At 71.0% G+C, this 113,795-nt stretch carries 104 protein-coding genes and 1 pseudogene (2 of these 105 cut by a window edge); 34 read left to right on the forward strand and 71 right to left on the reverse strand.

The features are described 5' to 3' along the window. The 3 genes in view from EUA93_RS16345 to EUA93_RS16355 are tightly spaced (at most 32 nt apart) and all read right to left on the reverse strand, a layout consistent with a single transcriptional unit that may run on beyond the window. On the reverse strand, window positions 1–62 hold the 5' portion of the coding sequence (locus EUA93_RS16345; RefSeq protein ID WP_129401386.1) for a peptidylprolyl isomerase. 691 nt of this gene lie to the left of the window's left edge; only the first 62 of its 753 coding nucleotides appear in the window; the start codon lies at window positions 60–62; its stop codon lies beyond the left edge, outside the window. Between the two features lie 25 nt (window positions 63–87). After that, window positions 88–939: an aldo/keto reductase gene (locus EUA93_RS16350; RefSeq protein ID WP_129401387.1), complete on the reverse strand. Its 852-nt coding sequence runs from the start codon at window positions 937–939 to the stop codon at window positions 88–90. 32 nt (window positions 940–971) lie between these two features. Continuing rightward, window positions 972–2,702 carry a cation:proton antiporter gene (locus tag EUA93_RS16355; RefSeq protein WP_420819080.1) on the reverse strand — a complete coding sequence of 577 codons (1,731 nt, stop codon included), beginning with the start codon at window positions 2,700–2,702 and terminating at the stop codon, window positions 972–974. A gap of 93 nt (window positions 2,703–2,795) precedes the next feature. Between EUA93_RS16355 and EUA93_RS16360 the strand changes: the two genes are divergently transcribed. Both EUA93_RS16360 and EUA93_RS16365 read left to right on the forward strand, forming a co-directional pair. Further along, window positions 2,796–4,451: a carboxypeptidase regulatory-like domain-containing protein gene (locus EUA93_RS16360; RefSeq protein WP_165355197.1), complete on the forward strand. Its 1,656-nt coding sequence runs from the start codon at window positions 2,796–2,798 to the stop codon at window positions 4,449–4,451. Window positions 4,452–4,981: 530 nt separating this feature from the next. Then, the gene (locus EUA93_RS16365) at window positions 4,982–5,875 is read left to right on the forward strand and encodes a peptidoglycan DD-metalloendopeptidase family protein (protein WP_129401390.1); all 894 of its coding nucleotides are present in this window, start codon (window positions 4,982–4,984) and stop codon (window positions 5,873–5,875) included. 25 nt (window positions 5,876–5,900) lie between these two features. Here EUA93_RS16365 and EUA93_RS16370 read toward each other — a convergent pair whose 3' ends face one another. The 3 genes from EUA93_RS16370 to EUA93_RS16380 all read right to left on the reverse strand — a co-directional run bounded on the left by EUA93_RS16370 (window position 5,901) and on the right by EUA93_RS16380 (window position 10,379). Further along, the gene (locus EUA93_RS16370) at window positions 5,901–7,115 is read right to left on the reverse strand and encodes an MFS transporter (protein WP_129401391.1); all 1,215 of its coding nucleotides are present in this window, start codon (window positions 7,113–7,115) and stop codon (window positions 5,901–5,903) included. Then, window positions 7,112–7,552, reverse strand: coding sequence for a PaaI family thioesterase (locus EUA93_RS16375; protein WP_207208806.1), 441 nt, complete (start codon window positions 7,550–7,552; stop codon window positions 7,112–7,114). Before EUA93_RS16375 ends, EUA93_RS16370 begins: the two co-directional genes overlap by 4 nt. A 106-nt stretch (window positions 7,553–7,658) precedes the next feature. After that, window positions 7,659–10,379, reverse strand: coding sequence for a M1 family metallopeptidase (locus EUA93_RS16380; protein ID WP_129401392.1), 2,721 nt, complete (start codon window positions 10,377–10,379; stop codon window positions 7,659–7,661). Window positions 10,380–10,596: 217 nt separating this feature from the next. Here EUA93_RS16380 and helR point away from each other — a divergent pair, with 217 nt between their 5' ends. After that, a complete protein-coding gene (helR, locus tag EUA93_RS16385) occupies window positions 10,597–12,759 on the forward strand; it encodes an RNA polymerase recycling motor ATPase HelR (RefSeq protein ID WP_129401779.1) in 2,163 nt (720 codons plus the stop codon). On the opposite strand, the gene mmuM is transcribed toward helR, so the two are convergent. Further along, window positions 12,749–13,657, reverse strand: a complete 909-nt coding sequence (gene mmuM, locus EUA93_RS16390; RefSeq protein WP_129401393.1) for a homocysteine S-methyltransferase — start codon at window positions 13,655–13,657, stop codon at window positions 12,749–12,751. The genes helR and mmuM overlap by 11 nt on opposite strands. Before the next feature lie 62 nt (window positions 13,658–13,719). Between mmuM and EUA93_RS16395 the strand changes: the two genes are divergently transcribed. After that, window positions 13,720–14,511, forward strand: coding sequence for an Fpg/Nei family DNA glycosylase (locus tag EUA93_RS16395; RefSeq protein ID WP_129401394.1), 792 nt, complete (start codon window positions 13,720–13,722; stop codon window positions 14,509–14,511). A 6-nt stretch (window positions 14,512–14,517) separates the two neighbouring features. Here EUA93_RS16395 and EUA93_RS16400 read toward each other — a convergent pair whose 3' ends face one another. After that, window positions 14,518–16,878, reverse strand: coding sequence for an ATP-binding cassette domain-containing protein (locus tag EUA93_RS16400; protein ID WP_129401395.1), 2,361 nt, complete (start codon window positions 16,876–16,878; stop codon window positions 14,518–14,520). Window positions 16,879–17,018: 140 nt separating this feature from the next. Here EUA93_RS16400 and EUA93_RS16405 point away from each other — a divergent pair, with 140 nt between their 5' ends. The 13 genes and pseudogenes from EUA93_RS16405 to EUA93_RS16455 all read left to right on the forward strand — a co-directional run bounded on the left by EUA93_RS16405 (window position 17,019) and on the right by EUA93_RS16455 (window position 29,174). Then, entirely contained in the window at window positions 17,019–17,501 is a 483-nt protein-coding gene (locus EUA93_RS16405) for a pyridoxamine 5'-phosphate oxidase family protein (protein WP_129401396.1), read from the forward strand. 7 nt (window positions 17,502–17,508) lie between these two features. After that, window positions 17,509–18,306, forward strand: a complete 798-nt coding sequence (locus EUA93_RS16410; RefSeq protein ID WP_129401397.1) for an SRPBCC family protein — start codon at window positions 17,509–17,511, stop codon at window positions 18,304–18,306. A 42-nt stretch (window positions 18,307–18,348) separates the two neighbouring features. Further along, window positions 18,349–18,753 (forward strand): cupin domain-containing protein, encoded by a 405-nt coding sequence (locus EUA93_RS16415; RefSeq protein WP_129401398.1) that lies wholly within the window; start codon window positions 18,349–18,351, stop codon window positions 18,751–18,753. Window positions 18,754–18,818: 65 nt separating this feature from the next. Further along, window positions 18,819–18,890 (forward strand): annotated as a pseudogene (locus tag EUA93_RS22345) (maltokinase N-terminal cap-like domain-containing protein); the annotation flags it as partial. A 66-nt stretch (window positions 18,891–18,956) separates the two neighbouring features. Next, window positions 18,957–19,112, forward strand: a complete 156-nt coding sequence (locus EUA93_RS21650) for a hypothetical protein (RefSeq protein ID WP_165355199.1) — start codon at window positions 18,957–18,959, stop codon at window positions 19,110–19,112. Window positions 19,113–19,199: 87 nt separating this feature from the next. Beyond that, on the forward strand, window positions 19,200–20,345 hold the full coding sequence (locus EUA93_RS16420; protein ID WP_242497459.1) for an ROK family transcriptional regulator: 1,146 nt from the start codon (window positions 19,200–19,202) through the stop codon (window positions 20,343–20,345). Continuing rightward, window positions 20,338–21,174, forward strand: a complete 837-nt coding sequence (locus EUA93_RS16425) for an ABC transporter permease (protein ID WP_207208807.1) — start codon at window positions 20,338–20,340, stop codon at window positions 21,172–21,174. Before EUA93_RS16420 ends, EUA93_RS16425 begins: the two co-directional genes overlap by 8 nt. Then, window positions 21,171–21,974, forward strand: a complete 804-nt coding sequence (locus EUA93_RS16430) for an ABC transporter ATP-binding protein (protein ID WP_129401400.1) — start codon at window positions 21,171–21,173, stop codon at window positions 21,972–21,974. The genes EUA93_RS16425 and EUA93_RS16430 overlap by 4 nt, the downstream gene beginning before the upstream one ends. A gap of 104 nt (window positions 21,975–22,078) precedes the next feature. Then, window positions 22,079–23,056, forward strand: coding sequence for an aliphatic sulfonate ABC transporter substrate-binding protein (locus EUA93_RS16435; RefSeq protein WP_129401401.1), 978 nt, complete (start codon window positions 22,079–22,081; stop codon window positions 23,054–23,056). After that, a complete protein-coding gene (locus tag EUA93_RS16440) occupies window positions 23,053–24,570 on the forward strand; it encodes a sulfatase family protein (RefSeq protein ID WP_275937892.1) in 1,518 nt (505 codons plus the stop codon). The genes EUA93_RS16435 and EUA93_RS16440 overlap by 4 nt, the downstream gene beginning before the upstream one ends. A 1-nt stretch (window position 24,571) precedes the next feature. Next, window positions 24,572–25,993: a sulfatase family protein gene (locus EUA93_RS16445; RefSeq protein ID WP_129401403.1), complete on the forward strand. Its 1,422-nt coding sequence runs from the start codon at window positions 24,572–24,574 to the stop codon at window positions 25,991–25,993. Then, window positions 25,990–26,949 (forward strand): formylglycine-generating enzyme family protein, encoded by a 960-nt coding sequence (locus tag EUA93_RS16450; RefSeq protein WP_129401404.1) that lies wholly within the window; start codon window positions 25,990–25,992, stop codon window positions 26,947–26,949. The genes EUA93_RS16445 and EUA93_RS16450 overlap by 4 nt, the downstream gene beginning before the upstream one ends. A gap of 23 nt (window positions 26,950–26,972) precedes the next feature. After that, window positions 26,973–29,174 carry a glycoside hydrolase family 43 protein gene (locus EUA93_RS16455; protein ID WP_129401405.1) on the forward strand — a complete coding sequence of 734 codons (2,202 nt, stop codon included), beginning with the start codon at window positions 26,973–26,975 and terminating at the stop codon, window positions 29,172–29,174. A gap of 3 nt (window positions 29,175–29,177) precedes the next feature. Here EUA93_RS16455 and EUA93_RS16460 read toward each other — a convergent pair whose 3' ends face one another. After that, window positions 29,178–30,299, reverse strand: a complete 1,122-nt coding sequence (locus EUA93_RS16460) for a DNA glycosylase AlkZ-like family protein (RefSeq protein WP_129401406.1) — start codon at window positions 30,297–30,299, stop codon at window positions 29,178–29,180. A gap of 206 nt (window positions 30,300–30,505) precedes the next feature. Between EUA93_RS16460 and EUA93_RS21655 the strand changes: the two genes are divergently transcribed. Further along, window positions 30,506–30,652, forward strand: a complete 147-nt coding sequence (locus EUA93_RS21655) for a hypothetical protein (RefSeq protein WP_165355200.1) — start codon at window positions 30,506–30,508, stop codon at window positions 30,650–30,652. On the opposite strand, the gene EUA93_RS16465 is transcribed toward EUA93_RS21655, so the two are convergent. Both EUA93_RS16465 and EUA93_RS16470 read right to left on the reverse strand, forming a co-directional pair. After that, on the reverse strand, window positions 30,639–32,444 hold the full coding sequence (locus EUA93_RS16465; protein ID WP_242497461.1) for an alkaline phosphatase D family protein: 1,806 nt from the start codon (window positions 32,442–32,444) through the stop codon (window positions 30,639–30,641). The genes EUA93_RS21655 and EUA93_RS16465 overlap by 14 nt on opposite strands. Continuing rightward, window positions 32,441–33,457 carry a zinc-dependent alcohol dehydrogenase family protein gene (locus EUA93_RS16470; protein WP_129401407.1) on the reverse strand — a complete coding sequence of 339 codons (1,017 nt, stop codon included), beginning with the start codon at window positions 33,455–33,457 and terminating at the stop codon, window positions 32,441–32,443. The genes EUA93_RS16465 and EUA93_RS16470 overlap by 4 nt, the downstream gene beginning before the upstream one ends. An 83-nt stretch (window positions 33,458–33,540) precedes the next feature. On the opposite strand from EUA93_RS16470, the gene EUA93_RS16475 reads away from it, so the two are divergent. After that, window positions 33,541–35,064 (forward strand): helix-turn-helix domain-containing protein, encoded by a 1,524-nt coding sequence (locus tag EUA93_RS16475; protein ID WP_129401408.1) that lies wholly within the window; start codon window positions 33,541–33,543, stop codon window positions 35,062–35,064. 294 nt (window positions 35,065–35,358) lie between these two features. On the opposite strand, the gene EUA93_RS16480 is transcribed toward EUA93_RS16475, so the two are convergent. Continuing rightward, window positions 35,359–35,619 carry a zf-TFIIB domain-containing protein gene (locus tag EUA93_RS16480; protein ID WP_129401409.1) on the reverse strand — a complete coding sequence of 87 codons (261 nt, stop codon included), beginning with the start codon at window positions 35,617–35,619 and terminating at the stop codon, window positions 35,359–35,361. A gap of 35 nt (window positions 35,620–35,654) precedes the next feature. On the opposite strand from EUA93_RS16480, the gene EUA93_RS16485 reads away from it, so the two are divergent. From EUA93_RS16485 to EUA93_RS16495, 3 genes are all read left to right on the forward strand, one after another. Next, entirely contained in the window at window positions 35,655–36,473 is an 819-nt protein-coding gene (locus EUA93_RS16485) for a glycerophosphodiester phosphodiesterase family protein (protein WP_129401410.1), read from the forward strand. Continuing rightward, window positions 36,470–37,840, forward strand: a complete 1,371-nt coding sequence (locus EUA93_RS16490) for an MFS transporter (protein ID WP_129401411.1) — start codon at window positions 36,470–36,472, stop codon at window positions 37,838–37,840. Before EUA93_RS16485 ends, EUA93_RS16490 begins: the two co-directional genes overlap by 4 nt. A gap of 216 nt (window positions 37,841–38,056) precedes the next feature. After that, window positions 38,057–38,437 (forward strand): RNA polymerase-binding protein RbpA, encoded by a 381-nt coding sequence (locus EUA93_RS16495; RefSeq protein WP_129401412.1) that lies wholly within the window; start codon window positions 38,057–38,059, stop codon window positions 38,435–38,437. A 26-nt stretch (window positions 38,438–38,463) separates the two neighbouring features. Here EUA93_RS16495 and EUA93_RS16500 read toward each other — a convergent pair whose 3' ends face one another. The 7 genes from EUA93_RS16500 to kdd form a co-directional block, all read right to left on the reverse strand. Then, a complete protein-coding gene (locus tag EUA93_RS16500) occupies window positions 38,464–38,997 on the reverse strand; it encodes an FxsA family protein (RefSeq protein WP_129401413.1) in 534 nt (177 codons plus the stop codon). Beyond that, entirely contained in the window at window positions 38,994–39,746 is a 753-nt protein-coding gene (locus tag EUA93_RS16505) for a polyprenol monophosphomannose synthase (RefSeq protein WP_420819081.1), read from the reverse strand. Before EUA93_RS16505 ends, EUA93_RS16500 begins: the two co-directional genes overlap by 4 nt. Then, window positions 39,743–41,278, reverse strand: coding sequence for an apolipoprotein N-acyltransferase (lnt, locus tag EUA93_RS16510; RefSeq protein ID WP_129401414.1), 1,536 nt, complete (start codon window positions 41,276–41,278; stop codon window positions 39,743–39,745). Before lnt ends, EUA93_RS16505 begins: the two co-directional genes overlap by 4 nt. A 424-nt stretch (window positions 41,279–41,702) precedes the next feature. Next, on the reverse strand, window positions 41,703–42,107 hold the full coding sequence (kal, locus tag EUA93_RS16515; RefSeq protein ID WP_129401415.1) for a 3-aminobutyryl-CoA ammonia lyase: 405 nt from the start codon (window positions 42,105–42,107) through the stop codon (window positions 41,703–41,705). Next, entirely contained in the window at window positions 42,104–42,841 is a 738-nt protein-coding gene (gene kamE / locus EUA93_RS16520; protein WP_129401416.1) for a lysine 5,6-aminomutase subunit beta, read from the reverse strand. The genes kal and kamE overlap by 4 nt, the downstream gene beginning before the upstream one ends. Further along, window positions 42,838–44,421, reverse strand: coding sequence for a lysine 5,6-aminomutase subunit alpha (gene kamD / locus EUA93_RS16525; RefSeq protein ID WP_129401417.1), 1,584 nt, complete (start codon window positions 44,419–44,421; stop codon window positions 42,838–42,840). Before kamD ends, kamE begins: the two co-directional genes overlap by 4 nt. After that, window positions 44,421–45,488, reverse strand: a complete 1,068-nt coding sequence (kdd, locus tag EUA93_RS16530; RefSeq protein ID WP_242497462.1) for an L-erythro-3,5-diaminohexanoate dehydrogenase — start codon at window positions 45,486–45,488, stop codon at window positions 44,421–44,423. The genes kamD and kdd overlap by 1 nt, the downstream gene beginning before the upstream one ends. A 156-nt stretch (window positions 45,489–45,644) precedes the next feature. Here kdd and EUA93_RS16535 point away from each other — a divergent pair, with 156 nt between their 5' ends. Together EUA93_RS16535 and EUA93_RS16540 are read left to right on the forward strand one after the other, a co-directional pair. Next, a complete protein-coding gene (locus EUA93_RS16535) occupies window positions 45,645–47,111 on the forward strand; it encodes a KamA family radical SAM protein (protein WP_129401418.1) in 1,467 nt (488 codons plus the stop codon). Between the two features lie 220 nt (window positions 47,112–47,331). Continuing rightward, the gene (locus EUA93_RS16540; RefSeq protein WP_129401419.1) at window positions 47,332–48,282 is read left to right on the forward strand and encodes a type IV toxin-antitoxin system AbiEi family antitoxin domain-containing protein; all 951 of its coding nucleotides are present in this window, start codon (window positions 47,332–47,334) and stop codon (window positions 48,280–48,282) included. A 118-nt stretch (window positions 48,283–48,400) separates the two neighbouring features. Here the strand turns inward: EUA93_RS16540 and EUA93_RS16545 are convergent, their stop codons facing one another. After that, window positions 48,401–48,853, reverse strand: a complete 453-nt coding sequence (locus EUA93_RS16545) for an Lrp/AsnC family transcriptional regulator (RefSeq protein WP_129401420.1) — start codon at window positions 48,851–48,853, stop codon at window positions 48,401–48,403. Window positions 48,854–48,862: 9 nt separating this feature from the next. Further along, window positions 48,863–49,798 carry a 5'-3' exonuclease gene (locus tag EUA93_RS16550; RefSeq protein ID WP_242497463.1) on the reverse strand — a complete coding sequence of 312 codons (936 nt, stop codon included), beginning with the start codon at window positions 49,796–49,798 and terminating at the stop codon, window positions 48,863–48,865. A 126-nt stretch (window positions 49,799–49,924) separates the two neighbouring features. Here EUA93_RS16550 and EUA93_RS16555 point away from each other — a divergent pair, with 126 nt between their 5' ends. After that, window positions 49,925–50,548 carry a hypothetical protein gene (locus EUA93_RS16555; protein WP_129401421.1) on the forward strand — a complete coding sequence of 208 codons (624 nt, stop codon included), beginning with the start codon at window positions 49,925–49,927 and terminating at the stop codon, window positions 50,546–50,548. On the opposite strand, the gene EUA93_RS16560 is transcribed toward EUA93_RS16555, so the two are convergent. The 9 genes from EUA93_RS16560 to pafA form a co-directional block, all read right to left on the reverse strand. Then, a complete protein-coding gene (locus EUA93_RS16560) occupies window positions 50,527–53,343 on the reverse strand; it encodes a DEAD/DEAH box helicase (RefSeq protein WP_129401422.1) in 2,817 nt (938 codons plus the stop codon). The genes EUA93_RS16555 and EUA93_RS16560 overlap by 22 nt on opposite strands. Then, window positions 53,340–54,257 (reverse strand): YegS/Rv2252/BmrU family lipid kinase, encoded by a 918-nt coding sequence (locus tag EUA93_RS16565; RefSeq protein WP_129401423.1) that lies wholly within the window; start codon window positions 54,255–54,257, stop codon window positions 53,340–53,342. The genes EUA93_RS16560 and EUA93_RS16565 overlap by 4 nt, the downstream gene beginning before the upstream one ends. Before the next feature lie 36 nt (window positions 54,258–54,293). Then, the gene (locus tag EUA93_RS16570; RefSeq protein ID WP_129401424.1) at window positions 54,294–54,686 is read right to left on the reverse strand and encodes a hypothetical protein; all 393 of its coding nucleotides are present in this window, start codon (window positions 54,684–54,686) and stop codon (window positions 54,294–54,296) included. A gap of 43 nt (window positions 54,687–54,729) precedes the next feature. After that, window positions 54,730–55,554: a twin-arginine translocase subunit TatC gene (gene tatC / locus EUA93_RS16575; RefSeq protein ID WP_129401425.1), complete on the reverse strand. Its 825-nt coding sequence runs from the start codon at window positions 55,552–55,554 to the stop codon at window positions 54,730–54,732. Between the two features lie 19 nt (window positions 55,555–55,573). Continuing rightward, window positions 55,574–55,870 carry a twin-arginine translocase TatA/TatE family subunit gene (gene tatA / locus EUA93_RS16580; protein ID WP_129401426.1) on the reverse strand — a complete coding sequence of 99 codons (297 nt, stop codon included), beginning with the start codon at window positions 55,868–55,870 and terminating at the stop codon, window positions 55,574–55,576. A gap of 61 nt (window positions 55,871–55,931) precedes the next feature. After that, window positions 55,932–56,921 carry a helix-turn-helix transcriptional regulator gene (locus EUA93_RS16585; protein WP_129401427.1) on the reverse strand — a complete coding sequence of 330 codons (990 nt, stop codon included), beginning with the start codon at window positions 56,919–56,921 and terminating at the stop codon, window positions 55,932–55,934. Further along, the gene (locus EUA93_RS16590) at window positions 56,918–57,913 is read right to left on the reverse strand and encodes a helix-turn-helix transcriptional regulator (protein WP_129401428.1); all 996 of its coding nucleotides are present in this window, start codon (window positions 57,911–57,913) and stop codon (window positions 56,918–56,920) included. The genes EUA93_RS16585 and EUA93_RS16590 overlap by 4 nt, the downstream gene beginning before the upstream one ends. A gap of 50 nt (window positions 57,914–57,963) precedes the next feature. After that, window positions 57,964–58,923: an FKBP-type peptidyl-prolyl cis-trans isomerase gene (locus tag EUA93_RS16595; RefSeq protein ID WP_129401429.1), complete on the reverse strand. Its 960-nt coding sequence runs from the start codon at window positions 58,921–58,923 to the stop codon at window positions 57,964–57,966. 89 nt (window positions 58,924–59,012) lie between these two features. Next, window positions 59,013–60,374: a Pup--protein ligase gene (gene pafA, locus EUA93_RS16600; RefSeq protein ID WP_129401430.1), complete on the reverse strand. Its 1,362-nt coding sequence runs from the start codon at window positions 60,372–60,374 to the stop codon at window positions 59,013–59,015. Between the two features lie 117 nt (window positions 60,375–60,491). Here pafA and EUA93_RS16605 point away from each other — a divergent pair, with 117 nt between their 5' ends. Then, window positions 60,492–60,902, forward strand: coding sequence for a hypothetical protein (locus EUA93_RS16605; protein ID WP_129401431.1), 411 nt, complete (start codon window positions 60,492–60,494; stop codon window positions 60,900–60,902). Between the two features lie 3 nt (window positions 60,903–60,905). On the opposite strand, the gene prcA is transcribed toward EUA93_RS16605, so the two are convergent. The 4 genes from prcA to dop all read right to left on the reverse strand — a co-directional run bounded on the left by prcA (window position 60,906) and on the right by dop (window position 64,515). After that, window positions 60,906–61,820: a proteasome subunit alpha gene (gene prcA / locus EUA93_RS16610; RefSeq protein WP_129401432.1), complete on the reverse strand. Its 915-nt coding sequence runs from the start codon at window positions 61,818–61,820 to the stop codon at window positions 60,906–60,908. 22 nt (window positions 61,821–61,842) lie between these two features. Beyond that, entirely contained in the window at window positions 61,843–62,643 is an 801-nt protein-coding gene (gene prcB, locus EUA93_RS16615; RefSeq protein WP_129401785.1) for a proteasome subunit beta, read from the reverse strand. A gap of 26 nt (window positions 62,644–62,669) precedes the next feature. Continuing rightward, on the reverse strand, window positions 62,670–62,867 hold the full coding sequence (locus EUA93_RS16620) for a ubiquitin-like protein Pup (protein ID WP_129401433.1): 198 nt from the start codon (window positions 62,865–62,867) through the stop codon (window positions 62,670–62,672). Window positions 62,868–62,994: 127 nt separating this feature from the next. Then, window positions 62,995–64,515 (reverse strand): depupylase/deamidase Dop, encoded by a 1,521-nt coding sequence (dop, locus tag EUA93_RS16625; RefSeq protein ID WP_129401434.1) that lies wholly within the window; start codon window positions 64,513–64,515, stop codon window positions 62,995–62,997. Between the two features lie 3 nt (window positions 64,516–64,518). Here dop and EUA93_RS16630 point away from each other — a divergent pair, with 3 nt between their 5' ends. Beyond that, window positions 64,519–65,151, forward strand: a complete 633-nt coding sequence (locus EUA93_RS16630) for a class I SAM-dependent methyltransferase (RefSeq protein WP_207208808.1) — start codon at window positions 64,519–64,521, stop codon at window positions 65,149–65,151. A gap of 170 nt (window positions 65,152–65,321) precedes the next feature. Here the strand turns inward: EUA93_RS16630 and EUA93_RS16635 are convergent, their stop codons facing one another. From EUA93_RS16635 to EUA93_RS16650, 4 genes are all read right to left on the reverse strand, one after another. Beyond that, a complete protein-coding gene (locus EUA93_RS16635; protein WP_129401435.1) occupies window positions 65,322–65,669 on the reverse strand; it encodes a hypothetical protein in 348 nt (115 codons plus the stop codon). A gap of 53 nt (window positions 65,670–65,722) precedes the next feature. After that, the gene (gene arc / locus EUA93_RS16640; RefSeq protein ID WP_129401436.1) at window positions 65,723–67,468 is read right to left on the reverse strand and encodes a proteasome ATPase; all 1,746 of its coding nucleotides are present in this window, start codon (window positions 67,466–67,468) and stop codon (window positions 65,723–65,725) included. 116 nt (window positions 67,469–67,584) lie between these two features. Further along, complete coding sequence (locus EUA93_RS16645; RefSeq protein ID WP_129401437.1) at window positions 67,585–68,583, reverse strand: tRNA (adenine-N1)-methyltransferase; 999 nt, start codon at window positions 68,581–68,583, stop codon at window positions 67,585–67,587. A 34-nt stretch (window positions 68,584–68,617) separates the two neighbouring features. Next, on the reverse strand, window positions 68,618–69,517 hold the full coding sequence (locus EUA93_RS16650) for a site-2 protease family protein (protein ID WP_242497465.1): 900 nt from the start codon (window positions 69,515–69,517) through the stop codon (window positions 68,618–68,620). Between the two features lie 316 nt (window positions 69,518–69,833). On the opposite strand from EUA93_RS16650, the gene EUA93_RS16655 reads away from it, so the two are divergent. Continuing rightward, window positions 69,834–70,766 carry a RecB family exonuclease gene (locus tag EUA93_RS16655; protein WP_129401438.1) on the forward strand — a complete coding sequence of 311 codons (933 nt, stop codon included), beginning with the start codon at window positions 69,834–69,836 and terminating at the stop codon, window positions 70,764–70,766. Here the strand turns inward: EUA93_RS16655 and EUA93_RS16660 are convergent. From EUA93_RS16660 to metH, 9 genes are all read right to left on the reverse strand, one after another. Then, window positions 70,751–71,899, reverse strand: coding sequence for an ABC transporter ATP-binding protein (locus tag EUA93_RS16660; RefSeq protein WP_129401439.1), 1,149 nt, complete (start codon window positions 71,897–71,899; stop codon window positions 70,751–70,753). The genes EUA93_RS16655 and EUA93_RS16660 overlap by 16 nt on opposite strands. Beyond that, on the reverse strand, window positions 71,896–72,936 hold the full coding sequence (locus tag EUA93_RS16665; protein ID WP_129401440.1) for an ABC transporter ATP-binding protein: 1,041 nt from the start codon (window positions 72,934–72,936) through the stop codon (window positions 71,896–71,898). Before EUA93_RS16665 ends, EUA93_RS16660 begins: the two co-directional genes overlap by 4 nt. A 5-nt stretch (window positions 72,937–72,941) precedes the next feature. Then, window positions 72,942–73,916: an ABC transporter permease gene (locus EUA93_RS16670; protein WP_242497466.1), complete on the reverse strand. Its 975-nt coding sequence runs from the start codon at window positions 73,914–73,916 to the stop codon at window positions 72,942–72,944. Between the two features lie 7 nt (window positions 73,917–73,923). Then, complete coding sequence (locus EUA93_RS16675; RefSeq protein WP_129401441.1) at window positions 73,924–74,934, reverse strand: ABC transporter permease; 1,011 nt, start codon at window positions 74,932–74,934, stop codon at window positions 73,924–73,926. Window positions 74,935–75,032: 98 nt separating this feature from the next. Next, the gene (locus EUA93_RS16680) at window positions 75,033–76,553 is read right to left on the reverse strand and encodes an ABC transporter substrate-binding protein (protein ID WP_420819083.1); all 1,521 of its coding nucleotides are present in this window, start codon (window positions 76,551–76,553) and stop codon (window positions 75,033–75,035) included. Between the two features lie 212 nt (window positions 76,554–76,765). Beyond that, window positions 76,766–77,413 (reverse strand): HAD family hydrolase, encoded by a 648-nt coding sequence (locus EUA93_RS16685; protein ID WP_129401443.1) that lies wholly within the window; start codon window positions 77,411–77,413, stop codon window positions 76,766–76,768. A gap of 55 nt (window positions 77,414–77,468) precedes the next feature. Then, window positions 77,469–78,095 carry an RES domain-containing protein gene (locus tag EUA93_RS16690; RefSeq protein ID WP_129401444.1) on the reverse strand — a complete coding sequence of 209 codons (627 nt, stop codon included), beginning with the start codon at window positions 78,093–78,095 and terminating at the stop codon, window positions 77,469–77,471. Next, window positions 78,089–81,901 (reverse strand): type IV secretory system conjugative DNA transfer family protein, encoded by a 3,813-nt coding sequence (locus EUA93_RS16695; protein ID WP_129401445.1) that lies wholly within the window; start codon window positions 81,899–81,901, stop codon window positions 78,089–78,091. Before EUA93_RS16695 ends, EUA93_RS16690 begins: the two co-directional genes overlap by 7 nt. A gap of 182 nt (window positions 81,902–82,083) precedes the next feature. Further along, window positions 82,084–85,749, reverse strand: coding sequence for a methionine synthase (metH, locus tag EUA93_RS16700; RefSeq protein ID WP_207208843.1), 3,666 nt, complete (start codon window positions 85,747–85,749; stop codon window positions 82,084–82,086). Window positions 85,750–85,999: 250 nt separating this feature from the next. Between metH and EUA93_RS16705 the strand changes: the two genes are divergently transcribed. Beyond that, the gene (locus tag EUA93_RS16705) at window positions 86,000–86,845 is read left to right on the forward strand and encodes a PAC2 family protein (RefSeq protein ID WP_129401447.1); all 846 of its coding nucleotides are present in this window, start codon (window positions 86,000–86,002) and stop codon (window positions 86,843–86,845) included. A 42-nt stretch (window positions 86,846–86,887) separates the two neighbouring features. On the opposite strand, the gene mshC is transcribed toward EUA93_RS16705, so the two are convergent. From mshC to EUA93_RS16725, 4 genes are read right to left on the reverse strand one after another with little or no spacing between them, the layout of a single operon-like run. Next, window positions 86,888–88,126, reverse strand: a complete 1,239-nt coding sequence (gene mshC, locus EUA93_RS16710) for a cysteine--1-D-myo-inosityl 2-amino-2-deoxy-alpha-D-glucopyranoside ligase (RefSeq protein WP_129401448.1) — start codon at window positions 88,124–88,126, stop codon at window positions 86,888–86,890. Between the two features lie 56 nt (window positions 88,127–88,182). After that, window positions 88,183–88,977: an SCO1664 family protein gene (locus tag EUA93_RS16715; RefSeq protein WP_242497467.1), complete on the reverse strand. Its 795-nt coding sequence runs from the start codon at window positions 88,975–88,977 to the stop codon at window positions 88,183–88,185. Continuing rightward, window positions 88,967–89,551, reverse strand: coding sequence for a DUF3090 domain-containing protein (locus tag EUA93_RS16720; RefSeq protein ID WP_129401449.1), 585 nt, complete (start codon window positions 89,549–89,551; stop codon window positions 88,967–88,969). Before EUA93_RS16720 ends, EUA93_RS16715 begins: the two co-directional genes overlap by 11 nt. 10 nt (window positions 89,552–89,561) lie before the next feature. After that, on the reverse strand, window positions 89,562–90,281 hold the full coding sequence (locus tag EUA93_RS16725; protein ID WP_129401450.1) for a histidine phosphatase family protein: 720 nt from the start codon (window positions 90,279–90,281) through the stop codon (window positions 89,562–89,564). A gap of 32 nt (window positions 90,282–90,313) precedes the next feature. Between EUA93_RS16725 and corA the strand changes: the two genes are divergently transcribed. Together corA and EUA93_RS16735 are read left to right on the forward strand one after the other, a co-directional pair. Further along, window positions 90,314–91,294, forward strand: a complete 981-nt coding sequence (corA, locus tag EUA93_RS16730; protein ID WP_129401451.1) for a magnesium/cobalt transporter CorA — start codon at window positions 90,314–90,316, stop codon at window positions 91,292–91,294. Beyond that, entirely contained in the window at window positions 91,285–92,535 is a 1,251-nt protein-coding gene (locus EUA93_RS16735; protein WP_242497468.1) for an MFS transporter, read from the forward strand. The genes corA and EUA93_RS16735 overlap by 10 nt, the downstream gene beginning before the upstream one ends. Here EUA93_RS16735 and EUA93_RS16740 read toward each other — a convergent pair. After that, entirely contained in the window at window positions 92,501–93,322 is an 822-nt protein-coding gene (locus EUA93_RS16740; RefSeq protein WP_129401789.1) for an undecaprenyl-diphosphate phosphatase, read from the reverse strand. The two genes, EUA93_RS16735 and EUA93_RS16740, sit on opposite strands and share 35 nt — an antisense overlap. Before the next feature lie 68 nt (window positions 93,323–93,390). On the opposite strand from EUA93_RS16740, the gene EUA93_RS16745 reads away from it, so the two are divergent. Both EUA93_RS16745 and EUA93_RS16750 read left to right on the forward strand, forming a co-directional pair. Further along, window positions 93,391–94,338: an aldo/keto reductase gene (locus EUA93_RS16745; protein WP_129401452.1), complete on the forward strand. Its 948-nt coding sequence runs from the start codon at window positions 93,391–93,393 to the stop codon at window positions 94,336–94,338. Window positions 94,339–94,408: 70 nt separating this feature from the next. Next, the gene (locus EUA93_RS16750; protein WP_165355202.1) at window positions 94,409–94,636 is read left to right on the forward strand and encodes a DUF5703 family protein; all 228 of its coding nucleotides are present in this window, start codon (window positions 94,409–94,411) and stop codon (window positions 94,634–94,636) included. Between the two features lie 31 nt (window positions 94,637–94,667). Here the strand turns inward: EUA93_RS16750 and EUA93_RS16755 are convergent, their stop codons facing one another. From EUA93_RS16755 to EUA93_RS16775, 5 genes are all read right to left on the reverse strand, one after another. After that, a complete protein-coding gene (locus EUA93_RS16755) occupies window positions 94,668–95,132 on the reverse strand; it encodes a DUF427 domain-containing protein (protein ID WP_129401453.1) in 465 nt (154 codons plus the stop codon). Window positions 95,133–95,155: 23 nt separating this feature from the next. Next, complete coding sequence (gene rpe / locus EUA93_RS16760; RefSeq protein ID WP_129401454.1) at window positions 95,156–95,818, reverse strand: ribulose-phosphate 3-epimerase; 663 nt, start codon at window positions 95,816–95,818, stop codon at window positions 95,156–95,158. A gap of 10 nt (window positions 95,819–95,828) precedes the next feature. Then, window positions 95,829–96,776, reverse strand: coding sequence for a lipid kinase (locus tag EUA93_RS16765; RefSeq protein ID WP_129401455.1), 948 nt, complete (start codon window positions 96,774–96,776; stop codon window positions 95,829–95,831). Window positions 96,777–96,858: 82 nt separating this feature from the next. Further along, on the reverse strand, window positions 96,859–97,830 hold the full coding sequence (ligD, locus tag EUA93_RS16770) for a non-homologous end-joining DNA ligase (RefSeq protein WP_129401456.1): 972 nt from the start codon (window positions 97,828–97,830) through the stop codon (window positions 96,859–96,861). Window positions 97,831–97,852: 22 nt separating this feature from the next. Beyond that, window positions 97,853–98,830 carry a hypothetical protein gene (locus EUA93_RS16775; protein WP_129401457.1) on the reverse strand — a complete coding sequence of 326 codons (978 nt, stop codon included), beginning with the start codon at window positions 98,828–98,830 and terminating at the stop codon, window positions 97,853–97,855. Window positions 98,831–99,012: 182 nt separating this feature from the next. On the opposite strand from EUA93_RS16775, the gene EUA93_RS16780 reads away from it, so the two are divergent. After that, on the forward strand, window positions 99,013–99,762 hold the full coding sequence (locus EUA93_RS16780; RefSeq protein WP_129401458.1) for an AAA family ATPase: 750 nt from the start codon (window positions 99,013–99,015) through the stop codon (window positions 99,760–99,762). 19 nt (window positions 99,763–99,781) lie between these two features. Here the strand turns inward: EUA93_RS16780 and EUA93_RS16785 are convergent, their stop codons facing one another. The 14 genes from EUA93_RS16785 to pyrF form a co-directional block, all read right to left on the reverse strand. Beyond that, the gene (locus EUA93_RS16785; protein WP_242497469.1) at window positions 99,782–101,080 is read right to left on the reverse strand and encodes an RsmB/NOP family class I SAM-dependent RNA methyltransferase; all 1,299 of its coding nucleotides are present in this window, start codon (window positions 101,078–101,080) and stop codon (window positions 99,782–99,784) included. Window positions 101,081–101,105: 25 nt separating this feature from the next. Continuing rightward, window positions 101,106–101,531, reverse strand: coding sequence for an MmcQ/YjbR family DNA-binding protein (locus tag EUA93_RS16790; protein WP_129401460.1), 426 nt, complete (start codon window positions 101,529–101,531; stop codon window positions 101,106–101,108). Further along, window positions 101,528–102,460 carry a methionyl-tRNA formyltransferase gene (gene fmt / locus EUA93_RS16795; protein WP_129401461.1) on the reverse strand — a complete coding sequence of 311 codons (933 nt, stop codon included), beginning with the start codon at window positions 102,458–102,460 and terminating at the stop codon, window positions 101,528–101,530. Before fmt ends, EUA93_RS16790 begins: the two co-directional genes overlap by 4 nt. Further along, a complete protein-coding gene (def, locus tag EUA93_RS16800) occupies window positions 102,460–103,005 on the reverse strand; it encodes a peptide deformylase (RefSeq protein ID WP_129401462.1) in 546 nt (181 codons plus the stop codon). The genes fmt and def overlap by 1 nt, the downstream gene beginning before the upstream one ends. A gap of 48 nt (window positions 103,006–103,053) precedes the next feature. Continuing rightward, window positions 103,054–105,060 carry a primosomal protein N' gene (locus EUA93_RS16805; RefSeq protein WP_165355203.1) on the reverse strand — a complete coding sequence of 669 codons (2,007 nt, stop codon included), beginning with the start codon at window positions 105,058–105,060 and terminating at the stop codon, window positions 103,054–103,056. A gap of 39 nt (window positions 105,061–105,099) precedes the next feature. Beyond that, a complete protein-coding gene (locus EUA93_RS16810) occupies window positions 105,100–107,778 on the reverse strand; it encodes a M4 family metallopeptidase (RefSeq protein ID WP_129401463.1) in 2,679 nt (892 codons plus the stop codon). Between the two features lie 160 nt (window positions 107,779–107,938). Beyond that, window positions 107,939–109,141 carry a methionine adenosyltransferase gene (metK, locus tag EUA93_RS16815; protein ID WP_129401464.1) on the reverse strand — a complete coding sequence of 401 codons (1,203 nt, stop codon included), beginning with the start codon at window positions 109,139–109,141 and terminating at the stop codon, window positions 107,939–107,941. A gap of 70 nt (window positions 109,142–109,211) precedes the next feature. Continuing rightward, window positions 109,212–110,429: a bifunctional phosphopantothenoylcysteine decarboxylase/phosphopantothenate--cysteine ligase CoaBC gene (gene coaBC, locus EUA93_RS16820; protein WP_129401465.1), complete on the reverse strand. Its 1,218-nt coding sequence runs from the start codon at window positions 110,427–110,429 to the stop codon at window positions 109,212–109,214. Window positions 110,430–110,442: 13 nt separating this feature from the next. After that, window positions 110,443–110,751, reverse strand: a complete 309-nt coding sequence (gene rpoZ, locus EUA93_RS16825; protein ID WP_090970793.1) for a DNA-directed RNA polymerase subunit omega — start codon at window positions 110,749–110,751, stop codon at window positions 110,443–110,445. A 53-nt stretch (window positions 110,752–110,804) separates the two neighbouring features. After that, a complete protein-coding gene (gene gmk / locus EUA93_RS16830) occupies window positions 110,805–111,395 on the reverse strand; it encodes a guanylate kinase (protein WP_129401466.1) in 591 nt (196 codons plus the stop codon). Beyond that, the gene (gene mihF / locus EUA93_RS16835) at window positions 111,392–111,715 is read right to left on the reverse strand and encodes an integration host factor, actinobacterial type (RefSeq protein WP_129401467.1); all 324 of its coding nucleotides are present in this window, start codon (window positions 111,713–111,715) and stop codon (window positions 111,392–111,394) included. Before mihF ends, gmk begins: the two co-directional genes overlap by 4 nt. Before the next feature lie 141 nt (window positions 111,716–111,856). Then, on the reverse strand, window positions 111,857–112,921 hold the full coding sequence (locus EUA93_RS16840) for a Gmad2 immunoglobulin-like domain-containing protein (RefSeq protein ID WP_129401468.1): 1,065 nt from the start codon (window positions 112,919–112,921) through the stop codon (window positions 111,857–111,859). A gap of 52 nt (window positions 112,922–112,973) precedes the next feature. Next, window positions 112,974–113,420: a hypothetical protein gene (locus tag EUA93_RS16845; RefSeq protein ID WP_129401469.1), complete on the reverse strand. Its 447-nt coding sequence runs from the start codon at window positions 113,418–113,420 to the stop codon at window positions 112,974–112,976. Continuing rightward, a protein-coding gene (gene pyrF, locus EUA93_RS16850; protein ID WP_129401470.1) for an orotidine-5'-phosphate decarboxylase crosses the window boundary here: on the reverse strand, window positions 113,417–113,795 show its 3' end. Its footprint extends 446 nt past the window's final position; only the last 379 of its 825 coding nucleotides appear in the window; the start codon falls outside the window, past its right edge; its stop codon occupies window positions 113,417–113,419. The genes EUA93_RS16845 and pyrF overlap by 4 nt, the downstream gene beginning before the upstream one ends.

Consider the following 113,795-nt stretch of genomic DNA (forward strand, 5'->3'; position numbering starts at 1 on the left):
CCGCAGGCGGAGAGGGCGAGGACGGACAGGCAGGCGGCCACGGTGGCGAGTCGCTTCAGCATGCGGGTGACTCTAGCCAGCGTCGCCTCACATCTCCTCGTGGGTGTCGGGGTCGCCGCCGAAGAGCCGGCCGTCGTCCTCCGCGAGGCCGCTGATGGCCGACATCTCGGCGTCGGTGAGCTCGAAGCCGAAGACGTCGAGGTTCTCGGCCTGCCGGCCGCTGTCGCCGGACTTCGGGATCGGCAGCGTCCCGAGCTGGACGTGCCAGCGCAGGATGACCTGCCCGGGGGAGACGTCGTACGCCGTCGCGGCCGCGGTGACCGCGTCCTCGTCGAGCGGCGCGCGGCGCTTGCCCATCGGGCTCCACGCCTCGGTGCGGATCCCGAGGCGCTCGTGCACCTCGCGCATGTGGTCCTGCGGGAAGCGGGGGTGCAGCTCGACCTGGTTGACCGCCGGCACGACCCCCGTGTCGTCGATGATGCGGGTGAGGTGCTCCTCGGTGAAGTTCGAGACGCCGATCGAGCGGACGAGGCCGTCCCTCTGGAGCTGCACGAGCGCGCGCCACGCCTCGACGTACTTCCCCTGCGAGGGGTTGGGCCAGTGGATGAGGTGGAGGTCGGTGCGCTCGACCCCGAGCCGGCCCAGAGACTCGCGCACCGACGCGACGGCGTCGTCGTACGCGTGGTGGCGGCCGGGGATCTTGCTGGCCACGAGGATCTCGTCGCGGGGCACGCCCGACCGGCGGATCGCCTCGCCGACCTCGGTCTCGTTCTCGTAGTTCACGGCCGTGTCGATGAGGCGGTAGCCGACCTCGATCGCGCTGACGATGGCGGCGGTCCCGTCCTCGTCGCGCAGGGGATAGGTGCCGAGGCCGATCGCCGGGATCGTGGTGCCGTCGTTGAGGTCGTAGGTGGGGGCCTGGGCCGGGGTGCTCGCCATGGCTCCACCGTAGGAGGCCCGGCAAGCACCCGTCAGGTGGGCGGTGCGCCCCGCTCCATCCGCAGCTCCTGGGCGTCGATCATGGACGAGGCCAGGGTGAGCGCACCGGTGCTGTAGGCGCCGATCGCGCGCTCCTCGTGCAGCGCGTCACGCATCAGCGAGATGAACTCACGGTGCAGGAGCATCTGCTGCGTGGCGTGCGTCAGCTCGTCCGGTGTGGCGTCGGCGCGTCGCTCCTCGATGCGGTCGAGCCACGACAGCGACTGCTCGGCGACGGCAGGATCGATCTTCTGGCCGTCGATGACGATCGCGTCGAGGGGGCCGAGCGCCGTCACCGCGGTGCTGGTGATGTCGCCGAACAGGTCGACCACCTCGTCGCGCTGCTTGGTCGGGTCGGTGCCCGTCACGCCCAGCCAGCGGATGAGGAGGGGCAGGGTGCCGCCGTAGAGGAGGAGGGAGGCGACGGCGACGACGAAGGCGACCGTGATGAGCAGCGTGCGCTCCTCGACCTCGGGGCCGATCGTCAGCGCGGCGGCGAGCGTGACCACACCGCGCATCCCCGCCCACGACAGCACCGCTCCGCCGCGGGCCGTGATCGGCTCGCTCTCCTGGTAGTCGACGTCGGCCTTGCCGCGCTGGACGCGTCGGCGGTACATGGAGAGGCGCTGCTGGCCGCGCTCGCTCTCGGTCCGCCGCCCACCCTCCTCGGTCATCGTGTCCACGCGGGTGCTGATCTGGTCGAGGCGCTCGCGCATCGCGTCGAGCCTGGGCTGCTGGCGTCGCGCGCTGAGGACCTGCACGCCCACGAAGCCGACGCGCAGCACGAGCAGCAGGACGAAGACGACGGCCGAGACACCGAGCACCTCCGGCACCGTGCTGTTGGACTCGTCGAGGTCGCGCAGCAGGGCCTCGAGCTGCAGGCCCATCAGGAGGAAGACGCCGTTCTCGACGAGGAACTGCAGCGTGAGCCAGTTGGTCCGCTCGGTCAGCCGCTCGCGTGCGCTGAACTTCCGGGCACCGTGGTGGCCGGTCACCAGGCCCGCCACGACGACGGCGACCACTCCCGACGCCTCCGCCTCCTCGGCCGGGAGGAACGCCAGGAACGGCACGATGAAGCTGACCGCCGTCATGAGGACGGGGTCGTCGAGCTTGCTGCGCAGCCACACCGTCGCGTGGCCGACCACGAAGCCGATGACGATGGCCAGCACGACCGCCCTGGCGAAGTCGAAGACCGCGTCGCCGAGGCTGAAGCCGGCGGTGATCGCGAGCAGCGCGGTGCGCAGCACCACCAGCGCGGACGCGTCGTTGACCAGGCTCTCTCCCTCCAGCACCGTCATGAGCCGGTGGGGGAGCCCCAGTCGCTTGCCGATCGCGGTCGCGGCGACGGCGTCGGTGGGGCTGACGACGGCGCCGAGCGCGACTCCGGCGGCGAACGACACGTCAGGGGCGATCAGGTGGACGACGGCGCCCACGGCGAGCGCTGAGACGATGACCAGGGTCACCGAGAGCCACGTGATCATGCCGAAGCTGCGCCGCAGGTCGACCACCGGCACCTGCACCGCCGTGGCGTACAGCAGCGGCGGCAGCGCTCCGATCAGGATCCAGTCGGGCTCGAGCTCGAAGTCCGGCGTCGCCGGGATGACGCTGAAGACGATGCCGACGACCAGCAGGACGAGGGGAGTGGCGATGCCGGTGCGGCGGGAGAGGACCGCTGCGACGACGATGGCCATGAGCGCGGCGATGGCGAGGGTGAGCAGCTCCACGGGCATCAGGGTAGGCGTGATCCTGCCCACCCGATGAGGTGGTTCGCGGCCAAAGGGCCACGCGGGCGCGGGCGGAGACATAGCGTCCGCACCGTGAAGCCCTCCCTGCGCGCGCGCGCCGTCGTCCTGCTCCTCCTCGGGCTGCTGGGGCCGCTGCTGGTGGTGGCGCCTGCCCAGGCGGCACCCGCACCAGGTGCGGGTGCAGGGACGACGACCGGGAGGATCACCGGGACTGTCACCGGGACGGACGGTGCACTGTCGGGCGACGTCACCGTGCAGGCCTACGCTCGCACCGGCTCCACGTGGACGGACGTGAGCGGTTGGGTGTCGCTCAACCCCGGATCGACCGGTCACTACAGCGTCGCCCTGCCCGCCGGCGAGTACAAGATCCGGTTCTCCAGCTACTCGACCTACAACACGGAGTACTTCGACGACTCGCCGGACCTGGCCGGTGCCCGGGTGCTGACCGTCGTTGCGGGCGGGACCGTCGCCGGCGTGGATGCCGAGCTGACCCTGGCCAGTCGTGTCGCCGGCACGGTGACCGACCCGGCCGGTGGCCCGGTCGCGAGCGCGTACGTCGCGGCCCAGACGCGGTCGACCGAGCCCGGGCACCCATGGCGGGAGGTCAAGGGCGTCTATACCCGCACGGACGGCACCTACGACCTCGGCGTCCCGGCCGGCACCTACCGCCTGCGGTTCATGCCCGGCGAAGGCGCACCGCTGGCGCCCCAGTTCTACGGGGACGCCGCGACCGCAGACACCTCCCAGGACGTCGTCGTGGGTGTGGACGACGCCATCTACGGCTTCGACGCGCAGCTCGCGGCCGAGGGAACGGTCTCGGGCACCGTCACCGACGAGGCCGGAGCGCCCCTGGAGAACGCCGAGGTGCAGCTCGACCTCCTCGTGGGCAGCACCTGGGTGAGCGGGGGAGGCGCGAAGACGGACGAGCACGGTGCCTACACCGCGCACCGGCTGCGGCGAGGGACCTATCGGGCACTGATCCTCGGCAGCGACTTCGGCGAGTACTGGCCGAACCAGGGGAGGGAGGAGGACGCCGGCAGGATCGAGGTCGTCGCCGGCGCGGCAGTCACCGGCATCGACGCCCAGCTCATCGACCAGGAGCACGACGAGAAGGCGCTCCTGGTCCGTACGGACCCCACCATCAGCGGCGCGCCGGCTGTGGGCAGCGTCCTGACCGCCGACCCCGGCGTGTGGACCCCGACGGACGTGACGTTGTCCTACCAGTGGGTGCGCGGCCGTGACGACATCCCCGGAGCCACCTCGTCCACCTACACCCTGACCGCGGCAGACGTCGGGTCCTACGTGACCGTCGACGTGGTCGCCTCCCACCCGGGTTACCGGGACTACTTCTTCCACTCCTTCTGGATCGAGGCCATCGGCCCGGTCGTCGCCCCGCCCACCCCGGTCGTGACACCCGGGGTGCCCGCCCCGGCCCCCGTGCCTGCGACCGCTCCGGTCATCACCTTCTCGAAGAAGATCGGCATCACCGGAGCCCGCAAGGTCGGCTCGACCCTCAGGCTGAAGAACTCCAGTGCGCTGGTGACCCGGTCCGCGGTGACCTACCGGATCCAGTGGTACGCCGGCTCCCGCAAGATCACGAAGGCGACGGGGTCAAGGCTCAAGGTGACGAACGCGCTCCGCGGCAAGTCGATCTCCGTGAGGGTCGCAGCGACCTCCGGTGCCACCACGACGTCGATCACCGTCAAGGCGGGCCTCATCAGGGGATAGCGGGTCGCTTCTCCGCCCGGGCGAGAAGAACGGTATCTGACATAATGTCAGTTATCGGCGATATATCCGCGCTCACGAAACCTCTTCTCGCACACGTGTCCGTGATGTTGCCCCTACCGACGGACTGCGAGGGCCACGTCTCGGACACGTGTGGTTCTCGATCCCGTTGAGCGCGTAGAACACGACGACGGCGAGCCATCCGAGAGGCTTGTTGCCGTCGATCGCGGCCGCTTCGGAAGTCCCACGTCGCGCACCGGGGCGACCGCGAGGTTCCTCGACAAGACCCAGCAGGTCCTCGAGCGTCAGGAAGTCCGTCACTCGCCGAGGCGGCCCAGCACGTCGGCGTAGCGCTCGCGCGCCTGGTCCGATGTCGTGCGCACGGAGTCCCCGATAGCACTCCTGTGCGTCCGTGGAAAGAGTCCGATTCCGGGGATGCCGCGGTCCGGCGCGCGTGAGGATCGTCTCAAGAGGTCGCACCGCGGCCGGAGCTCCATCTCGGAACTCTCGGAACTCTCGCATCGGAGGGCCTCATGCCCCACCACATGCACAGCCATGCCCGGCGCCTCGTCGTCGTGCTCAGTGCGCTGCTCATGGCAGCGCTCGCATCACTCACGGCGCTCAGCGCCAACGCCGCCACCGTCACGTCGGTGTCGTTCGGCCGGGTCAAGCCCGGCGCCGGCATCACCCAGGGCTACAGCAGTGGCCACAGCGGCATCGACTTCGCCGGCGGCCAGGCGGCCGCACTGGCCAGTGCGAGCGGGTACGTCGTCGCGCTCCGCTCGTCGCAGGCCGGCGGCAACACCGTCTCGTCGACCTACAGCGGCTACGTCCCCTCCCAGGCCTCCGGTGGCTGCTGGGGCAACTACGTCGGAATCCTGCACGGTGGCAACAGCGCCGGCACGCCCGTCATCAGCTGGTACGGCCACCTCGCCTCCACCAACCTCATCCTCGGCCAGTCGGTCAGCATCGGTCAGACGGTCGGCACGGCCGGTCAGTCGTCGTACACCTCGTGCGGGGTGAGCGGGGTGCACCTCCACTACTCCGTGACGGTCGGCGCGAGGGCCTTCGTCAACCCGACGCCCTACTACGGCACCGCGGACGGCAACAAGACCGTCTCCATGCAGTGGCAGTGGGTTCCGCCGACGAGCGCGGTGCAGGCGAGCATCCAGCAGAAGCTGACCGACAAGGGCTACTACACAGGCCCGGTCAACGGCATCTGGGGACCCGCGTCGGTCCAGGCCGTCCAGGCCGTCGTCCGCGACCGCGCCGGCTACACCGGCAGCGTCAACGGCATCCCCGGTCCGGGAACGGCCACGGCCGTGCAGAACTTCGCCAAGGCCCGCGGCGGGTACACCGGGCCGATCAACGCGGTGCCCGGTGCCAACACGTGGAGCGCGTTCCTCACGGGGCTCAACGGCATCTGATCGACCACCGGCGACGTCCGGGTGCCTACACCGGCGCCCGGACGTTCCGGAACGACGTCGACGCGAGGCTCAGGGTGACGAACGCGAACAGTCCGGCGGAGAGCACCAACACCGGTGTGATTCCCCACGAGTCGGCCAGCATCCCGGCGACCGGCGAGACCACGACGACAACAGCGCGGTTCAACGAGCGCAGCGTCGTGTTGGTGCGCGCCTGGAGCTCGTCCGGCGTCACGAGCTGGCGGTAGCTCATCTCGTGGGAGTTGCTCATCCCCATCGCGAGCCCGTAGAGCAGCTGGCCGAGCGCCAGCACGACGACGGCGGCCGCGCCGACCTGCCCGGCGACGGCGTACGTCACCACCGCCAGCGTGGTGATCGCGTGGCACAGGATGATCGTCCAGCCGGTGCCGAGCCGCCTCCCGACGGCGGTCGTGATCGTCGCGCCGATCACCGCCCCGACTCCCCCGACGGCTCCGGTGACCCCGAGCTCCAGTGCCGACAGGTCGAGCACGAGGAAGGCGTAGGGCGCGAGCACGACCGCGACGATCGCGTGGGCCAGGAACCATCCGTGCGTGGTGACGGCGAGCGTGGCGAGGCCCGATCGGCCATAGGCCCAGCGGATGCCCTCGGCGATGTCCGCCAGCAGCCCGCGGACGCTCACCCCGGTCCGCGGCGGCGGCTCCTCGTGGTCGATCCGGCGCAGGGTGAGCGCTGAGAAGAGGTAGGTGAGCGAGTCGACCAGCACGGCGACCGGCGCACCGACCAGGCTCACGAGCAGGCCGCCGATGGCCGGTCCGGACGTCGTCGCCACGGCCTCGGCCCCGTCGATCCGCGCGTGTGCGCGTTGCAGGTCCTCGCGCCCGACGATCCTGGGGAGGAACGACATCGACGCCGAGCTGTTCACGACGGCAGCGGTGCCGTAGGCGGCCACCACGACGAGCAGCACCGGCAGGGTCAGCACGTCGAGCCACCACAGGGTCGGGATCGAGAGCAGGAGCACGGCCTGGACGACGTCCGTGCCGACCATCAGCGGCAACCGGCGCCGGCCGTCGACGAGCGCGCCGACCACGATGCCGACGACGAGGTACGGCAGCCAGCGCACGGCGTTGAGCCACCCGACGTCGGACGCCGTCCCGTCCAGGGTCAGGACGACGAGCGCCTGCAGTGCGAAGAGGGTGACGTACGTGCCGAACCCGGAGACGGCGGACGCACGCCAGTAGCGGGTGAAGCTCGCCGAGATCACCCGAGGCGCCGGACCTGGTAGGTGCCGGTCGTGGACGCGACGACCTCTCCCCCGGCGTCCGTCAGCGTCGCCTCCAGCACGAACTCGCCCTTGCCGACGGCCAGCGCCGACTCCCTCACCCGGGCGACCTCGTCGTCCGACAACGACGCCTCGGCCCGTACGACGCCCAGCGCCGGTCGCCGGAAGCGGATCGTCGACTCCTTGACGAGCGGCACGAAGCCGGCGAGCTCGCCGTCGAGGTCGAACGTCGCCAGTGCGAGGAGGCCGCCCAGCATCTCGGCGACGCTGAACAGCGAGCCGGCATAGGTGACGCCGAAGTGGTTGGTGTTGGGCTCGGGTGGCAGCTCGGCGCGCGCGAAGCCCGGTCGGACCTCGACCACGCGGATCCCCATGGCCTCCAGGATCGGGACGGACCCGAGGCCGTCCGATGCGTCCACGCCCTCACGTATAGGCCATCGGGGTGCGGGCGGGCAAGCCGCGCGCACGCCCGCCCGGGCCCGCCGCGATGGTCCGCGACGGGCCCGGGTCGGGTGTGCCGGAGTGCTACTTCTTCTGCTTCTTCACCTTGGTGGTCGGCCTGCTCGTCGCGCTCCGCGTGACGTAGCCGTCCTTGGTGATGGTCACCTCGACGGTGACCTTCGTGCCGACCGTGCCCCGCCCGAGCTTCGCTGTCGCCTTGCGCCCGATCTTCTTCGTCCCGGCGTACCACGTGTAGTCGACGGTGACACCGCCCTCGAGCCCCGGGGTGCGGGCCTTGAGCGTGCGGCCCACTCGGGCCTTGCCGGCGATCACGACACGGCTGCGGGCCAACGTCGCGCGGACGACGGGCTCGGTGGCCGTGCTCGTCACGGTCATCGAGGCGTAGCCGGGACTGGTGCCGGTCACGGCCAGCGTGAGACGAGACCCGAGGTCAGCGAGGCCGAGCTGGTACGACGACGCGTTGGCGCCGGCGACCGGTGTGCCGTCGCGCAGCCACTGGTAGCCGAGCGTCGCGCCGGCACCCCAGGTGCCCGGTGACCCGGTGAGCACCTGGCCGAAGACCGCCGGACCGGACACCGCGGGGATGGACGCCGTGAGGGTCCCCTCCCCCACGCGTGCCGGCGCGCTGGTGCGCGTGACGCTCGAGTAGTCCGTGCGGGCACCCGTCACGGAGACGGTCACCTCCTTGCCCAGGTCCACCACCTCGGGGACGTAGGTCGCGCCGACCGCACCTGCGACCGGCTCGCCGGCGACCTGCCACTGGTACGTGAACGTCGTACCAGTGGGCCACCCGTCGCTGACCGCGGCGAGCGACGAGCCGACGGCGACCGTGCCCGAGATCGTCGGGTCGGGAGCCGGTGCGACGGGCTGGATGTCCACACCGTGGGCCGTCGTGCACGCCGCGCAGGCGGTACCGAGCCCGACCGCGGTGGCGACCGCGTCCAGGGTGTCCGACGAGGCGTCCGCGGCCACCGTAACCGAGAACGACGCGCTCGGCGCCGACGAGGCCACGGGGGTCGTCGGGACGGCCCATGTCAGGGTCGTGCCGTTGAGGCTGAGCTCCGCAGGCAGGGTCCCGAGGGTCGCGTCGTCGAGCACGTCGGCCAGGTCGACGGTGACCTGCTTGCCCTCGAGCGGGACCTTGCCGACGTTGGCTGCGGTGAGGGTGTAGTCCAGGGTCGCGCCCGGTGCGACCACGCCGTCGGTGGTGGTGGAGGACATCCCCGCGTTCCACTTCGCCGGCCACGCTGGCTTGTCACCGTCCAGGATCCAGTCCTGCCAGAACGCGTCGAGATCGCGACCGGAGATCTCCTCGGCCAGTGCCTTCAGGTCGTCGCCGCTCCGGCTCTCCCCACCGTGGCGGGTCTGCCACGCCTTGACCACCTCGAAGAACGCGTCGTCCCGGATCGCGGTGCGCAGCGCTTCCCAGAACTGCGCCCCGCGCGTGTAGGTCTGGTACCCGTAGAGGTTCGCAGGGTCGGTCTGCGCACCCGGGGGTGTCGTCCAGCTCGCGCTCGCCGCGGCGGTGTTGTTCCAGCTGTTGAAGTACGTCGTCTCCACCGCTGCCGGGTTGGGGGTCGCCGGTGCGAGCACCTGCGTGTGCCACGCGGGGCCCCAGGTCGCCATGCCCTCGTTGATCCAGATGTCGGTCCAGAGCTCCGGCGAGACGTTGTCGCCGTACCACTGGTGTGCCAGCTCGTGGATGAGCGTGTTGCCGTTCACCGAGCTGGTGCTCGGGAAGAACGAACGGTCCTGGGTCTCGAGGGCGTAGTTGATGTCGATCGGCACGGTGTCGACGACGACGCCAGTGCTGTTGCCCGGGTAGGGGCCGTAGATGGACTCCAGCCGGCTCAGGAAGGTGCCGAGCTGCGCGCGGCGGTTGGTGATCGTCGTCTTGTTGGCGGCCGACAGCGCGGAGTCGATGAAGGTCCACTCCGGGATCGTGCGGCCGCTGGCCAGGGTCACCTGGGACTCGATGACGTCGTACTTCCCGATGGAGATCAGGGCCAGCTCGCTGGCCATCGGCTTGCCCTGGACCCACCGCCAGGTGGCGCGGGTGCCGTCGGCGCTCGGGACCCTCGACGCCAGCTCGCCGTTGCTCACGGCGGCGGCCGGGCCGGTGCCGGTCGCGCTGGTGATCGACGTCGGGACGTCGAGGTCGAACGAGTAGGTGGCCTTGTCGCCCGGGGTGTTGTTGTTCGGGTACCCCGTCATCGACCCGATCGGCTGTCCCATGAACGTGGCGCCGTCGACGGTGGCGGTCCATCCCTCCCACGAGCCGTCGGCGTCGACGTGGTGCTGCGGCGCCCCGTGGTAGGTGATCACCGTGGTGAACTCACCCTCGACAGGCACCGCCGGCGTGACGACCAGCTTGTGGGTGGTGCTGACAGCATCCGTGATGCGCTCCCACGTCGCAGCCGTCCCGTTGACCGAGACGGAGTCCACCGTGAGGCCCTCGAGGTCCAGCGAGAAGGTCCGGAGCGGGAGGCCGGTGGTCTTCGCCCGCATCGTGGTGCTGGCACTGGAGAAGGCACCCGTCATGTAGCCGGACACGACACCGGTGGCGTCCCAGGCGATGTCCACGTCGTAGTGCAGTGCGTCGTATCCGCCGTTGCCCACGTGGGGGAACATCGGGTCCCCGGCAGTCTGCGCGCCGTCGACCGGGTCGGCGGCATAGGTCGGCGCACCGGACATCACCGCGGCCCCGCCTGCCACCAGCACGAGCGGCACCGCTCGGGAGGCGGCCTTGCGCCACCACGTCGGACCGTCCTTCAGGTCTCTCATCGCCATGCGTTCCCTCACTACTCCCAACGGGCCTACCTGGCCCTCGCGGGGGAACGTAGCGATGAAGTTCTGTTCGGTTCGGATGAACGACGCGGTGCGTGCACAAACGTAACGCGGGCGTAACGAGGGGGCGGCCGATCGCGCCTCCACTCCCAAGGTATAGGCGATCAGGGGGCTTGTTTCAAGCCCCGGTCGGTGACCCACACTGCTCGGCGTGATGCCGCGCGACACCGCTCCTTTCGCCCTTCCCGACACCCTCGCCGACAAGCTCGACCCGACCCTGATCGACACGGACCTGGCCCACTTCCGCACCGTGGCCGCGAGCCTCGAGCACGCGATCGCCGAGCTCGAGGCCGGGCTCGCCGAGACCCGGCGGACCACCGCCCGCCACGGCACCGCCGCGCTCGAGCGGGACCAGGAGGTGCACCGCCAGACGGCGCGACTGCGCGCCCTGCGCCGCTTCGACCTCGACCTGTGCCTCGGCCGGATCTTCCACGAAGGAGCGGCCGAGCCCACCTGGATCGGACGCTTCGGCCTGTCCGACCGGGACGGGCGGCGCCTGCTCGTCGACTGGCGCTCCCCCGCCGCCGAGCCGTTCTTCGCCGCCACCCACGCCCACCCGGAGGGGCTCGTCAGCCGCCGCCGCTACCGGTGGAGCGGCGGGAGGATCGTCGACTACTGGGACGAGGCGTTCACCGAGGAGGGCCTGACCCACGCGGCGGCGCTCGACGACCAGTCCGCGTTCATCGCGACCCTCGGCGGCAGCCGCACGGCCCGGATGCGCGACGTCCTCGGCACCATCCAGGCCGATCAGGACGCCATCATCCGTGCCGGCTCGAGGGGCGCGCTGGTCGTTGACGGCGGGCCCGGCACGGGGAAGACGGTCGTCGCGCTGCACCGCACGGCGTACCTCCTCTACGCCGACCCGCGCCTCGGGCACCGCCGCGGCGGCGTCCTGTTCGTCGGGCCGCACCAGCCCTACCTGGCTTACGTCGGCGACGTGCTGCCGAGCCTCGGCGAGGAGGGCGTGCAGACCTGCACCGTGCGCGACCTCGTGCCCGAGGCCCCGGCCGCCGCCCCGGAGGCGGACCCCCGGGTCGCCGCCCTGAAGGCCGATCTCCGCATGGTGGCGGCGATCGAGCCCGCCGTGGCGCTCTACGAGGAGCCGCCGAGCGAGGCGATGCTGGTGGAGACGCCGTGGGTCGACGTCCGCCTCAGCGTGGCGGAGTGGAAGGAGGCGTTCGACTCCGCCGACCCGGGCACGCCCCACAACCTGGCCCGTGACGACGTGTGGGAGGAGGTGCTCACCATCCTCGTCGACAAGGCGGAGCTCGACGACCTCTCCCCGGACGAGTTCCGCGCGGTGGTCGGTCAGAACGCCGGCCTGCGCGAGGAGTTCGACCGACACTGGCCGCTCCTCGAGCACACCGACGTCGTCGGCGACCTCTGGACGGTCCCGGCCTACCTGCGCCACTGCGCGCCGTGGCTGGAGCCCGACGACGTCCGCGCGCTGCGGCGGGACGACCCCGAGGCCTGGACCCATGCCGACCTGCCGCTGCTCGACGCGGCCCGGCTGCGGCTCGGCGACCCGGACGAATCGCGCCGCCGACGTCGTACGCAGTCCGCCGAGGCGCGCGAGCGGGCGCGGATGGGCGAGGTGATCGACGACCTGCGCACGACGGCTCGCGAGTCCGGGGCCGACGAGTTCGGGGACGGGTTGGTCTCGATGCTGGTGCACGGCGACCTGCAGACGGCGCTGGTCGACGACGCGGCGCTGCCGACCGTCGACACCGACCTCCTCGCAGGACCGTTCGCCCACGTCGTGGTCGACGAGGCGCAGGAGCTCAGCGACGCGGAGTGGCAGATGCTGCTGCGTCGCAACCCGTCGCGGAGCTTCACGATCGTCGGTGACCCCGCCCAGGCACGGCACGGCTTCACCGAGTCCTGGACCGAGCGCCTCGACCGCATCGGCCTGCCGGACGCGACGGTGGCGCCGCTCACCGTGAACTACCGCACGCCCGCCGAGGTGATGGCGGAGGCCGAGCCGGTGATCCGCGCGGTCCTGCCGGACGCCAACGTGCCGACGTCGGTCCGCGAGAGCGGGATAGCGGTGCGCCACTCCTCCGTCGCCGACCTCGACCGGGTCCTGGCCGAGTGGCTCGACGAGCACGCCGAGGGCACCGCGGTGGTCATCGGCGCTCCGTCGCACGCCGGCTCGGCTCGCGTTCGCTCGCTCACGCCCGAGCTCGCCAAGGGACTCGAGTTCGACCTCGTGGTGCTCGTGGACCCCGACAGGCTCGGCGACGGCATCACCGGTGCGGTCGACCGCTACGTGGCCATGACGCGCGCCACCCGGCAGCTCGTCGTGCTCACGTCGTGACGCCCACGAGCCGACGGAGCGCGTGGACGTCCTCCGGACCGACGCGGCAGCAGCCACCCACGAGGCAGGCCCCGGACGCGACCCAGGCGGCGACGTCCTCGGCGTCGAAGGCCGACCTGCCCTCCCACTGCCGGGTCGTGGCGTTCCAGTCCTGTCCCGAGTTCGGGTAGACGACGGCGGGGCCGTGGGCGCCGGCCAGGGTGGCGGCCGTGCGGGCGTCGGCCGGGGTCGTGCAGTTGACGCCCACGGCGAGCACCTCGGCGACGCCGGCCGCCATCGCGATCGCGTCCTCGAGCGGCTCACCGGCCCTGGTGCGGCCGTCGGCGGCGGAGAGCGACAGCCATGCCGGCACGCCGGTGCCGTCCAGCTCGGTCAGCACGGCCTCGACCTCGGCCAGGCACGGGATCGTCTCGATCGCCAGGACGTCCGCGCCCTCCCCCACGGTCGAGGCGAGCACGTCGAGGCGCGGCCGGTGGAAGGCGCGCAGTCCGGCGACGTCGAGGTCGTAGTCGCCGCGGTACTCCGAGCCGTCGGCCAGCATCGCGCCGTACGGCCCCACGGACGCCGCGACCCAGCCGTCCGGCGCCACCGCGTCGCGTGCGGCTGCCGCCAGCTCGACGCTGCGGCGCAGCAGCCGCTCCACCTCGTCCCGGTCGACGCCGTCGGCGCCGAAGCCCTCGAACGACACCTGGTAGGACGCCGTCGTCGCCACCTCCGCGCCCGCGTCGAAGAACTCGCGGTGGGCGTCCTCGACGGCGCCGGGGTCGTCGCGGAGCAGCCGTCCCGACCACAGGTGGCTCGTCAGGTCGTGGCCGCGCCGCTCGAGCAGGGTGGCGAGCCCGCCGTCGAGCACGACGGTGCGTCCGGTGATGGTCTCCTGCAGGGGGCTGCGGGTCATGCACCGAGTCTGGCACCCGAGGGGTGTGGGCGACCGGTTGCCTCGTCGGCGACGATCGCGGGGTGCCAGAGGGACACACCATCCACCGACTCGCCCGCCGCCACGCCCGGCTGCTGGTGGGCAGCCACGTGTCCGCGGACAGCCCGCAGGGCCGCTTCGAGGACGGCGCGGCGTTGCTCGACGGACGTGAGCTCGCCGCGACCGACGCGTGGGGGAAGCACCTCTTCCACCGCTACGACGACCTGTGGCTGCACGTGCACCTGGGGCTCTACGGCAAGTTCCGCGACGGCCTGCTGCCCGCACCGCCGGCCCGCGGCGCGTTGCGGCTCCGGCTGCTGGGCGGCGGTCACTGGCTCGAGCTCCGCGGTCCGACCGCCTGCGAGGTCCTCACGGGTGACGAGCGTGGCGCGATCCTCGCCCGGCTCGGCCCGGACCCGCTCCGCCGTCGACCCGACGTCGAGGCGTTCGCGGCCCGGGTGCTGCGCAGCAGGGCGCCGATCGCGACGCTGCTGATGGACCAGTCGGTCGTGGCCGGGGTCGGCAACGTCTACCGCGCGGAGGTGCTGTTCCGGCAGCGGCTCGACCCGTTCCGCCCGGGGCGCGGGCACGACGCGGCCACGCTGCACGCCCTGTGGGACGACCTGGTCGTCCTGCTCCGCGCCGGCGTCCGCGCGGGCCGGATCGTCACCACGTTGCCCGAGGACCGCGAGCGGCCCGCAGGTCGGCCGCGCCGGGTGGACGCCTACTACGCCTACGGCCGCGCCGGGCTGCCGTGCCGCGTCTGCGGCACGCCGGTCCAGGACACGACCATCGGCGCACGACGGCTCTTCTGGTGCCCCGTGTGCCAGGCGTGACGGCCGTCAGGCGCCGACGTACTCCTTGAGGTGCTTGCCGGTCAGGGTGAGCTCCTCGGCCTGCACCATGTCCGACGGCGCGCCCTCGAAGACGACCGTGCCACCCTCGTGGCCGGCTCCCGGGCCGATGTCAATGATCCAGTCGGCGTGCGCCATCACGGCCTGGTGGTGCTCGATCACGATGACCGACTTGCCGGAGTCGACCAGGCGGTCGAGCAGGCCCAGCAGGTTCTCGACGTCGGCGAGGTGGAGGCCGGTGGTGGGCTCGTCGAGGATGTAGACATCGCCCTTGTCGCCCATCTGCACGGCGAGCTTGATCCGCTGGCGCTCGCCGCCGGAGAGCGTGCTCAGCGGCTGGCCGAGGGTGATGTAGCCGAGGCCGACGTCGCCGAGCCGCTCGAGGATCTTCACCGCTGCCGGGATCTTCGCCTCGCCCTCGCTGAAGTGCACGAGGGCGTCGGACACCGACATCTCGTGCACCTCCGCGATGTCCTTGCCGCCGAGGGTGTGCTCGAGCACCTCGGCCTTGAAGCGGCGACCCTCGCACTCCTCGCACGGGGACTCCACGGTCGCCATCGGGCCGAGCTCGGTGAAGATGACGCCGGCTCCGTTGCAGGTGGAGCAGGCACCCTCGGAGTTGGAGCTGAAGAGCGCGGGCTTCACGCCGTTGGCCTTGGCGAACGCCTTGCGGATCGGCTCGAGCAGCCCGGTGTACGTCGCCGGGTTGCTGCGCCGCGATCCCTTGATCGCGCCCTGGTCGATCACGATGACGTCCTCGCGGCCGGCCAGCGACCCGTGGATCAGCGAGCTCTTGCCGGAGCCGGCGACGCCGGTCACCACCGTGAGCAGGCCGAGCGGCACGTCGACGTCGACGTCCTTGAGGTTGTGCGTGCTGGCGCCCCGCACCTCCATCGCGCCGCTGGCCGCGCGGACCTCGTCCTTCAGCGTCGCGCGGTCGTCGAGGTGCCTGCCGGTGATGGTGCCGCTCGAACGGAGGCCCTCGACGTCGCCCTCGAAGCAGATCTCGCCGCCGCCCGCGCCCGCGGCCGGACCGATGTCGACGACGTGGTCGGCGATCGAGATGGTCTCGGGCTTGTGCTCGACGACGAGGACGGTGTTGCCCTTGTCGCGCAGCTGGAGGAGCAGGTTGTTCATCCGCTCGATGTCGTGCGGGTGGAGACCGATCGTGGGCTCGTCGAAGACGTAGGTGACGTCGGTGAGGGACGACCCGAGGTGGCGGATCATCTTGGTGCGCTGCGCCTCGCCGCCCGAGAGCGTGCCGGCGGGGCGGTCGAGGGAGAGGTAGCCCAGGCCGATCTCGGAGAACGAGTCGAGCAGGTGCTGGAGTCCCTTGAGCAGCGGCGCGACCGACGGCTCCTCCAGGTCGCGCACCCACTCGGAGAGGTCGCTGATCTGCATCTCGCAGAGGTCGGCGATCGAGCTGCCCTTGATCTTCGAGGCCCGCGCCTCCGGAGTGAGCCGGGTGCCGTCGCAGTCGGGGCAGGTCTGGAAGGTCACCGCCCGGTCGACGAAGCGCCGGATGTGCGGCTGCATGGCCTCGGGGTCCTTGGACAGGATCGACTTCTGGATCTGCGGGATCATCCCGGTGAAGGTGAGGTTGACGCCCTCGACCTTCAGCTTGGTCGGCTCCGACCACAGCATCGTCTCGAGCTGCTTCTTCGTGAAGGACTTGATCGGCTTGTCCATCGGCAGGCCCATGCCCTCGAACAGCCGGCCGTACCACCCGTCCATCGAGTAGCCCGGCACCGTGAGCGCGCCGTCGCTCAAGGACTTCTCGTCGTCGTAGAGCGCCGTCAGGTCGATGTCGTTGACCTTGCCCATGCCCTCGCAGCGGGGGCACATGCCGCCGAGGTAGACCTCCTGCTTGGCGATCCGACGCTCGGTCCGGCCACCCTTCTCGGTGGTCATCATGCCGCTCGCCTTGCGGGTCGGGACGTTGAAGGAGTACGCCGTCGGCGGGCCGACGTACGGGTCACCGAGGCGGCTGAACAGGATCCGCAGCATCGCGTTGGCGTCCGTCGCGGTGCCGACGGTCGAGCGCGGGTTCGCACCCATCCGCTCCTGGTCGACGATGATCGCCGTCGTCAGGCCCTCGAGGTGGTCGACGTCGGGCCTCGCCAGCGAGGGCATGAAGCCCTGCACGAACGCGCTGTAGGTCTCGTTGATCATCCGCTGCGACTCGGCCGCGATCGTCGCGAAGACGAGCGAGCTCTTGCCCGATCCGGAGACCCCCGTGAACACCGACAGCCGCCGCTTGGGGAGGTCGACCGACACGTTCTTCAGGTTGTTCTCACGCGCACCCTCGACCCGGATCAGGTCGTGGTCGTCGGCTGGGTGTGTGGTCATGGCGGAGCTCCCCGGGGTGTCGTCGTGTGCCTGCTCGCGCGGGCAATCCTGCCAGTACGACGAACGACGCGGCGCCCGTGTGACGACCCACCCCCGTGGGGATGGGGTGGACGCTTTGTCGAGCGTGCCAGTGTCGGGGCATGACCACTCACGACGACCAGCTCGAGACCGTTGCCGAGATCATGAAGGACACCCGGATCGCAGTGCTGACCTATGTCGCCGCGGACGGCTCGCTCGTCTCGACACCCATGGGCACGCAGGACTTCGAGCACCCGGGCACCGTCTGGTTCCTCACCGAGCGTGACACCGACAAGGTCCGCGCCATCGAGGCCGACCCGCGCGTCAACGTCGCCTACGCCAGCGGCGACGGCTGGGTCTCGCTGACCGGCACCGCCCGGGTGAGCGAGGACCGCGAGAAGCTCAAGCAGCTGTGGGACCTGTCCGCGGGTGTCTTCATGACCGGGGGTCCGGAGGACGAGTCCAACGTGCTGCTCGAGGTGTCGGGCGCCTCGGCGGAGTACTGGGACTCCCCCGGCAAGGTCGCCTCGGTGCTCGAGCTCGCCAAGGGGCTCGTCGGCCGCGGCACCCCGGACCTGGGCGACAACGACACCGTCTCCCTCTGAGGACACCGTGCTCGTCCACGCGCACGGACCGGCCGGTGCCGACGAGGCCTGGCTGCGATTCACCACACCCGCGACCTGGCCGGTCTGGGCGCCCCTGATCCGCGAGGTCGACGCGACGTCCGGCGAGCTCGAGGTGGGCACCTCGGGGCGGGTGCAGGGCCCCGGTCCCGTGGCGGTCGACTTCGAGGTGACGCAGGTCGACGCCGTACGACGATCGTGGTCGTGGCGCGTGCACCGCGGCCCGGCGTCGGTCGAGATGGACCACCACGTGCTTCCTGCCCCGGGCGGGGGAAGCCGTGCGCTGCTGCGCGTCCAGGGCCCGTCCGCGACGCTCCTCCAGCCCTACCGCATCCCGGCCGGCGCGGCGCTCCGCGGCCTCGTCCGCGACCGCAACGGCCTGGGTCGGGAGCAGGAGGAGGTGGCGACGTTCGACTTCCGCTTCGACCCGGCCTACGCCGCGGCCGGCCGGCCCTTCGGCATCACACCCCGCACCACGACCGTGGAGGTCGGTCCCCAGTGGCTCTACGTCGGCTACGGCCCGTGGCGGCTCGCGACCCCGCTCAGCAACATCGCGTCCGTCGAGGAGACGGGCGGCTTCGGGTTCATGAAGACCGCCGGTCCCCCGCACCTCTCCCTCGCCGACCGCGGAGTCTCCTTCACGACCAACGGCGACCGCGCCCTCTGCCTGGCCTTCCACTCCCCCGTCCCCGCCATCGACCCGACCGGCACCATCCGGCATCCCGGGGCGACGCTGTCGGTGGCCGAGCCGGAGCTGCTGGCGCAGGCCCTCGGCCTCGAGGGCTGACACACCCCGGGGCCTGGGGCCGGTGGGTGGCACGCTGAGGACATGAGCGTCGAGCTGCCTCGCCCCGTCCGAGTCCTGACGCCGGCGGACCTGTCGCCGGCAGATCCGACGTCCGGCATGCAACGCCACCGTGCCTTCGAGCTGCCGCTGTTGTGGGCCGGCCAGGTCGTGACCGAGCCCGGAGCGGTGTCGGGCTGGCATCACCACGAGCGCAACGAGTCCAGCCTGTACGTCGTGCGCGGGGTGCTGCGCCTCGAGTTCGAGGGTCACGAGGGCTACCTCGATGCCTGCGCGGGCGACTTCGTGCACGTGCCTGCCTGGACCGTCCACCGCGAGTCGAACCCCTCCGGTGAGCCATCCCTGGCCGTGATCGCTCGCGTCGGTGGTGGCACACCGACCGTCAACGTCGATGCTCCCCGACCCGATGACCTCGGAGGGCGGCCCTAGGGTCGACCCACGGGAATCGTGCACCGCGCCACGCTGTCGCCGTCCAAGCAGGAGATCGTGGCGGGCTGGCTCCCGACGCGCACCTGATCACGACCACGCAGCACTCCGTCCTGGGCGAGCGGTGGGTCTACGACGGCTGCGGTGACCCGGTCTGGGCGACCACGCTGGTCGCCGGCATCCTCACCGGCGCCAGCCAGTCCCAGATGTTCCTCGAGCAGGACGGCGAGCGGGTCGAGGTCGAGATCGCGCTCGCGCGCGTCGTGGGCACGACCGTGGGCGAGGGCGCGCACCTCCTCGGCCGGATCGGCGACGGCGGCGAGACGACGGTGCTGGCCGTGCTGCGGTCGCCGTCGCCGTGAGGCCGTGCGATCTAAGTCACCTCGAAAACTAGACAATAATTCTGTCGGTCCATTGACGGAAAAAAGCCGGGTTCCTACGTTGAACGGGTGATAGCCGTCACCAACGTCCAGGCCCTCGTCCGGAGGACCCACGAGGAGCACGTCCTCGCGGTCCTCCGCGAGCGTGCCGGACTGAGCCGCGCCGAGATCGCCACCCGCGTCGGGCTGTCCCGCACGACCCTCTCGGAGATCACCGGGGACCTGCTCTCCCGGGGCGCCATCGTGGTCGTCGACACCGACGCGAGCACGCGCAGCGGGAGCGGGCGCCGCGCAGAGCTGCTCGCGCTCGACCCCCGCAGCGGGCAGTACCTCGGCGTCGACCTGGCCCACACCCGGGTGCGGCTGCTCGTGGCCGACGCGGCGCACGAGGTGATCGCGTCCGGCGTCAGGTCGTACGACGCCTCCCTCCCGTGGTCCGAACGGATCGCGCAGGCGATCGAGCTGGCCGAGTCCGTGGCCCTGGAGCAGGACCTGCACTTCGGGGCGTTGCAGGGAGTCGCCGTGGGGGTCGCCGGCACCGACGCCACCGCCCGCGAGGCGGCCCACCACGCGTTCGCCGAGCACTTCGGCGTCCAGGTCCTCGTCGACAACAACACCCGCTACGCCGCGCTCGCCGAGGCGATGACCCGGTCCAGCACCGACGGCGCACCCAGCGAGCTGGTCTACCTCCGGCTCTCCGAGGGCGTCGGCGGAGGTCTGGTCGTGGCCGGGCGCCTCGTGTCCGGCGGGCTCGGCGCGGCCGGCGAGCTCGGGCACGTCCAGGTCACCGATGGCGACGACGCCCGCGCCTGCCGGTGCGGCCGCGCGGGCTGCCTGGAGACGGTGGCCTCGACCCGCGCCCTGCGTGAGGCTGCCGACGAACGCGGGCTGGAGGCGGCGCTGGCGACCGCGGCCGACGCGGTCGCGTCCGTGCTCACCACCGCGGCCCTCATCCTCAGCCCGGAACGCATCGTGGTGGGCGGCACCGTCGTGGCCGAGCACCCCGGCCTGCTGGACGCCGTTCGCCGCGACGTCACGGCCGCCTTCGCCGGCGTGGGCGCCGTGCCACCGGTGGTGACCGCCGCGGTGCTGGGCGACGACGACGGCGCCCGCGGCGCGATCGCTGCGCTCGTCCAGCGCTCGCCCCTGCTGGCCGGCTACCCCGCCCTGTCCGAGTCCGACGACACCTCCGAACCGAGGAGCCTCCGTGCCTGATCCCGTCCTCGAGCAGGCCGCGAGCCTGGAGGAGGTGCCCCCTGCCTCTGCCCCCGACGCGGCGCCGAGCCGCCGGCGTCCGACCGGCCGCGCCCGCTCGCTCGGCCTCAACGTGCTCTCCGCGGTCATCGGCATCGGCATCTGGTGGGCGTTCGCCGCGAGCGGGTTCCAGCTCCCCACGCCGCCCCAGGTGCTGTTCCGCGCCGGTGACCTGATCGCCGACGGCACCCTCCAGGAGGACGTGGTCGCCAGCTTGCGTCGGGTCTTCATCGGCTTCGCCATCGGCGTCGTGCTCGCCGTGCCGGTGGGCTTCCTCATGGGTTGGTACCCGGTCGCGCGCGGCCTCATCGAGCCCTGGGTGCAGTTCTTCCGCACCATCCCGCCGCTGGCCCTGATCCCGCTCACGATCGTGCTGATGGGCATCGACGAGACGCCCAAGATCTTCGTGATCTTCCTGGCGTCGTTCCTGGCCTGCGTGATCGCGACCTTCCAGGGCGTGGTGAGCGTCGACCGCACCCTGATCAACGCCGCGCGCGTGCTCGGGGCAGGCGACTTCACGATCTTCCGGCGGGTCGTCGTGCCGGCCTCGACGCCGTTCATCCTCGTCGGCATGCGGGTCGGGCTCGGCTCCTCGTGGGCCACCCTCGTGGCGGCCGAGATCATCGGCGCCCAGGAGGGCCTGGGTCACCGCATGCAGAACGCGCAGCTCTACTTCGACCTGCCGACGATCTTCGTCGGCGTCATCTCCATCGGCGTCCTGGGCCTCCTCATGGACCGTGCCCTGCTGGTCGCCGAGCAGCGACTCACGATCTGGCAGGAGCGCCGATGACCACGACCACCACCGCGGGGGCCAAGATCTCCGTGCGTCACGTCGGCAAGCGTTTCGAGGAGAACGGCTTCGTCGCGCTCGGGGACGTCTCGCTCGACCTCGCCGACAACGAGTTCGTCACCATCGTCGGGCCCTCCGGCTGCGGCAAGAGCACGCTGCTCAACATCCTCGCCGGGCTCGAGGAGCCGACCTCGGGAGAGGCGCTGGTCGACGGCATCGCCGTCGACGGGCCCGGCCCCGAGCGCGGCGTGATCTTCCAGCAGTACGCCCTGTTCCCCTGGCTGAGCGTGCGCGACAACGTCGAGTTCGGCCTGCGCACGGCGAAGGTCGACAAGGTCGAGCGCCGACGACGTGCCGACCACTACCTCGAGCTCGTCGGCCTGTCCGACTTCGCCGACGCCCTGCCCAAGACGCTGTCCGGCGGCATGAAGCAGCGCTGCGCGATCGCCAGGGCGTACGCCGTCCACCCCGAGATCCTGCTGATGGACGAGCCGTTCGGCGCGGTCGACGCCCTGACCCGGGTCCGGCTGCAGGAGCAGCTGCTCGCGACGTGGTCGGCCGAGCGCCGCACGGTCGCGTTCATCACCCACGACGTCGACGAGGCCGTCTTCCTCGCCAACCGCGTCGTCGTGATGGCGGCCGGCCCGGGCCGGATCCAGGAGGTCATCGAGGTCGACCTCCCCCATCCCCGGACCGAGCAGGTCCGGTTGAGCCCCGAGTTCGCCGCCCTGCGCAACCGCGTGTGGAGCGCGGTCTACCACCAGTCCACCTCCTCGGGGGCGCCGTCCACGGCGCCCTGACCCACCCCTCCTCCCCCAGACGCATCCGGCACGTCGCCGGACGCGCGGTCGGGTGCTGCCTCTCGCAGGCGGTCCCCCGCGCACGAACACGAAGGAAGAAGCACATGAAGAAGCTCATCGCCACCGTCGCGGTCGCCGCCACCCTCGGCGCCGGCCTCACCGCCTGCGGCTCCGACGACGACTCCGCGTCCGGCGGCACCCAGATCACCTTCGGCTACATCGGCGACTTCAACGGCACCAGCCTGCTCGCCGTCGCCGAGGAGCAGGGCCTGTGGGAGAAGGCCGGCCTCGACGTCGACACCAAGGTCTTCACCGACGGCCCGACGCAGATCACGGCGCTCGGCGCCGGTTCCCTCGACTACGGCTACATCGGCCCCGGCGCCGTCTGGCTGCCTGCCTCGGGCCAGGCCAAGATCATCGCCGTCAACACCCTCGGTGGCGCCGACCGCGTCATCGCGCAGCCCGGCATCGACTCCATCGAGGACCTCGAGGGCAAGAAGGTCGCCGTCCCCGAGGGCACCTCGGGCGACATGATCCTGGGCCTCGCGCTCGACGCCGCCGGGATGACCCGCGACGACGTCGACCTCGTCCCGATGGACCCCCCGACGATCGTGTCGGCCTTCAGCGCCGGCCAGGTCGACGCGGCCGGCATCTTCTACCCCTCGATCGACACGATCAAGCAGCAGGTGCCCGACCTCGTCGAGCTCGCGCAGAACAGCGACTTCTCCGACGACTTCGCGTTCCCCACCGCGTTCGTGGCCGGCAACGACGTCGACGCCGGGACCAACGCCGAGGTCGTCGCCGTGCTCCGCGAGGCGATGGACTACCGCGCCGACCACATGGACGAGGCGATCGCGGCGACCGCCGAGATGCTCGACCAGCCCGTCGACGCCGTCGAGCGCGACGCCAGCCACAACGAGGTGATGACCGCCGACGAGCTCGACGGCCTCACCGAGGACGGCACCGTCGACGGCTGGTTCACCGCCCTCCAGGACTTCTTCGTCACCGCCGGCAAGATCGACGAGCCGGTCGACCCGTCGACGTTCTACCTCGGCGACGACTTCGTGGCGGCCGGCAAGTGACCGCCTCTCCGAGGCTGGGCGGTCGGCGGAACATCCTGTTCCTGATGACCGACCAGCACCGGGTCGACACCCTCGGCGCCTACGGCAACCCGCACGTCCCCACCCCGGCGGTCGACGAGCTGGCCCGCACCGGCACGCGCTTCGACCGCTGGTACACCCCGACGGCGATCTGCACCCCGTCGCGGGCGAGCCTGCTCACGGGGCAGGCCCCGTTCCGGCACAAGGTGCTGGCCAACGCCGAGCGCAACGTCGGCTACGTCGAGGACCTCCCGGAGGACGTCTTCACCTTCCCGGTTGCGCTCAGGGAGGCCGGCTACAACACGGGCCTCGTCGGCAAGTGGCACGCGGGCACCAAGCGTGAGCCGGCCGACTACGGCCTCGACGGGGTCCACCACCCCGGCTGGCACAACCCGGTGGACCACCCCGACTACCTCGCCTACCTCGCGGAGCGGGGGCTGCCGCCGTACGAGATCAGCGACCGCGTCCGGGGCACGCTGCCCAACGGCGGGCCGGGCAACCTGCTCGCCGCGCGGCTCCACCAGCCGGTCGAGGCCACCTTCGAGCACTACATGGCCGACCGGGCCATCGAGATGCTCGAGCGCTACGCCGCCGACGTGCACGACGAGGGCAAGCCGTTCTACCTCGGCCTGCACTTCTTCGGTCCGCACCTGCCCTACATCGTCCCGGACCACTACTTCGACCTGATCGACCCGGAGTCGGTCGAGCTGCCGAGGTCGATCGGGGAGACGTTCGAGGGCAAGCCGCCGGTCCAGGCCAACTACAGCGCGCACTGGACCTTCGACACGATGCCGATCGAGGTGACCCGCAAGCTCATCGCCGTCTACTGGGGCTACGTCGCGATGATCGACGAGCAGGTCAGCCGGGTGCTGGCGCGGATGGAGGAGCTCGGGCTCCGCGACGACACGGCCGTGTTCTTCACCTGCGACCACGGCGAGTTCACCGGGAGCCACCGCCTGCACGACAAGGGCCCGGCGATGTACGAGGACATCTACCGCACCCCCGGCATCGTCCGGGTCCCCGGCGCTCCGGAGGGCCAGGTCCGCGACGAGTTCGTCAGCCTGCTCGACTGCACGGCCACGATCCTGCAGCTGGCCGGCCTCGACGCGGCACCGGCGGTCGACTCGCGCAGCCTGCTGCCGCTGGTCGACGGCGAGCAGCCGGAGTGGGCCGAGGACATCGTCTGCGAGTTCCACGGCCACCACTTCCCCTACCCGCAGCGGATGCTGCGCGAGGACCGCTACAAGCTGGTGGTCAACCCGGCCGACCACAACGAGCTCTACGACCTCGAGACCGACCCCGACGAGCTCCAGAACCGCTACGAGCACCCCGAGCTGGCACCCATACGGGCCCGGATGATGCGCCGCCTCTACACGCTCCTGCGCGAGCGCGACGACCGCTTCTTCCACTGGATGACGTCGATGTACGACGTGGGCGAGCTCGACTACGACCCGATGATGAGCGGCCTCGACGAGTCGACCTACGTGGGGCGCTGACGTGGCGCGGCGTCCGAACGTGGTGGTGGTGCTCACCGACGACCACGCGGCCCACGCGGTGTCGGCGTACGGCTCCGTGGTCAACCGGACCCCGCGCATCGACGAGGTCAGCGAGCTCGGCTGGCGCTTCGAGAGCTGCTTCGCGACCAACAGCCTCTGCTCCCCCAGCCGGGCGTCGATCCTCACCGGCACCTACAGCCACGTCAACGGCGTCACCACGCTCGTGACGCCGATCGACGCCTCGCAGCCGACGTTCGTCTCGCAGCTGCGGGCGGCGGGCTATCGCACCGCGATGGTCGGGAAGTGGCACATGGGGGACGGCGCGGGTCACGACCCGGAGGGGTTCGACTACTGGGACGTGTTCATCGAGCAGGGCGAGTACGTCGACCCGCAGCTGCTGTCCGCCGACGGGCTGCGCGTCGTGGAGGGCTACGCGACGGACATCGTCACCGACCTGGCCCTGGGCTGGATCGACTCCCTCGACGACCTCCCGGGCGACGACCCGTGGTGCGTGCTGGTCTGGCACAAGGCTCCGCACCGGCCGTGGGTGCCCAACCCGGCCGGTCCGCACCCGCGGTCGGCCACCCTGCCCGTGCCCGCGACCTTCGACGACGACTACGCCACCCGGAGCACCTCGGTGCGCCGCGCGGCGCTGCGGATCGCGGAGCACCTCACGAGCGAGGACCTCAAGGTCGAGCCGCCACCCGGCCTCGGCTACGAGGAGCTCGCGTTCTGGAAGTACCAGCGGTTCATGGCCGACTACCTCGCGTGCGTGGCCAGCGTCGACGACAACGTCGGGCGCCTGGTCGACCACCTCCGCGACCGCGGCGACCTCGACGACACGCTGCTCCTCTACGCCTCCGACCAGGGCTTCTTCCTCGGCGACCACGGCTGGTTCGACAAGCGGCTGATGCACGAGGAGTCGCTCCGGATGCCGCTGCTGCTCGCCTATCCGCGCCGGCTGGGCGGCGGGCGCGTCTTCACCGACATGGTCACCAACGTCGACTGGGCACGCACGATCCTGGACGCGTGCGGCGTCGAGCCGCACCCGCGGATGCAGGGCCGCAGCTTCTGGCCCGACCTGCTCGGTGAGCCGGAGCAGCCCCCCACGACCGGCGTCTACTACCGCTACTGGGAGCACGACGACGTGTTCCACAAGGCGCCCGCGCACTACGGCTACCGCACCGAGCGCCACAAGCTCGTCTACTTCTACAACGACGGCCTCGGGCTGCCCGGGACCGGTCCCGACACCTACCCACCGGAGTGGGAGCTCTACGACCTCGTGAGCGACCCGCACGAGTTGGTGAACGTCGCCGACGACCCGGCCTACGCCTACGTGCGGGCGGACCTCACCCGCGCGATGTGGGCCGAGCAGGCGCGGCTCGGTGACGAGCCGCACCCCTCGCAGCCGGAGCCGGCATGAGCTCGTGCTGCGCGCCCGGACGGGACCCCGGGCGAGACCCCGGGCGAGACCCCGGACACCGGCCCGTCGCGGTCGCCCTCGGCTCCACGCCGGGACCAGGACACCACGTCGTCGAGCAGGTGCAGGTCCCGGCACAGGGCTTCGCCATGGGCGACGCCCATGGTGACGGCGACCGGGCGGACGGTGAGACGCCGGTGCACCCCGTGCGCGTCGACGCCTTCGACATCGACGCCACCACCGTCACCATCGCCGACTTCGCCGTCTTCGCCGACGCCACCGGCCATGTCACCGACGCCGAGCGCTTCGGGTACTCGGCCGTCTTCCACCTGCACCTGCACCCCGCCGACCTTGCTCGCGTCGTCGGCCGGCCGGCGCAGACCCCGTGGTGGTACGGCGTCGCCGGCGCCGACTGGCGCCACCCCGACGGCCCGTCGTCGAGCACCGACGACCGTGCCGACCACCCCGTCACCCACGTCTCGTGGACCGACGCGACGGCGTACGCCGACTGGGCCGGGCGCCGGCTGCCGACGGAGGCCGAGTGGGAGTGCGCCGCCCGTGGCGGCAGGCCCGGTGAGCGCTACCCCTGGGGCGACGACCTCCCGGTCGACGACCACGCCGCCAACATCTGGCAGGGCCGCTTCCCCGACCGTGACGACGCCCTCGACGGCTGGTCCGGCACGGCGCCGGTGCGCGCCTTCGCGGCGCACGGCTACGGGCTCCACCAGGCCGTCGGCAACGTCTGGGAGTGGTGCTCCGACTGGTTTGCCGCGGACTGGTACGCCCGATCCCCCGTCGACGATCCCCGCGGTCCGGTGACGGGCACGGCACGCGTCATGCGGGGCGGCTCGTTCCTCTGCCACGACTCGTACTGCAACCGCTACCGCAACGCCGCCCGCTCGGCCAACACGCCCGACTCCTCCACCAGCAACCTCGGCTTCCGCACGGTCGGTCGCTGAGCCCGTCAACGAAAGGCCACTCCATGAGACGTCTCGGGACGCTCGTCCTCGCCCTCTCCGCGCTCCTCCTGCCTGCGCTCACCGTCACCGCGGTGACGTCGGCGCCCGGCCAGGCCGCCGAACGGTCCACGACGCGGCCGGCCGCGGGGACCTACACCAACCCCGTCACGGCTGGCACCGTCGACACCTTCCCCGACCCGGCGACCATCCGCGGCCACGACGGCCGCTGGTACGCCTACGGCACCACCAACCCGATCTTCAGCAGCCGCGGCGAGACGGGTGAGCACGTGCTGCCGATGCTGCGCTCGGACGACCTCGTCCACTGGACCTACGCGGGTGACGCGATCGACGTCGCCGACCAGCCCGCCTGGTGGCCGGCCGGCACCCGCGCATGGGCGCCGGACATCCGCTTCCTCGACGGGCAGTACCACCTGACGTACTCCCTCTCGACCGGCGGCATCGGACTGCTGACCAGCGACGCCCCGACCGGTCCGTGGACCGACGACGGCCTCGTCCTGACCGCGAGCAGCGGCTGCCCGACCGGTGTGATCGACCAGGCCGTCTTCACCGACGACGACGGCAGCCACTACCTCTACTGGGGCAGCTACGACACGATCTGCGTCGCCCGGATGAACGCCGACGCCACCGCCGTCACCGGCCCGGTCACGCAGGTCGGCCACGGCAAGCGGATGGAGGGCGCGTACGTCGTCGCCCGCGACGGCTACTACTACCTGATGTACTCCGACGGCTCGTGCTGCGACGGCGCGTTCAGCGGCTACCAGGTGAAGGTCGCGCGCTCCACCAGCCCGCTGGGGCCGTTCCGCACCCCGTCGGGTGGCGTCCTCACCGACCTCACCAGCCACGACGGGCTCGTCGTCGGCTCCAGCGGCAACGGCTGGGACGGTCCCGGCCACAACAGCGTCGTCACCGACCTCGCCGGCCAGGACTGGCTGGTCTACCACGGCGTCCCCGAGGCCGACCCCGACTTCCCGGCCGTCACCGGCGCCAACGGCGCACTGCTGCGGCTGACCAAGCGGCCACTGCTGATCGACCGCCTCGACTGGATCGACGGCTGGCCCGTGGTCAACGCCGGCGCGGGCCCGTCGACCGGGCCTCGGACGGCGCCCGTCACCAGCCACCTCCCTGGCACCACGATCGGCAGCGCCACCCTCGACCGCGGGCGCAGGCTGTCGGGTCGCCCGGTCCTCGGAGACGTGCGCGTCGAGGGGAGCCTGACCGGTGACGGCGCCGGCCTCGTCGTCGGCGGCGCCACGGCCTGGCTCCGCGACGGGAGGCTCGTCGTCTCCTCCGGGCTGCGTCGTTCGACGAGCGCGCTCCCCGACGACTTCGACCCGACGACCCCGCACTGGGTGGTCGCCGAGCGTCGCGGTCGCACGCTGTGCGTGGAGGTCTCCAGCGACCGGCTCCACGAGCCGCTCGCGACGGCGTCCCTCGACCGGGTGCTCCCCGTCGGGCGCGTCGGGGTCGCATCGTCCGGCACGCGGGTCACCGCGACCGCCGTGGGCGCCGCACGCCTGCACCGGCCCGTCACGACGCGCGTGGCCGACCCGACCGTGGGTTCGCTGCTGCCGGCCTACTCCGACGAGTTCGACGGCGCCGGGCGACCGGAGGCGGCCGACCCCGCGTGGCGGTGGGTCCGGGGCGCGTCGGCGAGCCCGACGCTCACCGGTGGCTCGCTGGTGTGGCCGACCCAGGCCGGCGACCTCTACGGGACCGACAACCGCGCCTCGGTCCTGCTCCGCGACGCCCCGGCCGGGGACTTCACCGTGGAGACGAAGCTGACCTTCGACGGCAACCGCGGCAACCAGCAGGCCGGTCTCGTGCTCTACGACACCAACGACCGCTACCTGAAGCTGTCGCACTCGGTGCTGCCGCTGTCGCACACCGACCGGCTGCTGCACTCGACAGAGTTCCTCAAGGAGGGCCCGCGCCCGACCTACAGCCTGCCGACGCCGGTCTTCGACGGTCCGATGTTCGGCGGTCGCACGGCCGGCACCATGTGGTTGCGACTCCGCAGCACGAGGGACGCTGCCTCGGGCACCTACGACGTCCGGATGGCATCGAGCACCGACGGCCGGACGTGGGAGTGGGGTGGCACCTGGACCCTGCCCGTCGTCGACGGACGATCCCTGCAGATCGGCCTAGTGTCGATGAACGCCACCGGCGCGACGGCGTCCTTCGACCACGTCCGCACCTACGGCTGAGCCTCAGCCCCGAGCGACGACGAGGCCCAGCCAGTCCGCGAGCGCGTCGATCTCCGCGTCGACGCGCTCGCGGCGCTTCCCGGACCAGTCGCCGTCCTCGTGGACGGCGTCGACGAGGAGCACCCCACCGTCGCGGTCGGCGGTCGCGTCGACCTTGCCGACGAGCTCGTCGCCGTCGAGGACGGGCATCGCCCAGTAGCCCCACTGCCGCTTGGCGACCGGCTTGTACATCTCGAGCTGGTAGTCGAACTCGAAGAGCTCCTCCATCCGCTTGCGCTCGAAGACGAGCCGGTCCAGCGGGGACAGGATCGCGGTGCGTCCCTCGAAGGCCTCGAGGTCGTCCAGCCGGTCCGGGTCGACCCGCCAGGTCCCGCGGACGCCCTCGACGCGGGCAGCGACGCCGGTGCCGCGGACGTCGTACCTCTCCTCCCAGTCCTCGAGCTGGCGCGGCCGGGCGATCCCGTGGGCGCGCAGCCGTCGCCGGGCGAGCTCGAGGTGCGCCTCCTCGACGGGTACGACGGCGTCGCCGGGGTGCACGCGCGAGGCGAGGTCCCACTGGCGCTCGCGCCCCTCACGACTGGCCACGGCGACCTCGCCGCGCGACTCGAGGCACTCGAGCAGCTTCATCACGTTCTTGTTGTTGGTCCATCCGGTCGAGCGCCACGGCACCTCGCAGGTGTCGGGCAGGTCGCGCGCGGCGGTCGGCCCCTCGGCGCGGAGGTGGGCCAGCACGTCGCGGCGGCAGCCGTCGTTGGCGGCCACCCAGTCGCGGAGGTCCTCCTGCCACTCCTTGAGCGGCGGCTCCCCCGGCCACAGCGCCATGTCGGCGGCGAGCAGCGAGATGTCCTCGCTCGGGCGCAGCATCGCCTTGAGCTCCACGAGCGCGCCGTCGCCGACGGCCTCCGCCAGGTCGTCGGGGTCGTAGCCGTTGCCGAGCCTGGTCCAGAGCGCGAGGTCGGCGTGCTCGGCCACCACCCGGGTCAGGTCGACCTGCAGGAACCCCAGGTGCCGGATCGTCCCCAGCACGTCCGTCGGCCGCTGCGCCGAGAGCAGCTGGGCGCGTACGGCGATGCGGCGGGCGTCGCGGCGGCTCAGGTCGGTCGTCGGGGTCCCGGATGCGGCCATGCCCGGATCCTAGGCCGGACGGGCGGGGGTGAAAGGGCCAGCCGGTATGGCCCGAACGGGTCATTCATGCCCCAGATCAGGCAATCCCGGCGGGTTTCCACGTGGATCGCGTCACGGGGTGCGACTCTCGACGTCTAGTCAGCATCCGCTCGCCCACCAACACGGGCGGGGCATCTCGGAACAACCAGCTGCCGTGGGGGCACACCATGTGGGACACCGTCGAGACCAGCACCAACCACCTGTCGCACGACATCCCGTGCACGGGCTGCGGCCACGGCCGCCACACCTACCTGCCGTGCTCGGACACGTGCGACTGCGCGCACGGGCGCGACCGGGTGCTCAGCGTCGTCTGACGCGGCTCCGCGTCGACGTCCACACCTTCGCCGCGACGCTCTCGCGCTCCGGCGGCCTGCCCTGCTCGTCGAGCTCGTAGGCCGCGACCTTGGCCAGCAGCGGACGCTCGTGCCCGCCGTCGACCACCTCACCGGTCACCCACCACATCCGCAGGCTCGGTCCCGTGACACGGACGAACGCGAGGTTGTTGTCGAACCACGGCCCCTGGGCGTAGTGCCAGTGGAGCGGTGAGTCGGGCACCCGCGTCGACCACGACGCCACCCGGCCCAGGGGGCCGGCCACGCCGTAGGACAGGACCGCGGTCGCGAACCGCATGTTGCGCGAGAGCGGGTTGCGGATCGGTGAGCAGACCGCCTGGAGCACCGTCGAGGTGAGCTCGCGTCCACTCCGGCGGGAGCTGCGTGCCGGCCGTGCCTCGCTGACGTAGCTGTGGTGGACGTCGCCGGACAGGAAGGTCACCGTCGACGGCGCTCGCCCGCGCTCCCCCGCCGCGACCTCCATCGCCTGGCGGGCGACCTGCTGGAAGCTGTTCTGGAACGCGCCCCAGTGCTCGAGGTCGACGGTCTTGCGCATCTTCTCGCCGAACCTGGCCCCGTGCTCGCCCCAGGCCCCCTCGGTCAGCGCCTCGCTGAAGGCCTCGAGGTGGTGCAGTCCGCGCGCCAGGAGGAACGGCACCGAGGTGCCGATGAGCAGGTGGTCCACGTCGCCACGCAGCTGCGAGTCGAGCCAGGCGGCCTCGTCGGGATCGAGCATGGCACGGTGGGCGGGGTCGAGCTCCCTGGCCGCGCGCGAGTCGACGACCACGAGCCGGGCCTGGGTGTCGAAGTCGCGGGTGTAGCTCCACCGGTAGGTCTCCGGGTGCTGGTCGACCCGCTCGGCGAAGGCGTCGAGGACGGCGCCGAGGTCGAGCTCGTCGTCGCCCTCGTGCGCCAGCACCGCGGCGTACAGCTCGTCGGTGCGGCGCTCGGCAGGCGAGAGGTTGCCGAGGTGCTGGTGGACCCAGTACGACGCCAGGCCGGCGACGATGCGACCGTGCCACCACGACGTCGCCTCCATCTCACGGCGCCAGACCAGCGAGGTGTTCCAGTCGTCGCGGATGTCGTGGTCGTCGAAGATCATCGCGCTCGGGACCGTGGACAGCAGCCACCGGTTGGCCGGGTCGGACCACGCGAGCGCGTAGAGGTGGGCGTACTCCTCGTAGTCCTTCAGCTCGGTCCAGGGGGCCTGCTCGATGTCGCGGCGCGACTCGATGAAGGCCCGCATCTCGTCGGTGGTCTCGTCGGCGTAGACCTGGTCGCCGAGGAAGAGCAGCAGGTCCGGCAGCCGATCGGGAGCCAGGTCGGGGTCGTCGGCGTCGGCCGGCGGCACCTGGTCGCCGACGCGCAGGGCCCAGGCCCTCAGCGCGTCGACCCCGTGGGCGTCGTTGCCCTTCGCGTCGTGCGACACCGAGGTGCGGCACGAGCCGAAGGCCATCGCCAACGGCCGGCCCGGCTCGAGCGTGGCGATGACGGGCGCCGGGAAGGACGACCCGGGCTCGGGCCACACGGCCTCCCCGTCGACCTCGACGGCATAGGCCTCGGTCGTGCCGGGCTCGAGGTCACCCAGCTCGACGAGCGCGTAGTGGTGTCCGTGCACCCCGAAGGTGCGCGCGCTCGCGCGGGCCGAGCCACGCGTCACGGTGACCGTGCCCGGGTCGCGGGTCTCGACCCAGACCGCGGCGGTCGTCTCGTCGACGTACCTCAGGAGCGGGCCCAGGACGAGCGGACCGCCGGGCAGGTTCGCCTCGCTCACGGCTGGAGGAGGACCTTGATCGCGCGGCGCTCGTCCATCGCGCGGTAGCCCTCGGCCGACTCGGCCATCGGCAGCGTCAGGTCGAAGACCCTGCCCGGGTCGATCGCGCCGGAGAGCACACGGTCGAGCAGGTCGGGGAGGTACTTGCGCACCGGAGCCATGCCGCCGGCGAGACCGACGTTGTGGGAGAACATCCGGCGCACGGGCAGCTCCACCCCGTGGGGCACGCCGACGAAGCCGACGGTGCTGCCGGGCCGGGCGACGGCGAAGGCGGTCTTCATCGAGGCGTCGGTGCCCACGCACTCGAGCACCGCGTCGGCGCCGATCCCGTCGGTCATCTCGGCGATGAGGGCCTCGCCCTCCTCGCCGCGCTCGGCGACGACGTCGGTGGCGCCGAAGGCCCGGGCGATCTCCTGGCGGGGCTCGTGGCGCGACATCGCGATGACCCGCTCGGCGCCCATCTGCGCCGCCGCGAGGACGCCGCTGAGGCCGACGGCGCCGTCGCCGACGACGACGGCCGTGCTGCCGGGGCGCACGCCCGCGGCGACGGCCGCGTGCCAACCGGTGGCCATCACGTCGGTGAGCGCGAGCAGGGAAGGGATCAGGCCCGCGTCGGGCACCCCGTCGGTGGCGACGAGGCTGCCGTCGGCCTGCGTGACCCGGGCGTACTCCCCTTGGCCGCTCTGGGTGATCCCGACGTTGACACACGCCGACTGCATGCCGGCGCGGCAGTGGGCGCAGGTGTTGTCGCAGTGGCAGAACGGCACGATGACGAAGTCGCCGACCTTGGTCGAGGAGACCTCGGAGCCGACCTCCTCCACGATGCCGACGCACTCGTGCCCGATCGTGCTGCCGGCCTTGACGGGGTTCTCGCCCCGGTAGGGCCACAGGTCGGAGCCGCAGATGCAGCCCGCGACGACCTTCACGATCGCGTCGGTCGGGGCCTTGATGACCGGGTCCGGGACCTCCTCGAAGCGGATGTCACCGGGGGCGTGGATGGTGGTGGCGCGCATGACGGCGATCCTGCCACGCACCCCGCGACGACCCGCCAGCGGGCCGACTGGCTTTATCTCATATCTGAGATACCGTGGTCGACATGGCTGACTACAAGGGCCGCATCGGCAACCTCATCCGCGATGCGCGCAAGCACCGCGGGCTCACGCAGCACCAGCTCGCCGAGCTCCTCGGCACGAGCCAGAGTGCGATCAACCGCATCGAGAAGGGCCACCAGAACTTGTCGCTCGAGATGCTGGCGCGCATCGGCGCCGCGCTCGACTCCGAGATCGTCGCCCTCGGCGCCGGCCCGACGCACCTGCGCGTCGACGGCCCCACCACGCTCTCGGGCTCCATCGACGTCAAGACGTCCAAGAACGCCGGCGTCGCGCTGCTGTGCGCCTCGCTGCTCAACAAGGGCCGTACGACGCTGCGCAAGGTCGCGCGGATCGAGGAGGTCAACCGGCTCCTGGAGGTGCTGAACTCCCTCGGCGTGGCCACCCGCTGGGTCGGCGACGACAACGACCTCGAGATCATCCCGCCGGCCGAGCTCAACCTCGCCGCGATCGACGAGGGCGCGGCCCGCCGCACCCGCTCGGTGATCATGTTCCTGGGCCCGCTGCTGCACCGCGTCGACCAGTTCGAGCTGCCCTACGCCGGAGGCTGCAACCTCGGCGAGCGCACCGTGGAGCCGCACATGTCGGCGCTGCGCCCCTTCGGCCTCGAGGTCAAGGCCACCGACGGCGCCTACCACGCCAGCGTCAACCGCGCGATCGAGCCCGGACGGCCGATCGTGCTCACCGAGCGCGGCGACTCGGTCACGGAGAACGCGCTGATGGCGGCCGCTCTCCACCCCGGCACGACCGTCATCCGCAACGCCTCGTCCAACTACATGGTCCAGGACCTGTGCTTCTTCCTCCAGAAGCTGGGGGTCGAGGTCGAGGGCATCGGCACCACGACGCTGCGGATCACCGGCAAGTCGTCGATCGACGTCGACGTCGACTACGCGCCGTCGGAGGACCCGATCGAGGCGATGTCGCTCCTCGCGGCCGCCATCGTCACGAAGTCGTCGATCACGATCCGTCGCGCGCCGATCGAGTTCCTCGAGCTCGAGCTCGCGATCCTCGAGGAGATGGGCTTCCGCTACGACCGCTCGGAGGAGTACGCCGCACGCAACGGCGAGACCCGGCTGGTGGACATCACCACGCACCCCTCCGACCTGCGCGCCCCGCTCGACAAGATCCACCCGATGCCGTTCCCGGGCCTCAACATCGACAACCTGCCCTTCTTCGCGGTCATCGCCGCGGTCGCCGAGGGCCAGACCCTGCTGCACGACTGGGTCTACGAGAACCGCGCGATCTACTTCACCGAGCTCAACAAGCTCGGCGCCCAGGTCAAGCTGCTCGACCCGCACCGCGTGCTCGTCGAGGGCCCCACGCACTTCTCCGGCGCGGAGATCGTGTGCCCCCCGGCCCTGCGCCCCGCGGTCGTGCTCCTGATCGCGATGCTCGCCTCCAAGGGCCGCAGCGTGCTGCGGTCGACGTACGTCATCCACCGCGGCTACGAGGACCTCGCGGAGCGCCTCAACGAGCTCGGCGCCAACATCGAGACGTTCAGGGACATCTAGGCACATCAGGTCGGTCGACCTGGTCGTGCCTTCTGGCGCCTCCGCGCTGGTTGAGCAGGGCGCCCCGGCGCCCACCCCGCTGGTTGGCGCCCTGGCCCCACTCCGCTGGTTGAGCAGGGCGCCCTGGCGCCCGTGTCTCAACCAAGACCGCCGGGGGCCCGTCACCAGAGGTCGCGGCGCGCTCGTGAAGTAAGGACGAGGGCTGCGCCCTGGCGGAGCGAAGCGGGGGAAGGACGCGGCAACGAGGACGCACGAGCGGGTTACGAGCGCCGGCGACACAGCGAGCGGAGCGAGCTAGTCGAACAGAGTCTCGACCCAGGCCTGCGACACCTTGGACGGCGCGGGCGGGGCGGTCATGTCCGCGGTGATCCGCGGCATCGGCGCGGTGTGCTGGCCGGCGTTGCGGTGCCAGTCGGTCTCGGCCTCCACGAGGAGGCCGAGGTCGGCGCGGCTCAGGAACACGCCGTGCCCGTCGGGACACCGGGCCACCGAGGCCTGGCCGAGGGTCCGCTCATCCATCTCGACTCCGCATCGCGGGCAGCTCATGCTCTCCATCCCTCGACGGTAGCGCCCGGCCCCATACTTCTCCGGTGACCGCGCCGCGCTACCTGGATTCGCCCCGTCCGCTCGCCTTCGCCCACCGTGGCGGGGCGTACCACCCCGAGATCGAGGGCCTGGAGAACACGCTGGCGGCCTTCCGGCACGCGGTGGGGCTGGGCTACGGCTACCTCGAGACCGACGTCCACGTCACCAGCGACGGCGTCCTCCTCGCCTTCCACGACACGGTCCTGGACCGGGTCACCGACCGCACGGGCACGATCGCGGAGAGCACGTACGCCGAGGTGCAGCAGGCCCTGATCGGCGGCAGCGAGCCGGTGCCGACCCTTGCCGAGCTCTTCGACGCCTTCCCCGACGCGCACTTCAACATCGACGTGAAGTCGACCGGTGCCGTCGAGGCGCTGGCGGCCTTCATCGAGGAGCGGGAGGCGTGGGACCGGGTGCTGGTCGGATCGTTCTCCGGGCGGCGGATGAACGCCTTCCGCAGGCGCACCCGTGGTCGCGTCGCCACGTCCGCGCACCCGCTGGAGGTGGCGGCGTACGTCCTCTCCCCCAGCGGCCGGCTCGCCCGCCTCCTCACGCGAGGGCGTCCGGTCGCGCTCCAGGTCCCGCACCGGCGGGGCCGGCTCGTGGTGGTGTCGCCCGGGCTCGTACGACGCGCGCGCTCGGCCGGTGTCCAGGTGCACGTCTGGACCATCGACGACCCGATCGAGATGAACACCCTCCTCGATCGTGGTGTCGACGGCATCATGACCGATCGCACGGACATACTCAGGGACGTGCTCCGCGCCCGCGGACAGTGGCACGGTCCGTCCGAGCGCGGACCGGACGGCATGGAGGATGACGCATGAGCAACACCGACGCTGGGCTGGGCGGCGGGATCGCCGACCTCGAGCCGCTCGCGCTCCAGAAGGAGCAGAAGGCCTGGTACTGGTACGACTGGGCCAACAGCGCCTACGTCACCACCGTCAGCACCGTCCTCTTCGCGCCCTACATCATCGCGATCGCCAAGGAAGCCGCGGTCGACAACCGGATCTCCCTGCTCGGCCTCTCGGTCGCGCCCGGGTCGCTGCCGTCGTACCTCGTCACGATCTCCACGATCATCTCCGCCATCGTGCTGCCCCTCATGGGCCCGATCGCTGACCGCACGGCCAACAAGAAGCGGCTGCTCGCGACCTTCGCCTGGCTCGGTGCCCTGTCCGGCTCGCTGATCTTCTTCGCGACCGGGAGCAACTGGCAGATCGGCGCGGTCGGCTTCTTCCTGGCCAACATCCTGCTCGGCGCCTCGCTCGTGGTGAATGACTCGATCCTGCCGCTCATCTCGGACGAGGAGAACCGCGACCGTGTCTCCTCGCGCGGCTGGGCGTGGGGCTACCTCGGCGGCGGGCTGCTGCTCGCGGTCAACCTCGCCCTCGTCACGGTCCTGCCCTTCGGCCTGAGCACCGGCGAGGCGGCGCGGATCAGCATGCTGTCGGCCTGCATCTGGTGGGCGGCCTTCACCTTGATCCCCTACCTCAGGCTCCGCGACCACGAGCCGGTGCTGCCGCCGGTCGAGGGCGGCAAGCACGGCATCATCGCCGAGAGCTTCGGCCAGCTCGGCAGGACGCTGCGCGAGCTCCCCCGGTATCCCGTCGCGCTGAACTTCCTGCTCGCCTACCTGTTCTTCAACGACGGCATCCAGACCGTGATCGCCTCCGCGTCGACGTACGGCTCCGAGGAGCTCGGCTTCGGCCAGTCGGTCCTCATCGGCACGATCCTGCTCGTGCAGTTCGTCGCCTTCGGCGGGGCGCTGGTCTTCGGCCGCCTCGCGGCCCGGTTCGGCTCCAAGAACACGATCCTCGGCGGGCTGGTGATCTGGATGGTCATCGTGACCGCTGCCCTGTTCCTGCCCGAGGAGGGGCTGGTCCCGTTCCTGCTGCTCGGCGTCGCCATCGGCGTCGTGCTCGGCGGGACCCAGGCGCTGGCCCGGTCGTACTTCTCGCTGCTCATCCCCCGCGGCAAGGAGGCGGAGTACTTCAGCTTCTACCACGCCATGGACCGCGGGACCTCCTGGTTCGGCACCCTCGTCTTCGGCCTCGTCTACCAGCTCACCGACTCCTACCGCCCGGCGATCTTCGCGCTCATCGCCTTCTTCGTGCTCGGCGGCGCGCTCCTCCTGCGCGTCGACACTGCCCGCGGGATCCGCGACGCCGGCAACGAGGTCCCCGCGGTCATCTGAGCGGGCTTTCGCAGCCCAGTCCACCCCTGGGGGTGAAGTTGGTCTCGCCTGAGCGTGGTCGCCCGGACGCCGAATCCGCGGAATGTGGGGCGCCCCGCTACCGTTGAAGGATCAACGGGGCTCTACACGAAGTCGTCACGAGCGGCAATCCGGTAGACCCCACCATCCCGAACACAACACAACGGGGTCAGCAACCCAAAACTGGAGGTGGGCACGGTGGCGGAGCGCACACTACGTGGCGCAAGGCTCGGCGGCCAGAGCTTTGAGGACGAGCGCGGCATCGAGTTCGCGGCCCGACAGCAGGTCGGTTACCGCTGCGAGCACGGACACGAGTTCGAGGTCACGATGTCGGTCGAGGCCGACATCCCGGCCAAGTGGGAGTGCCCGCGCTGTGGCGCCGAGGCGCTGAGCACGGCCGGCATCCTCCCCGAGGAGAAGGTCGAGAAGCCGGTCCGCACGCACTGGGACATGCTCCTCGAGCGCCGCTCCGAGAAGGAGCTCGAGGACATCCTCAAGGAGCGCCTCGAGCTGCTGCGCGGCGGCGAGATCGGCCCCGCGCACCTGCACCGCGCGAACAAGAAGAAGCGCGTCAGCTAGTCACTCGACTGCTGCGACACACCTGGTCACTCGACCACGTCGCCCTGGACCACCGGCCCGTCGCCGCCCGGTCCGGGGCGACGGTCATGTCCGGGGGTCATCGGGCCGAAGCCCGGACCCGCGCCCCCACCGAACGTCGGCACGGCGACCAGCCGGCGCTCCACCACGGTGGTCAGCAGCCGGCGCGCCAGCGGACGGGTGAACGGCAGGATCAGCACGATCCCGACGACGTCGAGCAGGAAGCCCGGGCTCAGCATCAGCGTGCCGCCGATGAGGATCAGCGCTCCGTCGGCGATCTCGCGGGCGGGCATCCGTCCGCCCTGGAGCGCCTCGCGCAGCGCCCGCCACGCACGGCCGCCCTCGCGCCTGATCAGCCACGCGCCGAGCATGCTGTCGAGGACGAGCAGCACGATCGTCCACCACGGGCCCACGACCTGCCCGACCTGCAGGATGAACCAGATCTCGGCGATGGGGACGACCACGAAGGCAGCCGCCAGCAGCGGCCGCAACCACGGCCGACGTCGTCGCGGGGCTCGTCCGGGTGTCGGGGTCTGGCTCACGCGGGGCGCTTCCTCCGGGTGAGCTGCGCGCGGCGCTCCGAGAGGCCCCACCGGGTGATCAGCTTGAGCGACTCGCTCGCGACCTGCCCGCTCATCTTCGAGTCGCCGCGCACGCGCTCGATGAACTCGATCGGGACCTCCTTCACCCGCAGGCCACGGGTGACCGTGCGGTAGGCGAGGTCGGTCTGGAACACGTACCCAGTAGACAGCACGGCGCCAAGGTCGATCGCCTCGAGCGTGGTCCGACGGAAGAGCCGGAAGCCGGCCGTCGCGTCCTTGACGCGGATGCCGAGCAGGAGGCGGACGTAGAGGTTGCCGCCGCGCGAGAGCAGCAGCCGCTGGAGCGGCCAGTTGACGACCGAGCCGCCGGGGACGTAGCGCGAGCCGATGACCAGGTCGGCCGACCTCAGCGCGTCGAGCAGCCGCACGAGCTGCTCGGGCTGGTGGGAGCCGTCGGCGTCCATCTCACCGATGACGTCGTAGCCCGCCTCGAGCGCGACGGCGAACCCGTTGAGGTAGGCGGCGCCGAGGCCGGCCTTCTCGGTGCGGTGCACGACGCTGATCGCCTCGTCACCGGCCGCGAGCTTGTCGGCGATGTCGCCGGTGCCGTCGGGGCTGTTGTCGTCCACGATCATGATGTCGACACCGGGCTGGGCCTTGCGCAGCCGGTCGACGATCCACTCGATGTTCTCGGACTCGTTGTAGGTCGGGATGACCATCACGCAGCGGCCGAGGCCTTCGACACTCACGGTGGGCTTACCTCGCTCCGGTCACGGTGGGGGGCATCCCCCTGTCGGCGACGACGATAGGCGAAAAAGGCCGCCCCCGTGCTGAGGACGAGGAACACGAGGCTGAGCCGCGACGGCCACAGCCCGAGGCGTACGGCGGGGGTCACGGTGGTGCTCAGCCCGACCTCCTCGAGGAGGACCTCCTGGCCGTGCGCCGGGACCGACGAGACCACCGAGCCGTCGGGGCGCACGACGCCCGAGATGCCGTTGATGGCCGCCACGACCACCCAGCGACCCGTCTCCTGCGCGCGCAGGCGGCTGATCTCGAACTGCTGGTCGAGCTGGGAGGTGCGGCTGAACATCGCGTTGCTGGTCTGCACGGCCACCAGCTGGGCGCCGCGGGCGACCTGACCGCCGATGCCGTCGTCGTAGGCCACGTCGAAGCAGATCGCGTCGGCGACCTTCAGGCCGGCCACGGTGATCGGCTCGAGGCTCGTGCCCCGGACCATGTCGCGCGGCACCTCGGTCAGGCGCCCGTAGGTCGACGGCATCCAGCTGACGTCACGGAACGGGATGTACTCCCCGTAGGGCACGGGATGCCGCTTGGTGTAGCGGTCGCCGCTGCCGAGCCCGGGCTGGAAGACGATGCCCTGGTTGAGCACCTCGGTCTCGTCGAGCGGGTTGGTGTTGGTGCCGCCGACGATGATCGGGACGTCGATCGCCTCGGACGCGGCGACGATCCCGGCGTGCACGCCCGGGTCGAGGAACGGGTCGACGGCCGTGGAGTTCTCCGGCCACACGACGAAGTCGGGGCGCGGGGCCTCCCCCGCGTCGACGGCCGCCGCGAGCTGCTCGGTCAGGCGGACGTGGTTCGCGGTCACCTCGCGGTGGACGGCCGGGACGTTGAGCCCGGTGCCGGGCACGTCGCCCTGCACGGCGGCGACGGTCGCCGTGCCGTCCTCGGTGATCGGGTACGCCGCCACGGCGGGCGCCAGCGAGACGACGGCCAGGCCGCCGACGCCGGCGACGACCCGGCGCGAGGGGCGTGGACGCTCGAGCAGCAGCCACGCGAGCGTCGTACCGCTGAGGGCGACAAGGAGGCTGACCCCGGTCATCCCGACCCAGGGCAGGGCGTCGGCCCACGGCGTGCCGGCGGTCGCGTAGGCGAGGCGGCCGAACGGCATCCCGCTGAAGGGCCAGCCGCTGCGCCACGTCTCGATCCCGACCCACCACAGGGCCGTCCAGAGGGGCCACAGGCGGTGCCGCATGCTCCAGGACAGCCCGAGGCCCAGCGGGACGAAGAACGCCGCCTCCATGGCGCACATCGCGATCCAGGCGTCCGTGCCGACCGAGCGCATCCAGACCATGACCGCGTAGACGAAGGTGATCCCGAAGAGCAGGCTCGGGATCCACGCACGTCCGGGACGCAGCCCGTGCACGGAGAGGACGAGTGCCGCGATCCCGACGGGCATGAGCACGGCCCAGCCGATGGGCTCGAACGCAGCTGCCAGGACGAGGCCGCCGACCAGGGCGACGAGGCAGCGGAGCGGCACGCACGAACGGTAGCCGACGACCTCACAGGTCTCGCGGGCTGCCTGCAGCGGTGCGGGAGCGACCCCGGGGCTTCGGACCAACGCACGACCGCCTGGCTGACGATCGCACGAAGTTGTCTACGGCCTCGTGGTCCCTCCCGCATCCAGCCCCCGCGGGGCGCCCCCGACGGGGCGGCGGACGGTGGGCATCGCTGGCTTCGCGTACCTCACGTCGGACTCCCCATGGCCGATGGCGCCACCCGCGGGCTGCACAGGCGGACCCCGGAACCTTCCCTTCCCCACGGCGACGGTGTCAACACGGCCCTGACCTGCGTGAACGCGCGAAACCGCAGGTCAGTGAGGTGCCCCTCGCGGCAAACTCGTTCCGTCAATTTTTGACCCGGTCGGCGTGTCGCCACGGACACGCCGAGGTCGTGTGCATCGCTCAGGAGGAGGCAGGAGGTACGACGACGGTGCCGGTGGCCGTGGTGGCCACGACGGGCGGATCCAAGACCTCCGCGGCACCCGGCGCCTCGGCCGTCGGTGCCCCGCGGCCAACGACGTGGACCGCGAAGTCCATCACCCGGCTGCGGGTGCCCTCCCGGACCAGGGTCGCGGTGATCTCGAGGAGGTCGCCGGCCCGCACGGGAGCCCTGAACTGGACGTCGGAGTAGGAGGCGAACAGGCCCTCGTCGCCGTCGAGCACGATGCACATCTCGGTGGCGACGTCGCCGAAGAGGCCGAGGCTGTAGGCGCCGTCGACGAGGTTGCCGGCGTAGTGGGCGTGGGAGTACGGCACGTAGCGACGGTGGGTGACGACCGTGCCGACCCGGCTCGGGGTCTGGCTCATGAGGCGGTCCTGTTCGTGAGTCGGTGGACGATGAAGGAGGCGACCTCGCCGGGCGTCGTACCCCTGGTGAAGACGCGGTCGACGCCGAGCTCGTCGGCCATCGTCTCGTCGAAGCGCGGGCCGCCGACGACGAGCAGCGGCCGCTTCGCGGCCGGGTAGGCCTCGCGGAACGCCGCCGACATCTCGCGGGTGTTCAGCAGGTGGGCGTCGCGCTGCGTGACGACCTGGGAGACGAGCACGGCGTCGGCCTTCTCCTCGCGGGCCGCCTCGACGAGCTGGGGCACGGAGACCTGGGCGCCGAGGTTCACGACCTTGAGCTCGCGGTAGTACTCCAGGCCCTTCTCCCCCGCGAACCCCTTGATGTTGAGGATCGCGTCGATGCCGACCGTGTGCGCGTCGGTGCCGATGCAGCCGCCCACCACGACGAGGCGCCGGCGCATGGACTGCTTGATCGCCGCGTTGGCCTCCTTCGGCGTGAGCAGCGGGTAGTCGCGCTCGACGACCTCGACCGTGCTCGGGTCGACGAGGTGGTTGACCCGGCCGTAGACGACGAAGAACGTGAAGCCCTCCCCCATCGGCTTGGCGTGCACGACGAGCGCCGGGTCCATGCCCATCTTGTTGGCGAGCTGGACCGCGGCGCCCTCGGCGACCTTGGAGTGCTCGATCGGGAGGGTGAACGACAGCTGCACCATGCCGTCACCGGTGGTGTCGCCATAAGGACGAATGAGGCTCACGACTCCTCCAGGATCTCGGTCGCCGGGTTGTAGTAGTCGGCCGCCTTGCGGGCGACGCCCTCGAGCCCCTTGCCCTTGTCGGCGGGACGCTTCATCAGGCCGAAGGTTCCGTCCGCGATCGCGGACAGCAGCGGCGGCTGGCCGGGGACGCTCGTGTCGGACCTGATCTCCTCGAGCAGCCCGACGGCCTCGCCGAGCACCTCACGGGCACGGCTCGCGATGAACCCGTCGGGCGAGGGGTGGAAGTCCTCGTGGAGCTTGCCGGCGGCGTTCATCACGTAGCGGACGTTCTGGAGGGCGAGGTCGCGGTCGGAGATCCACGGCGTCACGACCGCCTCGGTCATCATCCCGACGAGCAGGATGCCCTGCCCGGTCATCGCACCGACGAGGTTGAAGAACCCGTCGAGGAGGTAGCCCTTGAAGATGTCGCCGGTCATGTGGCGCGTCGGCGGCATCCACTTGAGCGGGGCGTCGGGGAAGAGCTCGCGGGCGAGCATCGCGTGGGCCAGCTCGAGCCGGAACGAGTCCGGCACGGCCGGATCGATCTCGAAGGCGTGACCGAGGCCGAGCTGCCAGTCCTTGAGGCCGGCCTCCTTGGCGAAGTACTCGTTGAGGAGCTGGCTGGTCGTGACGGTGTGCGCCGCCTCGATGGCGTCTGCGGTGGTGAGGTAGTTGTCCTCGCCCGTGTTGATGATGATGCCGGCGCGTGCGTGGATCTGGCGGCTGAACCGCTGGTCGACGAACGTGCGGATCGGGTTGATGTCGCGGAAGAGGATCCCGTACATCGAGTCGTTGAGCATCATGTCGAGCCGCTCGAGGCCGGCCAGCGTCGCGATCTCCGGCATGCAGAGGCCGGAGGCGTAGTTGGTGAGCCGGACGTAGCGACCGAGCTCCCTCGACGTCTCGTCGAGCGCCGCCCGCATGAGGCGGAAGTTCTCCTGGGTGGCGTAGGTGCCGGCGAAGCCCTCGCGCGTCGCGCCCTCGGGCACGAAGTCGAGCAGCGACTGGCCCGTCGAGCGGATCACCGCGATGATGTCGGCGCCCTCGCGTGCGGCCGCCTGCGCCTGCGGGATGTCCTCGTGGATGTCGCCGGTGGCGACGATGAGGTAGATCCACGGCTTGCTGGGCGCGTCGCCGACCTTCGCGATCATCTTCTCGCGGGCGACGCGCTGACGGTCGATCTGCTTGATGCCCGCGGCGACGGCCTTGCGCGCACGGCTCGCTGCGCGGGTGGCGTCGCGGCCCTCGGGGACCCGGAACGTGACCGACCCGGCGGCCGCCTTCTGCGCGAGGGTGAGCAGGTCGTCGCCCTCGCCGCGGAGCAGGGCGTCCCACACCGGGAGGCTGACGCCGTGCTCGAGGCCGGTGTCGGCGCGCACGGCGTCCGCGAGCCGGTTGACCCACGGCGTGCCGTCGGGGTCGGCACCACCGAGCCCGGCGAGGCGCAGCGTGGCGCGCTCCACCGAGACCGTCGTGTGCTTCGTGGCGAGGTCGACGATCGGCTTGCCGACCTGGCGGGCGAGGGTGCGGGCCCGGCGGACGTCGGCGCGCTCGATCCCGAGCTGGCTCCGCGCCGCCATCACAGCCGCCTCTCGAACAGCGCGCGGACGCCGGCGTCGGCGCGGAGCAGCTCCATCGCGTACGCCGCGTGGCCCGGGACGTAGCCGTTGCCGACGAGCATCCGGACGTCGGCGGCGAGTCCCTCGGCGCCGAGCGCCGCGGCGCTGAAGCTGGTGGCCATCGAGAAGAAGATGACGGTGCCGCCCTCGGCCGTGGCCAGGATGGCGCCGCCCTCGCAGCCTGGGACGTCGACGCACACGACGGTGACGTCGGCCGGGCCGCCGGCTGCCGCGACCGCGTCGCGCAGCGCGATCGGGTCGCGGGCGTCGGAGATGGTGACCGCGTCGGCGATACCGGCGTCGGTGAGCAGGTCGCGCTCACCCTCGTGGGGCACGACGCCGATGGTGCGCGCCGCGCCGGCCTGGCGGGCGGCGGCCAGGCTCAGGGAGCCGGACTTGCCCGCCCCGCCGATGACCGCGACCGTCGGCGCCTGCCCGCGGGCGACGTACTCCCCCACGACGCGCGCGGTCAGGGCGGGCGCGCCGCAGACGTCCATCACGCTGAGCGACAGGGCGGGGTCGAGGTCGTCGGGGATGACGGCTGCGATGGAGCGGCCGAAGAGGACGGCGTAGCCGTCGCACGGCACCTGCTCGCTGCGCCCGTCCCACTGCGCCAGCCCGTCCTCGATCACGAGCGGGGTGAGGGTGAGGCTGATGAGCGTGGCCACGCGGTCGCCGACCTCGAGGCCGAGGGGCGACTCCGGGCCGACCTCCTCGACCGTGCCGACGAGCATGCCGCCGGAGCCGGTGACCGGGTTCTGCATCTTGCCGCGGGTGGCGACGATGTCGAGGACCTCGGCGCGGACGCCGTCGCCGCTGGTCTCGCCGTACTTCGTGTGCGCCCGCTCGAGCTGGCGGAAGGACGCGGCGTCGAGGTTGAGCCGCTCGACGCGGACCCGGACCTCGTCGGGCCACAGCTCCCGGCGGGTGTCGAGGTGCTGCGCGGCCTGCGGGAGCACGGCGCTGTCGTCGAGGACACGGTGCAGGCCGGTCGGGTCACCGGTCCGGATGTCCGTCGGGCTAGTCAATTCGGGCCATCCTTCTTGTTCTGTGCACTACAACCGTAAATCTTGCGGCGTGGCATTGGACTCACCGCACGTTCTCAACGTACTCTTCCAGATGTGTCGCCGCACACACAACCGGCGCGCCGCTCCACGCTTCAGCTCTGATCCACAGGAGACCCCATGAGCATCGAGACCGCCAGCCCGCTCGACCAGGCACTCGCCACCGGCCAGCCCTACCCCTACCAGCGGGTCGAGCTCGTCGAGCCCGACTGGACCCGGTTCCCGGGCTGGGCCGACGTCACCGCCGCCGACTGGGCCTCGGTGCAGTGGCAGCGCGCGCACTGCATCAAGAACGTCAAGCAGCTGCGCGAGCTGATGGGCGACCTCCTCGACGACCGGTTCTACGCCGACCTCGAGCGCGACCAGGCCGAGCGCGCGACCATGTCGATGCTGGTGCCGCCGCAGATGATGAACACGATGGTGCCGACGGTGACCCCGGCGGGCGCCGGCTCGCTCACCGAGGCGTTCTACGCCGACCCGGTGCGCCACTACATGATCCCGGTCTTCAGCGACCGCCGCACCGACTGGCCCTCGCACCCCCACGCCGCGCGCGACTCGCTCCACGAGCACGACATGTGGGCCACCGAGGGACTCACCCACCGCTACCCCACCAAGGTCCTGGCCGAGCTGCTGCCGACCTGCCCGCAGTACTGCGGCCACTGCACCCGCATGGACCTCGTCGGCAACTCCACGGTCGTCATCGACAAGCTGAAGTTCGCCGGCAAGCCCAACGACCGCATCGGCGACATGATCGACTACCTGCGTCGTACGCCGTCGGTGCGCGACGTGGTCGTCTCCGGCGGCGACGTGGCCAACATGCCGTGGCCCCGCCTCGAGGCGTTCCTGATGTCGGTGCTCGAGGTCGAGAACATCCGCGACATCCGGCTCGCGACCAAGGCGCTCATCGGCCTCCCCCAGCACTGGCTGCAGCCCGACGTGGTCGAGGGAGTGAACCGGGTCGCGACCGTGGCCCGCTCACGCGGCGTCTCGCTCGCGATGCACACCCACGCCAACCACGCGAACTCGGTGACGCCGATCGTCGCCGAGGCGTCCCGGGCGATGCTCGACGCCGGCCTGCGCGACGTACGCAACCAGGGCGTGCTGCTGGCCGGGGTCAACGCCGAGCCCCACGCGCTGCTCGACCTGTGCTTCCGCCTCCTCGACGGCGCGCAGATCATGCCCTACTACTTCTACATGTGCGACATGATCCCGTTCTCGGAGCACTGGCGGGTCTCGCTCGCCGACGCCCAGCGGCTCCAGCACCACATCATGGGCTACCTCCCGGGCTTCGCGACGCCGCGCATCGTGTGCGACGTGCCGTTCGTCGGCAAGCGCTGGGTGCACCAGAACGCCGACTACGACACCGAGCACGGCATCTCGTTCTGGACCAAGAACTACCGCACCTCGATCGAGGCCGACGACGCCGAGGCCCTCTCGCGCTTCTACGAGTACTACGACCCGATCCACACCCTCCCCGAGTCCGGCCAGCAGTGGTGGGAGCAGCACGGCCGCCTCGACGAGGCCTCCCTCAAGGCCGCCGAGATGGCCGAGGCGTCGCGTCGTACCGCTGCGCTCCAGGCCTGGTGAGCTGACGCCCGTCTCTCGCAGTGATCCCCGGCCGACCGGGGATCACTGACGTTGTCGGCCGTTGCAACGCCTGACAAGTTCAGCGAGTGCCTCCGGGACAGGCGGAGGAACGGACAATCCGGGCCACCACTCATCCACAGATGGCGGCGATGATCGGTCGTCCACAGCTCTCGACCACCGTCGTGGCCGACCGTCGGCACCTCCCCCGAGCATCGTGCGCATGGATGCTCAGCTCCGTGCCCTCATCGGCAAGCACGGCGTGTTCACGCGCAAGGAAGCGCTCGCGCTCGGCTACCACGACCGAGCGATCGCGCTTCTGGTCCGCACGGGGGCGTGGGTGCGCGTACGACGCGGCGCCTATGTGTTCGGTGACGCCTGGGTCGACCTGAGCAGCAACCAGAGGTACGCCGTGCTGTGCCGCGCAGCGGTCCGGCAGGCGCGCGCCGAGGTCGTGCTGAGCCACTCCAGCTCGGGCAACGAGTACGGATGTCCGATGTGGGAGGCGGACCTGAAGTCGGTCCACATGACCCGGTCGGACGAGCGGGCCGGGCGCGCCGAAGCAGGGATCGTCCAGCACCGGGGCAAGGTCGAGGACGACGACGTGGTCGAGCGCAACGGCCTCAGCGTCATGAGCGGCACTCGCACGGCCCTCGAGCTGACGACGATCCTCGACGTGGAGCACGCACTCGTCGAGATCGACCACCTGCTCCACAACGGCCACACCACACTGGAGAAGCTCCACGACCGGTACGAGAAGATGGCGTACTGGCCCCGAACGCTCACGACCGATCTCGTCCTTCGACTTGCGGACGGTCGATCGGAGTCTGTGGGTGAGACCCGGTCCCGCTATCTCTGCTGGACGCAACACCTGCCTGCGCCGATCCCGAACTATCCGATCGTCGACCAGCACGGCAGGGAGATCGCCCGCGTCGATCTCGCGTGGCCGTCGCGCGGCGTCTTCCTGGAGTTCGACGGGAAGGAGAAGTACCTCAAGCACAGGCGCGAGGGCGAGTCGATCGTCGACTGCGTCCTCCGCGAGAAGAAGCGTGAGTCGCTCATCTGCGAGCTCATGGACTGGCGGTGCGTCCGCATCGTCTGGGCTGACCTCTATCGACCCGACGAAGTCGCCACGAGGATCCGCAGGCTCTTCCGGGACGCGCCGGCCGCCTGAGGTCGCCGAGCCGCGAGGCACTCGCTGAACATGTCGGCCTCTGCAACGCCTGACATGTTCAGTGATCCCCGGTCAGCCGGGGATCACTCCAGAAGGAGCTGGCAGCAAGCCGGAGCGCTCAGGCGATGGGGCGGTTCTCGTAGGGCGTCGAGAGGACGATCGTGGTCCGGGTGGAGACGCCGGCGGCGCCGCGGATCCGGGCGAGGAGGTCCTCGAGGTCGCGGGGGGTGGCGACGCGGATCTTGAGGATGTACGACTCCTCGCCGGCCACCGACCAGCACGACTCGATCTCCGGGATGCCGACCAGCCGGTCGGGGTAGTCGTCGGGCTGGGAGGGGTCGATCGGCGTGATGGAGATGAAGGCGGTGAGCGGTCGGCCGAGCTGGTCGTGGTCGACGGTCGCTCCGTAGCCGGTGATCAGGCCGCGCTGCTCGAGCCGCTTGACCCGCTGGTGCACCGCCGAGGTCGACAGGTCGGTCGCCTTGCCGAGGTCGGTGAAGGACATCCGGCCGTCCGAGGCCAGGAGGGACAGGATCTGCCGGTCCTTGGACTCGACCTCGGGAGAACTCACTGACGCACCCTAGTCCGAACCGGACAGGGCCTGCACGAGTCTCACCGCTGACGAGCCGAGGCCCCACCGCTCGTCGAGGGCCACGACGGCGTCGTGGTCGGCCGGCGTCCGGGGGCGGGTCAGGTCGGCTGTGCCGAGGTCGAGGTCACGGCGTACGGCGACCACCTCGGGCGCGACGTCGAGGTAGTCGAGTGCCGCCTTGATCTTCCCGCGCGGACCGGGGCCCATGTCGGACTCGGGGTCGCTCGCGGCCGCCACGACGGCATCGATCGACCCGAACCGGTTGAGCAGCGTGGCCGCGGTCTTGTCACCGACACCGGCGACGCCGGGCAGCCCGTCGGAGGCGTCGCCGCGCAGCGTGGCGAGGTCGGCGTAGTGGCGGGCGTCGACGCCGTACTTGGTGCGCACCCAGGCGTTGTCGACGCGCTCGTGCTTGCTGACCCCGCGCGCGACGTAGAGCACCCGGACCGCCGCCTCGTCGTCGACGAGCTGGAACAGGTCGCGGTCGCCGGTGACGATGTCGACCGGCATCCCGGCGTCCGTGGCCAGCGTGCCGATGACGTCGTCGGCCTCCATCTCCGGGTGACCGATCCTGGCGATGCCGAACGCCTCGAGCACCGAGACGATGATCGGGATCTGCGTCTCGAGCGGGTCGGGCACCTCCTCGACGTCCGGCCTCGGCCCGGGCAGCTCCTGCACCACCCGGTGCGCCTTGTAGGACGGGATGAGGTCGACGCGCCACTGCGGTCGCCAGTCGTCGTCCCAGCAGCAGACGAGGTGGCTGGGGTCGTACTCCCCCACCAGCCGGCTGATGAAGTCCATCAGTCCGCGCACCGCGTTGACCGGCGTGCCGTCCGGCGCCCGCATGGAGTCGGGCACGCCGAAGAACGCCCGGAAGTAGAGCGAGGCGGTGTCGAGGAGCATGAGGCGGTCACCAGAGGCCATGGTCCGAAGCCAACCACATCCGCTCCGGCTGTTCCTGCGACGTGGAGCGCGCCGGTGGTGGATGCTGTGGCGCACTGCTGGTCGCACGAGGGGTACGACGTGGGGGACGAACGGGGGGACGAACGGATGGACGAGGGAGGACGGCTCGACAGCGCGCTGCTGCCGGCCGAGGGATTCTGGCGGCAGTTCGTCAAGGAGGTCGTCTTCCTCGCCATGATCGCGGTGTCGGTCGTGGGCATCTGGGTGTTCTGCCTGGTGCAGTCCGACGGGCAGGTGCTCCTCGTCGCCCTGGTGTACTCCGCTGCGTCGGTGTGGGCCGGCCGCAGCTGGCTCACGAGCATGCGCACCCGCCGCACGGTGCTGTCCAGCGGGATCCCGACGCTCCAGCTCGACGACCTCGGGGCGCGGGTCCGCCACCCCTACGGCAACCTCGACGGAGCCTTCCTCGCCTGGACCGACTGCGCCGCGGTCGTCGTCAGCCGGCTGCCGACCGCGGGTCGCACTCCCGACACGCACCGCGCCTACGTCGAGCTCGTGCCGGTCTCGCCGGACCGGGTGCAGGGGGCGAGCCGGGAGAAGGACCAGCGCACGACGCTGCTGGACCGGTCGGCGACCGAGGTGCGCACGGTGTGGATCGAGTACGCCGGTGTGGGCCGGACGGCGCGTGAGGTGGCCGACTGGCTACGGGCCCACCGCCCCGGGCTCACGGTGGTCGACTCGCTCGACCGTCACTCCGCCAGGACGCTGTAGGCGATCACGCCGCGCTTGAGCTGCCGGGCCGCCGTGCGGGCGGTGTCGCGCAGCGGCGAGTCGCCGGCTGCGTCGGCCACCTGGCCGCACAGGTCGAGCAGCTGCTTCATCCAGCGCACGAAGTCACCCGCCGACAGGCCCGTGACCATGAGGACGTCGTCGAGGTCGTCGCCCTCGGCCCACCTCCATGCCGCCCAGGCGAAGCCCATGTCGGGCTCGCGCAGGAAGTCGAGCTTGTGGTCGCGCTCGAGGGCGTCGAGACGTCCCCAGACCTTGACCAGCTCGCCCAGCACGGGTCGTACGCGGCCACCCGGCATCTTCGGCGACGAAGCGTCGTCAGCGCGACGGGCCTCGAAGACCAGCGCCGACAGGACCGATGCCAGCTCGGACGGTGTCAGGTCGTCGAAGAGTCCCTCGCGGATCGCCTCGGCGGCCACGAGGTCCATGTCGGTGTAGATCCGGCGCAGGTGGCCGCCCTCGGCGGTCACCGTGTCGCCGTCGAGGTAGCCCAGCGCGGTCAGCACGTCGCAGACGCGGTCGAAGGTGCGAGCAACCGTGTTGGTGCGGTTCTCCACCCGGCGCTTGAGCGTCTCGGTGTCACGCTCGAGCTTGAAGTAGCGCTCCGCCCACCTGGCGTGGTCCTCGCGCTCGGGGCACTGGTGGCAGGGGTGGGCCTTGAGCTCTGCCCTCAACCTGGCGATCTCCCGGTCGGTCGGGGTGTCGCTGAAGGAGTCGCGCTGCTTCTGGCGCCGCGCGGCGGGGGCGTCGAAGGAGTCGGCCCGTGACTTGAGCGCGTTGGCGAGCTCGCGCCGTTGCGCGGGGTTGCGTCCGTTGAACGACTTCGGCAGCCGCAGCCGGCCGATGGACTCGACAGGGACCGGGAAGTCCATCGGCGCCAGCCGGCGCGCCTGACGGTCGGCGGTGACGACGTACGGCCGGGGCTCGTCGCCGGAGGACCCGGGATCGATCACCACGGCGAGCCCGCTGAACTTCCCGGCGGGCACGTGGATCACGTCGCCGGGGCGCAGCTTGCCGAGCGAGGCGATCGCGTCCTCGCGGCGGTCCTGCCGGCGCTCGCGCGCTGCGCCCTTCTCGAGGTCGGAGATCTGCCGGCGGAGACCGGCGTACTGCATGAAGTCGCCGACGTGGCAGTGCGCCGCGTCGCGGTAGCCGTCGAGCGCCTCCTCGGCCTTCTGCACCTGCCGGGCGAGCCCGACGACGGCCCGGTCGGCCTGGAACTGCGCGAACGACTGCTCCAGCAGCGCCCGGGAGCGCTCGCGGCCGAACTGGTGGACCAGGTTGACGGCCATGTTGTACGACGGCCGGAACGACGAGCGCAGCGGATAGGTGCGCGTCGACGCCAGGCCGGCGACCTCGCGCGGGTTCATCCCTGGCTGGTAGAGCACGACGCCGTGGCCCTCGATGTCGAGGCCCCGTCGCCCGGCCCGACCGGTCAGCTGGGTGTACTCCCCCGGCGTCAGGTCGGCGTGGGTCTCGCCGTTCCACTTGGACAGCTTCTCGATCACGACCGTGCGCGCGGGCATGTTGATGCCGAGCGCGAGGGTCTCGGTCGCGAAGACGACCTTGACCAGGCCTTCCTGGAACAGCTCCTCGACGACCTGCTTGAACGCCGGCAGCAGCCCGGCGTGGTGGGCCGCGATGCCGCGCGTGAGCCCGTCGAGGAACTCGTGGTAGCCCAGGACGTGGAGGTCCTCCTCCGGCAGTGAGCGCGAGGCCTCCTCGACGCGGGCGAAGATCTCGTCGCGCTCGGCCGCCGTCGTGAGCCGGACGTTGGCCTGCACCAGCTGGGACACCCCGGCATCGCAGCCGGCGCGGCTGAAGATGAACATGATCGCCGGCAGCAGACCCTCGCGGTCGAGCCGCTCGACGACGTCGACGCGACTGGGGATCCACACCCGGCGCCCGTTGCCGACGGACCGGGGGTTCTTGGACGAGCCCGGCTTGCCCTTGCGGGGCGAGCGCCGGTCGCGCATCAGCCGCGTGCTGGCCCAGTCGTCGCGCGCGATCCGCGTGAGCTCGTCGTTGACCGGCGCTCCCTCCTTGACGAAGCCGGCGCTCGCGTCGACGTCGGAGGAGGCGAACAGGTCGAGCAGCCGCCGACCGACCATGACGTGCTGGAAGAGCGGCACCGGCCGCTTCTCCTCGAGGATCGTCGTCGTCTCGCCACGGACGGTCTCGAGCCACTCGCCGAACTCCTCGGCGTTGGAGACCGTGGCCGACAGCGACACCAGGGTGACCGACTCGGGCAGGTGGATGATGACCTCCTCCCACACCGCCCCGCGCATCCGGTCGGCGAGGTAGTGCACCTCGTCCATCACGACGTAGCCCAGGCCCAGCAACGTGCGGGAGCCGGCGTACAGCATGTTGCGCAGCACCTCCGTGGTCATCACGACCACGGGCGCCTCGCTGTTGACGACGTTGTCGCCGGTGAGCAGGCCGACGTTGTCGGCGCCGTAGCGCTTCACCAGGTCGTGGAACTTCTGGTTCGACAGCGCCTTGATCGGCGTCGTGTAGAACGCCTTGCGTCCGGTCTGCAGGGCGAGGTGGATCGCGAACTCGCCGACGATCGTCTTGCCGGAGCCCGTGGGGGCCGCGACGAGCACGCCGCGCCCGCTCTCGATCTCCTGGCATGCGCGCACCTGGAAGTCGTCGAGCTCGAAGCCGTAGAGGCCGGCGAAGTCCTTCAGCATCGGGTACGGCTTCTCCCGCTGGAACGCTGCGTAGCGCTCCGCAGGGCTCTGCTCGTGCTGGTCGCTGTTCGAGGGGTTGGTCATGCGATCACCTCCAGCGCGCCGGGCACGCACTCCACGGTCAGGGGCAGCGGGCCGAAGCGCTCGCCGTCCGCGTACGACACGATGCCGGGCGCCGCCACGGTCACCGACCGCACCCTGCGGTGGACGTACTCCTCGACGCCGTCGATCCTCCCCGTGAAGAGCCGGGGGTAGGACCGCACCAGCTTGGGCTTGCTCATCCGCGTGATCACCACGAGGTCGAGCAAACCATCGTCGAGCAAGGCGCCCTCGGTGATCCGGAGCCCGCCGCCGAAGGACGGGCCGTTGCCGACCGCCACCAGCATGGCCTCGTGCTCGATCGTCTCGGGCCCGGACCCGTCGTCGAGGTGGAGCACGTAGGGGATCGGTCGGAAGGTCCGCAGCTCGGCCAGGGTGGCGAGGTTGTAGCGCATCTGCCCGCGCGGCCACGTCATCGTGTTGGCACGCTCGTTGACGATCGCGTCGAAGCCCGCCGCCAGCACGGTGACGAAGTAGCGCCCTCCGCTGCGGGCGAGGTCGATGGTGCGGCGCTGCGAGGCGATGACGCGGTCGGCGGCCGCGACGGGGTCGGTGCGCGGCAGGCCGAGGTAGCGCGCGACGTCGTTGCCGGTCCCGGCCGGGATGAGCCCGAGGGGTACGCCGGTGCCCGCGACCGCCTGCACGCCGAGGTGGACGAGTCCGTCCCCGCCGCACACGACGAGCGCCTCGACGCCGTCGGCGACGCACCCCCGGGCGAGGTCGGCCGCCTCGTCGGCGTCGCGCCCCTGGAGGTTGCGCACCACGAACCCGCTCTCACGCAGGCGGGTCAGCGCGGCGTCACGGTGCCGGGCGCCGCGGCCCCTGCCGGAGGTGGGGTTGGTCAGCAGGGCGATCTCGCGCCCACGCACCGCGTGCTCGGGCCCCACCGGGTCGTGCATGAGCGCGACCCTATCCCCCGGGTGGCGGCGCGGCCGTCAGCGACTCAGTCGCAGGAGCGCGGCGTAGTGCTCCTCGTGCGCGCCGACGGCGCGGGCCAGGCGCCCGAGCGCGTCCAGGACGAGGTCGGGGTCGAAGCGGGTCCCGGGGACCGCGAGGGCGAGCCGGCCGTCGACCTCGCCCACCACCACCTGGCCGTGTCGCCACGCCTGGTGGACCCGCAGGCGGGTCGCTGAGTCGACCACGGGCTCCGGGTAGGCCTCGTCGACGGCGATCAGGTCACAGTCCAGCTGCTCGCCGGGACCGGCGGTGAGCTCACCCCGCACGAGGTGACCGGTCCGCAGTCCGGCCTCCGAGGCCCACACCACGTCCTGGGTGCCGAGCCACTCCGGCAGGTCGAACGCGTCGACGTCGTGGAGGGTGGCCTGCATGGCTCCACCCTGTCAGACGCCCGACCGCGGCGTCCGGGGCGGGTCAGAGGCCGTTGGACGCGAGCTTGCGGGCGTGCTCACGCGCGCGGCGCCGGTCGTTGAGCCGCGCGATGACCTCCGAGGCGAAGAACAGCAGCATCATCGGCACCGCCATCAGGCACATCGAGAACGGGTCGGTCGACGGGGTCGCAGCCGCGGCGAAGATGAAGGTGCCGATGACGATCCACGGCCGGTAGGCGGCGAGCTGGCGGCCCTTGACCACCCCCGCGAAATTGAGCAGCACCACGAACACCGGGATGTTGAAGGACAGGCCGAAGACCAGCAGCGTGCGCGTGAAGAACTGCAGGTAGTCGTTGAAGTCGATGAGGTTGGTGACCCCATCGGGGTTGAAGCCGATCAGGACCTCGAAGGCGACCGGCAGCGTGACGTAGCCGAGCGCGACCCCGACCAGGAAGAGCGGTCCGGCGACCGCGACGAAGATCCGCGTCATCTTCTTCTCCTGGGCGTGGAGCCCGGGGAGCACGAAGGCCCAGATCTGGTAGAGCCAGTAGGGCGCGGTGAGCACCACCGAGGCGAAGCCGGCGAGCTTCAGCCACAGCATCAGGCCGGCGGCGGCGCCGCTCGTGGTGGCCTCGGTCGTCCCCTCGGGGAGCTTCGCCTGTGCCTGCTCGTAGGGCCCGAAGACGCTGTCGAGCAGGAAGTGGCGGAAGTAGAGCGCCACGGCGAAGACGACCACGAACGCGAGCAGGCACCGCAGCAGGCGCGCGCGGAACTCACGGAAGTGGTCCGACAGGGCCATCCGGCCGTCCGGGCCGACGTCGTTGTGCGGTCGGCCGTTGAACAGGCCGACGATTCCGGCGACACTCACCGTGGTCGGGTATCAGCCGTCAGGCGGTGGTGTCGTCGCGCCGCTCGCGGAGGACCTCGCCGGAGGTCTCGTTGTGCGTCTCGGACTGGACCGCGTTGCGCCGCTCGATCTCGAGCTGCTCGGGGGTCTTGGCGGCGGCGCTGTCGGTGTCGCCGTCGTCCTTCAGGTTCTTGGTCTCGTCCTTGAAGATCTTCAGCGCCTGGCCGGAGCTGCGCGCGAGGTCGGGCAACTTGGACGCACCGAACACGAGGACGACGATCAAGAGGATCACCAGCCACTCCGCACCCTGCGGCATGCCGATCATCGGGTTCACCATGGAAGTCACTCCGTCGTCTGGGGGTCGTCTTGGGGGTCGTGCGTGGTCCGCCGAGGAACCGTCACGAGTCTACGCCGTCGTCCTCGTAGAGGCTGAGGGTTGACTGTGCTGCGTCTGTGAACGCGGTCGCGTAGGCCGTGGGCGCCAGCAGCGTCGCGTGCGGTGCGAGGCGCAGCAGGAGCGCTTGCACCCACTGCTCGCTGGCCACCTCCAGGTCGACCTCGACCGTGCCGTCGGGGCCCGGTCGCTGCGCGGTCACCGGGTAGTACTCCACCACCCAGCGCGCAGGCGGTGCGAGCCGCAGGGTCACCGTGGTGGTCTCGGCGTCGGTGAACCAGCCGCCCGTGAGGTCACGCGCCCGGGCGCCGGGGTCACGCACGGGCGTGTCGAGCTGCGTCGCGGTCAGGATCCGGTCGACGCGGAACGCGCGGTCGCCCCGGGCGGTGTGGCACCAGGCGTCGAGGTAGAGCACCTCCTCGACCCGCGACAGGCCGCGCGGGTCGACGACCCGTTGCGACGCCTGGTCGCGCGAGGGCACGTGGTAGGTGATCTCGACCTGGTGGCCGTGCTCGATCGCCGCCTCGAGGGTGGGACGTACGGCACTCGCCTCGAGCGGCGTCGGGGTGACGTGGAGGCGCAGCAGGCCCTCGCCGTCCTGCCCGGCGGCCTGCTCGAGCTTGGCGAGCGTGCGCTCGATGACGTCGCGCGCCTCGGCGGGTGCGGTCTCCAGCATCGTGCGCAGGGCGACGACCAGCGCGGTCGCCTCGGCGGGCGAGAATCGCACCGGTCGGGCGAGGTAGTCGGCGTTGTCGACCCGGATGATCCGGTCGCCCTCGAGCGCCTCCAGGTCGACCTCGATGAGGTCGCCGGGCAGCCCCGGCGACACACCCGTCATGAAGAGCAGGCGCAGGTCGCGCTCGATCTGGTCGGCGTCCGTGCCGAAGTGCGCGGCCGCGTCGTCGAGGCGCACCTCGCCTCGGGCGAGGAGGTAGGGGACGAGCGCGAGCAGGCGCGCGACCTGGTCGGGAGCGGTGTCGGCGGACTGGGTCATCGCTGCCCACCTCCCTCGGACGGGGCGGCTCCGGCGACCGCCCGCAGCCGTCCGACGACGTCGTCGCGGAGGGCCTGCGGGCCCTGGACCAGCGCGTCGCGGCCGTAGGTGAGGACCTCGTCGGACAGCTCGTGGACCGGACCCTCGACCACGATCAGGTCCCAGCCGGCCGGGTCCTCGAGCGGGGTGACGGACTCGGCACGTCGCCGCAGGCCGATGCCCATCCCCTGCCGCACCCGGATCTCGGCCCGGACGGAGGGGAAGGACGGCGAGAGCCGCCGGGCGACGGCGCGCACGTCGGTGCCCGCCGGGACGTCGTACGCCGCCGACTTGCCGGTGGCCCGCACGCTCCCGACGATCCGGGAGAGGCGGAAGACGCGCTCGGCACCGCGGTCGACGTCGTGGCCGACGACGTACCAGCGACCGGACGAGCGGGCCAGACCCCAGGGCTGGAGCCGGCGGGTGGTCGGCTCGGCCTCGCTGGGCCGCTGGTAGGCGAAGCTCACCTGGCGACGCTTGCCCACCGCGTCCCAGAGCGGCTCGAAGGCGGGCTCGTCGGCAGCGATCGCGGGAGCGACCACCTCCAGGCGCGACGGGTCGATCTCGACGCCCTGGCCCTTCAGCTTGGCGAGCGCACGCCCGGTCGCCTTGGCGAGCGTGGCCTGCTGCCAGACCTGGGCGGCGAGGCCGAGGACCGCCGCCTCGTCGGACTCGAACCGGATCTCCGGGAGGGACGTCTGCTCGGTGGGGATCCGGTAGCCGATCTCGTCGTCGAAGAAGACGTCGGCGCTGCCGACCTCGATCACGGCACCGATCTGGCGCAGGGCGTCCTTGTCGCGCTCGAAGGCGCGCTCGAAGGCCTCGTCGCCGGCCGGCCCGCGGGGGTGCTCGGGGTAGACCGCCTCGCGGATCGCGTCCTTGCCGATGAAGCGCTTCGCGCCCAGCAGCAGGATGTGCAGGTTCATCAGGCGTTCGGCCCGCGGCTGCACCATCCTGCTCCCCCTGGCTGCGTTCGTCGTGGTCCGGGTCGGTTCCGGGTCGATCAGGAGGCCGCGAGGATGTCGACGACGAAGAAGAGCGTGTCGGTGCCCTTGATGCCGGCGCTCTCGTTGCCCGCCTCGCCGTAGCCGTCGGCCGGCGGGATCTCGAGGACCACGCGGGAGCCCACGGTGCGACCGACGAGGCGCTCGTCCCAGCCGGTGATGACCTGGCCGACGCCGATCGGGAACTCGGCCGGCTCCTTGCTGTAGGACTCGTCGAACGGCGCCTTGGCGTCGTAGACCTGGCCGAGGTAGTTGACCGTGAGGGTCTGGCCGGACTTGACCTTCGCGCCGTCACCCTTGACGAGGGTCGTCGCGATGAGCTTGCCGGTCGGCTCGTGCGCGTCGGTGAAGTCGAGGCCGGTGATGACGCCGTCCTTCTCGATGAGGGTCGGGGCCCAGGCCGCAGGCTTCTTCTCCTCGCCCTTCGGTCCGTCGAGCGGCGGGACGGTGTCCTTTCGGCCCATGATGTCGACGATCGCGAGCACCGAGTCCTTGTTGCCGATGCCGATCGTCGGGTTGCCCGACTCGCCGTAGGCGTCCTCCGCCGACAGCAGCATCACGACGCGGTCGCCGACCTTGTGGCCGACCGTGGCCTTCTTCAGGAACGGCAGGATGTCGTCGGAGATCTCGACCGACTGCGTCGCGCCGCCCTTGGTGTAGGTGCTCTGGGCTTCCTTCTCGGTGAAGCCGTTGCCGACCCACCAGTTCGCCTGCACCGTGTCGCCGTCGGCGACGGTCTCCCCGTCGCCCTCCACGAGCACGTCGGTCTCCTCCTGCGAGCCGTCGAGACGGCCGTCGAAGGTGACCTTGGGCTCCTTGCCCTGGTCGCCGGTGATCGTCACCGAGCTCAGCGGCGCACCGCCGGCCTCGTCGTCGCTGGACGCCGAGCCGCACGCGGCCAGGCCGAGCAGGGAGAGAGCGAGGACACCGCTGAGGGCAGCGGAACGTACACGGGACACGAGATCTTCCTCATCAATCGGGTGGCGTTGCCGGGTCACCCTATCGAGCGATCCCTGACCGACGGACGACGACACCGGTCACGGACCGGTCACATGCCGTCGATGAGCCGCTGCACCCGCTCGTCGTGGGCCTTGAACGGGTCCTTGCAGAGCACCGTGCGCTGCGCCTGGTCGTTGAGCTTGAGGTGCACCCAGTCGACGGTGAAGTCACGCCGGCGCTCCTGCGCCTTGCGGATGAACTCGCCGCGGAGGCGGGCGCGGGTGTTCTGCGGCGGGACGCTCTTGGCCTCGAAGATCTTCAGGTCGCTGCTGACGCGCGCGACCGCCCCGCGCTTCTCCAGCAGGTAGTAGAGGCCGCGCCCGCGGTGGATGTCGTGGTAGGCGAGGTCGAGCTGCGCGATGCGCGCGTCACCGAGCGAGAGCCCGTGCTTGGCGCGGTAGCGCTCGATGAGCTTGTACTTGATGACCCAGTCGATCTCCCGGTCGACCAGGCCCAGGTCGTCGGACTCGACGGCCTTCAGCCCGCGCTCCCACAGGTCGAGCGAGCGCTCGATGATCGGCGTCGAGATCTGGCGGCGGTCCACGAAGTCGCGCGCCTTGGAGAGGTACTCCGACTGGATCTCCAGGGCGCTGGCCTCGCGACCGTTGGCGAGGCGCACCTTGCGCTGGCCGGTCGGGTCGTGGCTGATCTCGCGGATCGCGCGGATCGGGTTCTCCATCGTGAGGTCGCGCATCACCACGCCCTCCTCGATCATCCGCAGCACCAGGTCGCACGAGGCGACCTTGAGCATCGTGGTCGTCTCGCTCATGTTGGAGTCGCCGACGATCACGTGCAGGCGACGGAAGCGCTCGGCGTCGGCGTGCGGCTCGTCGCGGGTGTTGATGATCGGGCGGCTGCGCGTGGTGGCGCTGCTGACGCCCTCCCAGATGTGCTCGGCACGCTGGCTGACGCTGTACGACGCCCCGCGCGGCGTCATCACGACCTTGCCCGCGCCGACGACGATCTGACGGGTCACCAGGAACGGGATCAGGATGTCGGCGAGCCGGCTGAACTCCCCGGCGCGCCCGACGAGGTAGTTCTCGTGGCAGCCGTAGGAGTTGCCGGCGGAGTCGGTGTTGTTCTTGAAGAGGTAGATGTCGCCCGCGATGCCCTCCTCGTGGAGGCGGGCCTCGGCGTCGAGGAGCAGCCCCTCGAGGATCCGCTCCCCCGCCTTGTCGTGCGTGACGAGCTCGGCGATGTCGTCGCACTCGGGAGTGGCGTACTCCGGGTGGCTGCCGACGTCGAGGTAGAGCCGCGCACCGTTGCGGAGGAAGACGTTGGACGACCGGCCCCAGCTGACGACCTTGCGGAAGAGGTAGCGGGCCACCTCGTCCGGGCTCAGCCGGCGCTGGCCCTTGAACGTGCACGTCACGCCGTACTCGTTCTCGATGCCGAAGATCCGCCTGTCCATGGACCCACACTAGGACCGCCGACCACAGAGTTGCTGCTGCTCCGCGCCGAAATCCCGTGCGGCCGACCCGTCACACCGCTCTTGACGGCCCGAGCCGGTCCGGGTGAGCGTTGCTCCATGGGACCCCGCCACCTCGTCGCCACGGTGCTGGTCGAGCCCGTCGTGGTCGCGGACCTCGAGCTGCGGGTGATGACCGAGGACATGTGGCTGTGGCCGGTCCGCACGGCACCGGTCGTGATCGACGGGGCGCGCCTGGAGTTCCAGCTGCGCCGCAGGCTCGTCGAGCAGCACCGTGGCGAGTGGGACGACGCGGCGACCTGGACGCCGGTGTGGATCGGCTTCGGCGCGGCGTGGCACGAGTTCGGCCCCGACGGCAACGTCGTACCGACGGGGCCGCTCCCCTGGGCCGCCCACCAGCGGCTGTGGGGCGCGCTCGACGAGTTCACGCCGCTCGTGCGCTACCGACGACGCCTCGGCGGCATCCCGACCCAGCCCACGACCGAGTGGCCCGGGCTCAACCTGCGCTGAGCCTCAGGAGTCGCCGGGCTGCGCCGGCGGTGCGGTGGGCGGTGCCGTGGGGGGTGCCACTGGGGGCGCGACGGGCGGCTCCCCCGTCACCGGGTCCTCCAGCGGCGGCACGGCGCCGCTGACCTGGTCGGTGGGATCGCTCGGGTCGTCGGTGCCGGCGCGGTGCTGGCCGACCCCTCCGTTGGCGTCCGGCCCCTCGTCGGTGCCGGGGTCGACCGCACCGCGGTCGCCGAGGATCTCCGCCAGCCGCGAGGCCCGCAACCGCAGGAACTTGCGCGGCTGGGTGCGGGTGCGGTCGAGCGCCGCGACCTCGAGGGCGTCGGCCGGGATCACCCGGTCCTCGGACTCGGTGTGCCCCAGGGCGGCGACCGCGACGTGCAGCGCGTCGGCCAGGCTCGCGCCCTCGACGTAGTGCTCGGCGAGGTGCCCGGCGACGACGTCGGCCGCCCCTCCCATCACGGCGTAGCCGTGCTCGTCGGCCACCTGGCCGTCGTAGGTCAGCCGGTAGAGCTGGTCGTCGGCGGCGGCGTCGCCGATCTCGGCGACGAAGATCTCGACCTCGTAGGGCTTCTCCCCGCCGGAGGAGAAGATGGTGCCGAGCGTCTGGGCGTAGGCGTTGGCCAGGCCGCGGCCGGTGACGTCACGGCGGTCGTAGGCGTAGCCGCGCATGTCGGCGAGGCGGACGCCGGCGATGCGGAGGTTCTCGAACTCGTTGTAGCGCCCGACCGCGGCGAAGGCGATCCGGTCGTAGATCTCGCTGACCTTGTGCAGCGCCTGGGACGGGTTCTCCGAGACGAACAGGATGCCGTCGGCGTACTGGACGGCGACGACGGACCGACCGCGGGCGATGCCCTTGCGGGCGAAGTCGGCCCGGTCCTTCATCAGCTGCTCGGGTGAGACGTAGAACGGCATGCTCATGTGAAGTGGCTCCTGGGCGTCGTCAGGTGAGGGGCGCGGCCGGGCCGTCGGGACGCTGCATCCGCGAGGCGAGCATGCGGTCGGCGATCGCCGAGACCTGCTCGTCGGGCATGCGCGATCCGCCGTCGGGCGTGATCACGTGGACGACGGGGAAGATCCGGCGGGTGATGTCGGGGCCGCCGGTGGCGGAGTCGTCGTCGGCGGCGTCGTAGAGCGCCTGGATGACGGCGGTGACGGCGCCCTCGGCGTCGAGGTCCTCGCGGTAGAGCTTCTTGAGCGAGCCGCGTGCGAACAGCGAGCCGGAGCCGACCGAGTGGAAGGCGGTCTCCTCGTAGCGGCCGCCGGTCACGTCGTAGCTGAAGATCCGGCCCTGGTCGGCCGCGAGGTCGTAGCCGGCGAACAGCGGCACGACGGCCAGTCCCTGCATGGCGAGGCCCAGGTTGGCGCGGATCAGCGCCGCGAGCCGGTTGGCCTTGCCGTCCATCGAGAGCGTGGTGCCCTCGATCTTCTCGTAGTGCTCGAGCTCGGTCTGGAACAGCCGGACCATCTCGACCGCGAGCCCGGCGGTGCCGGCGATGCCGACCACCGAGAACTCGTCGGCCGGGAAGACCTTCTGGATGTCGCGCTGGGCGATGATGTTGCCCATCGTCGCGCGCCGGTCGCCGGCCATCACGACGCCTCCGGCGAAGGTGGCCGCGACGATGGTGGTGCCGTGCGGCGCGAGGTCGCCAGCGTCGCCCGCGGGGACGGCACGGCGCGACGGCAGCAGGTCAGGGGCCTGGAGCCCGAGGAAGTCGGCGAAGCTCGACGTGCCGGGTGTCATGAAGGACGTCGGCAGGCGGGAGTCGGTCACTGGCCGCCCTTCTGGATGAACGACTTGACGAAGTCCTCGGCGTTGGTCTCGAGGACGTCGTCGATCTCGTCGAGGATGGCGTCGACGTCCTCGTCGATCATCTCCTTGCGCTCGGCGACGTCGGTCTCCACGACCTCCTCGGTCGCCGTCTCCTCCTGGGAGGACTTGCGCGGTTGCTTCTGCTCCTGGGCCATGCCTCGACCCTATCCACTCCCACCGACGCCACAAGGAGGTTCACCGTGGGCGGAACGGCGCGTCGGACGGGACGAGGAGAGTCAGGCAGAGGCCGGGCGCCGGAAAGTCAGCCAGCGGGACGTCGGATCAGCGGGTGATCGCGTTGACCAGCGCCTGGGCGGTCTCGCTGCGGTCGATCAGGTCGCCGACGTGGGCGCGCGTCCCGCGGAGCGGGTCGATGGTGGGCACCCGCTGGAGCGACTCGCGACCGGGCAGGTCGAAGATCACCGAGTCCCACGACGCGGCGGCCACCGAGTCGGCGTACTTGTCGAGGCAGCGCCCGCGGAAGTAGGCGCGGGTGTCGACCGGCGGGTCGTGCATCGCGGCCTCAGTGGTGGCGTCGTCGAGCAGCCGCTGGATCCGACCGGCACCGGCAAGGCGGTGGTAGAGCCCCTTGTCGGGGCGGATGTCGGAGTACTGCAGGTCGATGAGGTGCAGCTTGGCGTCGTCCCAGTCGAGGCCGTCGCGGTCGCGGTACTGGTTGAGCAGCTTGAGCTTGGCCACCCAGTCGAGCTCGGTGGCGCACTCCATCGGGTCGCGCTCGAGCCGGGTCAGCACCGACTCCCAGCGCGCGAGCACGTCGACGGTCTGCTCGTCGGCGTCGGCGCCGTAGCGGTCCTCGACGTACTTGCGGGCGAGCTCGAGGTACTCCAGCTGCAGCTGTACGGCGGTGAGGCGGCGGCCGTCACGCAGCGTGACCAGCTGCTTGAGGGTGGGGTCGTGCGAGACCTCGCGCAGCGACCTCACCGCGCCCTCGACGCTGAGGTCACGGTCGATGAAACCGTCCTCGATCATCGCCAGCACGAGCGAGGTCGTGCCGGACTTGAGGTAGATCGAGATCTCGGCCAGGTTCGCGTCGCCGAGGATCACGTGGAGCCGGCGGTAGATCGCCGGGTCGGCGTGCGGCTCGTCGCGGGTGTTGATGATCGGGCGCTTGAGGGTGGTCTCGAGGCCCACCTCGACCTCGAAGTAGTCCGAGCGCTGGCTGAGCTGGAAGCCGCGCTCGGGCGTGGTGTCGCGGCCGTCCTGGCCGATGCCGACGCGACCGGCGCCGCAGACGACCTGTCGCGACACGAAGAACGGCGTGAGGTGGCGGACGATCTCGGCGAACTGCGTCGAGCGCCGCATCAGGTAGTTCTCGTGCGCGCCGTAGGAGGCGCCCTTGTTGTCGGTGTTGTTCTTGTAGAGCACGATCGGCGTGCTGCCCGGCACCATCGCGGCCATCCGCGACGCGTCGAGCATCACCAGCTCCCCCGCCTTCTCCCACCGCACCACGTCGAGCGGCGTGGTGACCTCGGGCGAGGAGTACTCCGGGTGCGCGTGGTCGACGTAGAGCCGCGCGCCGTTGGTGAGGATGACGTTGGCCAGGCCGAGGTCCTCGTCGGTCAGCTGGCTCGGGTCGGCGATCTGCCGGGCCATGTCGAAGCCCCGGGCGTCTCGCAGCGGCGACTCCTCCTCGAAGTCCCAGCGGGCACGGCGGGCGCGGGCGGTCGAGCTGGCGTAGGCGTTGACGATCTGCGACGAGGCGACCATCGGGTTGGCCGACGGCTGTCCCTGCACCGAGATGCCGTACTCGACCTCCGTGCCCATCACCCGTCGTACGCTCATGCCATGAGCCTACGGGTGTGGGACGAGCGTGTCGTTCCCCGTCTGGTCGACGCCAGCCTCCGCGGCGCCGAGGTCGGCGAGATGCGCGAGGTGGTGTGCGCCGGTCTCACCGGACGGGTCCTCGAGGTCGGTTTCGGCGGCGGGTTGAACGTCCGCTGGTACCCGCCGGCGGTCACGTCGGTCACGGCCATCGAGCCGTCCGACCTGGGCTGGCAGATGTCGGAGCGACGACGGGCGCGGACCGCGCTGCCGATCGAGCGCGCGGGCCTCGACGGGCAGCGCCTCGACCTGCCCGACGACTCCCACGACAGCGCGCTCATCACGTTCAGCCTCTGCACCACCCCCGATCCGCTGCTGGCGCTCCGCGAGGCCGGGCGGCTGGTGCGCCCCGGCGGCCGGCTGCACGCGCTGGAGCACGGGCTGGCGCCCGAGGAGTCCGTACGCCGCTGGCAGCGGCGGCTGGAGCCGCTGCAGCGCGCGGTGGCCGGGGGCTGCCACCTGACGCGTGACGTGCCGGCCCTGGTGAGCGAGGCCGGCTGGCAGATCGCGGACCTGCAGCAGGAGTACCTCCCCGGCCCGGCGATGTCACGACCGTGGGTGTTCGGCACCCGGCTCGTGGCCCTCCGACCGGCCTGAGGCGATCCGACGAGGTGCGGATCAGCGCCCGCGGCGCATGAACCCCATCAGGAGGAAGACGACGACCACGACGACGACGATGATCAGCAGGAATCTCATGTGGTCAACCTAGACCCGTCGGCTGCAGGCGCAACCCTCCCGAGGGGTGCGTGTCGCCGGGCCCGCAGACGTCAGGGGCGCTTCGACTGCCAGGCGTGGGCAGCGTTGACGCCGACGATGCCGACCAGGGTCACGAGGAGCGCGAGGAACTGGTCGTTCACGCCGAGCGCGATGCTGATCGGGATGAACGCCACCAGCGAGATGATGCCGAGCGCCAGCTGCCGCCCACCGGCACCCGCGATCGCGGCCGTACGCCGTTGCTGGACCTCGAGCTGGTCGGCCACGCGCCGCTCGACGGCCCGCTCGATGCGCTCGGCGAACCCGTCGACGAGCTCGGCGTCGTAGCGCGCGCCGAGCTCGCGGCGGGTGGCCAGGGCGGCCTCGATGTCGCCGTGTCCGAGGTCCTCCTCGGGAACCATGAGCCCTCCCCTGGCTCGTGCCCTGCGCGAGGGCGCCGTGTGGTGGTTCGAGGCTAGAGGTACTGGCCGGTGTTGGCGACGGTGTCGATCGAGCGGCCGGGCTCGGTGCCCTGCTTGCCCGTGATGAGCGTGCGGATGAAGACGATGCGCTCGCCCTTCTTGCCCGAGATCCGTGCCCAGTCGTCGGGGTTGGTGGTGTTGGGCAGGTCCTCGTTCTCCTTGAACTCGTCCACGCACGCCTGGAGCATGTGCTGGACCCGGAGGCCCCGCTGGGCGGGGTTGAGGTCGCTGTCGAGGAAGTCCTTGATCGCCATCTTCTTGGCCCGGTCGACGATGTTCTGGATCATCGCGCCGGAGTTGAAGTCCTTGAAGTAGAGGACCTCCTTGTCACCGTTGGCGTAGGTGACCTCCAGGAAGCGGTTCTCGTCGGTCTCGGTGTACATCCGCTCGACGGTCGCGCGGATCATGGCGTCCACGGTGGCGCCCCGGTCCTGGCCGAACTCGGCGAGGTCGTCGGCGTGCAGCGGGAGCGTCGGGGTGAGGTACTTGGAGAAGATGTCGCGCGCCGACTCGGCGTCCGGGCGCTCGATCTTGATCTTCACGTCGAGGCGACCGGGACGCAGGATGGCCGGGTCGATCATGTCCTCGCGGTTCGAGGCACCGATCACGAGCACGTTCTCGAGGAGCTCGACGCCGTCGATCTCGCTCAGCAGCTGCGGGACGATGGTGTTCTCCACGTCGGAGGAGACGCCCGACCCGCGGGTGCGGAACAGCGAGTCCATCTCGTCGAAGAACACGATCACCGGCGTGCCGAGCGAGGCCTTCTCGCGCGCCCGCTGGAAGACCAGGCGGATGTGGCGCTCGGTCTCGCCGACGTACTTGTTGAGCAGCTCGGGGCCCTTGATGTTGAGGAAGTAGGACTTCCCCGAGGCGCCGGTGCGCTCGGCGACCTTCTTGGCCAGCGAGTTGGCGACCGCCTTGGCGATCAGCGTCTTGCCACAGCCGGGCGGGCCGTAGAGGAGCACGCCCTTCGGCGGCTTGAGCTCGTGGTCCTTGAAGAGCTCCGGGTGCAGGTAGGGCAGCTCGACGGCGTCGCGGATCGCGTCGATCTGGGTGGTGAGCCCGCCGATCTGGGTGTAGTCGATGTCGGGCACCTCCTCCAGCACGAGCTCCTCGACCTCCGACTTGGGCACGACCTCGTAGACGTAGCCCGCACGCGTGTCGAGCAGCAGCGAGTCGCCGGCGCGGATGGTGACGTCCTCGGCGCGCAGCGGCTCCGCGAGGCGGACGACGCGCTCCTCGTCGGCGTTGGCGATCACGAGTGCGCGGTCGCCGTCGGCCAGGATCTCCTTGAGCATGACGACCTCGCCGACCTGCTCGAAGTCGAGCGCCGCGACGACGTTGAGCGCCTCGTTGAGCATGACCTCCTGGCCACGCACGAGGCCGTCGAGCTCCACCGCCGGGCTGACGCTCACGCGCAGCTTGCGGCCACCGGTGAACACGTCGACCGAGTCGTCGTCGTTGCGCGCGAGGAAGGTGCCGAAGCCGGCCGGCGGCTGGGCGAGCCGGTCGACCTCCTCCTTGAGCGTCGTGATCTGGTCGCGGGCGTCGCGCAGCGTCTGCGCGAGCCGCTCGTTCTGGCTGGACACGGCGGCCAGCGACCGCTGCGCGTCGGCGAGGCGGCCCTCGAGGCCGCGCGTGGCTCCGGGCGCGTCGTCCAGGCGGCGGCGCAGGTCGGTGACCTCCGCCTCCAGGTAACGCACCTGAGTGGCAAGTTGCTCGCGGGTCGGCTCCGTCATCTCGCACCTCCTGTTTCGACACTACCCATGAACCACAGGGACGGAAGTGGATATCTCGCCGTGTTGGTCACCGTTGTGCAACGGCGGCGTGCGCGGACGCCATACGGGGACTGGGCTCAGTCGTCGAGCGGTCGGGCAGGGTCGAGGTCCGGCTGCACCGACTCGAGCGCCGGTACGTCGGCGGGGCGCGGGCCCGTGTAGTCCGGGCCGTAGGCGCCCGGGGCCGGGCGGCGGGTCTTTCGCGGCGGCGCCTCGCCGGGGGCCATCCGGCGGGCGGTGACCAGGAAGGCGGTGTGGCCGATCATCTTGTGGCCGGGGCGGACGGCGAGGCCCTCGACGTGCCAGTCGCGGACCAGCGACTCCCACGGCTGCGGCTCGGTGAAGCCGCCGTGGACCCGCAGCGTCTCGACCACGCGGGACAGCTGCGTGGTCGTGGCGACGTACGCGCAGACGATGCCCCCGGGCACGAGCGCGTCGGCGACGGCGTCGACGCAGTTCCACGGGTCGAGCATGTCGAGGATGACCCGGTCGACGTCGGTGCCCAGCGTCGGCAGGCCCTCCTTGAGGTCGCCCAGGCGCAGGTCCCACGCCGGGTGGGTCTGGCCCTCGGGGGCTGAGAAGAACTGGTTGACGTTGCGGCGGGCGACGTCGGCGAACTCCTCGCGCAGCTCGAAGGACGTGACCCGGCCCCAGGGCCCGACCGCCCGGAGCAGCGAGCAGGTGAGCGCGCCCGACCCGGCCCCGGCCTCGACCACGCGTGCCCCCGGGTAGATGTCGGCGAGCGCGACGATCTGGGCGGCGTCCTTCGGGTAGACCACGGCCGCGCCGCGCGGCATCGAGACGACGAACTCGTTGAGCAGGGGCCGGAAGACGAGGTACTGGCCACCGGCGGAGGAGACGAGCGTGAAGCCCTCCTCGCGACCGATCATGTCGTCGTGGTCGAGGTGGCCCTTGTTGGAGAAGAAGCGCTTGCCGGCCACGAGCTCGAAGTTGTGCTTGCGACCCTTGTTGTCCACCAGGCGCACCCACTCGCCCTCGCGCAGCGGACCGCGGTGGACGCCGGACCACGCCTCGGCGGGGACGTCGGCAGGGGCATCGGTGGGGCGCTCGGACATGGCCGGAACCCTAGTAGTCCGGAGCCGAAATCCCTCAGCGGCGAGCGTTCTCCCGGAAGGCGCGGTCGACGTCGGCGGTGGAGAGCACGCCGTAGATCCGACCGTCCTCCTCGACGAGGAGGTACTCGTCGGCCGGGCGCTTGCTGATGGCCTGGATGAGGTCCTCGCCCGCGACGGTCGCCGGGAGGGTCAGGCCCTCCTCCATGGCGCGGGTGACGGTCGAGACGGCGACCCACGGACGGCGCTCGGCGGGCATCGCGGTCACCGCGGCCTCGCTGACGATGCCGACGGGCGTGCCCTCGGACGACACCGTGACGATGCTGCCTGCCTCCGCCTCCTGGGCGCGACGCACGGCCTCGGCGAGCGGCAGGTCCTCGGGGACGGTGAGCGTACGACGCGCGAGCGGGCGGGCCACGAGGTCCGGGAGCCGCTGGCGGATCCGGGCGTGGGCCATGGCCGCGGTCGCACCGGTCCAGAGGAAGAGGCCGAGCACGAAGACCAGGACGAGGTCGAGGACGGTGGCCCGGACGCCGATCACCCGCTCCTGCACGAGCGGCCAGGCGAGCAGGGCGAGCGCGGTGAGCCGGCCGCCCCAGCCGGCGACGATCGTGCCGCGGTGCTGGTTGCCCGAGGCACCCCACACGGCGGCCTTGAGCACCCGCCCGCCGTCGAGCGGCAGGCCGGGGACGAGGTTGAGGACGCCGATGATCAGGTTGGCGCCGGCCAGCGCGACGACGGCCTCGCGGACCAGCCCGTCGGGCATGACGAACCAGAGCCCCGCAGCCACGAGCCCGACGGCGACGGAGGTCAGCGGACCGACGACCGCGATCCAGAACTCGTGCCGGGGCTTGCGCGCCGTGCCGTCGATCTCGGTCATGCCGCCGAGGAAGTGGAGGGTGATCGAGTTGACGCCGTAGCCGAGGCGCTGCGCCACGACCGCGTGCGAGGCCTCGTGGAGGAGGACGGACAGGTAGAGGACGACGGCGTAGACGAAGCCGGCGACGTACTTCCAGAACCCCAGACCCGGCTCGACCTCCTCGATGCGGGGGGGCGAAGACCACCGCGATCAGGAACGCGATGACGAACCACGAGCTGGTGATGAGCACGTCGATGCCCACGATCGAGCCGACCCGGAACGTGCCCGGCGGGCGCCGCGAGGGTCGGGACGGCCCTGCGGCCGGGGCTGGATCGGGAGGACCGGACACGCAGCGAGCCTATCTGTCGGTGGGCTGACCTATCGTGACGGCGTCATGTCGGAGCCCGCCCAGTCCTTGCCGTCCCCGCCCCCGTCGCAGCCGCAGCCGCAGCCGCAGGCCGGGTCCCCTGCCGAGCGGGTCTCCACGCCGGTGGACGGGGTGGACGTGCTGGGGGCGCTCTCACCGAGCCGCGCGGGTGACTTCATGGCCTGCCCGCTGATGTACCGCTACCGCACGATCGACCGGCTCCCGGAGGAGCCGTCGCCCGACGCCGTGCGCGGCACGGTGGTGCACAAGGTCCTCGAGGACCTCTTCGACCTCCCGGCCGCGGATCGCACCCCCGAGCACGCCTCCGACATGCTCGTCCCTGCGTGGGAGGCGATCCTCGAGGCCGAGCCCGGCCTGTCCGCCATGTTCGGCGACGAGGGCCCGGACGTGACGACCTGGCTCGCGTCGTGCCGCACCGTGCTCGAGCGCTACTTCGACCTCGAGGACCCGCGCCGCCTCGAGCCGGCCGAGCGCGAGCTCTACGTCGAGGCGCTGCTCGACTCCCGGCTGCTGCTCCGCGGCTTCGTCGACCGGATCGAGACCGCCCCCGATGGCCGCATCAGGGTGAGCGACTACAAGACGGGGAAGGCGCCTGGCGAGGACTTCGAGGCCAAGGCCCTGTTCCAGATGAAGTTCTACGCGTTGGTCCTCTGGCGGCTGCGGGGCGTCGTGCCGTCGGTGCTCCAGCTGATCTACCTCGGCAACGGCGAGATCCTGCGCTACTCCCCCGACGAGGACGACCTGCGCGCGACCGAGCGGAAGGTCGAGGCGGTGTGGCGGGCGATCCGGCTCGCGCAGGAGACCGGTGACTGGCGGCCGAGCCCGTCCCGCCTGTGCGACTGGTGCTCCTACCACCAGCACTGCCCGACCAAGGGCGGGACGCTCCTGCCGCTGCCCGTCGTCGGGGCCCCGGCCGAAGCGGCTCAGACGCCGACGTAGGCCTCGGGCGGCGGGGTCGGTCCGTCCGGACCGCCGAAGCCCTCGGTCACGACCACCGGCTCCACCGTGTGTCGCTGCACCTCGCCCGACGCGATCTGCTCGGCGAAGTGGCAGGCGACCCGGTGCTCGGGCGACGCCCCGTCCACCTCGACCACCCGCAGCTGCGGCCGCTCGGTGTCGCAGAGCGTCTCCTGCTTCCACGGGCAGCGCGTGTGGAAGCGGCACCCGGTCGGCGGGTTCGCCGGCGAGGGCAGGTCGCCGGTGAGCAGGATCTGCTCGCGTGAGTCCTCGACCACGGGGTCCGGCACCGGCACCGCTGACATCAGCGCCCGCGTGTAGGGGTGCAGCGGGACGTCGTACAGCTCGCGGGCCCCGGACTCCTCGACGAGGCTGCCGAGGTACATCACGCCGATGCGGTCGCTGATGTGGCGTACGACGGCGAGGTCGTGGGCGACCACGAGGTAGGTCAGGCCGAGCTCGTCCTGGAGGTCCTGGAGCAGGTTGATCACCTGGGCCTGGATCGAGACGTCGAGCGCGCTCACCGGTTCGTCGGCGACGATCAGGTCGGGGTTGACCGACAGGGCCCGCGCGATGCCCACACGCTGGCGCTGACCGCCGGAGAACTCGTGGGGGTACTTGCTGAGCGCGGCCGTCGGGAGCCCGACCGCGGTCATCAGCTCACGCAGCCGGGTGCGGGTGGCGGCCTTGTCGGTGTCGAGCCCGTGGGCCCGGAGGCCCTCCACCAGCAGCGACTCCACGGTCTGCCGCGGGTCGAGGCTGGAGAGCGGGTCCTGGAAGACCATCTGGAAGCGCTTGCGCTCGCGGCGCAGCTCCTCGCCCTTGAGCGAGGCGATGTCGCGACCGTCGAAGACCACCGAGCCGGCCGTGGGGGGCTCGAGGTTGATGATCGCCTTCCCGAGGGTCGACTTGCCGCAGCCCGACTCCCCCACCAGCCCGTAGGTCTCCCCGCGCCGGATGCTGAGGTCGACACCGTCGACGGCCCGGACGTGCCCCACGGTGCGGTCGAAGAGGATCCCGCTCTTGATCGGGAAGTGCACCTCGAGCTCGCGGACCTCCACGAGCACGTCGCTCGTCGCCTCCTGGCCGGGCTCCTGCTGTGTCTCCTGGTTCATCGCTCGCCCCCCATCGGGTTGAAGCACCGGTGACCGACGACCTGGTCGCCCTCCCACTCGGGCATGTGGCTGGTGCACGCGTCGACCACCCGCGAGCACCGAGGCGCGAAGGCGCACGCGGACGTCCACGGCAGGTTGTCGGCGACCGAGCCGGGGACGGGGTCGAGCTTCTCGCCGAGCGGGGCGTCGAGGCGCGGGATGGAGTGCAGCAGCCCGACGGTGTACGGGTGGCGCGGCTGGCGGAACAGGCCGTGCCGCCCACCGCGCTCGACGACCTTGCCGCCGTAGAGGACGTTGACCTCGTCGCACAGCCCGGCGACGACGCCGAGGTCGTGGGTGATCATCACGAGCGCCGTGCCGGTGTCGACGACGAGCTCCTTGAGCAGCGCGAGGATCTGCGCCTGGATCGTCACGTCGAGCGCGGTCGTCGGCTCGTCGGCGATCAGGAGCCGCGGGTTGCAGGCCAGGGCCATCGCGATCAGCGCACGCTGGCGCATGCCACCGCTGAGCTGGTGGGGGTAGTTGACCAGGCGCGCCTTCGGGTCGGGGATGCCGACCCGCTCGAGCAGGTCGCGCGCCTTCGGCGTGGCCTGCTTGCGGCTGAGGCCCTGGTGGCGCTCCATCACCTCGGTGACCTGGCGCCCGATGGTGATGACGGGGTTCAGCGACGAGAGCGGGTCCTGGAAGATCATCGCGATCTCGGCGCCGCGCCGATCGCGCATGGCCGAGGGCGAGAGCGTCAGCAGGTCCTCGCCGTCGAAGACGGCGGAGCCCTCGACGGTGTTGCCGCGCCCGGGCAGCAGGCCCATGATCGCGAGCGAGGTCACCGACTTGCCGCAGCCGGACTCGCCGACCAGGCCGACGGTCTGCCCGGGCCTGACGTCGAAGCTGACCCCGTCGACGGCCCGGAACGGCTCCTCGCCCTGGCGGGTGAACGTGACGCGCAGGTCGCGCACGGACAGCAGCGGCTCCGACGAGCCCCTCGGGTGGCGCACCGGCTGGGCCTGCGCGTGGGGCTGGATCCCGGGTGGCGTCATCCCGGTCACCTCCTCGTCTTCGGGTCGAGGGCCTCGCGGAGCGACTCGCCCATCAGCGTGAACCCCAGCGCGACGACGATGATGCAGCCGGCCGGGTAGAACGCGAGGTGCGGTGCCTCGGAGATGTACTTCTGGGCCAGGCCGAGCATCTGTCCCCATTCGGGTTGTCTCTGGTCGGGGTTGCCGAGGCCGAGGAACGACAGGGCCGCGGCGTCGATGATCGCGACGGCGAGCGAGAGCGTCGCCTGCACGATCACCGGCCCGAGCGAGTTGGGCAGCATGTGGCGGAACACGATCGCGCGAGGTCGTACGCCGAGGGAGCGGGCGGCCAGCACGTGGTCGCTCGAGCGCTGGGCGAGCATCGACCCGCGCAGCAACCGGGCGAAGATCGGCACCTGGATCACCGCGATCGCGACGATGAGCGTCCACTGGCTGGGCTCGCGGGCGAGCGAGGCGATGGTGAAGGCCAGCAGCAGCGACGGGATGGAGAGCATCACGTCGACGATGCGCATCACCAGCGAGTCGACCCAGCCGCCGACCGCGCCGGCGACGGTGCCGAGGGTCAGGCCTCCGAGCAGGCCGAAGAGCGTGGCGAAGACTCCGACGATCAGTGTCTGCCGGCTCCCGACGAGCAGGCGCGAGAACAGGTCGCGCCCCCGGTCGTCGCCGCCGAGCAGGTGCCCGGCCTCGGGTCCGGGCACCGGGTTGGTCTGCGGGCGGACCTGGTCGAGGAGGGGGCGTGCGGTGACGTCCCACGGCGCGATCCACGGCGAGATGATCGCGAGCACGATGAAGGCCGTCGTGATGGCGGCGCCGATGAGGAAGACCGGGTTGCGACGCAGCCGCTTCCAGGCGCTGCGGATCAGCGAGACCCCGGGCTCCTCGTCGACGGTGCCGGCGAGGGCGAGCGCGTCGATGCGGTCCTTGCGCATGCGGGCGTACGACGGCCGGCCGGGCTTGTCGGTGGTGGGTTCGGTCACGTCCACCTCACCTCGTCCGGATCCGGGGGTCGATGATCGCGTAGGCGATGTCGACCAGCAGGTTGACCAGGACGTAGATGACCGCGGCCGCGAGGATCAGCACCTGCAGCACGGGGTAGTCCTTATCGCGGAACGCGGTGGCGAGCGCGTCACCGACGCCGCGGAAGGAGAAGACGGTCTCGGTGAGCACGGCCCCGGCGAGCAGGCCGCCGATCTGGAGGCCGATCGTGGTGACGACGGGGAGCATGGCGTTGCGCAGCACGTGGCGGGAGCGGATCACCTTCGCGGTGAGGCCCTTGGCCTCCGCGGTGCGCACGTAGTCCTCGTCGAGCACGTCGAGCACCGCGGCCCGGGTGATCCGGAAGATCACCGCGAACGGGATCGTCGCCAGGGCGAGCGCCGGGAGGATCAGGTGCTTGAGGGCGTCCCAGGAGGCGTCCCACTCGCGGGTGAGGACGCCGTCGAGGACGAACATGCCGGTGATGCGCGTCGCGTCGAGACCGGTGCTCTGCCGTCCGGAGACCGGCAGGAGGTTCCACTCGACCGCGAAGAAGTACTTGAGCAGGAACGCGGTGAAGAAGACGGGGACCGCCACCCCGACGAGCGAGAAGATCACCGCTCCGGTGTCGGTGATCGACCCGCGCCGGCGGGCGGCGACGTACCCCAGCGGGATGCCGAGCGCGATCGCGAGCACCATCGCGAAGAACGACAGCTCGATCGTGGCCGGCAGCCGGTCGAGGAACACCTGGAACGCGTCCTCGCCGGGCAGCACCTTGGTGGAGACGCCGAAGTTGCCCTGCACGGCGCGCTCGAGGAAGCGGAGGTACTGCACGGGGATCGGCTGGTCGAGGCCGAGCGCCGCCTCGAGGGCGGCCCGGCGCTCCGGGGTCTGGCGCTCCCCCAGGATGGCCGACACGGGCCCGCCCGGCAGCGAGCGCAGCCAGGCGAAGACGAGCATCGACAGGACCAGCACGACCACGCACATCTGGAGCAGTCGTCGTACGACGAAGCGGATCACGGGTTCTCCTCACACGCGTGCGCGGGTCCGGGGGCCACCTCCGGGGTGGGGAGGCGGCCTCCGGACCTCACGCACATCTGTCGGTCAGCGGGTGTGCGCTACTGCCCGCTGTCGACGGTGACCGAGTCGAACTCCTCCGCGGTCAGCGGGCTCGGCACGACGCCGTCGACGCCCGGGCCGACGACGAGCGCCGGCGGCGAGTGGCTGATCGGCAGGCCCGGGAGGTAGTTCTCCATGATCTGCTGGTTGATCTCCTCGAACGCCGCGGCGCGCTCGTCCTCGTCGACGACGGCGTCCGCCGACTTGAGGTCGTCGGCCAGCTGCTTGCCCCACGGCATGCCCTTGGTGCCGAAGTCGTTCTCCTTCAGGTTGCCGAAGAACGTCCCGATGAAGTTGTAGGGCGAGTCGTAGTCACCGGTCCAGCCGAGGATGTACGCGTCGTAGCGACCTGCGGTCACGTTGTCGAGGTAGCCACCGTTCCAGGACGCGGTCTTCACGTTGACCTTGATGCCGACGGCCTCGAGGTCGGTGCGCAGCGCCTCGTAGATCTTCTCCGGGTCCGGCATGTAGGGCCGGCTCACCTCGGTCGGGTAGGCGAAGGTGAGCTCCATGCCCTCGGCGCCGGCCTCGGCGAGCAGCCGCTTGGCCTCGTCGGGGTCGTAGGCGTACGGCTCGAGGCTGGTGTTGTAGCCGCTGACCGTGTCGGGCATGAACTGCGTGGCCACCGTGGCGCCCTCGGGCAGCTGGGTCTGCACCAGCTGGTCGCGGTTGAGCGCGTGGTAGAGCGCCTGGCGGACCTGGGGGTCCTTCAGCTGCGAGTTCGCGCCGTCGAGGTTGAAGCCGAGGTAGAGGATGTTGAACGCGTCGCGGATCTCGACGCTGTTGCCGTCGTCCTCGAGCCCCTGCCAGTCGACCGGGTTCGGGAGGTCGTAGCCGTTGATGCTGCCGGCCTCGAGCTCCTGGCGACGCGTGCTCTCGTCGGGGATCACGCGGAAGACGAGCTCGCTGACCCCGGCCTTCTCGCCGTAGTAGTCGTCGTTGCGCTCGAGGGTGATCGTGCCGTTGGCCTCGTCGTAGTCACCGAAGGTAAAGGGGCCGGTGCCGACCGGGTTGTCGGCGTAGTCGGGGAAGCTGAAGCCCTCACCCTCGGCGGCGATGCCGTTGGCGTCGCCCTCCTCCATCGCGGTGGGCGACTGCATCGACAGCGACGCCAGCGACAGCATCGTCGGGAAGCCGGACGTCGGGCCGCTGATCGAGATGGTGGCCTCGTAGTCGCCCGTGGCCTCGCAGCCCTGGTAGAGCGAGTTCTCGGCGTCGTTCTTGAACGAGCCCATCACGTAGCCCCAGTACTCACCGGCGGTCTGGCCGGCCTCGTTCTGGTCGAACATCCGCTCGAAGTTCGCGCAGACGGCGTCGGCGTTGAAGTCCGTGCCGTCCTGGAACTTCACGTCGTCGCGCAACGTGAAGGTCCACTCGGTGCCGTCGTCGTTGGGCGTCCACTCGGTCGCCAGCTCGGGCACGATCTCGGCGGTGCCGGGCTCGATGCCGACGAGGCCCTCGAAGATCTGGCGGGTGACCCGGAAGGTCTCGCCGTCGGTGGCGTAGAACGGGTCGAACATCTCGGGGGCGCCTGCCGCGCCGAAGACGAACGTGCCGTCGTCGCCGCCTCCTCCCCCGCCCTCGTCGTCTCGCTGGCTCTCTGCACAGCCGGCAAGGGTGGCGCCGGTCAGAACTGCTGCGGCCAGCGCCGCCACGCTTCGTCTACGGGACATCCGCGATCCTTCCGAGTAGGTGTGGCGGACACCCTAGACCCAGAGGGGTGTGTGATCGATCACACCGGTCTGGTCAACCGCCGCACTGCTGCGGTGTCGAGGCCGGACAAGGTGTCCGCGAAGACACGTCGCTCCCCCTCGAGGATCGGCACGTGGTGCGGCACGCACAGCACGGTGCACCCGGCCGCGGCGGCGGACTTCGCCCCGACGTTGGAGTCCTCGATCGCCACGCAGTCGGCGGGGTCGAGGCCGAGCTCGGCGGCCGCCGTGAGGTACGGCTCGGGGTGCGGCTTGCCGAACTCGACGCGGTCGCCGGTGACGACGGTCGTGAAGGTGCCCTCCGGCAGGTGGGCGAGGATCGGGGTGACGAACCGCTGCCACGACATCGTCACGAGCGCGCAGGGCACGCCGTTGCCGTTGAGGTCGGTGAGCAGCTCGAGGGCCCCGGGGCGCCACGGCACGTCGTCCTGGACCCGGGTGACGACGCCGTCCAGCAGCTCGTCGACGATCTGCTGCGGCGTGCGGTCGATGCCCATGTGCACGCGGATGTAGTCGCCCGAGTCGAGCAGCGCGTTGCCCACGAGGTTCATGGCGTGCTCCTGCGACCACGTGCCGCCGTACTTCTCCGCCATCGCGTACTCGGTCTCGATCCAGTACGGCTCGGTGTCGACGAGGGTGCCGTCCATGTCCCAGAGCACAGCCTTCATGACGAGCCTCGTGGGGGTGGGCAGATCGATGGCAGAAAGTGCTTCAAAGTCGCCATCAGTTAAGCGGTCCGAACGTAAGTCCGGTGCTGTGGGTGTCGAAGACCCCAATGCCCAGTTCCGAACGCAAAACGTCGAGCCAGTATGCGGAATCAAGTCGCTCGGCGGTGCCCCGTGCCCAGCCTTTGCGCTCCCCTACAGGACCGAAGAGCGCAAGCGACACGCCAGCGTCGGTCACGTCATGGTTGGCCCAGAACCGGATGCCTCCAAAACCGTCTGTCTTGAAGGCACTAGCCCAGCCCTGACAACGATCATAGGGAAAGTCGGTTCCAAACCGGCGCGTCACTCCCCAGCCCGTCGCCAGCGGATCAAAAAAGTTCGCGACACGAAACGCGCGCGGCAGTCTAAGTCTGCGAATGCGACGAGTCTGGAGATCGATGAGCGCCACCGCCCGCGCGCCTCTCACCACCGTTTCCAGGACCGCCGTATTCGAGTTCAGCGCCACGTGACAGGTCCCGTTCGGACTCTGCAGACTGAACCGCTGAGTTTCGCCGAAAAACCACGGCCCGTAGCCCGCGCCATGCACGCGCCACACTTCCGTTCCGAGGGGCACGGTCTCATCTGGAAAAGACTTCAAGGCGTCCGGCGTTGCTGGCGCCTTCGGAATCCTATCGCCCGTCACCATGACTCCTCGGCATATGCATGCGCCGCATTGACGACAACCTCCAAATCGCCACCATCCCGGAGCCAATCAATCGGGCTCGCTCCGCCCAATGCGACTGACGGAGATGCCAACCACGCGGCCTGCGTCCACGTAGAGAATGGCGACGCACTCACGGTCCTCACCACCACTGACAAACCTGCCACGATTCTTGAGTTCATCACGTGGCTCGTCGGCAGAACTGACATCCCGTCCGAGGTCTCAAGAACAAGTAGTCCGCCCCGCCTTGCCAGGTCCGTGAGAGCCTCGAGACTCATGCCAATGTGACCAGCAACTTCATTGGCGGTGGCAACCGGACCAATCACGTCGGACCAGTTGCGGGGGGGAGGCGCCGCTGCGGGCGCGGCGACCTTCGATCCTGCCGTCGCTTGCACTGCAACGTCGCCGTCTGCGGTGGGCGCTACCCGTTCGCGCTTCTTTAGCCATTCGTCTAGGAAACTGCTACCCCGAGTCCGATCAGCGCCCGATGACACCTTTGCGCGCTCGACTGTCGAATCTTGAAGCAGATCATGATGGCGCTCTTGCACCTCTCTTTCCGCATCCACTCGCCGCACGACGAGGTCGCGACTTACGAGATACTGCCGAGTCTCGTCGAGTAGACGAGGGTCTAGGGCAGGCTGCGAATACTCGGTGCGAATAGTAAAACTGGGCAGCGCAACGCCTGAAACGGTGGGGCGCAATACGCAGTGGAACCTTTGCAACTTCGTAAGATCGCTCGCGTCAACGTCAAGTTGGCTAGCTAGTCGTTGCGCATCGGAAGCATTGACTGGAAAAACTGCCAGCGTACCGACATTCCCTAGAATAGAGTCAATAAGGTTCTCCGACGTCATTCCGGTGTTCGCGGAAAACATTCTCAACTGCGCGATGTTCTGGTGGGCCATAACAAGGCCAACACCAAACTTTCGAGCTTCCGCCAGAAAAGTCTCAAAATCAGCGTTGGCGAACTTCTGAAACTCGTCGACGTAGACGAAGAAGGGCGCTACGTGGGATGTCCGCCGACCGGGTGACAGCAAGGCTGCCCGCAATCTCATCAGCACCATGGATCCAATAAATTCAGCCGTACGCGAACCCACGACCGATTCTGGGATCGAAACCACTAGGACGCCATTTTCATTTGCTAAACGGTCGACATCAATCGTGTTTCGGCTTCCGCCTAGCAGCGCACGCAGCGTCGAATCATTGCGTAGGTCATCAAACTTGGAGACGACCCACGAAATCAGATCTGGATAGTCAGTCCCCCTCTTCAGAGAGTCATGCGACTTCCAGCGAGCGAGCAGATCATGATCGGTTATCGACTTCCGAACGCCCTTCTGCGCGGTGTCGTCCGTCAAGAGAAGTCCCGCGTCCACCAGTGAAGGGGTATACGGATAATTGGAGTCAAGCATCGTATCGAGAAGGAGCCGAACTATGGCGTCAAAGCGCGGACCAGAAAACTCGTGGTAAACGCGACCCTTGAGCAACTCGAGTACCTCTTGCACGACCTGGGACTTCCGAAGCGGGTCATCTCCCACTCCGAGCAACGGGTTTAGCACCGGCACGATGTCCGGATCATCGAAGTTCATTAGTTGCAACTGGTCCCGCCGACCCTCCGGCAGAGAATTCAGCACATGGGATGCAAGATCGCCATGAGGGTCAATGACCGCCATCCCGGTACTCGGGCTGCGTAGTTCATGGCTAGCCATGCCACGCAAAAGGTTTGTCTTTCCTGAGCCCGTCCGTCCGATGACGTAGGCGTGCCGCAGGCGGTCCGAGTCTGGAATTCGGACTTCGACCTTCTTCGTCCCCTTTGGATGCGACACGTCCGCCCGACCGAGCGGCATGCCGCTTGGGGGAAATTCGCCCTGCGGCGCAGCTCTGCGGTACGCAGCGGGCGAACGAGAAATGCTATACCACCTACCGAATGGAGGATGGAAGACTTGCAGAGCCCTCCCAATCGTGGTTGGAATCCAACCGTTCAAGTCGGTCTCGAATATCGCATCACTGCCACCTCCGACCTCGACCGCAATGAATTCAAGCAGGGCAGACGGCAGCGGATCGTCTGATGACGCTGCAACCTGAACATCGATAGCTCGATCTGCGACGCCACTCGATCGAATGCTCTTGACGATCGACTCCCGAGCTGCAAACTCGACGGCCTCAGGCTGCAGCGCAGCACCTTCGATAGCCCCAGTCGCGGAGGTTGGGCGCACGCTCAACTCGAGAACAGTGGGAGAGTCCAAAGAGCAGAGGTAGTCGACCAGGTACGCCCAATCTGGGAAGCCTCTGATCGTGTCTCCACCGTTGCCTGAAAGAGACGATGAATACCTTCCCGAGCGCCACAGGAGCGGATCTCCATTACCTGAGCTTTCCTCGGAGTCAAAACTGAAACTTATCCCATATAGGCCAACGAAGGCGGCGTGAACCAACTCCCCCACCGACGTGCGCAGTGCTGCCGCCTCGACGGCGGTGGCATCTTCCACAACACAGCGAACCTGCACCACGGGGGTCAGGCCCACGCTAAATCCTCGAGTGCTCAGGATGCGATAGGTAAGTTTCAGGCGAGACTGAGTCATACGGCTCACAACTGCCAATAGCCTACCTTGGCGTGTGAAGGCTTCTTCAAGTTTTTCATTGCTATACGTCGAAAGAACAGCACTAAACACGGTGTGGGTCCCACTTCGAGAGGTCGAATCTTCATGCGACCCTGGTCGATCCTCGTAGCGCATCTTTCGCGTAGGCACATCACCAGAGAGCGATTTCAGTTCCGCGGCAATGTGATCCCACAATGTTTGGAGGTCTTCTCGCTGCCCTTGCTCTCCCATCGCCTCAGTGTTTGCAATCGCTGATTGAACCTGACCGAGGCACATCCTGAGGTAGTCATATCCTAAAGCGCCTGAGGATGGCACCGACTCAGGGAGGATTACCGCTTCGGCAGTTGATCTCGAACCTCGAGTGACAAGATTTAATGCATCTTCGTATGCCCGACTCTCGCGCAAGGAAAACTTCTCATAATTGACTCGGTCGACAAGGTTGAGAAGGAAGTCATCCGGATCGTCGACGCGATTTAAGTCGTCCAAGAGAGACCGGAGTTCCTCGGCGCGGAAATCAATCTCGGGGTAAAGCCAGTAGCCGCGCCATATCTCACTCGCTCGAGAGGCATCTGACCCAGAACTCACAGACAGTAGCGTTGCTGTGTCCCCAAGAGAACTGTGTGGTATCTCGATGCCGACTCCAGCTACATTGAGTTCACGCAACTCGCGCCCATCGATGTCGTAGGTCGAACTGACTGTCAGTTCCTTGGAATCACCGCTCTCTTCTAGCGTCGGTTGAAACGTAAAACTTTCCCGAACACTTACTGCGGCCCGACTGTGATTGTCGAAGGGCGACATTAGGCTGACACTTAGCCTCGAATCGCCGGTTTCGGAGAGGAAGATCGCGCTCAGCCTTGCCGAGTAGCGACTGACTATGTCACGTGCCTCCTTCGTGAGCGTGGCTCCCGAAAATACGACGATATGCGCGTTTAGTGAGAATGCGGTTCGCAGGACCGACTCGACCGTTAGCGCTCGTCGACGTTCGTCCGCAGCGACATACTGTTCAAATGTCGACTGGATCGATGCCTCAAGTGGGGTATGGCCATGTTCATCTGCCCGAGATAGAAGATTCGCCCATACGTGAGAGTTGACGCTCGGCCCAGTTAGATGTGCAACGAGGACACGAACGCCGCTTGCTTGTGGGCGCCATGCGCCGTCGTCAGTTCCTACGGCGACGTCTTTCGGCTCTACCTTGGCCATGACCGCAGCATAGTAGGACGCTGCTTGTCGTCGATTCAGCTTGGCCAGGGCGCAGATGTCGACATGGGTGTAGGACCGGATCCAAACTCGCGCTCAAGGGGGCAAGGACGGCCAGATCCTCAAAGGCACTACGCAGTTCGGCGTCCGTACCCCAGCGACGCTAGGCCCAGTGGCGATCCGCCTCAGTCCTCCGGGTCGTAGCCGAGGTTGGGTGAGAGCCACCGCTCCGCCTCGGTGAGCGTCCAGCCCTTGCGCTCCGCGTAGTCGGCGACCTGGTCGCGCGCCAGGCGGCCGACGACGAAGTACTGCGATTGGGGGTGGGAGTAGTAGAAGCCGCTCACCGAGGCGCCCGGCCACATCGCCATCGACTCGGTCAGCTCGATGCCGGTGCTGGCCTGGACGTCGAGGAGCTCCCACAGCGTCAGCTTCTCGGTGTGCTCCGGGCAGGCGGGATAGCCGGGGGCCGGGCGGATGCCGTCGTACTGCTCCTTGATGAGACCCACGTTGTCGAGGTCCTCGTCGGGCGCGTAGCCCCAGAGGTCCGTGCGCACCAGCTCGTGCAACCGCTCGGCGAAGGCCTCCGCCAGGCGGTCGCCCAGCGACTCGATGAGGATCGCGTTGTAGTCGTCGAGGTCGGCGCGGAAGGCCGCCACCCGCTCGGACAGCCCGTCGCCCGCCGTCACCGCGAAGCCGCCGACGTGGTCGACCAGCCCGGACTCCTTCGGCGCGACGAAGTCGGCCAGCGACCGGTTCGGTACGCCGTCGCGGTGCTCGCCCTGCTGTCGCAGGTGGTGCAGCGTCGCGTGCACCTCGCTCCGGTCGTCGCCGGCATAGAGCTCGATGTCGTCGCCGACGGAGGCGGCGGGGAAGAACCCGACCACGCCGTGGGCGCGGATCCACTTCTCCTCGATCATCTGGTCGAGCATCGCCTGCGCGTCGTCGTACAGCCTGCGGGCGGCCGGGCCGGACGTCGGGTTGTTGAGGATGTCGGGGAACGAGCCCTTCATCTCCCACGCGTTGAAGAACGGCTGCCAGTCGATGTAGGGGCGCAGCTCGGCGAGGTCGTGGTCGCGGAACACGCGCACGCCCGTCCCCATCGCCGGGACCGGCGGCTGGTAGCCGGTCCAGTCGACCGTGGTCGCGTTGGCGCGGGCGTGCTCGAGGGTGGTCATCGGCCGGTCGTGCTTGGCCGCGTGGCGGGTGCGGAGGGAGTCGAAGTCGGACTGCACGTCGGCCATCAGCTTCGTCCGGCCGGTCTCGTGGAGCAGGGCCGCGGCCGTCGGCACCGAGCGGGAGGCGTCCTTCACCCAGACCACAGGGCCGTCGTACTTCGGGTCGACCTTCACCGCGGTGTGGGCGCGCGAGGTGGTCGCGCCGCCGATGAGCAGCGGGATGTCCAGGCCCTGTCGCTGCATCTCGGCGGCGAAGTTGACCATCTCGTCGAGCGACGGGGTGATCAGCCCGGACAGGCCGATGATGTCGGCGCCCACCTCGACCGCGGTGTCGAGGATCTTCTGGGCCGGCACCATCACGCCGAGGTCGATGACCTCGTAGTTGTTGCACTGCAGGACCACGCCGACGATGTTCTTGCCGATGTCGTGCACGTCGCCCTTGACCGTGGCCATGACGATGGTGCCGTTGGTGTCCTTGGCGGTGGCGAGCTCGGGGTTGTCGAGCTTCTCCTGCTCGATGAACGGGATGAGGTAGGCGACGGCCTTCTTCATCACGCGGGCGCTCTTGACCACCTGCGGCAGGAACATCTTGCCGGCGCCGAACAGGTCGCCGACGACGTTCATCCCGTCCATCAGCGGACCCTCGATGACCTCGATCGGTCGACCGCCACGATCGGCGATCTCCTGGCGCAGGATCTCGGTGTCGGACTCGACGTGCGCGTCGATGCCCTTGACCAGCGAGTGGGTGATCCGCTCCCCGATCGGCAGCGAGCGCCACTCGTCCTCGGCGACCTCGTCGGCCTCGGCGGACCGGTTGTGCTCCTCGGCGATCTCGAGCAGCCGTTCGGCGGCGTCGGGGCGCCGGTTGAGCACGACGTCCTCGATGCGCTCGCGCAGCTCGTCATCGACCTCGTCGTAGACGACCAGGGCACCCGCGTTGACGATGCCCATGTCGAGGCCCGCGCGGATCGCGTGGAACAGGAAGACGGCGTGGATCGCCTCGCGCACCGGGTTGTTGCCGCGGAAGGAGAACGACACGTTGGAGATGCCGCCGCTGACCTTGGCGCCCGGCAGGTTCTCCTTGATCCAGCGGGTGGCCTCGATGAAGTCCTGCCCGTAGGTGGCGTGCTCCTCGATGCCGGTCGCGACCGCGAAGACGTTGGGGTCGAAGATGATGTCCTCGGGCGGGAAGCCGACCTCGTCGACGAGGATCCGGTAGGCCCGCTCGCAGATGGCCTTGCGCCGCGCGAGGTTGTCGGCCTGGCCGTCCTCGTCGAACGCCATCACGACCACCGCGGCGCCGTACTTGCGGCACAGGCGGGCGTGCTCGCGGAACGGCTCCTCGCCCTCCTTCATCGAGATGGAGTTGACGATCGCCTTGCCCTGCACGCACTTGAGGCCGGCCTCGATGACCTCCCACTTCGACGAGTCCACCATCACCGGCACGCGGCTGATGTCGGGCTCCGCGGCGATCAGCTTGAGGAAGCGGTCCATCGCGGCGACGCCGTCGATCATGCCCTCGTCCATGTTGACGTCGATGACCTGCGCGCCGGCCTCGACCTGCTGCGCGGCCACCGTCAGGGCGGTGTCGTAGTCGCCGTCCTTGATGAGCTTGCGGAAGCGCGCGGAGCCGGTGATGTTGGTGCGCTCACCGACGTTGACGAAGAGGCTCTCCTCCGTGATCGTCAGCGGCTCGAGCCCGGACAGGCGCATGACCGGCTGGTGGGTCACGGGCTCGCGACGCGCCTTGCCCTCGACCGCCTTCGCGATCGCCCCGATGTGGTCGGGCGTGGTGCCGCAGCACCCGCCGACGAAGTTGAGGAAGCCCGCCTCCGCGAACTCCGCGAGCACCCCGGCCGTCTGGTCGGGGGTCTCGTCGTACTCGCCGAACGCGTTGGGCAGGCCCGCGTTGGGGTAGACGCTGACGAACGAGTCGGCCAGGCGGGACAGCTCGGCGACGTAGGGCCGCATGTCGCGGGCACCGAGCGCGCAGTTGAGGCCGACCGCCAGCGGACGGGCGTGCCGCACGGAGTCCCAGAACGCCTCGGTGACCTGTCCCGAGAGCGTGCGTCCGGAGGCGTCGGTGATCGTGCCGGAGATGATGACCGGCCACCGGCGCCCCTGCTCCTCGAAGAGCGTCTCGACGGCGAAGATCGCGGCCTTGGCGTTGAGGGTGTCGAAGATCGTCTCGACCACCAGCAGGTCGGACCCGCCGTCGACCAGGCCGCGGGCGGCCACGAGGTAGGCCTCGGCCAGCTGGTCGAAGGACACGTTGCGTGCGCCCGGGTCGTTGACGTCGGGCGAGATCGACGCGGTCCGCGTCGTGGGACCGAGCGCTCCGGCGACCCAGCGCGGCCGGTCGTCGGTGGCGACGGCGTCGGCCGCAGCGCGCGCGAGCCGGGCCGACTCGAGGTTCAGCTCGTAGGCCAGATCCTCGAGGCCGTAGTCCGCGAGCGAGACGGCGTTGGCGTTGAACGTGTTGGTCTCGATCACGTCGGCGCCCGCGCGGAGGTACTCCTCGTGGATGGTCCGGATGATCTGGGGCTGGGTGATCGACAGCAGGTCGTTGTTGCCCACCAGGTCGCTCGGGTGGTCGGCGAAGCGCTCGCCGCGGTAGCCCGCCTCGTCGGGGCGGTCGCGCTGGATCGCCGTGCCCATCGCGCCGTCCAGCACCATGATCCGCTCGCTCAGGATCGACGTCAGGGCGTCGGTGGCGTCCGGGCGGTGCTGCGGGTTCACGATGTGGCCTTCCTCGATGCCGGCGCGGCGCGCGCGGCGTACGCACCAAGCCTAGGAACGTGTGTCCGGCACGCGGACCTGGTTCCCACATCGTGGCACCCGCCGACACGGCCACGAAATCATCAAGAACCGGTCACGACGGCTGGGTCGGGCGCCCCGGCTGGGGGGATCGCCCTAGTCTGGGGAGGTGATCGAGTTCGACGACGTGCAGGACCTCGTCTCCCCCGTGGTGATCGCCGCCTTCGAGGGCTGGAACGACGCAGCCGACGCAGCGTCCGGCCTCGTCGACCACCTGATGGAGCAGTGGAACGCCGAGATCATCGGCGCCATCGACCCGGAGGAGTTCTACGACTTCCAGGTCAACCGTCCCGTGATCACGACCGACGACAACGGCCACCGTCGCCTCACCTGGCCGACGACGCGGATCGCCGTGGCGCGCCCGGTCGGCCTCGACCGCGACATCATCCTGGTCCGCGGGATCGAGCCCAACATGAAGTGGCGCCAGTTCTGCGCCGAGCTGCTCGCCGCGTGCGACGACCTCGGTGCCGAGCTGGTCGTGACGCTCGGCGCCCTGCTCGCCGACAGCCCGCACACGCGCCCGATCCCGGTGACCGGCACCGCCTCCGAGCCCGAGCTCGTCGACCGGCTCGACCTCGAGCAGTCGACCTACGAGGGCCCGACCGGCATCGTCGGGGTCTTCGGCGACGCCTGCACCCAGCTCGACATCCCGTCGGTGTCCTACTGGGCCGCGGTCCCCCACTACGTCGCGCAGCCGCCCTGCCCCAAGGCCACGCTCGCGCTCCTCGGCCAGCTCGAGGAGCTGCTCGAGACGCCGATGCCCCTCGGCGACCTGGTCGAGGACGCCAAGGCGTGGGAGCGCGGGGTCGACGAGCTCGCGGCCGAGGACGAGGACGTCGCCGACTACGTCCGGGCGCTCGAGGAGACCCGCGACACCGCCGACCTCCCCGAGGCCTCCGGCGAGGCGATCGCCCGGGAGTTCGAGCGCTACCTCAAGCGCCGCGACTCCGACTGATTGCCGGCCCGGCGGTGCGCCGCACCGTGAGCGGGTACGACGTCAGAGCGACAGGCCGAGCGCGGCGTCGAGGAGCCGGTGGATGGTCGCTGCGGCCTCGCGGTCGGAGGTGTCGGCCAGCCCGGTCGTGCCCAGCGTGGCGTCGACCCACGCCTGGACTGCGGTCACCGCTGTGGGCGCGTCGAGGTCGTCGGCCAGTGCGGCGAGCACGGCGGTGACGACCGGCTCGGACGCAGCACCGGCTCCGAGGGCGAGCGCGCGGCGCCAGGTGACGAGGGTGTCGACGGCGTCCCAGAGCTGGTCGTCGGTCCACTCCCAGTCGCTGCGGTAGTGGTGGCGCAGCAGCACCAGGCGGATCGCCATCGGGTCGACCTCGCTCATCCGCAGGGCGGAGACGAAGACGAGGTTGCCGCGCGACTTCGACATCTTCTCGCCGTCGTAGGCGACCATCCCGGCGTGCGCGTAGGTCCGGGCGAAGCTCTCGCCGGGGTGCGCGACCTGCGCCTCGCCGGCGGACATCTCGTGGTGCGGGAAGACCAGGTCGCTGCCGCCGCCCTGGACGTCGAACGCCGTGCCGAGGTGGTCGAGCGCGATCGCCGAGCACTCGATGTGCCAGCCAGGGCGACCGGGACCCCACGGGCTGTCCCAGGCGGGCTCGCCGGGGCGCTCGGCGCGCCACAGCAGGCAGTCGAGCGGGTCGCGCTTGCCCTCGCGGTCCGGGTCGCCGCCGCGGTCGGGGAAGATCTCGAGCATCGCGTCGCGGGCGAGGCCAGAGACCGAGCCGAAGCGCTCGTCGGCGGTGACGGAGAAGTACAGGTCGTCCTCGACCCGGTAGACCGCTCCGGCCTCCTCGAGGCGCTCGATCAGCGCGATGACCTGAGGGATCGACTCGACGGCGCCGATGTAGTGCGCCGGCGGGAGGACGCGCAGCGCCTCCATGTCGTCGCGGAACAGCTGCGTCTCGCGCTCGGCGAGCTCGACCCAGTCGACCTTGACCTTCGCGGCCCGCTCCAGCAGCGGGTCGTCGACGTCGGTGACGTTCTGGACGTAGTTCACCTCGAGCCCGGCGTTGCGCCAGGCGCGGTTGAGCAGGTCGAACCCGACGTAGGTCGCGGCGTGCCCCATGTGCGTCGCGTCATAGGGCGTGATCCCGCAGACGTACATCCGGGCCGGGCCCTCGGGCGAGGTCTCGACGACCGTCGCGGTGGCGGTGTCGTGGAGCCGTACGGCAGGCCCGGTGACGGGCAGCTTCGGGACGTCAGGGGCGGACCAGGCTCGCATGTGGCGCAGCCTATCGGCCGGTCCTCAGCGGCCGGGACGGACCTGCGCGAGGCGGATCAGAACGGGGGCCAGGGGATGACGGGGTACCGCGAGGACGCCGGCGCGGGGAAGGTGCCACGGGACAGGAGCCGGCCCAGCCGCTTGGCGGTCACCTCGAGCTCCTCCTGGGTGAGCAGCCCGGCGAGCCTCGCGCCGAGGTCGCCGCCCAGAGCCGCGGACAGCCGGCGCAGGCCGTCGCCCTCCTCGTCGGTGATCGGCTCGCCGACGAAGCCCCACAGCACCGTGCGCAGCTTGTGCTCGACGTTGAACGTGAGGCCGTGGTCGACGCCGTGGCGGTGGCCGTCGGCCATGGGCAGGACGTGCCCGCCCTTGCGGTCGGCGTTGTTGACCACGGCGTCGAAGAGCGCCATCCGGCGCATCGGCTCGGAGTCCTCGTGGACCAGGGAGACCGGCTGGTCGTGGGCGTCGAGGCCGTCGAAGACGTGGCGGAACCCGGACGGGACCCGCCCCTCCTCGACGATGTCGACCGGCGACTGGTCGTCGACCTCGTCGCGCCACAGCTGCACCATGCCGGGGCCGTGGGGTCCGTCGCCCAGCACGGTCGGCGGGACGATGTCCCAGCCGAGCTCGGCGGAGACGGCGTACGCCGACACCTCGCGGGCGGCGAGGGTGCCGTCGGGGAAGTCCCACAGGGGCTTCTCCCCCGCGATCGGCTTGTAGACCACGCGCACGCCGCCGAGCTCGCCGACGAAGGTCGCGTTGGAGGCAGGCAGCACGCGGCCGTGGAGCACGAGCTCACCGGTCGGGAAGCCGTCCGGCAGCGCGCCGGACAGGGTGGGATCAGGGATCACGACGTCGGAAGCCGTTGGCCCGGACGCAGAGGTGGCCAGCGGGGTCGATCGGCTCGCCGCAGAACGGGCAGTCCGGGCGACCGGCCCCGATGACCGTGCGTGACCGCTCGACGAACGAGCGCGCGGCGGCCGCGGTGATCCGGACGAGGAAGATCTCCTCCGGCTCCGGCTCGAGGAGGTCCTCGAGGTCCTCCTGCAGCTGCTCGGGCGACACGACGGCGGCCTCGGTGAACGGGAAGACCTCGATCACCACGCGCTCGTCGGCACCGTCCCACGACAGCGTCATGGTGCCGGCGCGGAACTCCTCCTCGATCGGCTGCTCCAGCGGCTGGCTGTCCGCCAGGTCGCGGGGCGCGATGGCCGGGATCAGCAGGTCGTCGCTCGCCGCACGCATGATCTCGTCGAGGAGCTCGTCGATGCGCTCGGCGAGCGCCTCGACCTGCTGCTTCTCGAGGGAGACGCTCACCATCCGCGCACCCTCGCGGGCCTGGAGGAAGAACGTGCGCTGGCCGGGTTCGCCGACGGTGCCGGCGACGAAGCGCTCGGGTGGGTCGAAACGGTGCACGACTGGCATGTCCTTCAGCCTAGGACGTGGCCGTCTGCGGCCCGGCGCCACCACCGACGGCGGCGTCGCCGGACGCCCGGCGCGAGCGCCCCTTCTTCTTCGGCGGGGTGAGCCACGACAGGTCGCCGGCATGGGTGTTGGTGCCGACCACGAAGGGGCGCGACTCGGTGTAGCGGATGATCGACACCGACGCCGGGTCGACGTGGATGCGTTGGAACAGGTCCAGGTGGGTGCCGAGGGCGTCGGCGAGGATCGACTTGATCGGGTCGCCGTGGCTGACCGCGAGCCACACCGCGTCGTCGCCGTGCTCGGCCGCGATGCGGGCGTCGTGACGTCGTACGGCGGCCACGGCGCGGTCCTGCATCGCGCGCATCGACTCGCCGCCGGGGAACGTCGCCGCCGACGGCTGCGCCTGCACGGTCTTCCAGAGCCTCTCCTTGGCCAACTCCTTGATCGGGCGGCCCTGCCACTCGCCGTAGTCGCACTCGGAGAGCTGCTTGTCCACGCTCGCGCGCAGCGACTCGGCCTGGCGCGACGTGATCTCCTTCGCGGTCTCTCGGCACCGCTCGAGCGGGCTGGTGACGGCGGCGGCGAGGCGGACGCCGGCGAGCCGCTCACCGACCGCGACCGCCTGTTCCAGGCCGGTCTCGTCGAGGTGCACGCCGGACGTGCGGCCCGCGAGGACACCGGCCGTGTTGGCCGACGAACGACCGTGTCGCACGAGGATCAGGGTTGCCATAGTGGGCAGGCTAGTGGGACTAGCCTGAGCGCGTGATCGTCGACAACGCGCTCTACCACGACGGCAGGCGTGTCCCCCTCGGCGACGGCGACGACCAGAGCCTCGGCTCGGCACGGGTCCCGTGCGACCCGGGCGACTTCCAGTGGATCGGCATCCACGACCCGACCCCCGACGAGCTCGACCTCATCGCCAAGACGTTCGACCTGCACCCGCTCGCGGTCGAGGACGCCGGCGACTCCCACCAGCGGCCCAAGCTCGAGCGCTACGACGACATGCTCTTCCTGGTCATCAAGACGCTCTGGTACGTCGACGAGCACGACGCCGTGGAGACCGGCGAGATCAACATGTTCGTCGGCCGCGACTTCGTGGTCACCGTCCGGCACGGCAAGGGCATCGACCTGGCCGCGGCGCGCAAGGACCTCGAGGACCGCGCCCAGGTCCTCGAGCACGGCCCGATGGCGGTGCTCTACGCGATCTGCGACCGCGTGGTCGACGAGTACGAGAAGGTCGGCGCCGCCCTCGAGGAGGACGTCGACGAGGTCGAGGAGTCCGTCTTCTCCCCCGCCCGCACCGACGACTCCACGCGCATCTACGTCCTCAAGCGCGAGATCGCCGAGGTGCGCCGCGCCGTCCTGCCGTTGCGTGAGCCGATGCGCAAGTTCGCCATGGGGGTCCACCCGAGCATCTCGAGCGAGACCGCGACCTACTTCCGCGACGTCGCCGACCACCTCCAGCGGGTCGCCGAGGTCGTCGACAACCTCGACTCCCTCCTGTCGTCCGCGTTCGACGCCCACCTCGCCCGGATCTCGGTGCAGCAGAACGAGGACATGCGCAAGATCTCGGCGGGCGCCGCGCTGGTCGTCGTACCGACGCTGGTGGCCGGCATCTACGGCATGAACTTCGACCACATGCCCGAGCTCCACTGGACCTACGGCTACCCGTTCTCCCTGCTGCTCATGGGCGGCATGGTCACGGCGCTGTGGGCGTGGTTCAAGAAGTCCGGGTGGCTGTGACCCCAGCGTCGCGGACCGCTCCGTCGGCGTGGCGGGTGGTCTGGTGGTTCGGCTTCGTCAGCCTGGCCGCCGACATGGTCTACGAGGGCGCCCGCTCGGTCTACGGACCCGTGCTCGCGGCGCTCGGGGCCTCCGCCGTGGTCGTCGGACTGGTCACCGGGGCGGGCGAGGCGGTCGCCCTGGTCCTGCGGCTGGCGTTCGGCCCGATCGCCGACCGCACGGGCCGCTACTGGTCGCTCACCATCGTCGGCTACGGCCTGACCGCCGTCTGCGTGCCGCTGCTCTGGCTGGCCCCGCGGCTCGGCGTGGCCGGGCTCGGCTTCGCGGCGACCATGATCCTGCTCGAGCGCCTCGGGAAGGCGGTCCGGTCGCCGTCGAAGTCGGCGCTCCTCGCGCACGTCGCGACCGCGGTGGGGCGCGGCCGGGGCTTCGGCGTCCACAAGGCCCTCGACCAGGTCGGCGCGTTCGCCGGCCCGCTCCTCGTCGCGGCGGTCGTCGCGGCGTCGTCGCTCTGGGTCGGCATGGCGGTCCTCGCCGTGCCCGGGGCGATCGCGATGGTCCTGCTCCTCACGCTCCGCGCCCGCGTCCCCGACCCGGGGGTGTACGACGACCAGCCGGCGCCCGCCGCCATGGAGGCACCGGTCGAGCGCCGGGGGTGGTGGGCCGAGGCCGTCGGCGCCGGGCTGTCGGGCGACTTCTTCCGCTACGCCTTCGCGGCCTCGCTCACCACCGGCGGCCTGGTGACCTTCGGCATCATCGGCTACCACCTCACGATCGACGGCCTGCTTCCCGTCGCCGCCGTCCCGCTCGTCTACGCCGGCGCGATGGCGGTGGAGGCCGTGGCCGCCCTGGTCGTCGGGTCCGTCTACGACCGCACCGGCACCCGCGTGCTGCTCGTCGTGCCGGTGCTCGTGGCCCTCGTCCCGGCGCTCGCGCTGGGCCCGGCGCTGTGGACCGTCCTCGCCGGTGTCGTGGTGTGGGGTATCGCGCAGGGCGTGCAGGACTCCACGATCAAGGCCGTGGTGGCCGACCTCGTGGAGGCACCGCGGCGGGCGACGGCGTACGGCGTCTTCGCGGGGATCCAGGGTGCGCTGGCCATCGTCGGCGGTGTCACGGCCGGCTGGCTCTACGAGCGTTCGCTGCTCGCGCTCGTCGTGGTGGTCGCGCTCACCCAGGTCGTGGCGCTGGTGATCCTGCTGCAGACGTTCAGGGGTTCAGCACGCCCACGCCGAGCAGGATGAGGACCCCCGCCCCGAGCAGGATGCGGTAGACGACGAACGGCGTGTAGGACCGGGTGCTGACGTAGCGCAGCAGCCAGGCGATGGCGGCGTACCCGACGACGAACGAGACCACGGTGCCGACGAGCGTCGGACCCCAGCCGAAGTCGTTGTGACCGTCCGGGATGTCCTTCAGCTCGAAGAGGCCGGCACCGACGACGGCGGGGATCGCCAGCAGGAACGCGAACCGCGTGGCGGCCTCGCGGTCGAAGCCGAGGAAGCGGCCCATCGAGATGGTGGCCCCGGAGCGGGAGACGCCGGGGATCAGGGCCAGCGCCTGGGCGACACCCATCAGCACGGCGTCCTTGAGGGTGATCTTCTTGATCGTGCGGTCGGTGCTGCCGACCCGGTCGGCGACGCCGAGCACGATGCCGAGCACGATCAGCGTGCAGCCGACGATCCAGAGGTTGCGGAAGTCGCGCTCGATCACGTCCTTGAGCAGCACGCCCAGCACCACGATCGGCAGCGAGCCGATGATGACGTACCAGCCCATCCGGGCGTCCAGCGTGCCCCGGTGCTCGGCGCGGAACAGCGAGCGCACCCAGGCGTTGCCGATGCGCCAGATGTCCTTGCGGAAGTAGATGAGCACCGCGAGCTCGGTGCCGATCTGGATGACCGCCGTGAAGGCGGCTCCCGGGTCGCCCCAGCCGAAGAGCTCGGGGAAGATCCGCAGGTGGGCGCTGCTCGAGATCGGGAGGAACTCGGTCAGTCCCTGGATGACGCCGAGGACCACGGCCTTGAGGAGATCGATCACGAGGCGTCAGCCTACGGGCGCGTCCCTGCAACGAACCTGACGGGCGCGTGACTAGTCTCGCCTGCATGCAGCAGCGTTCCCTCGGTGCCACTGGGCTCAAGGTCTCCCGACTCGGTCTCGGCACCATGACGTGGGGTCGCGACACCGACGAGCACGAGGCCCGCGACCAGCTCGTCGCCTTCGCCGAGGCCGGCGGCACGCTGCTCGACACCGCGGCCGGCTACGGCGACGGTGCGAGCGAGGAGCTGATCGGCACGCTCATCGGCGACGTCGTCAGCCGCGACGAGGTCGTCCTCGCCACCAAGGCCGGCATCTCGCGTCGTACGGGCGAGCGGGTCACCGACACCTCGCGCGGCACCTTGCTCTCGACCCTCGACGCCTCGCTCAAGCGGCTCCGCGTGGACCACGTCGACCTGTGGCAGGTGCACGTCTGGACCGACGAGACGCCGCTCGAGGAGACGCTCCACGCGCTGGACCTGGCGGTCTCGTCCGGCCGCGTGTCCTACGTCGGGATCTCCAACTACACCGGCTGGCAGACCGCCCAGGCCGCGACCTGGCAGCGCGCCGTCCCCGGACGTACGCCGCTCGCGTCGACGCAGGTCGAGTACTCCCTGCTCAACCGCAACGTCGAGCACGAGGTCGTGCCCGCCGCCCAGGCCCTCGGCCTCGGCGTCCTGCCGTGGTCCCCGCTGGGCCGCGGCGTGCTCACCGGGAAGTACCGCACCGGTACGCCGTCCGACTCGCGCGCCGCCACCGAGCACTTCGGCCGCTTCGTCAGCGTCTACCTCGACGACCGCGCGCGCGGCATCGTCGAGGCCGTGGCCCGCGCGGCCGACGGGCTCGGCTGGTCGCCGCTCGAGGTCTCGCTGGTCTGGGTCCGCGACCGGCCCGGCGTCACCGCCCCGATCGTCGGCGCCCGCACCGCGGCCCAGCTCGACGGGGCCCTCGGCGTCGAGGACCTCACGCTCCCCGTCGAGATCCTCGACGCGCTCGACGACGTCTCCGCGGAATAGGTCCGCGGCGGCGCCGGTTCTCGTCCCACGCATCCAGCCCACACCCGTCACCGAGGAGCAAGGAGAGCAGATGGCCCGCATCCAGCGCCGCCCGCCCGGCCGAGGCATCGAGTGGGAGTTCGAGACGCTCGTGCTTCCCCGCGACCTCTCCCGCAACGTCGTCACCCGGATGCTCGTCGAGCGCGCCGAGCACGGTGGGTGGGAGCTCGACCGGCTCAGGATCGGCAACGACGGCAAGCGCCGGGTGGTCCTGCGCCGCAAGATCATCCGCCAGCGGCTGACCCTGTTCGCCAGCTGAGCCTCCTGGCCGGGCGGCCCAGCGCTCGCGGCTACCAGCCCGAGGTGCCCGGAGAGCCCTTGAACGGACCGGTCACGCGCGAGGTGATCCAGCCGCCGTAGAAGTTCCCCGGCTGCGGCACCACGACCTCGTCGTCGACCGTGCAGCGGTCCACGCGACCGGGATAGAGCGCGACGTGGTCGAGCAGCACCTCGAAGCCCTTCGACGGCGTCGGGTAGGTCCACGCGATCGAGGCCAGCACCTCTTCGCCGACCACCACGTCGAAGTAGGCCGCCTGGCCCTTCCACTCGCACCACGAGCCGCCCTGGCCGGGCCGGAGGACACCGTCGGCGAACGACGACAGCGGCAGGTAGTAGGTCGGCGGGTGGCTCGTCTCGAGCACGCGCAGGCTGCTGGTGGTGTCGGCGACCACGACGCCTCCGTGCGTGACGACGACGTGCTCGCTGCTCGGGTCGACCGCGGGGGGACGCGGGTAGTCCCAGACGGACTCGGTCATGGGCCCAACCTACGGAGCGGCACCTAGGCGCTCGCGGCCTCGGCACTCTGGCGGAGCTCGCGGACCATGGCGTCGGGGTCGTCGGCGGAGTAGACGGCCGAGCCCGCCACGAACACGTCGGCACCGGCCTCGGCGCACCGCTCGATGGTCTCGAGCGAGACGCCGCCGTCGACCTGGAGCCAGGTCTCGACACCGTGCTTGCGCATCAGCTCACGCGCCGTGCGGATCTTCGGCAGGCACAGGTCGAGGAACTTCTGGCCACCGAAGCCCGGCTCGACGGTCATGATCAGCACCATGTCGAGCTCGGGCAGCAGCGCCTCGTAGGGCTCGATCGGCGTCGCCGGCTTGAGTGCCATCGAGGCCCGCGCGCCCTGGGAGCGGATCTCCCGGGCGAGCCGGACCGGGGCCTTGGCCGCCTCGGCGTGGAAGGTCACCGAACCGCAGCCGGCCTCGGCGTAGGCCGGCGCCCACCGGTCGGCGTCCTCGATCATCAGGTGCACGTCGATCGGCTGGCTCGCGTGCTGGGCGAGCGACTCGATGATCGGCAGCCCCAGCGTCAGGTTGGGCACGAAGTGGTTGTCCATCACGTCCACGTGCACCCAGTCGGCGCTGGGGATGCGCGCCACCTCGTCGGCCAGGCGCGACAGGTCGGCGTTGAGGATGCTCGGCGTGATCTGGATGCCCACGGGGACGATCCTAGGGAGTCTGCTCCTGGTCCATCCGGGCGGCTCGGCTCCCGACGGGTACGACGACGTGCAGCGCGTTGCGGTCGACCTCGAACGTCGCGGGCGTCCGGGCGGCGATCTCGCCGTCGAGGTTCACCTCCAGCGGCTCGTCGGTGACGATGCGGATCCGGCGTGCGGTCAGGTGGTGGACCCGGTCGTGCTCGACGAGCTGTCCGGTGCGCAGCAGGCGGGCGACCGAGACATGGTCGCGCAGCCGCCCCTGCTCGACGGCGTACACGTCGAGGAGGTGGTCGTCGATGGAGGCGTTCGGGGCGACGGTGAGCCCTCCGCCGTAGTGCCGGCCGTTGCCGACCGCGACCTGCATCAGGTCGCGCAGCTCCAGGACCGTGCCGTCCTCGAGCTCGAGCCGCGCGGCGAACGGTCGGTGCGAGCGGTACGCCGCCAGGGTGGCGGCCGGGTAGGCGAAGCGACCGAGGCGTCGCTTGAGGCCCGGCGTGAGCCGCTGCGTGACCGCGACCGAGAGGCCGACCGAGGCGACGTTGAGGTAGGCCCGGCCATCGACGAGACCGAGGTCGACGTCGACCACCTTGCCGGTGGTCAGCGTCGCGACGGCCTGCTCGAGCACCGACGGGATCTCGAGGGTGCGGGCGAAGTCGTTGGCCGTGCCGAGCGGGAGCACCCCCAGCGTGGTCCGGGTGCGGGACACGAGCCCCGCGGCGCACGCGATCGTGCCGTCGCCACCTCCGACGACCAGCAGGTCGGGCTCGTCGGCGACCGCGACCTGGAGGGCGTCCACCAGCTCGCCGCCGCCGTGGGCGGGCCGGACCCGCACGTCGTCGGACACCGACCGGAGGGCGGCCTCGACCAGCGGGAGCGCCCGCAGCCCGGTGCGGGAGGCGGTGTTGACGACGACGGACACCCGGTCGCTGCGGGGCTGGGTCGAGCAGTCGGTGGTCATGGATCGACGCTACGGAGCCCCGGTGAGAGCCAGATGAGGACGACCTGTGCGGACGCTGTGCCTCGGGCCGGGAGCCGTCCGGTCAGGAGTCCTCGGGCTCGGGCGGTGCCTCCGCACCCTCGTCGTCGTCGCGGTCGGCCCACTCCAGCAGGGGCAAGATGTCGAACGGGTGCCCGTCGATGTCGGCGTGCAGGTCGCCGATCTCGGCGAACCGCCCGGGCATCGTGAAGATCGTGAAGTCGTCCGGCTCGCAGGCGTCGACCTCGTCCCACCGGATCGGTGCGGAGACCCGTGCCCGGGGCACGCCGCGCACGGAGTAGGCCGCGGCGATCGTGTGGTCGCGCGCGTTCTGGTTGTAGTCGACGAACAGCTGCGCGGGGTCCCGGTCCTTGCGCCACCACGCCGTGGTGACCTCTCCCCCGGCGCGCCGCTCGACCTCGCGCGCGAAGGCCAGCGCACCTCGTCGTACGTCCTGGAAGCCGTGGTCGGGCGGGATCCGCACGTAGACGTGCAGCCCCGAGCCGCCGCTGGTCTTGGGGAACCCGGTGGCGCCGAGCTCGTCGAGCACCTCGTGGGCGACGTGGGCGACCCGCTGGACGGTGCCCCAGTCGCACGCAGGCCCGGGGTCGAGGTCGATGCGCCACTCGTCGGGCTTCTCGGTGTCGGCGCGGCGGCTGTTCCACGGGTGGAACTCGACGGTGGACATCTGCACCGCCCAGATCACGCTGGCGAGCTCGGTCACGCACAGCTCGTCGGCGGTCCGCTTCCACCGCGGGAAGAACAGCTGGACGGTCTCGACCCATGCGGGAGCGCCGGCGGGCAGCCGCTTCTGGTGCACCTTGTCGCCGGCCAGGCCCTTGGGGAAGCGGTGCAGCATGCACGGGCGCTCGAGGAGGGCGTTGACGATGCCGTCGCCGACGGACAGGTAGTACTCGACGAGGTCGAGCTTCGTCGCCCCGGGCCCGCCGTCGACGGGCGGGAAGTAGACGCGGTCGGGGTTGGTCACCTTGACGACGCGGTCGTCGACCTCGATCTCGACGAAGGGGGACGCCATCGCCCCAACCTAGCCGTGCGGACTACTTCTTGGCGGGAGCCTCGGACGGAGTCGCCTGCGCGACCGTGACCGTGAAGGCGTCGGACCAGCCCTCGTCGGCGTACTGCGACTGGGGGCGGTGCCAGCGGAACTCGGTGGTCTCCGCGACGGGTACGACGACGCGCGCCAGGCCGTCGGCGTCGGCGAGCTGCGGACCGCCGACCGGCGCCCACGCGCCGTTGCCGGTGCGCGACTCCAGCACGAGCGGGTCGCCGGTGACGCGGCCGTTGCCGTCGGCGACGCGCCCCGTCAGGGTCACCTCGGCACCGGCGTCGACCTGCTTGACCGGCCCGCCGATGGTGGTGGAGAGGGAGAGCCCCTCGAAGTCGAAGGTCGAGCCGCCCGCGCGGACGGCGTCGAGGTTGAACGGCCGGGAGTCGCACCCGAAGCCGGTGACGGTGAAGCCCGCGCCGTCGCCGTGCTGGCCCGCGAACCCGGCCGGGGTGGCGGACCCGGCCGCGGAGACCGGCTTGCGGGTTCTCAGGTCGACCAGAGACCAGTCGTAGGTGAGCTCGGCGGAGGAGACCTGGGTCCAGCCGCCGGCCGGGACGGTGACGTCGGCGCGGCCCGCCCACGCGGTGCCTGCGGGGCTGTCGGCCGTGATCGCGACGACGTACGAGACACCCTGCGTGCCCGCGGTCGCGGCGACCGACAGCGAGGTGTCGATGCCGGCGAGCGAGCCGAAGCGGGAGTACGGCCCGGAGGCGCTGCCGCCCGATGCCGGCACGATGCCGAGCGAGCGGCGGCCGAGGGGCGCGGAGTAGGGGCCGAGGTTGATGCGCGACTGCGGTGCCACGCCCTGGCCGAAGACGGCGTCGCAGGACACGTAGGTGAGGAAGGTGTCCGGATCGCCGGTGGTCGGTCCGGACAGTGTCCGGCTCTCGGCGTGGGCCGGTGCAGCCCACAGCGCTGCCACCGCCACGCCCGACGCGACGATCCCGAGACTGTTCCGCAACCGCATGTGTTTCCTGCTCCCCCTACGCCCTCCGCATCCCTCCGATGCGACGCGCTCACCCCATCATGCTCGGATACTCCAAGGTTGTGAACACGCGGCGCGGAGATGACCAATTCTTCGTATCCCGGTGAACAGGTCCGCCGGGCGCTCCGGGAGCGCGGTCGGTGGGGCTCGCTACGGTGGCCGCCATGCCGTTCAGGGGTGACGACTTCCCACGACATCCGGTGCGCCGCGCGGAGGCGCGCGCCGACCACGGGCTGCGGGCGGACGCCTATCCGGCGTCCATCCCGGCCGTCGCGCAGGTGCTGGCCGACGGGCTCGACCTCGAGCCGGGGGTGACGTTCCTCGTCGGGGAGAACGGGTCGGGCAAGTCGACCATCGTCGAGGCGGTCGCGACCGCGTTCGGGCTGTCGCCGGAGGGAGGGAGCACGCACAGCATGCACTCGACCCGGCCGACCGAGTCGGCGCTCGGCGACGCACTCCAGCTGGTGCGCGGGGCGGGAGCGTCCAAGTGGGGCTTCTTCCTCCGTGCCGAGACGATGCACGGCTGGTACTCCTACATCGAGGACAACCCGAAGACCTCCGGTGACCCGGACGTCGCCTTCCACTCGCTGAGCCACGGTGAGTCCTTCCTGGCCGTCCTCGAGTCCCGCTTCACCGGGCGCGGCTTCTTCTGCCTCGACGAGCCCGAGGCGGCGCTGTCGTTCTCGTCCACGCTGGGCCTCATCGCGACCCTCCAGCGGCTGGTCGCCCGCCGCGGCCAGGTGCTGTGCGCGACCCACTCCCCCGTGCTCGCCGCGATGCCGGGCGCGCGGATCCTCGAGGCCGGACCGTGGGGCCTGCGCGAGACGTCGTGGGACGACCTCGACCTCGTCGACCACTGGCGGCGCTACCTCGCCGAGCCGTGGTCCTACCTGCGCCACCTGCAGGACGACTGACGCCGCCCGTGACCGGCCGTCAGACCAGCGCGCGCCGGCGCAGCCTGGCGGCGAACATCGCGTCGGTGCCGTCACGGTGCGGCCAGAGCTGGAACCGGTCGACCTCGACCGTGTCGTCGCGCCCGGCCAGCACCGCCTCGACGACGCCGGTGGTCTCGGCCAGCACCGGGGAGCACGTCGCGTAGACGACCACGCCGCCCGGACGCACCGACTCGACCGCCGCGTCCAGGAGCGCGCGCTGGAGGGTGACGAGCACGTCCAGGTCCTCGGGCGTCCGCCGCCAGCGCGACTCGGGGCGCCGCCGCAGCGCTCCCAGCCCCGAGCACGGCGCATCGACGAGCACCCGGTCGAAGGTGCCCGGCACCCAGGCCGGTCGCACCCCGTCACCGGCGACCACCCGGACCGCCCGAGCGGGGACGGAGCGCATGGCCGAGGCCACCAGGGCCGCCCGGTGGGGCTGGCGCTCGTTGGCCACGAGCACCGCACCCCGCTGGGCCGCGAGCGACGCCAGCAGTGCAGCCTTGCCCCCGGGGCCGGCGCAGAGGTCGAGCCAGCGCTCGTCACGGCCCTCGATCGGAGCGTCCGTCATCGCGAGCGCCACGAGCTGCGAGCCCTCGTCCTGCACGCCGGCCCGTCCCTCGGCCACCGCGGGGATCGCCGCCGGATCGCCCCCGTCGAGCACGACGCCGTACGGCGACCGGCTGGTGCGGGTGCCCCCGGCGGCCTCCAGCTCGGTGACGTCCGCGAGGCCCGGGCGAGCCACCAGCGTGACGCGCGGGGCGGCATTGTCGGCGGCGAGGAGCTCCTCGAGCCCGTCGTCGGCGCCGAGGGCCGCCGCGAGCGCGTCGACCACCCAGCGCGGATGCGACTGCGCCACCGCGAGGTGACCGCGCAGGTCGCGGGTGCGCTCGGGCGCGACGGCCGCGACCCAGGCGTCGAGGTCCTCCCGGCTCACCTTGCGCAGGACCGCGTTGACGAGACCGGCCGGGCCCTGGCCCACGGACGCGCGGACCAGGTCCACGCTGGTGGAGATAGCCGCGTGGTCGGGGACCCGCATCGACAGCAGCTGGTGCACGCCGAGCCGGAGCACGTCGCGGACCTCGGGCTGGAGCCGGGGCTTCGTCAGGCAGGCATCGATCACGGGGTCGTAGAGCCCGTGCATCCGGATCGCGCCCGACGCGAGCTCGGTGGCGAGGGCGGCGTCGCGTCCCTCGAGCCGGTGCTTGCGCAGCACCTGCGGCAGGACCAGGTTGGCGTACGCGTCGTCGACGCGCACGGCGGTCAGCACGTCGAGCGCGGCCCGGCGCGGACGGTCCACCGGCCTTCGGGATCCCCGGGACCGGTCAGTCACCGAGGTGCTCCCGCACCAGCTTCTTGGGTGCCTTGGTCGCCCAGGCCTCGGTGACCACCTCGGTCAGCTCCTGCCGGCTGATCTCCCCCAGGCGCGACTGCTGCACGAGGACGGCGTTGTAGCCCCGGAAGTGGTCGATCGTGAAGAACGGCGTGGAGTCGTCCTCCACGAGCGCGTGCTTCTCGACCTCGGTGGGCGTCGTGATCACGATCAGGTCGTCGTACTGCTCCCCGGTCTCCGGGTCGATCGCCGTGGGGCCGGGGGCGCGGTAGAGGACGAATCCCTTGCCCTTCGGCCCGCGCGGGACCTTCCAGGTCGGTCGGTCCCCCCACGAGGTGCCGAGCTCGGTCTCGGGCAGCGCGGCACAGATCTCGTCGACGTCCTCGGGCCGGGCGGGTCGCTGGTCGGAGGTGCTCACGCGTCCGAGCCTAGGCGCGTGCCCGACTCCAGGCGCACCCCGCGGGCCCAGTCGGCGGCCGCCATCTGCTTCTTCCCGAACGCCTTGACGTCACCGAGCTGCACGGGCGCGGAGGCGGTCCCCACGAGGACGGCGTTCTTGGTGACCTCGAGGACGCCCGGCTCGAGCGCGTCGCGGTCGGCGATGGTGACCGGACCGATCTTGATGCGCTCCCCCTCGAACGTGCTCCAGGCACCCGGCGCGGGATCGCACGCGCGCACCTGGCGGTCGATCCCGATGGCGGGGTGCGTCCAGTCGATGCGGGCGTCGTCCACGAGGATCTTCGGGGCGAAGGAGACGCCGTCGTCGGGTTGCTCACGGGCCGCGAGCGTGCCGTCCTCGATGCCGTCCAGGGTCTGCACGAGCAGCCCGGCGCCGCCCTCGGCGAGGCGCGTCAGCAGGTCGCCCGCGGTGTCGGCGGCGCGGATCCGCTCGGTCATCACACCGAAGACGGGTCCGGCGTCGAGCTCCTTCACGATCCGGAACGTTGTCGCCCCGGTGAGCTCGTCGCCTGCCCACAGGGCGTGCTGGACCGGCGCGGCGCCCCTCCAGGCCGGCAGCACCGAGAAGTGCAGGTTGATCCAGCCATGGGGCACCAGGTCGAGCGCCGACTGCGGCAGCAGCGCGCCGTAGGCGACGACCGGGCACGCGTCCGGCCGCAGCGCGGCCAGGGCGGCCTGGAACTCGGGCTCGCGCGGGTGCACGGGCTTCAGCACCGGTACGCCGATCTCGTCGGCTCGCTGCGCGACGGGGCTGGCGACCAGCTTGCGGCCGCGGCCGCTCGGGGCGTCGGGTCGGGTGACCACCCCGACGAGCTCGTGGCGGCTGGCGGCGATCGCGTCGAGCGCGGGCACGGCGACCTCGGGGGTGCCGGCGAAGACCACGCGCATCAGCGACCGAGGCCGAAGGTGCTGTGCGGGCTCACCCGGACGGTCGGCTTCTCCAGGCCGAACCACTCGGACTCGCGGATCTCCTTCATCGCCGCCTTGCGGGCGTCGGTGTCGAGCTTGTCGATGAAGAGGATCCCGTCGAGGTGGTCGGTCTCGTGCTGCATGGCGCGGGCCAGGAGCTCGGACGCCTCGATGCGCAGCGGCTCGCCGTGCATGTCGAAGCCGGTCGCGATGACGCGCAGCGCGCGCAGGCAGTCGTAGGTCAGCTCGGGCAGCGAGAGACAGCCCTCGGCGCCGTCCTGGGTCTCGTCGGACAGCGCGAGCGACGGGTTGACGAGGTGGCCGGTCTCGCCGTCGACGTGCCAGGTGAAGACCCGCAGCCCGATCCCGATCTGCGGCGCGGCCAGGCCCGCGCCGGGCGCGGCGAGCATCGTGTCGGTGAGGTCGGTGACGATCTGGCGCAGGTCCTTGTCGAAGCGGTCGACCTCGACGGCGCGCTGGCGCAGCACGGGATCTCCGAACAGGCGGATGGGCTGGACGGCCACGGAACTCCTCGGTCTGGGTGCGACGGGAGGTCAAGTCTAGGGAGCGCCCTAGATGGACAGCGGGTCGACCTGCACGCGCACGGGGTCGAGCTTGCGGGCCGACCGGACGCGTTGGAGGTCTCCAAGAGCGGCCGAGAGCTCGTCGCCGTGGCGACGGGGCACCCGGAGCACCACCCGGTGCTCGTCGGCGAGCGCCACCGGCCCCAGCACCTCCGTGCCCTCCGGCGGGTCGAGGAGGTGGAGCACGTCGTCGAGCGCCCCGATGTCGCCGGTCACGGTGGCGATCCGCGCCGCCGGCGGCAGGTGCGCCTGGGCACGCTCGGCCACCTCGCGCCGGGCGAAGCCGGCGGGGTCCCACCGCACGAGCGCCTGGAGGGCCGGGTGGGACGGATCCCCGACGGCGACGACGTGTCCACCCGGGCGCACGAGCGCGGCGGCGTTGAGCCAGCGGCGCAGCGCCTCCTCGTCGGCGCGCAGGTCCTCGCGGGCGAGCGTGAGCCAGGTGTCGAGGACGACGACGGCGGCGTAGCCCTCCGCCGCGACGGGCTCCGCCCCGACGGTGGCCACGACGATGTCCGCGGACGCGCCCACCTGCTCGACCACCCGCTCGCCGCTCGAGCTGCGGACCGTGGTGCCGGCGAACATGCGCCCCAGCTCCTCCGCAGTGCGGGCCTCGCCGCGCACCGGCGCGCGCAGGCCGCGCCCACCGCAGGTCGGGCACACCCAGGCCGACTCGACGTGGGCGCACCAGCGGCAGTGCGGCGGGACCGTGGGCCCGCCGAGCACCAGCGGTCCGCTGCACGCGGTGCACCGGGCCGGCGTACGACACGTGTCGCAGGCGAGCGAGGCGGCGTAGCCCGCCCGGGGTGTCTGCACCAGCACGGGCCCGCTGGCCAGCCCGCGCCTGATGGCGTCGTAGGCAGCGCGCGGGATGCGGGTGCCGACCTGGCGGTCCTCGGCAGGGACCACCTCGACACGGACCCGGCGCCGCAGCACGTCGCGCGGCGTGGCGAGCTCGTGGGCCCACCCGGTGGCGAGGAGCTGGTGCGCCTCGGGTGTGCGGGCGACCCCGCCGAGGAGCGCCGCGGTGCCCTGCTGCTCGGCGCGGGCGAGGAGCACCTCACGCGTGTGGGGATACGGCGCGCGCGGCTCCGCGTGCAGGTCGTCGCCGTCGTCCCAGATCACGACGAGGCCGAGGTCGTGGACGGGTGCGAAGGCGGCGGACCGGGTGCCGACCACGATCCGCCTGGCTCCGCGCGACACGGCGAGGAAGTCGCGGTAGCGGGCGGCCGGACCGCCGTCGGCGGTGAGGCAGACGTGGTGGCCCTCGCCCACGAGCGCCAGGAGCGCGGTGTCGACCCGGGTGACGTCACGGCGGTCGGGGACGCACACGAGCACCCCGCGCCCCGAGGCGTACGCCGCCGCCACCGCGTCGGCGACCATGGCGGGCCAGTCGTCGGCGGGCGCGGCCGACCAGACGGCGCGGGGCGACTCACCCGCGGCCAGCCGGCGCAGGAACGCGTCCGCGTGCTCGACCTCTCCCCACGTCGAGGGTGGCACCACGTCGAGGGCGGGAGCCGGTGCCGAGGCGGCCTTCTCGGCCGTCGCATGGCGAGGAGGCACCGCGAGCCGCAGCACGTCGGACCGGGCACCGGCGTAGGTGCGGGCGAGGGTCGCGCTGAGCGCCGCCACCTCCGGCGCGAGGACGGGCTCCGGGCTGACCACCCGCCGCAGCGGCTGGAGCCGCCCGGTGTGGTCGGTCTCGGCGGCCCGCTCGACCACGAAGCCGTCGACGTCCTGCCCGGCGAAGCGCACCTTGACCCGCGCGCCCGGGACGGCCGTCTCCGCCATCGCCTGCGGCACCGCGTAGTCGAACGGACGGTCGAGGTGGGCCAGCGCGATGTCGACGAGCACCCGCGCCACCGGATCGGTGTCGGCCGGCTGCCACGACGCGGCCGTACGACGTCGGGTGGCCGCCGCCTTCGCCTTCGCGTCGTCCACGGCTGCACGGAGCCCCGGAAGCATGTCTGCCTCCGGGGCCTCGTGCGACGTCATGCGGGCGATTGTTGCAGCGCCCTCCGACGGCCGCGTCGACTACTTCAGGGTGAAGCTCGTCCTCGTCCTGCTCGGCTTCGCCGACGACGAGCCCGGGTAGCTCGCCTTCACCGTGTGCCTGCCCCTGCCGAGCCTGCCCACGGTCTTCGGGGACAGGGTCAGGTTCGCCTTGCCCTTCGTGAGCACCACGGTCTTCCGGATCGTCGTGCCGTCGACGCTGAAGGTGACGGAGCCGGTCCCCTTGGCGCTGCCGACCCGCACGGTCGCGACCACCGTGACCTTGCGTCCCGTGACGACCTTCAGCGACGTCGTCGAGCCTGCCTGCGTCGGCGTGCCGGGGGTCGGTGTGCCCGGGGTCGGCGTGCTCGGGTTGGGCAAGCTCGGGGTGGGCGTGCCAGGGGTGGGCGCGCCGGGTGTCGGCGTGCCCGGCGGGGGCGTGGTCGGGACGTCGCAGGTGTAGACCGTGATGTCGTCGAGCCACCAGCCGACGAACGCCCCGGCGGAGTCCACCCGCGAGGTGAAGGACGGCCGGACGCCCTGTCCCGCGTAGGAGCTCAGGTCCACCTGGCTGGCGGTCCAACCGAAGCTGTCACCGCCGAAGGCCTTCATCCCCGCCCACGGGTTGGTGTTGGGGCTCCACACCTGGAGGACCTGCTGCGGCCCGTTGGTCCACGGCAGCCCGGAGGCGTCCTGCGCCACGCCACCGGCCACCACCTCGACGGTGCCGCCGTCCGCGTAGAGCACGGGGCTCGGCCGCCACTGGAAGACGCGCCACTGCTGGAAGTGGAGGAACGACTTCTGGCCGGAAGGCAGGGCGATGTCGGACGCAGCGACGAGCGAGGTCGCTCCCGACCCGGTCGCGTTGGGCACGAACCAGGAGTCCTTGCCCGAGGTCGCGTTGCTCCCCCAGCCGGCACTGGTCCGCCCGTAGATCCACAGGCCGGCCGAGGCGGTGAACTTCGAGGCGGGAGTGCCGGTCTCGCTGTCGAACAGCTCGCGCAGGGTGGTGCCGGCGGGGCACGACCTCACCGCGTCGGCAGGCTGCGGGGCGTTCGCGGGCGTCGTACGCAGCTCCGTGGCAGCGACCGCCTGGGCGACGTTGCCGCAGTCGGCGCTCGTGAACCCGCCGACGCCCGACGTCACGAAGTCGGCACAGCTCTGCTCGAGGACGGCAGCCAGGTCGGCGTAGTCGCTGCCCGACGTGAGACGGGTGATCACGTCGAACCAGAGCCGACCCGACTTGGTGAGCCCGGTGTCGACGCCGTCGATGCCCACGATGGTCCGACCGTTGAACGTGCCGCCCTGGGAGATCAGGTACCCCGTCTTGTTGCCGACGCCGCTGTTGCTGTGCACACCGCCGGAGTCGGGGTAGGCGTAGGGCGACCAACCGGTCAGGTCGGCCGTGTAGAGCGGACTGGTCATGCGGTCCGGGTCACCCTTGGCGGTCGGGTCCGACATGTCGCGGATCGGCCCGGTCGACAGGGCGAGGTCCTCCGCCAGCTTCCACTGCGAGTCGTCGTCGCTCCCGAACCGGTGGTCGACGACCTCACCCATGATGTCGGCGATCGACTCGTTGATCGCGCCGCTCTGGCCCCAGTAGAGCAGCTCGGAGTACTGGTCGATGACGCCGTGGGTCATCTCGTGGCCGACGACGTCGTCGGCCGCGGCGAACCCGCTCCCGTAGAACATCTGGGTGCCGTTCCAGAAGGCGTTGGCGTACGGGCACGCACCCTGGCCGGTCGGGTAGCAGAAGCGCACGGTGGCGGCGAGCTTCTTCTGTCCCGCCACGTCGACCCCGAGCGCCTGGGTGAGGTCGAGGCCGGCGAGCTGCAGGTAGGCGGTCGACACCTCCCCGGCGTAGTCGTAGGCCTTGTCGACGTCGACCACCGAGGTCGCGGCCTGCCCCTCGATCCGGGCGAAGCCGGAGGTGCAGGCCGTGGCGGTCCCACGCACGTTGTTGCGGTCGCAGACGACCCGGTCGACGTGCTCGACCAGGTCGTGGTCGACGATCACCCGCCCGCTGGTGTCGTCGACCAGCACGAGGCGACGCACGGCCTCTCCGTCGCCGACCTCGAAGGCCCACACGCCCGTCACCGGGAGGGACGTCGGGGCACCGAACACCGTCGGGTCCCAGACGGCGCGGCCCTCGTCGATCACGTGCAGCGCGCCGGGCGTGCCGGCCTCGCGGGCACCTGCTGCGAGGGCCGTCGTCCGTGCGTCGGCCTCCGTCACGCTCGCCGCGGGGAGGACGTCGACGTCGGACAGGGTCGAGAGGACCGAGCCGAGCTGCCGGTCGGGCCGCAGGCTGACGACGACCTGGCCGCCGATGACGGGGGCGCCGTCGACCTCCTGCTGGAAGCGGACGACGTCCTGGCCGCTGACCGTGTGGACGGTGGGCGAGACGACGAGCTCGCTCGAGTCCGTCAGGCCGAGCGTCGATCCGTAGCGGTCGAGGTGCGCGCGAGCCGCGTCGCGGACCGAGGAGACGGAGGAGACGGCTGGGTTGACCACCGAGCTGCCGGCCGCCGTGCCCACGAAGTCGACGACGCCGGCGGCGTCCCGCTCGACCCTCAGTCCGGCGGTCGCGTCCGCGGTGAGCCTGCTGAGACCCGGATCCGTGGGCTCCGGCGCGGCCTGCGCAGAGCCCCAGGCGAGCTGGCCGCCCGCCAGGGCGACCGCGGCAACGAGAGCCGCTGCCACCTTCGTGTGCTGTGTCATCGACGTCCTCCGACTCGGGCGGATGCGTGACACCCCCGTGCCCGCGAGCGCAGCCTAGGAACGACGGAGCCCCGCGATCTGCCCGGAACCGATGATTTTGCCGTGCACGCGAAAGACCCCCGCCGGAGCGGGGGTCTTTCGTGGAACTGGTCTAGCGGGCTCAGATGCCGGCAGCAGCCTTGAGCTTGTCGGCCCGGTCCGTGGTCTCCCACGTGAACTCGGGGAGCTCGCGGCCGAAGTGGCCGTAGGCCGACGTCGCGGCGTAGATCGGGCGGAGCAGGTCGAGGTCGCGGATGATCGCGGCCGGGCGGAGGTCGAAGACCTCGAGCACGGCCTCCTGGATCTTCTCGTCGTCCACGACGCCGGTGCCGAACGTCTGGATGAACACGCCGACCGGGGCGGCCTTGCCGATGGCGTAGGCGACCTGCGCCTCGCACCGGCGGGCGAGCCCGGCGGCGACGACGTTCTTCGCGACCCAGCGCATGGCGTAGGCGGCGGAGCGGTCGACCTTCGACGGGTCCTTGCCGGAGAACGCACCGCCACCGTGGCGGGCCATGCCGCCGTAGGTGTCGACGATGATCTTGCGGCCGGTCAGGCCGGCGTCGCCCATCGGGCCGCCGATCACGAAGGTGCCGGTCGGGTTGACCAGCATCCGGTAGCCGTCGGACGGGATGTCGAACGTGGCCAGCACGGGGTCGATGACGTGCTGCTTGATGTCGGCCTCGAGCGTGGCGTGGTCGACGTCCGCGTCGTGCTGGGTGGACAGCACGACGGTGTCGACGCGCACCGGGCTGTCGTCCTCGTCGTACTCGATGGTGACCTGGGTCTTGCCGTCGGGACGGAGGTAGCCGAGCGTGCCGTCCTTGCGGACCGCGGTGAGGCGCTGGGCGAGGCGCTGGGCGATCGTGATCGGGAGCGGCATCAGCTCGGGGGTGTCGTCGCAGGCGTAGCCGAACATCAGGCCCTGGTCACCGGCACCGCGCTTGTCGAGCTCGTCGTCCGAGGTGCCCACCCGCGACTCGTGGCCGGCGTCGACACCCGCGGCGATGTCGCTCGACTGGGCGCCGATCGCGACCTGGACGCCGCACGAGGCGCCGTCGAAGCCCTTCTCCGAGGAGTCGTAGCCGATGTCGAGGATCGCCTTGCGGACGATGTCGGCGACCGGGGCGTAGGCGGTGGTGCGCACCTCACCGGCGACCACGACGAGGCCGGTGGTCAGCAGGGTCTCGACCGCGACGCGGAGGTTCTCCTTGTCGGCGTCCTCGGCCATGAGGTAGTCGAGGACGGAGTCGCTGATCCGGTCGGCGATCTTGTCGGGGTGTCCCTCGGTCACGGACTCGGAGGTGAACAGGCGTCCAGCCACAATGCTCTCAATTCTTGAGTGGAACGGTCGGGTAAAACGTACCTGCGGACCAGCATCCGGGACGTGCGTCTCAGTCGGCGAATCGCCGGACGACCTCGTCCCAGATGACGTGGGCGAGGGCCGTCTTGCTGCCGTGGGGCACCTCGACGGCGGCGCCGTCGGCGGCGAGGACCACGGCCTCGTTGTCGGCGCTGCCGAAGACCGCTCCCCCGCTGACGTCGTTGACGACGAGGAGGTCGCAGGCCTTCCGGGCGAGCTTGGCGCGTCCGAGCTCCAGCACGGAGCCGGTCGCGTCGCCGGTCTCCGCCGCGAAGCCCACGATCACGGCACCCTCGCGGGCGCGGTCGTGGGAGATCTCGGCGAGGATGTCGGGGTTCTGCTCCAGCTCGATCGACGGCGCAGAGCCGTCGTCGGCCTTCTTGATCTTGGCCTCGCTCACCGCCGTGGGACGGAAGTCGGCGGGTGCGGCGGCCATCACGACAGCGTCGGCGGTGGCCGTCGCTGCGACCACGGCGTCGCGCAGCTGCTGCGTCGTCTCCACGCGTACGACGCTGACGCCGGCCGGGTCCGCCAGGGTCACGTTGGCGCTGACCAGGGTCACGTGCGCGCCCCGCGAGGCGGCCGCCCGGGCGAGGGCATAGCCCTGGAGGCCCGAGGAGCGGTTGCCGAGGAAGCGGACCGGGTCGAGGTACTCCCGGGTGCCGCCCGCGGACACGACCACCTTGCGGCCGGCGAGGTCGTGCGACGCCTCCGCGCCACGGTCCAGGACCCCGAGCACGAGCTCGAAGATCTCGGCCGGGTCGGGCAGGCGTCCCTTGCCGGTGTCAGCCCCCGTGAGGCGCCCGACGGCCGGGTCGAGCACGATCGCGCCGCGCTGCCGGAGCGTCGCGACGTTGGCCTGGGTGGCCGGGTGCTCCCACATCTCGGTGTGCATGGCGGGAGCGAACACCACCGGGCACCGTGCCGTGAGGAGCGTGTTGGTCAGCAGGTCGTCGGCCAGGCCGTGCGCAGCCTTGGCCAGGAGGTCGGCGGTCGCCGGGGCGACCACGACCACGTCGGCGGACTGGCCGATGCGGACGTGGGGCACCTCGTGCACCCGCGTCCACACGTCGGTGGCAACCGGCTTGCCCGACAGGGCCGACCAGGTCGGCGCCCCGACGAACTCCAGCGCCGAGGCCGTGGGCACGACGGTGACGTCGTGCCCCGACTCGGTGAACCGGCGCAGCAGCTCACAGGCCTTGTAGGCCGCGATCCCGCCGGAGACGCCCAGGACGACCTCGACGGTCATCGTGAGGCTCGAGTCACTCCGTGGCGTCGGCAGCGGCCTCGGCGGCAGCGGCCTCGGCGGCGGGGTCGATGTCCTCGCAGGTCAGCAGGTCGTCGTTGATCTCGCGGAGCGCGATCGACAGCGGCTTCTCCTGCACGTGCGTGTCGACGAGCGGGCCGACGTACTCCAGGAGGCCCTCGCCGAGCTGGGAGTAGTAGGCGTTGATCTGGCGCGCGCGCTGGGCGCTGTAGAGCACCAGCTTGTACTTGCTGTCGGTCTTGCTGAGCAGGTCGTCGATCGAGGGGTTGGTAACGCCCTCGGCGGCGATGGTGGGAGAAGCCACGGTGCAGGTGCCTCGCTAGTCAGAAGGGGGCTGGTCGGACGATCCGCGGATGATCAGGAGGGTCCAACCATCAAGGCTACCAACTCGTCGGCAGCAGCGTAAACTTCGTGGTTGACGATCGTGACGTCGAACTCGCTCTCGGCGGCCAGCTCGGCGCGTGCGGTCTCCAGCCGGCGCTCGCGCTCGGCCTCCGTCTCGGTGCCCCGGCCGACGAGTCGGCGCACGAGCTCCTCCCAGGTCGGCGGCGCCAGGAAGACGAACAGCGCCTCCGGCATCGTCTCGCGGACCTGGCGCGCACCCTGCAGGTCGATCTCCAGCATCGCCGGGTGGCCGGAGGCCAGCGCGAGGTCGACGGGGCCACGGGGCGTGCCGTAACGGGCGGCCTTGTGGACGACCGCCCACTCGAGGAGGTCGCCCTTCTCGACCATCGCGTCGAACTCCTCGTCCGAGACGAACCAGTAGTGGACACCGTTCTCCTCACCCGGTCGTGGCGCCCGGGTCGTCGCCGACACCGAGAGCCACACCTCGGGGTGCGTCTCGCGGACCGCGGCGGCGACCGTGCCCTTGCCGACGGCGGTCGGGCCGGCCAGCACGATCAGGCGCGACCGACGGGTGGGAGTGGCAGGTGTGGTCCGGTCGGTCACGACGCGTCGGGGCCGAACTCACGCTCGAGCGCGGCGACCTGCTTCACGCCCAGGCCACGCACCCGGCGGCTCTCGGCGATGCCGAGGCGCTCCATGACCTGGCGCGCGCGGACGCGACCGAGCCCGGGGACCGACTGGAGCAGCTCGACGACGCGCATCTTGCCGATCACCTCGTTGGTCTCGCCCTCACGGAGCACGTCGAGGATCGAGCCGCCGGAGTTCTTCAGCCGGTTCTTCACCTCGGCCCGCTCGCGTCGGGAGGCCGCAGCCTTGTCGAGGGCTGCCTGGCGCTGCTCGGGCGTCAGAGGGGGCAAGGCCACGAAAGCTGTCCTTAAGGGTGGGTCCGGCGGAGGTTCGGCTCAATCTAGCCAGATCGCCAGCAGGCAGGCAATCGCGCCCACCCGTCGCCGTCCACGAGGTGATCTGCGTGACAGCCACCCCGCCGCCACCCCGCCGCCACCTCACCCGACCGTGATCGTGCGGGTGTCGATCTCCGGGCCGTCGCTCCCGTTCGCGATCCCGACCGGGTCGTCGGTGGCGGCCTCCACGACGTACGTCCCCGGCGACCAGCCGGTCGTGTCGATCTCGTAGCGCCACGGCCAGAGCCGCCCGCAGCACTGCTCGGCGCTGGTGCCGTCCTCGAGCACCACCTCGCCGCTCGGTGCCACCACGCGGATGCCCACCGTGGCCTCGAAGGACTCGGCCAGGCCCGACACCACGACCCGGCCCCGGACGCTCGCGCCCTCCGCCGGAGCCAGGACGTCCACCGCGCTCAGCACGCCGGCCCCGTCGGCCGCGAGGTAGGTGTCGCCCGGACCGGTCGCCGGTATGCCGAACACGTCGGTCACGGGGTCACCACGACGCCCGACGTGGAACCTGACCGGAGCGACGGTCCCGCCGACCGACTGGAGCGTCCACACCACCTGCTGGATCGCGAGGTGGGCCTCCCGCATGGACGTGCCCGGGGGTCGCCGGGTGCTGCGGACGTCGGGGAGCCCGACGTCGTAGTAGCCCTCGTCGCCGTCCCACCACAGCCGCACCGAGACGGGCGCGCCGCCGCGCCACAGTGTCCTGTGGTCCGGATCGGCGGGGGCACCGACCGTCGCCGCACGGGCGGCGGCCAGCAGGTCGCGCCGGCCGGCGAAGGACGACCGCTCGGCGAAGAGCAGCAGCTCATCCGTGCGCGCCCGGCGCCCGGCGAACCAGACCAGCCCGCGCAGGTCCGTCGGCAACCGGGTGGCGGCCGGTGAGGGTGCGGCGTCGTCCGGTGGTCCCGTCGTCGACGTCCCGGTCGGCGACTCCGGAGCGGCCGAGGACGGCTCCGCCGACGGTCCTGCCGACGACGGTCCTGCTGGTGCCGGCGCGGCCGGCGTGCTTCCCGTCCCCGACGACCCGCACCCGGTCAGGACGAGCGCCAGGACGAGCGCCAGGACCGGACCCGGGACCGGACCCAGTGCCGGACCCGGTGCCCGTCGCGGGCCCGGTCCCGCGGCCTCGACGACGACGGTGTCCCTGTCGGTGCTCATGGTGGTGGGACGCGCGACGAGGCCTTCGGGTTGACCCGGCCGGCGGTCGCGGTCAGCGCGAGAGCGGGGTCCCGCACACGTCGAGCGCCTGCTGCTCGACCGCGGCCATCGCCTCGACGGTGCGCTGCGAGCCCACCGCGCGGGCGGCGTCCTCGATCTCGTCGCGGGCCGCCTGGTCGAGTCCGGCCGGCGGCTGCTCGGCGTCGTACGACGACGGGTCGACGTCGTGGTCGGCCAGGACCTGCTGGAGGTCGTGGAGCGGGTCGACCACGTCGGCCCAGTCGTCGGCGATGTCGCGCGGGGCCCGGCCGGCGAGGTCGTCGTAGGCGTCGAGGGCGTCGAAGAGCGCACCCGGATCGCCCGACGCGGCGATCTCGCCCAGCTCCGCCTGGTGGTCCTCGACGGCGCTGCAGTAGCCGTCCCGGGAGTCGCCCGAGCAGCCGCCGAGGAGCCCGGCCGCCACCAGCACGACCAGCGGACCGGCCACCCTGAGCCTCACGCGCCCAGCTCGCGCACGGCGTCGTTGCCCCGCCGGGCGGCATCGCGCAGCGCGGTGACGTCCGGTCCGGCGCGCAGCACGTCGCGCGAGGAGCTCGGGAGCGCCCAGCGCGCGGCGCCGCCGAAGATGCGGAGCATGTCGGCGGTGGTGCCGCCCTGGGCGCCGTAGCCGGGGACGAGCAGCGGTCCGTTGATGTCGAGGTCCTCGGCGGTCTCGCCGATCGTGGCGCCGACCACCGCGCCGAAGGAGCCGACCGGCTCGGCGTCGGCGTTCTCGGTGCGCAGGTGGTCGAGGATCGTGCCGGCCACCCTCCGTCCGCCCACCTGCGCGTGCTGGACCTCCGGGCCCTCCTTGTTGGAGGTGAGTGCCAGGACG

This window comes from Nocardioides oleivorans (assembly GCF_004137255.1).
In the GTDB taxonomy this organism is placed as follows: Bacteria; Actinomycetota; Actinomycetes; order Propionibacteriales; family Nocardioidaceae; genus Nocardioides; species Nocardioides oleivorans.

What these genes read in the sequence shown, in the direction of transcription:
- EUA93_RS16350 (WP_129401387.1), bottom strand. Translation starts at nt 939, where the DNA reads ATGGCGAGCACCCCGGCCCAGGCCCCCACCTACGACCTCAACGACGGC.
- EUA93_RS16365 (WP_129401390.1), top strand. Translation starts at nt 4,982, where the DNA reads ATGCCCCACCACATGCACAGCCATGCCCGGCGCCTCGTCGTCGTGCTC.
- EUA93_RS16380 (WP_129401392.1), bottom strand. Translation starts at nt 10,379, where the DNA reads ATGAGAGACCTGAAGGACGGTCCGACGTGGTGGCGCAAGGCCGCCTCC.
- helR (WP_129401779.1), top strand. Translation starts at nt 10,597, where the DNA reads ATGCCGCGCGACACCGCTCCTTTCGCCCTTCCCGACACCCTCGCCGAC.
- mmuM (WP_129401393.1), bottom strand. Translation starts at nt 13,657, where the DNA reads ATGACCCGCAGCCCCCTGCAGGAGACCATCACCGGACGCACCGTCGTG.
- EUA93_RS16400 (WP_129401395.1), bottom strand. Translation starts at nt 16,878, where the DNA reads ATGACCACACACCCAGCCGACGACCACGACCTGATCCGGGTCGAGGGT.
- EUA93_RS16405 (WP_129401396.1), top strand. Translation starts at nt 17,019, where the DNA reads ATGACCACTCACGACGACCAGCTCGAGACCGTTGCCGAGATCATGAAG.
- EUA93_RS16415 (WP_129401398.1), top strand. Translation starts at nt 18,349, where the DNA reads ATGAGCGTCGAGCTGCCTCGCCCCGTCCGAGTCCTGACGCCGGCGGAC.
- EUA93_RS21650 (WP_165355199.1), top strand. Translation starts at nt 18,957, where the DNA reads ATGTTCCTCGAGCAGGACGGCGAGCGGGTCGAGGTCGAGATCGCGCTC.
- EUA93_RS16430 (WP_129401400.1), top strand. Translation starts at nt 21,171, where the DNA reads ATGACCACGACCACCACCGCGGGGGCCAAGATCTCCGTGCGTCACGTC.
- EUA93_RS16435 (WP_129401401.1), top strand. Translation starts at nt 22,079, where the DNA reads ATGAAGAAGCTCATCGCCACCGTCGCGGTCGCCGCCACCCTCGGCGCC.
- EUA93_RS16450 (WP_129401404.1), top strand. Translation starts at nt 25,990, where the DNA reads ATGAGCTCGTGCTGCGCGCCCGGACGGGACCCCGGGCGAGACCCCGGG.
- EUA93_RS16455 (WP_129401405.1), top strand. Translation starts at nt 26,973, where the DNA reads ATGAGACGTCTCGGGACGCTCGTCCTCGCCCTCTCCGCGCTCCTCCTG.
- EUA93_RS16460 (WP_129401406.1), bottom strand. Translation starts at nt 30,299, where the DNA reads ATGGCCGCATCCGGGACCCCGACGACCGACCTGAGCCGCCGCGACGCC.
- EUA93_RS21655 (WP_165355200.1), top strand. Translation starts at nt 30,506, where the DNA reads ATGTGGGACACCGTCGAGACCAGCACCAACCACCTGTCGCACGACATC.
- EUA93_RS16470 (WP_129401407.1), bottom strand. Translation starts at nt 33,457, where the DNA reads ATGCGCGCCACCACCATCCACGCCCCCGGTGACATCCGCTTCGAGGAG.
- EUA93_RS16475 (WP_129401408.1), top strand. Translation starts at nt 33,541, where the DNA reads ATGGCTGACTACAAGGGCCGCATCGGCAACCTCATCCGCGATGCGCGC.
- EUA93_RS16480 (WP_129401409.1), bottom strand. Translation starts at nt 35,619, where the DNA reads ATGGAGAGCATGAGCTGCCCGCGATGCGGAGTCGAGATGGATGAGCGG.
- EUA93_RS16490 (WP_129401411.1), top strand. Translation starts at nt 36,470, where the DNA reads ATGAGCAACACCGACGCTGGGCTGGGCGGCGGGATCGCCGACCTCGAG.
- kal (WP_129401415.1), bottom strand. Translation starts at nt 42,107, where the DNA reads ATGAGCCAGACCCCGAGCCGGGTCGGCACGGTCGTCACCCACCGTCGC.
- kamD (WP_129401417.1), bottom strand. Translation starts at nt 44,421, where the DNA reads ATGGCGGCGCGGAGCCAGCTCGGGATCGAGCGCGCCGACGTCCGCCGG.
- EUA93_RS16535 (WP_129401418.1), top strand. Translation starts at nt 45,645, where the DNA reads ATGAGCATCGAGACCGCCAGCCCGCTCGACCAGGCACTCGCCACCGGC.
- EUA93_RS16540 (WP_129401419.1), top strand. Translation starts at nt 47,332, where the DNA reads ATGGATGCTCAGCTCCGTGCCCTCATCGGCAAGCACGGCGTGTTCACG.
- EUA93_RS16550 (WP_242497463.1), bottom strand. Translation starts at nt 49,798, where the DNA reads ATGGCCTCTGGTGACCGCCTCATGCTCCTCGACACCGCCTCGCTCTAC.
- EUA93_RS16555 (WP_129401421.1), top strand. Translation starts at nt 49,925, where the DNA reads ATGGACGAGGGAGGACGGCTCGACAGCGCGCTGCTGCCGGCCGAGGGA.
- EUA93_RS16560 (WP_129401422.1), bottom strand. Translation starts at nt 53,343, where the DNA reads ATGACCAACCCCTCGAACAGCGACCAGCACGAGCAGAGCCCTGCGGAG.
- EUA93_RS16565 (WP_129401423.1), bottom strand. Translation starts at nt 54,257, where the DNA reads ATGCACGACCCGGTGGGGCCCGAGCACGCGGTGCGTGGGCGCGAGATC.
- EUA93_RS16570 (WP_129401424.1), bottom strand. Translation starts at nt 54,686, where the DNA reads ATGCAGGCCACCCTCCACGACGTCGACGCGTTCGACCTGCCGGAGTGG.
- tatA (WP_129401426.1), bottom strand. Translation starts at nt 55,870, where the DNA reads ATGGTGAACCCGATGATCGGCATGCCGCAGGGTGCGGAGTGGCTGGTG.
- EUA93_RS16585 (WP_129401427.1), bottom strand. Translation starts at nt 56,921, where the DNA reads ATGACCCAGTCCGCCGACACCGCTCCCGACCAGGTCGCGCGCCTGCTC.
- EUA93_RS16590 (WP_129401428.1), bottom strand. Translation starts at nt 57,913, where the DNA reads ATGGTGCAGCCGCGGGCCGAACGCCTGATGAACCTGCACATCCTGCTG.
- pafA (WP_129401430.1), bottom strand. Translation starts at nt 60,374, where the DNA reads ATGGACAGGCGGATCTTCGGCATCGAGAACGAGTACGGCGTGACGTGC.
- EUA93_RS16605 (WP_129401431.1), top strand. Translation starts at nt 60,492, where the DNA reads ATGGGACCCCGCCACCTCGTCGCCACGGTGCTGGTCGAGCCCGTCGTG.
- prcA (WP_129401432.1), bottom strand. Translation starts at nt 61,820, where the DNA reads ATGAGCATGCCGTTCTACGTCTCACCCGAGCAGCTGATGAAGGACCGG.
- prcB (WP_129401785.1), bottom strand. Translation starts at nt 62,643, where the DNA reads ATGACACCCGGCACGTCGAGCTTCGCCGACTTCCTCGGGCTCCAGGCC.
- EUA93_RS16620 (WP_129401433.1), bottom strand. Translation starts at nt 62,867, where the DNA reads ATGGCCCAGGAGCAGAAGCAACCGCGCAAGTCCTCCCAGGAGGAGACG.
- dop (WP_129401434.1), bottom strand. Translation starts at nt 64,515, where the DNA reads ATGAGCGTACGACGGGTGATGGGCACGGAGGTCGAGTACGGCATCTCG.
- EUA93_RS16630 (WP_207208808.1), top strand. Translation starts at nt 64,519, where the DNA reads ATGAGCCTACGGGTGTGGGACGAGCGTGTCGTTCCCCGTCTGGTCGAC.
- EUA93_RS16635 (WP_129401435.1), bottom strand. Translation starts at nt 65,669, where the DNA reads ATGGTTCCCGAGGAGGACCTCGGACACGGCGACATCGAGGCCGCCCTG.
- arc (WP_129401436.1), bottom strand. Translation starts at nt 67,468, where the DNA reads ATGACGGAGCCGACCCGCGAGCAACTTGCCACTCAGGTGCGTTACCTG.
- EUA93_RS16645 (WP_129401437.1), bottom strand. Translation starts at nt 68,583, where the DNA reads ATGTCCGAGCGCCCCACCGATGCCCCTGCCGACGTCCCCGCCGAGGCG.
- EUA93_RS16655 (WP_129401438.1), top strand. Translation starts at nt 69,834, where the DNA reads ATGTCGGAGCCCGCCCAGTCCTTGCCGTCCCCGCCCCCGTCGCAGCCG.
- EUA93_RS16660 (WP_129401439.1), bottom strand. Translation starts at nt 71,899, where the DNA reads ATGAACCAGGAGACACAGCAGGAGCCCGGCCAGGAGGCGACGAGCGAC.
- EUA93_RS16665 (WP_129401440.1), bottom strand. Translation starts at nt 72,936, where the DNA reads ATGACGCCACCCGGGATCCAGCCCCACGCGCAGGCCCAGCCGGTGCGC.
- EUA93_RS16680 (WP_420819083.1), bottom strand. Translation starts at nt 76,553, where the DNA reads ATGTTCGACCCGTTCTACGCCACCGACGGCGAGACCTTCCGGGTCACC.
- EUA93_RS16685 (WP_129401443.1), bottom strand. Translation starts at nt 77,413, where the DNA reads ATGAAGGCTGTGCTCTGGGACATGGACGGCACCCTCGTCGACACCGAG.
- EUA93_RS16690 (WP_129401444.1), bottom strand. Translation starts at nt 78,095, where the DNA reads ATGGTGACGGGCGATAGGATTCCGAAGGCGCCAGCAACGCCGGACGCC.
- EUA93_RS16695 (WP_129401445.1), bottom strand. Translation starts at nt 81,901, where the DNA reads ATGGCCAAGGTAGAGCCGAAAGACGTCGCCGTAGGAACTGACGACGGC.
- metH (WP_207208843.1), bottom strand. Translation starts at nt 85,749, where the DNA reads ATGGTGCTGGACGGCGCGATGGGCACGGCGATCCAGCGCGACCGCCCC.
- mshC (WP_129401448.1), bottom strand. Translation starts at nt 88,126, where the DNA reads ATGCGAGCCTGGTCCGCCCCTGACGTCCCGAAGCTGCCCGTCACCGGG.
- EUA93_RS16720 (WP_129401449.1), bottom strand. Translation starts at nt 89,551, where the DNA reads ATGCCAGTCGTGCACCGTTTCGACCCACCCGAGCGCTTCGTCGCCGGC.
- EUA93_RS16725 (WP_129401450.1), bottom strand. Translation starts at nt 90,281, where the DNA reads ATGGCAACCCTGATCCTCGTGCGACACGGTCGTTCGTCGGCCAACACG.
- EUA93_RS16745 (WP_129401452.1), top strand. Translation starts at nt 93,391, where the DNA reads ATGCAGCAGCGTTCCCTCGGTGCCACTGGGCTCAAGGTCTCCCGACTC.
- EUA93_RS16750 (WP_165355202.1), top strand. Translation starts at nt 94,409, where the DNA reads ATGGCCCGCATCCAGCGCCGCCCGCCCGGCCGAGGCATCGAGTGGGAG.
- EUA93_RS16755 (WP_129401453.1), bottom strand. Translation starts at nt 95,132, where the DNA reads ATGACCGAGTCCGTCTGGGACTACCCGCGTCCCCCCGCGGTCGACCCG.
- EUA93_RS16765 (WP_129401455.1), bottom strand. Translation starts at nt 96,776, where the DNA reads ATGACCACCGACTGCTCGACCCAGCCCCGCAGCGACCGGGTGTCCGTC.
- ligD (WP_129401456.1), bottom strand. Translation starts at nt 97,830, where the DNA reads ATGGCGTCCCCCTTCGTCGAGATCGAGGTCGACGACCGCGTCGTCAAG.
- EUA93_RS16775 (WP_129401457.1), bottom strand. Translation starts at nt 98,830, where the DNA reads ATGCGGTTGCGGAACAGTCTCGGGATCGTCGCGTCGGGCGTGGCGGTG.
- EUA93_RS16780 (WP_129401458.1), top strand. Translation starts at nt 99,013, where the DNA reads ATGCCGTTCAGGGGTGACGACTTCCCACGACATCCGGTGCGCCGCGCG.
- fmt (WP_129401461.1), bottom strand. Translation starts at nt 102,460, where the DNA reads ATGCGCGTGGTCTTCGCCGGCACCCCCGAGGTCGCCGTGCCCGCGCTC.
- EUA93_RS16805 (WP_165355203.1), bottom strand. Translation starts at nt 105,060, where the DNA reads ATGACGTCGCACGAGGCCCCGGAGGCAGACATGCTTCCGGGGCTCCGT.
- EUA93_RS16810 (WP_129401463.1), bottom strand. Translation starts at nt 107,778, where the DNA reads ATGACACAGCACACGAAGGTGGCAGCGGCTCTCGTTGCCGCGGTCGCC.
- coaBC (WP_129401465.1), bottom strand. Translation starts at nt 110,429, where the DNA reads ATGACCGTCGAGGTCGTCCTGGGCGTCTCCGGCGGGATCGCGGCCTAC.
- EUA93_RS16840 (WP_129401468.1), bottom strand. Translation starts at nt 112,921, where the DNA reads ATGAGCACCGACAGGGACACCGTCGTCGTCGAGGCCGCGGGACCGGGC.